Annotated in this window: 100 protein-coding genes and 1 riboswitch (2 of these 101 only partly in view); of the genes, 62 read left to right on the plus strand and 38 right to left on the minus strand. The window is 43.4% G+C overall.

Annotated elements, in window-relative coordinates:
* The 3 genes from KT990_RS11530 to KT990_RS11540 form a co-directional block, all read right to left on the minus strand.
* Positions 1–295: the 5' portion of a Fe2+-dependent dioxygenase gene (locus KT990_RS11530; protein WP_218208808.1), read on the minus strand. Its footprint begins 389 nt before the window's first position; only the first 295 of its 684 coding nucleotides appear in the window; the start codon lies at positions 293–295; the stop codon falls past the left edge of the window.
* A gap of 72 nt (positions 296–367) precedes the next feature.
* The gene (locus KT990_RS11535) at positions 368–2,698 is read right to left on the minus strand and encodes a TonB-dependent receptor (protein WP_218208809.1); all 2,331 of its coding nucleotides are present in this window, start codon (positions 2,696–2,698) and stop codon (positions 368–370) included.
* A 311-nt stretch (positions 2,699–3,009) separates the two neighbouring features.
* On the minus strand, positions 3,010–5,214 hold the full coding sequence (locus KT990_RS11540) for a TonB-dependent receptor domain-containing protein (RefSeq protein ID WP_180001636.1): 2,205 nt from the start codon (positions 5,212–5,214) through the stop codon (positions 3,010–3,012).
* A gap of 261 nt (positions 5,215–5,475) precedes the next feature.
* Here KT990_RS11540 and tig point away from each other — a divergent pair, with 261 nt between their 5' ends.
* From tig to KT990_RS11565, 5 genes are all read left to right on the plus strand, one after another.
* Positions 5,476–6,807: a trigger factor gene (gene tig / locus KT990_RS11545; protein ID WP_005095580.1), complete on the plus strand. Its 1,332-nt coding sequence runs from the start codon at positions 5,476–5,478 to the stop codon at positions 6,805–6,807.
* Positions 6,808–6,964: 157 nt separating this feature from the next.
* The gene (locus KT990_RS11550; protein WP_218208810.1) at positions 6,965–8,152 is read left to right on the plus strand and encodes an RNA-guided endonuclease InsQ/TnpB family protein; all 1,188 of its coding nucleotides are present in this window, start codon (positions 6,965–6,967) and stop codon (positions 8,150–8,152) included.
* A 264-nt stretch (positions 8,153–8,416) separates the two neighbouring features.
* The gene (clpP, locus tag KT990_RS11555; protein ID WP_005095582.1) at positions 8,417–9,022 is read left to right on the plus strand and encodes an ATP-dependent Clp endopeptidase proteolytic subunit ClpP; all 606 of its coding nucleotides are present in this window, start codon (positions 8,417–8,419) and stop codon (positions 9,020–9,022) included.
* 29 nt (positions 9,023–9,051) lie between these two features.
* Positions 9,052–10,362 (plus strand): ATP-dependent protease ATP-binding subunit ClpX, encoded by a 1,311-nt coding sequence (gene clpX / locus KT990_RS11560; RefSeq protein WP_005095585.1) that lies wholly within the window; start codon positions 9,052–9,054, stop codon positions 10,360–10,362.
* Between the two features lie 170 nt (positions 10,363–10,532).
* Positions 10,533–11,249 (plus strand): DUF2846 domain-containing protein, encoded by a 717-nt coding sequence (locus tag KT990_RS11565; protein ID WP_218208811.1) that lies wholly within the window; start codon positions 10,533–10,535, stop codon positions 11,247–11,249.
* Between the two features lie 417 nt (positions 11,250–11,666).
* On the opposite strand, the gene KT990_RS11570 is transcribed toward KT990_RS11565, so the two are convergent.
* Complete coding sequence (locus KT990_RS11570; RefSeq protein WP_005095588.1) at positions 11,667–13,193, minus strand: fumarate hydratase; 1,527 nt, start codon at positions 13,191–13,193, stop codon at positions 11,667–11,669.
* A gap of 761 nt (positions 13,194–13,954) precedes the next feature.
* Between KT990_RS11570 and KT990_RS11575 the strand changes: the two genes are divergently transcribed.
* A complete protein-coding gene (locus KT990_RS11575; protein WP_005095591.1) occupies positions 13,955–14,194 on the plus strand; it encodes a DUF2171 domain-containing protein in 240 nt (79 codons plus the stop codon).
* Positions 14,195–14,632: 438 nt separating this feature from the next.
* On the opposite strand, the gene KT990_RS11580 is transcribed toward KT990_RS11575, so the two are convergent.
* The 4 genes from KT990_RS11580 to KT990_RS11595 form a co-directional block, all read right to left on the minus strand.
* Positions 14,633–14,773, minus strand: coding sequence for a hypothetical protein (locus tag KT990_RS11580; RefSeq protein WP_159138498.1), 141 nt, complete (start codon positions 14,771–14,773; stop codon positions 14,633–14,635).
* A gap of 227 nt (positions 14,774–15,000) precedes the next feature.
* Positions 15,001–17,139 carry a phosphate acetyltransferase gene (gene pta, locus KT990_RS11585; RefSeq protein ID WP_005172751.1) on the minus strand — a complete coding sequence of 713 codons (2,139 nt, stop codon included), beginning with the start codon at positions 17,137–17,139 and terminating at the stop codon, positions 15,001–15,003.
* 54 nt (positions 17,140–17,193) lie between these two features.
* Complete coding sequence (locus KT990_RS11590) at positions 17,194–18,414, minus strand: acetate/propionate family kinase (protein WP_005172750.1); 1,221 nt, start codon at positions 18,412–18,414, stop codon at positions 17,194–17,196.
* A gap of 449 nt (positions 18,415–18,863) precedes the next feature.
* A complete protein-coding gene (locus tag KT990_RS11595; RefSeq protein ID WP_034609142.1) occupies positions 18,864–20,129 on the minus strand; it encodes a glutamate-5-semialdehyde dehydrogenase in 1,266 nt (421 codons plus the stop codon).
* 322 nt (positions 20,130–20,451) lie between these two features.
* Between KT990_RS11595 and KT990_RS11600 the strand changes: the two genes are divergently transcribed.
* Positions 20,452–21,789 (plus strand): alpha/beta fold hydrolase, encoded by a 1,338-nt coding sequence (locus tag KT990_RS11600; protein WP_218208812.1) that lies wholly within the window; start codon positions 20,452–20,454, stop codon positions 21,787–21,789.
* Positions 21,790–21,813: 24 nt separating this feature from the next.
* On the opposite strand, the gene KT990_RS11605 is transcribed toward KT990_RS11600, so the two are convergent.
* Both KT990_RS11605 and nagZ read right to left on the minus strand, forming a co-directional pair.
* Positions 21,814–22,680, minus strand: coding sequence for a class I SAM-dependent methyltransferase (locus KT990_RS11605; RefSeq protein WP_005172745.1), 867 nt, complete (start codon positions 22,678–22,680; stop codon positions 21,814–21,816).
* 120 nt (positions 22,681–22,800) lie between these two features.
* Positions 22,801–23,823 (minus strand): beta-N-acetylhexosaminidase, encoded by a 1,023-nt coding sequence (nagZ, locus tag KT990_RS11610; protein WP_005172743.1) that lies wholly within the window; start codon positions 23,821–23,823, stop codon positions 22,801–22,803.
* Between the two features lie 199 nt (positions 23,824–24,022).
* On the opposite strand from nagZ, the gene KT990_RS11615 reads away from it, so the two are divergent.
* The 7 genes from KT990_RS11615 to KT990_RS11645 all read left to right on the plus strand — a co-directional run bounded on the left by KT990_RS11615 (position 24,023) and on the right by KT990_RS11645 (position 34,090).
* A complete protein-coding gene (locus KT990_RS11615) occupies positions 24,023–26,209 on the plus strand; it encodes a carboxy terminal-processing peptidase (RefSeq protein WP_218208813.1) in 2,187 nt (728 codons plus the stop codon).
* Positions 26,210–26,648: 439 nt separating this feature from the next.
* On the plus strand, positions 26,649–28,499 hold the full coding sequence (locus KT990_RS11620) for a putative bifunctional diguanylate cyclase/phosphodiesterase (RefSeq protein WP_218208814.1): 1,851 nt from the start codon (positions 26,649–26,651) through the stop codon (positions 28,497–28,499).
* A 299-nt stretch (positions 28,500–28,798) separates the two neighbouring features.
* Positions 28,799–30,391, plus strand: coding sequence for a peptide chain release factor 3 (locus KT990_RS11625; RefSeq protein ID WP_005095608.1), 1,593 nt, complete (start codon positions 28,799–28,801; stop codon positions 30,389–30,391).
* A gap of 107 nt (positions 30,392–30,498) precedes the next feature.
* On the plus strand, positions 30,499–31,323 hold the full coding sequence (locus KT990_RS11630; protein ID WP_218208815.1) for a hypothetical protein: 825 nt from the start codon (positions 30,499–30,501) through the stop codon (positions 31,321–31,323).
* 49 nt (positions 31,324–31,372) lie between these two features.
* Complete coding sequence (locus KT990_RS11635; RefSeq protein ID WP_100357525.1) at positions 31,373–32,335, plus strand: RsiV family protein; 963 nt, start codon at positions 31,373–31,375, stop codon at positions 32,333–32,335.
* Complete coding sequence (locus tag KT990_RS11640; RefSeq protein ID WP_218208816.1) at positions 32,332–33,156, plus strand: TatD family hydrolase; 825 nt, start codon at positions 32,332–32,334, stop codon at positions 33,154–33,156. The genes KT990_RS11635 and KT990_RS11640 overlap by 4 nt, the downstream gene beginning before the upstream one ends.
* 127 nt (positions 33,157–33,283) lie before the next feature.
* Complete coding sequence (locus KT990_RS11645; RefSeq protein ID WP_005095616.1) at positions 33,284–34,090, plus strand: enoyl-ACP reductase FabI; 807 nt, start codon at positions 33,284–33,286, stop codon at positions 34,088–34,090.
* Positions 34,091–34,301: 211 nt separating this feature from the next.
* Here KT990_RS11645 and secB read toward each other — a convergent pair whose 3' ends face one another.
* From secB to rsgA, 4 genes are all read right to left on the minus strand, one after another.
* Complete coding sequence (secB, locus tag KT990_RS11650; RefSeq protein WP_100534613.1) at positions 34,302–34,760, minus strand: protein-export chaperone SecB; 459 nt, start codon at positions 34,758–34,760, stop codon at positions 34,302–34,304.
* A 38-nt stretch (positions 34,761–34,798) separates the two neighbouring features.
* Positions 34,799–35,056 (minus strand): glutaredoxin 3, encoded by a 258-nt coding sequence (grxC, locus tag KT990_RS11655; RefSeq protein ID WP_100329331.1) that lies wholly within the window; start codon positions 35,054–35,056, stop codon positions 34,799–34,801.
* An 18-nt stretch (positions 35,057–35,074) separates the two neighbouring features.
* Positions 35,075–35,482, minus strand: coding sequence for a rhodanese-like domain-containing protein (locus KT990_RS11660; protein WP_005095619.1), 408 nt, complete (start codon positions 35,480–35,482; stop codon positions 35,075–35,077).
* A 93-nt stretch (positions 35,483–35,575) separates the two neighbouring features.
* Complete coding sequence (gene rsgA, locus KT990_RS11665) at positions 35,576–36,634, minus strand: ribosome small subunit-dependent GTPase A (protein ID WP_218208817.1); 1,059 nt, start codon at positions 36,632–36,634, stop codon at positions 35,576–35,578.
* Between the two features lie 124 nt (positions 36,635–36,758).
* Between rsgA and orn the strand changes: the two genes are divergently transcribed.
* The 3 genes from orn to KT990_RS11680 all read left to right on the plus strand — a co-directional run bounded on the left by orn (position 36,759) and on the right by KT990_RS11680 (position 40,478).
* The gene (gene orn, locus KT990_RS11670) at positions 36,759–37,316 is read left to right on the plus strand and encodes an oligoribonuclease (protein WP_004278381.1); all 558 of its coding nucleotides are present in this window, start codon (positions 36,759–36,761) and stop codon (positions 37,314–37,316) included.
* A gap of 457 nt (positions 37,317–37,773) precedes the next feature.
* Positions 37,774–38,544 (plus strand): ThiF family adenylyltransferase, encoded by a 771-nt coding sequence (locus tag KT990_RS11675; protein ID WP_005172727.1) that lies wholly within the window; start codon positions 37,774–37,776, stop codon positions 38,542–38,544.
* Positions 38,545–38,642: 98 nt separating this feature from the next.
* On the plus strand, positions 38,643–40,478 hold the full coding sequence (locus tag KT990_RS11680; protein ID WP_218208818.1) for a tetratricopeptide repeat protein: 1,836 nt from the start codon (positions 38,643–38,645) through the stop codon (positions 40,476–40,478).
* A gap of 69 nt (positions 40,479–40,547) precedes the next feature.
* Here KT990_RS11680 and KT990_RS11685 read toward each other — a convergent pair whose 3' ends face one another.
* From KT990_RS11685 to KT990_RS11695, 3 genes are read right to left on the minus strand one after another with little or no spacing between them, the layout of a single operon-like run.
* The gene (locus KT990_RS11685; RefSeq protein ID WP_159516231.1) at positions 40,548–41,966 is read right to left on the minus strand and encodes an efflux transporter outer membrane subunit; all 1,419 of its coding nucleotides are present in this window, start codon (positions 41,964–41,966) and stop codon (positions 40,548–40,550) included.
* Positions 41,967–41,976: 10 nt separating this feature from the next.
* The gene (locus KT990_RS11690) at positions 41,977–43,953 is read right to left on the minus strand and encodes a MacB family efflux pump subunit (protein ID WP_218208819.1); all 1,977 of its coding nucleotides are present in this window, start codon (positions 43,951–43,953) and stop codon (positions 41,977–41,979) included.
* A gap of 2 nt (positions 43,954–43,955) precedes the next feature.
* Positions 43,956–45,320 carry a MacA family efflux pump subunit gene (locus KT990_RS11695; RefSeq protein WP_218208820.1) on the minus strand — a complete coding sequence of 455 codons (1,365 nt, stop codon included), beginning with the start codon at positions 45,318–45,320 and terminating at the stop codon, positions 43,956–43,958.
* Positions 45,321–45,923: 603 nt separating this feature from the next.
* Between KT990_RS11695 and KT990_RS11700 the strand changes: the two genes are divergently transcribed.
* Positions 45,924–46,373, plus strand: a complete 450-nt coding sequence (locus tag KT990_RS11700) for a bacteriohemerythrin (RefSeq protein WP_218208821.1) — start codon at positions 45,924–45,926, stop codon at positions 46,371–46,373.
* On the opposite strand, the gene holA is transcribed toward KT990_RS11700, so the two are convergent.
* The 4 genes from holA to KT990_RS11720 all read right to left on the minus strand — a co-directional run bounded on the left by holA (position 46,370) and on the right by KT990_RS11720 (position 51,227).
* The gene (holA, locus tag KT990_RS11705) at positions 46,370–47,368 is read right to left on the minus strand and encodes a DNA polymerase III subunit delta (protein ID WP_218208822.1); all 999 of its coding nucleotides are present in this window, start codon (positions 47,366–47,368) and stop codon (positions 46,370–46,372) included. The two genes, KT990_RS11700 and holA, sit on opposite strands and share 4 nt — an antisense overlap.
* 9 nt (positions 47,369–47,377) lie before the next feature.
* Positions 47,378–47,911 carry a hypothetical protein gene (locus KT990_RS11710; protein WP_218208823.1) on the minus strand — a complete coding sequence of 178 codons (534 nt, stop codon included), beginning with the start codon at positions 47,909–47,911 and terminating at the stop codon, positions 47,378–47,380.
* Positions 47,912–48,115: 204 nt separating this feature from the next.
* The gene (gene leuS / locus KT990_RS11715) at positions 48,116–50,752 is read right to left on the minus strand and encodes a leucine--tRNA ligase (RefSeq protein WP_218208824.1); all 2,637 of its coding nucleotides are present in this window, start codon (positions 50,750–50,752) and stop codon (positions 48,116–48,118) included.
* A 124-nt stretch (positions 50,753–50,876) separates the two neighbouring features.
* Positions 50,877–51,227 (minus strand): DUF4124 domain-containing protein, encoded by a 351-nt coding sequence (locus KT990_RS11720; protein ID WP_218208825.1) that lies wholly within the window; start codon positions 51,225–51,227, stop codon positions 50,877–50,879.
* Between the two features lie 688 nt (positions 51,228–51,915).
* Between KT990_RS11720 and KT990_RS11725 the strand changes: the two genes are divergently transcribed.
* From KT990_RS11725 to KT990_RS11805, 17 genes are all read left to right on the plus strand, one after another.
* Positions 51,916–53,643 carry an acetolactate synthase 3 large subunit gene (locus KT990_RS11725; RefSeq protein ID WP_218208826.1) on the plus strand — a complete coding sequence of 576 codons (1,728 nt, stop codon included), beginning with the start codon at positions 51,916–51,918 and terminating at the stop codon, positions 53,641–53,643.
* Positions 53,640–54,131, plus strand: a complete 492-nt coding sequence (ilvN, locus tag KT990_RS11730; RefSeq protein ID WP_004278369.1) for an acetolactate synthase small subunit — start codon at positions 53,640–53,642, stop codon at positions 54,129–54,131. The genes KT990_RS11725 and ilvN overlap by 4 nt, the downstream gene beginning before the upstream one ends.
* Positions 54,132–54,234: 103 nt before the next feature.
* On the plus strand, positions 54,235–55,251 hold the full coding sequence (gene ilvC / locus KT990_RS11735) for a ketol-acid reductoisomerase (protein WP_005172704.1): 1,017 nt from the start codon (positions 54,235–54,237) through the stop codon (positions 55,249–55,251).
* A 326-nt stretch (positions 55,252–55,577) separates the two neighbouring features.
* Positions 55,578–55,811, plus strand: a complete 234-nt coding sequence (locus KT990_RS11740) for a hypothetical protein (RefSeq protein ID WP_159516235.1) — start codon at positions 55,578–55,580, stop codon at positions 55,809–55,811.
* Positions 55,812–55,902: 91 nt separating this feature from the next.
* On the plus strand, positions 55,903–57,174 hold the full coding sequence (locus tag KT990_RS11745; RefSeq protein ID WP_180101273.1) for a glycosyltransferase family 4 protein: 1,272 nt from the start codon (positions 55,903–55,905) through the stop codon (positions 57,172–57,174).
* Positions 57,175–57,204: 30 nt separating this feature from the next.
* Positions 57,205–57,756 (plus strand): phosphatase PAP2 family protein, encoded by a 552-nt coding sequence (locus KT990_RS11750; RefSeq protein WP_179999129.1) that lies wholly within the window; start codon positions 57,205–57,207, stop codon positions 57,754–57,756.
* Positions 57,757–57,844: 88 nt separating this feature from the next.
* A complete protein-coding gene (gene iscX / locus KT990_RS11755) occupies positions 57,845–58,045 on the plus strand; it encodes a Fe-S cluster assembly protein IscX (protein WP_005172695.1) in 201 nt (66 codons plus the stop codon).
* 110 nt (positions 58,046–58,155) lie between these two features.
* Positions 58,156–58,587, plus strand: a complete 432-nt coding sequence (gene ndk / locus KT990_RS11760; RefSeq protein WP_004647460.1) for a nucleoside-diphosphate kinase — start codon at positions 58,156–58,158, stop codon at positions 58,585–58,587.
* A 122-nt stretch (positions 58,588–58,709) separates the two neighbouring features.
* The gene (gene rlmN, locus KT990_RS11765; RefSeq protein ID WP_005095669.1) at positions 58,710–59,945 is read left to right on the plus strand and encodes a 23S rRNA (adenine(2503)-C(2))-methyltransferase RlmN; all 1,236 of its coding nucleotides are present in this window, start codon (positions 58,710–58,712) and stop codon (positions 59,943–59,945) included.
* 14 nt (positions 59,946–59,959) lie between these two features.
* Positions 59,960–60,760 (plus strand): type IV pilus biogenesis/stability protein PilW, encoded by an 801-nt coding sequence (gene pilW, locus KT990_RS11770; RefSeq protein WP_005095672.1) that lies wholly within the window; start codon positions 59,960–59,962, stop codon positions 60,758–60,760.
* On the plus strand, positions 60,751–61,542 hold the full coding sequence (locus KT990_RS11775) for a helix-turn-helix domain-containing protein (protein ID WP_074384029.1): 792 nt from the start codon (positions 60,751–60,753) through the stop codon (positions 61,540–61,542). The genes pilW and KT990_RS11775 overlap by 10 nt, the downstream gene beginning before the upstream one ends.
* 23 nt (positions 61,543–61,565) lie before the next feature.
* Positions 61,566–62,687 carry a flavodoxin-dependent (E)-4-hydroxy-3-methylbut-2-enyl-diphosphate synthase gene (gene ispG / locus KT990_RS11780; protein ID WP_005172685.1) on the plus strand — a complete coding sequence of 374 codons (1,122 nt, stop codon included), beginning with the start codon at positions 61,566–61,568 and terminating at the stop codon, positions 62,685–62,687.
* 3 nt (positions 62,688–62,690) lie between these two features.
* Positions 62,691–63,986, plus strand: a complete 1,296-nt coding sequence (gene hisS, locus KT990_RS11785) for a histidine--tRNA ligase (RefSeq protein WP_005095678.1) — start codon at positions 62,691–62,693, stop codon at positions 63,984–63,986.
* A 30-nt stretch (positions 63,987–64,016) separates the two neighbouring features.
* The gene (locus KT990_RS11790; protein WP_005095680.1) at positions 64,017–64,712 is read left to right on the plus strand and encodes a YfgM family protein; all 696 of its coding nucleotides are present in this window, start codon (positions 64,017–64,019) and stop codon (positions 64,710–64,712) included.
* Positions 64,709–65,857, plus strand: a complete 1,149-nt coding sequence (bamB, locus tag KT990_RS11795; RefSeq protein ID WP_218208827.1) for an outer membrane protein assembly factor BamB — start codon at positions 64,709–64,711, stop codon at positions 65,855–65,857. The genes KT990_RS11790 and bamB overlap by 4 nt, the downstream gene beginning before the upstream one ends.
* A 171-nt stretch (positions 65,858–66,028) precedes the next feature.
* Positions 66,029–67,438 carry a ribosome biogenesis GTPase Der gene (gene der / locus KT990_RS11800; protein ID WP_005095683.1) on the plus strand — a complete coding sequence of 470 codons (1,410 nt, stop codon included), beginning with the start codon at positions 66,029–66,031 and terminating at the stop codon, positions 67,436–67,438.
* Between the two features lie 146 nt (positions 67,439–67,584).
* Positions 67,585–68,232 (plus strand): 4'-phosphopantetheinyl transferase family protein, encoded by a 648-nt coding sequence (locus KT990_RS11805; protein WP_218208828.1) that lies wholly within the window; start codon positions 67,585–67,587, stop codon positions 68,230–68,232.
* 22 nt (positions 68,233–68,254) lie between these two features.
* On the opposite strand, the gene KT990_RS11810 is transcribed toward KT990_RS11805, so the two are convergent.
* On the minus strand, positions 68,255–69,025 hold the full coding sequence (locus tag KT990_RS11810) for an SDR family oxidoreductase (RefSeq protein WP_159138482.1): 771 nt from the start codon (positions 69,023–69,025) through the stop codon (positions 68,255–68,257).
* 90 nt (positions 69,026–69,115) lie between these two features.
* Between KT990_RS11810 and mazG the strand changes: the two genes are divergently transcribed.
* From mazG to KT990_RS11885, 15 genes are all read left to right on the plus strand, one after another.
* Positions 69,116–69,928: a nucleoside triphosphate pyrophosphohydrolase gene (gene mazG / locus KT990_RS11815; RefSeq protein WP_100329225.1), complete on the plus strand. Its 813-nt coding sequence runs from the start codon at positions 69,116–69,118 to the stop codon at positions 69,926–69,928.
* Positions 69,888–70,301, plus strand: coding sequence for a ComEA family DNA-binding protein (locus KT990_RS11820; protein WP_180051193.1), 414 nt, complete (start codon positions 69,888–69,890; stop codon positions 70,299–70,301). The genes mazG and KT990_RS11820 overlap by 41 nt, the downstream gene beginning before the upstream one ends.
* 136 nt (positions 70,302–70,437) lie before the next feature.
* Entirely contained in the window at positions 70,438–71,910 is a 1,473-nt protein-coding gene (gene pcnB, locus KT990_RS11825; RefSeq protein WP_159138480.1) for a polynucleotide adenylyltransferase PcnB, read from the plus strand.
* Positions 71,907–72,392 carry a 2-amino-4-hydroxy-6-hydroxymethyldihydropteridine diphosphokinase gene (folK, locus tag KT990_RS11830; protein ID WP_005172653.1) on the plus strand — a complete coding sequence of 162 codons (486 nt, stop codon included), beginning with the start codon at positions 71,907–71,909 and terminating at the stop codon, positions 72,390–72,392. The genes pcnB and folK overlap by 4 nt, the downstream gene beginning before the upstream one ends.
* 53 nt (positions 72,393–72,445) lie before the next feature.
* Entirely contained in the window at positions 72,446–73,255 is an 810-nt protein-coding gene (gene panB, locus KT990_RS11835; protein WP_218208829.1) for a 3-methyl-2-oxobutanoate hydroxymethyltransferase, read from the plus strand.
* Position 73,256: 1 nt separating this feature from the next.
* Positions 73,257–74,105: a pantoate--beta-alanine ligase gene (gene panC / locus KT990_RS11840; RefSeq protein ID WP_218208830.1), complete on the plus strand. Its 849-nt coding sequence runs from the start codon at positions 73,257–73,259 to the stop codon at positions 74,103–74,105.
* An 18-nt stretch (positions 74,106–74,123) separates the two neighbouring features.
* Complete coding sequence (gene rapZ / locus KT990_RS11845; RefSeq protein WP_005172647.1) at positions 74,124–74,975, plus strand: RNase adapter RapZ; 852 nt, start codon at positions 74,124–74,126, stop codon at positions 74,973–74,975.
* Positions 74,972–75,241 (plus strand): HPr family phosphocarrier protein, encoded by a 270-nt coding sequence (locus KT990_RS11850; protein ID WP_034608740.1) that lies wholly within the window; start codon positions 74,972–74,974, stop codon positions 75,239–75,241. Before rapZ ends, KT990_RS11850 begins: the two co-directional genes overlap by 4 nt.
* A gap of 2 nt (positions 75,242–75,243) precedes the next feature.
* Entirely contained in the window at positions 75,244–75,777 is a 534-nt protein-coding gene (gene yjgA / locus KT990_RS11855; protein ID WP_005172645.1) for a ribosome biogenesis factor YjgA, read from the plus strand.
* A 704-nt stretch (positions 75,778–76,481) separates the two neighbouring features.
* Positions 76,482–77,750 carry a GAF domain-containing sensor histidine kinase gene (locus KT990_RS11860; protein WP_005172643.1) on the plus strand — a complete coding sequence of 423 codons (1,269 nt, stop codon included), beginning with the start codon at positions 76,482–76,484 and terminating at the stop codon, positions 77,748–77,750.
* A gap of 84 nt (positions 77,751–77,834) precedes the next feature.
* Positions 77,835–80,585, plus strand: a complete 2,751-nt coding sequence (glnE, locus tag KT990_RS11865) for a bifunctional [glutamate--ammonia ligase]-adenylyl-L-tyrosine phosphorylase/[glutamate--ammonia-ligase] adenylyltransferase (RefSeq protein ID WP_180075562.1) — start codon at positions 77,835–77,837, stop codon at positions 80,583–80,585.
* Between the two features lie 24 nt (positions 80,586–80,609).
* Positions 80,610–81,536 (plus strand): branched-chain amino acid transaminase, encoded by a 927-nt coding sequence (locus KT990_RS11870; RefSeq protein WP_074384043.1) that lies wholly within the window; start codon positions 80,610–80,612, stop codon positions 81,534–81,536.
* 128 nt (positions 81,537–81,664) lie between these two features.
* On the plus strand, positions 81,665–82,387 hold the full coding sequence (locus KT990_RS11875) for a glycosyltransferase (RefSeq protein WP_218208831.1): 723 nt from the start codon (positions 81,665–81,667) through the stop codon (positions 82,385–82,387).
* Between the two features lie 57 nt (positions 82,388–82,444).
* Complete coding sequence (locus tag KT990_RS11880; protein WP_416378416.1) at positions 82,445–84,010, plus strand: glycosyltransferase family 2 protein; 1,566 nt, start codon at positions 82,445–82,447, stop codon at positions 84,008–84,010.
* Between the two features lies 1 nt (position 84,011).
* Positions 84,012–84,989: a glycosyltransferase gene (locus tag KT990_RS11885; protein ID WP_218208833.1), complete on the plus strand. Its 978-nt coding sequence runs from the start codon at positions 84,012–84,014 to the stop codon at positions 84,987–84,989.
* A 29-nt stretch (positions 84,990–85,018) separates the two neighbouring features.
* Here KT990_RS11885 and KT990_RS11890 read toward each other — a convergent pair whose 3' ends face one another.
* Complete coding sequence (locus KT990_RS11890; RefSeq protein WP_218208834.1) at positions 85,019–86,017, minus strand: glycosyltransferase family 4 protein; 999 nt, start codon at positions 86,015–86,017, stop codon at positions 85,019–85,021.
* A gap of 118 nt (positions 86,018–86,135) precedes the next feature.
* Between KT990_RS11890 and KT990_RS11895 the strand changes: the two genes are divergently transcribed.
* From KT990_RS11895 to KT990_RS11905, 4 genes are read left to right on the plus strand one after another with little or no spacing between them, the layout of a single operon-like run.
* The gene (locus KT990_RS11895) at positions 86,136–86,924 is read left to right on the plus strand and encodes a glycosyltransferase family 25 protein (protein ID WP_218208835.1); all 789 of its coding nucleotides are present in this window, start codon (positions 86,136–86,138) and stop codon (positions 86,922–86,924) included.
* 12 nt (positions 86,925–86,936) lie between these two features.
* Entirely contained in the window at positions 86,937–87,737 is an 801-nt protein-coding gene (locus tag KT990_RS11900; protein ID WP_218208836.1) for a capsular polysaccharide synthesis protein, read from the plus strand.
* The gene (locus KT990_RS13550; protein ID WP_228730806.1) at positions 87,737–88,030 is read left to right on the plus strand and encodes a hypothetical protein; all 294 of its coding nucleotides are present in this window, start codon (positions 87,737–87,739) and stop codon (positions 88,028–88,030) included. The genes KT990_RS11900 and KT990_RS13550 overlap by 1 nt, the downstream gene beginning before the upstream one ends.
* Complete coding sequence (locus tag KT990_RS11905) at positions 87,997–88,911, plus strand: glycosyltransferase family 4 protein (protein WP_228730807.1); 915 nt, start codon at positions 87,997–87,999, stop codon at positions 88,909–88,911. The genes KT990_RS13550 and KT990_RS11905 overlap by 34 nt, the downstream gene beginning before the upstream one ends.
* A gap of 141 nt (positions 88,912–89,052) precedes the next feature.
* Here the strand turns inward: KT990_RS11905 and KT990_RS11910 are convergent, their stop codons facing one another.
* The 4 genes from KT990_RS11910 to KT990_RS11925 all read right to left on the minus strand — a co-directional run bounded on the left by KT990_RS11910 (position 89,053) and on the right by KT990_RS11925 (position 92,997).
* Positions 89,053–89,931, minus strand: coding sequence for a lysophospholipid acyltransferase family protein (locus KT990_RS11910; RefSeq protein ID WP_218208837.1), 879 nt, complete (start codon positions 89,929–89,931; stop codon positions 89,053–89,055).
* A gap of 18 nt (positions 89,932–89,949) precedes the next feature.
* Positions 89,950–90,171, minus strand: coding sequence for a hypothetical protein (locus KT990_RS11915; protein ID WP_004733007.1), 222 nt, complete (start codon positions 90,169–90,171; stop codon positions 89,950–89,952).
* A 114-nt stretch (positions 90,172–90,285) separates the two neighbouring features.
* Positions 90,286–92,070 carry an aspartate--tRNA ligase gene (aspS, locus tag KT990_RS11920; RefSeq protein WP_180101163.1) on the minus strand — a complete coding sequence of 595 codons (1,785 nt, stop codon included), beginning with the start codon at positions 92,068–92,070 and terminating at the stop codon, positions 90,286–90,288.
* Between the two features lie 162 nt (positions 92,071–92,232).
* Positions 92,233–92,997 carry a DUF4184 family protein gene (locus KT990_RS11925; protein WP_218208838.1) on the minus strand — a complete coding sequence of 255 codons (765 nt, stop codon included), beginning with the start codon at positions 92,995–92,997 and terminating at the stop codon, positions 92,233–92,235.
* A 140-nt stretch (positions 92,998–93,137) separates the two neighbouring features.
* On the opposite strand from KT990_RS11925, the gene znuD reads away from it, so the two are divergent.
* Positions 93,138–95,315, plus strand: coding sequence for a zinc piracy TonB-dependent receptor ZnuD (znuD, locus tag KT990_RS11930; protein WP_218208839.1), 2,178 nt, complete (start codon positions 93,138–93,140; stop codon positions 95,313–95,315).
* Positions 95,316–95,420: 105 nt separating this feature from the next.
* Positions 95,421–96,884: a phospholipase D-like domain-containing protein gene (locus KT990_RS11935; protein ID WP_218208840.1), complete on the plus strand. Its 1,464-nt coding sequence runs from the start codon at positions 95,421–95,423 to the stop codon at positions 96,882–96,884.
* An 83-nt stretch (positions 96,885–96,967) separates the two neighbouring features.
* On the opposite strand, the gene KT990_RS11940 is transcribed toward KT990_RS11935, so the two are convergent.
* Positions 96,968–97,420 carry a hypothetical protein gene (locus KT990_RS11940; protein WP_074384053.1) on the minus strand — a complete coding sequence of 151 codons (453 nt, stop codon included), beginning with the start codon at positions 97,418–97,420 and terminating at the stop codon, positions 96,968–96,970.
* Between the two features lie 179 nt (positions 97,421–97,599).
* On the opposite strand from KT990_RS11940, the gene KT990_RS11945 reads away from it, so the two are divergent.
* The gene (locus KT990_RS11945) at positions 97,600–98,055 is read left to right on the plus strand and encodes an RcnB family protein (RefSeq protein ID WP_218208841.1); all 456 of its coding nucleotides are present in this window, start codon (positions 97,600–97,602) and stop codon (positions 98,053–98,055) included.
* Between the two features lie 38 nt (positions 98,056–98,093).
* Here the strand turns inward: KT990_RS11945 and KT990_RS11950 are convergent, their stop codons facing one another.
* Positions 98,094–98,591, minus strand: coding sequence for a phosphate-starvation-inducible protein PsiE (locus KT990_RS11950; protein ID WP_005172599.1), 498 nt, complete (start codon positions 98,589–98,591; stop codon positions 98,094–98,096).
* 174 nt (positions 98,592–98,765) lie between these two features.
* On the opposite strand from KT990_RS11950, the gene KT990_RS11955 reads away from it, so the two are divergent.
* Complete coding sequence (locus KT990_RS11955) at positions 98,766–98,972, plus strand: hypothetical protein (RefSeq protein WP_005095746.1); 207 nt, start codon at positions 98,766–98,768, stop codon at positions 98,970–98,972.
* 62 nt (positions 98,973–99,034) lie between these two features.
* On the opposite strand, the gene KT990_RS11960 is transcribed toward KT990_RS11955, so the two are convergent.
* The 3 genes from KT990_RS11960 to KT990_RS11970 form a co-directional block, all read right to left on the minus strand.
* Positions 99,035–100,816 (minus strand): acyl-CoA dehydrogenase C-terminal domain-containing protein, encoded by a 1,782-nt coding sequence (locus KT990_RS11960; RefSeq protein WP_005172597.1) that lies wholly within the window; start codon positions 100,814–100,816, stop codon positions 99,035–99,037.
* Between the two features lie 168 nt (positions 100,817–100,984).
* Positions 100,985–102,787: an acyl-CoA dehydrogenase C-terminal domain-containing protein gene (locus KT990_RS11965; protein WP_005095752.1), complete on the minus strand. Its 1,803-nt coding sequence runs from the start codon at positions 102,785–102,787 to the stop codon at positions 100,985–100,987.
* 303 nt (positions 102,788–103,090) lie between these two features.
* Entirely contained in the window at positions 103,091–103,693 is a 603-nt protein-coding gene (locus KT990_RS11970; protein WP_218208842.1) for a hypothetical protein, read from the minus strand.
* A 135-nt stretch (positions 103,694–103,828) separates the two neighbouring features.
* Here KT990_RS11970 and baeS point away from each other — a divergent pair, with 135 nt between their 5' ends.
* Together baeS and KT990_RS11980 are read left to right on the plus strand one after the other, a co-directional pair.
* Positions 103,829–105,481 carry a sensor histidine kinase efflux regulator BaeS gene (gene baeS / locus KT990_RS11975; protein WP_218208843.1) on the plus strand — a complete coding sequence of 551 codons (1,653 nt, stop codon included), beginning with the start codon at positions 103,829–103,831 and terminating at the stop codon, positions 105,479–105,481.
* 13 nt (positions 105,482–105,494) lie between these two features.
* Complete coding sequence (locus tag KT990_RS11980; protein WP_004278304.1) at positions 105,495–106,181, plus strand: response regulator; 687 nt, start codon at positions 105,495–105,497, stop codon at positions 106,179–106,181.
* 44 nt (positions 106,182–106,225) lie between these two features.
* On the opposite strand, the gene KT990_RS11985 is transcribed toward KT990_RS11980, so the two are convergent.
* The 6 genes from KT990_RS11985 to KT990_RS12010 all read right to left on the minus strand — a co-directional run bounded on the left by KT990_RS11985 (position 106,226) and on the right by KT990_RS12010 (position 113,497).
* Positions 106,226–106,864, minus strand: coding sequence for a hypothetical protein (locus tag KT990_RS11985; protein WP_218208844.1), 639 nt, complete (start codon positions 106,862–106,864; stop codon positions 106,226–106,228).
* An 18-nt stretch (positions 106,865–106,882) separates the two neighbouring features.
* On the minus strand, positions 106,883–108,328 hold the full coding sequence (locus tag KT990_RS11990) for a protein adenylyltransferase SelO (RefSeq protein WP_218208845.1): 1,446 nt from the start codon (positions 108,326–108,328) through the stop codon (positions 106,883–106,885).
* 132 nt (positions 108,329–108,460) lie between these two features.
* On the minus strand, positions 108,461–109,627 hold the full coding sequence (locus KT990_RS11995) for an acyl-CoA desaturase (protein WP_216986542.1): 1,167 nt from the start codon (positions 109,625–109,627) through the stop codon (positions 108,461–108,463).
* 455 nt (positions 109,628–110,082) lie between these two features.
* Entirely contained in the window at positions 110,083–110,796 is a 714-nt protein-coding gene (locus KT990_RS12000) for a glycerophosphodiester phosphodiesterase (protein WP_218208846.1), read from the minus strand.
* Positions 110,797–110,938: 142 nt separating this feature from the next.
* On the minus strand, positions 110,939–111,523 hold the full coding sequence (locus tag KT990_RS12005; protein WP_004647509.1) for a cob(I)yrinic acid a,c-diamide adenosyltransferase: 585 nt from the start codon (positions 111,521–111,523) through the stop codon (positions 110,939–110,941).
* Between the two features lie 102 nt (positions 111,524–111,625).
* A complete protein-coding gene (locus tag KT990_RS12010) occupies positions 111,626–113,497 on the minus strand; it encodes a TonB-dependent receptor plug domain-containing protein (RefSeq protein ID WP_218208847.1) in 1,872 nt (623 codons plus the stop codon).
* A 37-nt stretch (positions 113,498–113,534) separates the two neighbouring features.
* Positions 113,535–113,746: riboswitch (cobalamin riboswitch) on the minus strand.
* Between the two features lie 144 nt (positions 113,747–113,890).
* Here KT990_RS12010 and KT990_RS12015 point away from each other — a divergent pair.
* Positions 113,891–114,535 carry a phosphoribosylanthranilate isomerase gene (locus tag KT990_RS12015; RefSeq protein ID WP_100355724.1) on the plus strand — a complete coding sequence of 215 codons (645 nt, stop codon included), beginning with the start codon at positions 113,891–113,893 and terminating at the stop codon, positions 114,533–114,535.
* Positions 114,516–115,343 carry the 5' portion of a tryptophan synthase subunit beta gene (trpB, locus tag KT990_RS12020; RefSeq protein ID WP_138743083.1) on the plus strand. The gene runs 417 nt beyond the window's last position, so only the first 828 of its 1,245 coding nucleotides appear in the window; the start codon lies at positions 114,516–114,518; its stop codon lies off the right edge, out of view. Before KT990_RS12015 ends, trpB begins: the two co-directional genes overlap by 20 nt.

The raw sequence follows: 115,343 nt of genomic DNA on the forward strand, positions 1-115,343 counted from the left end.
TGTCGACATGAAAGCCAAAAGCTTCGTTATTTTCATAACGGTTGAACAGTGGGGGAATGATATCGAGTGGAATCGCAGCCGATAGAAATAGCGGATGTTGACCCAATGATTCAAGAATAATATGACTTAAATGATGGGTCAGGGGATGATCTTCAGGCAATTGCTGATTCTGTTTCACCGTTGCAGAGAGCGTACCAGCCGTAACCTTGCCATTCACCCACTCGATTTTATTCATCTCCTCCCGGAAATATTGCACTTGTTCTTTGCTCAGTACGTTTGGAATATGATGCAGCACGAAGACTTTTCCTGAATATTTTATATTGAAAATAGCATAGCCCCCATAAGGAGGCTATGCGCTTACATTGAATTAATATTTAAAGTTGATTGTCAATACTGCGCTACGACCTTCTGCTTCAGTGGCATAGTGAGATGCATAAGCTTTGGTAAAGTAACGTTCATCAGACAGGTTGTTGACGTTCAATTGTAAATCAACATTTTTATTTACGTTATAACGTGCCATCGCGTCGTAACGTACATAGCCCGGAACATATTTTGTATTCGCAGCATCGCCATAGACTTTATCCATTGCCACAGCACCCGCACCTAAAGTTAAAGCTGGAGTTATTGCATAAGTTGTCCACAGGGTTGCAGAGTTTTTAGGCACATTCTGCATTTGTTTACCTTTGGCAGGGTTATCCGGTGTACACACGCCTTGACGGTTACAAGATGGGCCTGGATTCACAGTTGCGCTGTCTAGATAAGTATAGCCAGCTGAAACTGCCCATTTATCGGTAATGTTACCGTTTAAGCCCAATTCGATACCATCAACTTGGGTTTCACCGCCATTAGTATATGTACTAGCATCCAGTTGAATCCGCGTATTTTGTTTTTCTGTTCGGAAAATGGCAGCAGTTAAATTCAGTTTTTCATCTAATAAGTCCCATTTTGTTCCGATTTCAAAAGTACGAGCTTCTTCAGGGTCAAGGTCTTTATTGTTGGCATTGACTGTTGCTTCAGAGCCATCACCTGCATCAATCCCTACTGGGTTTGCAGAAGTCGAATAACTCGCATAGATCGAACCATTTTCTACAGGTTTAAATGTTAAGCCTGCTTGATATGAGAAAAAGTCCGTATTGTTTTCAATTTTTACACCGGTTGCATTGGTTTTAAGTTCCGTATCGAATTTATCCCAACGTGCACCTAGATCGACTATCCATTGAGGATTGATTTCGATGCTGTCTAATAAATAGATAGATGTTGTTTCTGCAGTTGTTGTGGTGACGGCTTTATTTACAGTAATACTGCCTAACCATGGATCTCGTGAATTAGGGTTAAGAGCAGAAGTACACCAGTATTCAGATGCAGCACCTTGTCCATAACCGTAATTTGTAGAACATGCACCAGATGCAGGGTTACCTCCAATTGGGTTGGTCATTACAGGTTTGCCATCTTTATCAAAGACTGGGTTGCCAGCAGCATCAACTGTTTGAACAGGTTCAACATTGCCAGAATTGTTAACTGTATAATTGCCTTTATCTGATTCTAGATAACTATATTCAGCACCGATATTAAAGCTATGTTGTAAAGCGCCTGTATTAAATTTGCCGCGTAAGCTTAGCTGATCGCTATAGCCTTCTGTGTCGGTAATACGTGTATTGGCACGGCGCCAAACTTCATCATTGGCAATATTTTTTTGACTATCGTCAGGTTGAGTCCATACATAATCATTTTTTGATCGGGTATAACTTGCAATGTTAGAAAGTGTTAAATTTTCATTTAAATCATGTTCTAACTTAAATGTACCAATTTGATTTTCTTGTTTTTGGAAGTCACGATTAAGCCATCCGTAGTAAATGCCTTGTTTTACATCAATGGGTTTACCAATAGTATCAGCAGTTCCAAGTGTACCGTAAGGTACACCAGCATCAGGCGTATCATCAGACTTTAAGTAGTAATAGCCCAAAGTCGCGCGAGTAGGGGTGTCCAGACCAAAGCTAATACTTGGCGCAATCCCGGCACGTTTATATTCCGCACCGTCTTTCTGGCCAGCTTTTTCATTATGATGACCCATTACCGCAACACGTGCTGCGATACCATTTCCGAAATCTTTATTGCCATCTAAAGTAATACGTTGATAGTTATCTGTGCCGCCAGCGACCGAGCCTTCTAAAAAGTCACCTTTCTTCGCAACTTTAGAAATCATGTTGATGCTACCACCGGTCGCTCCTGCGCCGCCCATGGCAGACGCAGAACCTTTAGTCACTTCGACCTGTTCGACAGCAAACATTTCACGGTTTTGTGAAGTGGCATTACGAACGCCGTCTACATACATGGAGCTTTCAGAGTTATAACCACGAATAAACGGACGATCGCCGTTTGGATTGCCCCCTTCACCTGCACCTAGGGTAATACCCGGCACAGTACGTAAAGCATCACTTAAAGTCGTCACTTGCGTATCTGCAATCAGCTGTTTTGAAATCACTGAAACTGATTTTGGTGTGTCGAGTAAAGGCGCAACAAATTTGCTATTCGCAGATTGATCTACTTTTAAGCTGGGTGCTTGTTCAGCTTTGACTTCTTGATGAATGGTGTCAAGTCGAACTACATTTTCTTCAGCAATTGCATGTGTTCCGACAATTGATAAAGACGAAACAATTGCAGAGGAAACGATTTTTTTACGTGTTTTAATAAAGGTCATGTTAAACCTAAAAAATGAATTTGAAAATGTATGCGAATAATAATGATTCTTGTTTTTACTTTTATCTTTTTATCATGGGAATTCATGATCTTTAAGAAAATGTTAAATGAGTTCTTAAATGTAATGATGTAACAATAGTTATTTAAGTATTTGTTTTTAATTAATATTGAAAAATAAATTGGATTGTTAAATTTTTATTGAGAATAATGATGTTTATGGAAGGGTATGAATTAGCAAGGTTTTGGAAAGTATTGATCGCACGATAAGAAAAAAACCCTGCCAGGGCAGGGTTTTTTTAAGAGATGTATTTCTTAGAATTTAAAAGTTGTACTTAACTGAACGCGACGACCTTCTTGGGTATTGCTATATAAGTTATAGGCAGTACCATCAACGATTTCATACTTATTAAAGTCTTTATCGAAAATGTTGTAGAGTGCAACACCAATATCCCAGTTATCATTCACGGCATAATTTGTGCCTAAGTGCATTAAACCATATGCCTCATAGTCACCCAACGTATTATAAACAGTAAGATCATCTCCAGTTAAGTTTGTGGTTTTGAAGCGAGAGCGTTCGGTACGGTATTCACCACGTAACCAAAGATCAGCATTGTCAGCGACATTCCATTTTACAGTTGCATTAAACATATGCTCAGGGGTGTCTTGTAACTTTTTCCCTTTATCTTTACCTTTGGTAACCTCAGTTTCAGTCCAAGTGTAGTTAAAGTTTAATTTCCAATCTTCAGCAAAGCCCCAATTAATACCTAGCTCTGTACCATAAATTTCAACTTCATCAACGTTGTCAGGTCGAGTGATCATAAAAGCACGATCACTGGATTGATTAAGCCACTGCCATGGAGTGCCGAGACCAGTTAAATAGTCTGCACAAGTTTGGTTTACTAAACATTCACCTGGATTGCCACCTGTATTTACCGAAGTATCTGTGATTGCACCTGAAACAATTTTATCTTCAACGGTACTGATAAAACCTGTCAAGTTAATATTTAAGTCATTATTAGGTGTGAAATAAATGCCAAGCTCATAGTTATCGCTAGTTTCAGGTTTTAAATTTTGATTACCAAAAATAGGTTGAGCACCTTGACGTCCAACGTTTACTACACCATTTGTCAACTGTTCTAAACGAGGAGCTTTATAGCCTTCTGAATAACCGCCTTTTAGTGTCCAAGTATCGTTAACATTCCAAACAGCATAAGCACGAGGAGTAATGAAATCACCAAAAGTATCGTGATCATCATAACGCAGACCTAATGTTAAGGCGAAGTTTGGTAAGATATTCCATGTATCTTCTGCAAACAAACCAACTTGAGTAAAGTTAACCTCAGGTTTAGATGAACGTAGGCCATCTGAAATGCTGGCATCCCACCATTGGCCACCTAAGATCAAGTTATGATTTGCTATTGAATTTACAGACAGTTTAGTATCAAAAATAGTATCTTCACTTTCAATTAGTCGCGGGGTTTTAGTAACTAAATCGCCACCTTGCATACGTGATGGAATAAGACGACCAACAGTTTCACTTTCATTACGGGTAATGCTGCTGTCTAAAGTACCAATGTCATTACGCCATTGATGAGCTAGCACATATTTATCACGATTAAATTCCATCTCATTATCATAGCCACCTGCTGGGCCTACAGTACCTAATTGGAAACCGCTGGTATTTTTCGGATTTTCATATGATTGGCGCTGAGACTCTGCATCAATAGATATGTCATGCTTGTCTGTGGGTGTTAATGTTAAACGTGCACCTAGGGTATCAATTTTACCTTCAGATGGATTATTACCTGTACCTAATGTTGTTTGGTCAATATCTCTAGTTACATTCGATTCGTCACGTTCCCAATGTTTTGCGCGAATTTGTAAGCCCAAAAGGTTTTGTACTAAGGGACCAGTTGCATACAAATCGATACTACGTTGGTTACCAAAATCAGAGCTTTTCGGCAAGATTGATCCTTCTAAACCAATCGAACCGGTCCATTCGCTGCTTACTTTTTTAGTAATAATATTTACGACACCTCCCATTGCATCCGAACCATATAAGGTAGATGCCGGGCCACGAATAATTTCGATGCGTTCAATTGCAGACAATGGAGGAATAAAATTATTTTTTGTTTCACCAAAGCCATTCGGTGTAATATCGCCGGTACTGTTTTGACGGCGACCATCAATGAGTACAAGTGTGTACTCAGATGGTAAGCCACGAATGCTAATATCTAGACCGCCTGTTTTACCAGCCGTAGGACTAATATCAATACCTTCTACATCGCTTAAAGCATCTGCTAAAGAAGTAATACGTTTTGTTTTAAAATCTTCTTCGGTGAGTACAGTAATTGAAGCGGGTGCGTCCTTAATCTTTTGTTCATAACCCGCCGCTGAAACCACAATCGTAGACAATTGTGTTACTGGTACAGTGGTATTATTTGTTTCAGCATGTGCAGAAGCAGCTGTAACCCCAAGAATAGCCACTGCAAGTGGGCGAAGATTAAAATTACGCATAACCGAAATTCCGAGATGGAGAAAGTTAAAGATTCAAATCAAATTTCAGGAATATTAATGATAATATTTATCATTTGCAATAAAAATATACAATTCCTTCATTTCAATTTAATCGCCTGAATATTTGAAAAGATGCCAATTCAAGTAAAAAAAGGGTTTAAAAACTGGAACTCGCGCGTATTTTTTGTATATCCTTAAATGTTGTCATATAATGTGGCACATTTTTATAAACCTGTTATAACCTAATATATAGAGGAAGCCATGCAAGTAACTTCTGAAGCGGTTTCGGGCGTTGCCCGTCGTTTAAATGTTTCTGTACCGACGAGCCGTATTAATGAGCAATTTGAAGCTCGTTTAAAACGCACTGCTAAAACTGCGAAGATCAACGGCTTCCGTCCAGGTAAAGTGCCTGTAAACGTAGTTCGTCGTGAATACGGCGCGGGTATCTACCAAGAAGTGGTAAACGATATTATTCGTGACACAGTTTTCGAAGCAATCCAGCAAGAGAAAATCAATGCTGTGGGCATGCCAAACATCGAAAAAACTGAAATGAAAGACGACGCGCTGGTATATACAGCGACTGTTGAAGTTTATCCAGAAGTTGAAGTGAAATTCGAAGGTCTGGAAGTTGAACGTAAAGCAACTGAAGTCAACGATAAAGACGTTGAGAAGATGATCGAAAATCTTCAAAAACAACGTGCTGCTTGGGCTGAAACCAAAGGCATGGCTAAAAAAGACATGCAAGTGACTTTCGATTTTGAAGGTACGGTTGATGGCGAGAAATTTGAAGGCGGCGCTGCTGAAGACTTCAAACTTGTACTCGGTTCTGGCCGTATGATTCCTGGCTTCGAAGACGGCATCGTTGGTATGAAGAAAGGCGAAGAGAAAGTGATTGATGTAACTTTCCCTGAAGATTACCAAGCTGAAAACCTTGCTGGTAAACAAGCTCAATTCAAAATCACTGTGAAGCTTGTTGAAAAACAAAAACTTCCAGAAATTGATGCTGAATTCCTGGAAATCTTCGGTGTATCTGAAGAAGAAGGCGTTGAGAAGTTGAAAGCTGACGTTCGTAAAAACATGGAACGTGAAGTGAAAAACGGCCTGCGTAACCAGGTAAAAGGTGCGACTTTTGATGCGCTTGTTGCTGCAAACGAAGTTGAACTTCCAGCGGCTATGCTTGCTCAAGAAATTGACCGTCAACGTCAACAAATGATTCAGCAGTTCACTCAACAGTTCGGTGCTCAAGGTGCGCAAGCATTTGATTCAAGCATGCTTCCAGACGAATTGTTCAAAGAACAAGCTGAAAAATCTGTAAAACTTGGCGTATTGGTTAGCCGTGTTTTAGCTGATGCGAAAATCGAAGTAGATGCTGCACGTGTTGAAGCGTATATCCAAGACATGGCATCTTCTTATGAAGATCCAAACGAAGTGATCGAATACTTCAAAAACGATGCGCAACAACGTCAACAAATCGAAGCTGTTGTACTAGAAGACCAAGTTGTTGATTACATTTTGGCTTCTGCTAAAGTAACTGATGCGACTGTAAGCTATGAAGACTTATTGAAAGAGCAGCAAGCTCGTCAACAAGCTTAATTTTAGCTTTCCATAAAAAAGGCGCTTGATGCGCCTTTTTTTCATCGAACTCTCTGTGGAAACCACCTCTCTTTAGGGGTGGAGGAAACGGAGGATTTTTTTAGAATACAAGCCAAATAAACTTGTTTTTCAAAGCATTTCAATTAATGATAAAGTTATGAAAAATGATACCCTCGTAATAACTGCTAAAGTGCAGATATTCCCGAACAAGCAACAAGTTCTTGAGCTTAAACAAATGTTTGAGCTGTATTCGCTTGCTTGTAATTGGTTGTCAAAAAAAGTTTTTCAAAATAAAATTCTCAATCAAGTTAAATTGCACTATCTTGTTTATGACCAAATGCGGTCTGAATTAGGCACAAAAGCCCAATTTACTCAGTCTGTGATTAAAACCGTTGTTGCTCGATATAAGTCTGCTAAGTCAAATGGTCACGATTGGTCATTGGTGAAATTTAGTGGTAACGATTACGACCTTGTATGGAATCGTGATTACTCACTTGTAGGTAATCAGTTTTCGTTAGGTGTAAGCTCAGGGCGCATCAAGGTTAATTTCGCTAAAAAACCTTTAAATCAATTTCAGAAAGCTAAAACCAAGTTTGGTTCTGCCAAGATGGTTAATAAATTCGGGAAATGGTTTTTACATATCCCAATGAGCAAGGAAGCCCCTGCTTTAACAATTGATGACGTTACTAATGTGGTCGGTGTTGATCTGGGCATCAACCATCTTGCAACCACCTACGCTAGTAAAGGAAAAACTGACTTCTATCGGGGTGGAATAGTTAAACAGAAGCGTGGCATATTTAAAGCAATACGCAAATCTTTACAGGAGAAACAAACTTCGTCTGCAAGGCATAGGCTTAAGCAGATTGGGAGTAGAGAAAACCGTTATATGACTGATGTTAATCATCAGATCACAAAGGCACTCACTCAAAAGCATCCAAAAGGCACTGTATTCGTTCTTGAGGATTTGACAGGTATAAGGCAGGCAACCGAAAAGGTACGTCTGAAAAACCGCTATGTCAGTGTATCGTGGGCGTTCTATCAGTTTAAGCAATTACTCTGCTATAAAGCCAAAGAAAATGGTCAGTCTGTTATTTTGATTGACCCCAAATACACATCACAAACTTGCCCGAAATGTGGACACCGTGAAAAATCAAATCGTGATAAGAAAAAGCATCACTTTGACTGTAAGCGTTGTCATTATCAATCAAATGATGATCGTATTGGCGCAATGAATATACATCGCAAAGGCATTGAGTTTGTTTCTCAATCTGACCCTTCGATGGTAATAGAACAAGCTTCTATTGCTAAGGTTGAAGTCAATCAACCTGATATGCCGACAGCCTAATTTTAGGTAAAAAAGGTGGGAGTAGAAATACGCTTGCACCACTTGTCAGGCATGAGCCTAGTAAACACCATGATTGGTGTGGCAAACCTCCTCATTTATGGGGAGGTCATTGATATTGATGCCTGAAAAAAGCATTTCTGATTTTCACAAAACTAATGCAAAAAATATGATGGATTTATTGGCGAATTTTTTGCAATTTCAGTGATTATCCCTCATATTGTGATTATGGGTTAGGTCACAAAAAATTTAGGAATAAATAAACGTATGTATGTTCCAACGATTGAAAACGCTTTAGTGCCAATGGTGGTAGAACAATCCTCTCGTGGTGAGCGTTCTTTTGATATTTATTCACGCCTTTTGCGTGAACGTGTAATTTTTATGACGGGCGAAGTTGAAGACAATATGGCGAACCTTATCGTTGCGCAAATGTTGTTTTTAGAGGCTGAAAATCCAGATAAAGATATTCATTTATATATCAACTCGCCAGGTGGTTCAGTGACTGCAGGTATGGCAATTTATGACACCATGCAGTTTATCAAACCTGACGTGGTGACCTATTGTATGGGGCAGGCAGCATCTATGGGTGCCTTCCTGCTCAATGCCGGAACTAAAGGTAAGCGTTACTGCTTAGAAAATGCCCGTGTTATGATTCATCAGCCACTCGGTGGTTTCCGTGGTCAGGCTTCGGATATTGAAATTCATGCCCGTGAAATTCTATTTATTAAAGAACGTTTAAATCGTTTAATGGCTGAACACAGCGGTCAGGAATACGAGAAAGTAGCACGCGATACAGACCGTGATAACTTTATGACTGCTCAGCAAGCGAAAGAATACGGTCTTGTGGACGAAGTTTTAACTAAACGTCCATAAGTTTTAAAGATTCAGATAGTGGAGTAAATATGTCCGAACATCCTCAAGGACAAAAGCATTGTTCATTTTGCGGTAAAACGCAGTCTGAAGTCGGGAAGCTGATTGCAGGCGAGGACGCATACATTTGTAACGAATGTGTGGACGTATGCTTAGATTTGGTTCAAACCAGTCAACAGGTGGAAACCAATGACTGGGCCAATCGTCCTTTGCCGAAACCACAGGAAATCCGTGCGGCCTTGGATCAATATGTCATTGGTCAGGATATCGCAAAAAAGACCTTGTCGGTTGCAGTGTATAACCATTACAAGCGCCTGAAAGTGCAGAATAATGGCAAAAAAGCTGACGATTCAGTTGAACTTTCAAAAAGTAATATCATGCTGGTCGGCCCGACGGGCTCAGGCAAAACCTTGTTGGCACAAACGCTGGCGCGCCTTCTTGATGTACCCTTTGCCATGGCAGATGCAACCACACTGACAGAAGCAGGTTATGTGGGTGAAGATGTAGAAAACATTGTACAGAAGCTTTTGCAAAAAGCCGATTACGATGTCGAGAAAGCACAGAAGGGCATTATCTATATCGACGAGATCGACAAGATTACCCGCAAGTCTGAAAATCCATCGATTACGCGTGATGTATCGGGTGAAGGCGTACAGCAGGCTTTATTGAAAATGATCGAAGGTACGGTTGCTTCGATTCCGCCCCAAGGTGGCCGTAAGCATCCGCAGCAAGAATTCATTCAGATTGATACATCCAACATTCTGTTTATCTGTGGTGGTGCATTCTCTGGACTTGAGAAAATTGTGCAGCAGCGTCAGGAAAAAGGTGGCATCGGCTTTACCGCAGAAGTGCGTAAAAAAGATGAAACCAAGAAGCTGTCTGATCTGTTCCGTCAAGTTGAAGCAACTGACCTGGTAAAATTTGGTTTGATTCCAGAATTTATTGGTCGTTTGCCGGTGATTGCCACTTTGGATGAGTTAGATGAAGAAGCATTGATGCAGATTCTGACTGAACCGAAGAATGCATTAACCCGTCAGTATCAACATCTGTTTGATATGGAAGACGTGGATCTGGTCTTTGAAGAATCCGCATTACGTGCCGTGGCGAAAAAAGCGGTTGAGCGTAATACTGGCGCGCGTGGTCTACGTTCGATCCTGGAAAATTCATTACTCGAAACCATGTATGACCTGCCAAGCCGTAGCGATGTCGGCACGGTGGTCGTCAATGAAGCGGTGATTAAAGGTGAAGCAGAGCCAGAATATCGTGCCGAGCGTCAACCGCATGAGCAGCAAGAGACAGCGACAAAAATAGATTTAAAAGTGGTGAATAGCAAATCTGCTTAACTGCTATTCATCCGAAACCTGCGAAAACTCCGTGTTTTCGCAGGTTTTTTATTTCCAAAAATAAAGCTGGGTGTTAATCTGATTGACTAGGTGTGGATGCCTAAAACTTATAAAAAATAAATCGCAAAGCACTTGCATATAAAAGAATAAAGACGCAGTGAGGGATAAGCATGCGTGGAGTCGCAATTGTACTCATCAGCAGTTTGGCATTGCTGGGGTGTCATGGTAAGAAAGCCGTAGTTGAGCCTACACAGTCACTCAGCACTCTAAAAAATATTGATCTTGAAAAAAAACCGGGCTTTGTGGAACAGCATCGTATTGGTATGTTTACTATTGGTGGCTGGGTCAATCAAAAGCAGGGCAATCAGTTTCAAACGGTGAAACCACAACATGATCAAGCCGCCATCGTGTACTTATACCGTCCTGATTCTAGATGGAACCGTCAGGAAATTGTCGCTGCCAGCCTGTTTATCAATCAAGAACATATTCCAAGTCTTTTGCATAATCATTATTACTGGATTGAAGTTCCTACAGGAACGTACCGTTTAAGTACCAGTCGACCGTTGGGCGCTTTGCATTTTCAGAAGCCTAAATATCTGGATTTTAGTGTGGAAGCAGGACAATCCTATTTTATTAAATATGATGAAGAAAATATCAGCACCCGGCGTAGTGTCTCGGGGCCCTTCATGCTCATGCCGGAAAAAGTCGGTCTGAATGAAATTGCTTTTACTCAGCTTAAATCTCACAGTTTTAATTTTGTAGCGCAAGATCAGGAAACTGGCTATATTCGCAAAAAAGCCCAGAAAATTGAACCGACTGCTTATGATCCATCATTAGATGTACAGTTGAAGGCACCTTTTAAACTTTGGGATCCGCGTACTTGGTAATGGAACATTTTCTAGAATAAATATAATAAAAAAGCACCGATAGAGGGTAATGTTGATCAGTTAAGGAGTTTAGAAATAGACTCTTTAATTTTTTAGTCATTCACAGCGGAGTATTAATTTTATAAATCAAATTCTTGTAAATTATTTGTTACTTTGGTTTCGCCCAAATGAGAAGCGAAGCTTCGCAAGGAAGGCATCTTGCGGAGCAACACTCCTCATCCGCAAAACTCGTCAGCCACCATCGACCAGTAAGTTTGTCGCAGAAACAATCATTTTTAAATGTAGTCCTGCCTCAAACAGTTGCGGATGACTTTTCTATCTATCAGATATAATCATGAATTTCAAGAAGAAAATGCCAGTCAATTCCTTAACTGACTGGCATTACCGATAGAGGGTGCTTTGTTATTGCAGTCAAAATTAGCCTGCAGCAGCGTCCACGACTGGAATCTTGCCAATTTTAGCTTGCCAGATTTTCGGTGCAGTCGCGTGAATAGAAGTACCATTCACATCAACCGCGACAGAAACCGGCATGTCTTTCACGACAAACTTGTAAATTGCTTCCATACCCAGATCAGCAAAAGCCACCACTTCAGCTTCACGGATCGCTTTCGATACCAAGTAAGCAGCACCACCCACAGCCATGAGGTAAGTTGCCTGGTTATCTTTAATGGCTTCAACAGCAGCAGGGCCACGGTCCGCTTTACCGATCATGCCGAACATGCCAGTTGCTTCAAGGACTTGACGTGTGAATTTATCCATACGTGTAGCCGTTGTTGGACCAGCAGGGCCTACAACTTCATCACCGACTGGATCGACTGGACCGACGTAGTAGATAAACTTGCCTTTCAGATCAACAGGAAGTTCTTCGCCATTGTTGAGCATGTCGACCATACGTTTGTGTGCAGCATCACGACCTGTATAGATTGTACCGTTAAGAAGAAGCGTATCGCCTGGTTTCCAAGCATTCATCTCTTCTTGAGTAATTGTGTCGAGGTCAACACGTTTAGAGCTTGAAGAATCCCAAGTGACTTCAGGATAGTCTTCAAGTTTTGGTGCGATGATGTTGGCAACACCCGTACCATCTAATGTAAAGTGTGCATGACGGGTCGCAGCACAGTTCGGGATCATACCGACTGGCTTACCAGCAGCATGACAAGGGTAATCCTTGATTTTAATATCAAGAACAGTGGTTAAACCGCCGAGACCTTGTGCGCCAATACCCAGAGCATTCACTTTTTCGAAGATTTCGATACGAAGCTCTTCCATTTTGCTTTGTGGGCCACGACGAAGCAATTCGTCCATGTTGATCTCTTCCATCAATGCTTCTTTTGCAAGCATCATGGCTTTTTCGGCAGTACCACCAATCCCGATCCCGAGCATACCAGGAGGACACCAGCCTGCACCCATGGTTGGAACAGTTTTCAGTACCCAATCTACGATTGAATCAGATGGGTTCAACATTGCGAGTTTAGATTTATTTTCTGAACCGCCACCTTTGGCTGCTACAGTGATATCTACTTTATTACCAGGCACAAGCTTGTGGTAAATCACGGCAGGAGTGTTGTCTTTGGTATTCTTACGACCAAAAGCAGGATCGGCCAGAACTGATGCACGAAGCACGTTGGAGTTTTCTAAATAACCCTGACGTACACCTTCATTAATTGCATCATCCAGGCCCATGGTTAAATCGAATTTAACATCCATGCCCACTTCAACAAATACGTTGACGATACCGGTATCTTGACAGATTGGGCGGTGGCCTTCTGCACACATGCGTGAGTTAATTAAGATTTGCGCGATCGCATCTTTAGCAGCTTTGTTCTCTTCACGATCATACGCACGGCTCATCGCTTGGATAAAGTCTTGTGGGTGATAGTAAGAAATGAACTGAAGCGCATCTTTAACCGATGTGATCAAGTCATCTTGCTTGATAATAGTTGTCATACAAATATCTCTTGAGCGGGCTGATAGCTAGCGGGCTAAATTATAAGACAAAAGAATCGGGTTGTGGGCATTTTGGGCGAGCATTGGCCGAAAGTTTATAGTTTAGGCAATTTAAAGGAGGACTTTAGCTGCTCAACGGGTCAAATATGACAGTAATTGGTCATATTTAGTGTCATATTTCAGACTAAAAATAGTCATATTTATTATTATTTTTGATTAAGTAGTTGAATTTTAATTATTATTTAAAATTAATAAAAAACCGGATTGTCATATAACTGTCATAAAACTTTTACATAATGCAGATATTGAAACGGGAGATCTTAACAATGGTTACAGGTATTTTAATGGCAAGTGGTTTTTGTGTATATATCGCTGCAACTTGGATGTATGGTCAGAAAGAAGATCAAGCCTAAGCTTCATCTTCTTTCTTTATTTTCAGGCATTAAATAATTAACCTTTCTTCACATCTTCACATCTTCACATCTTCACATCTTCACATCTTCACATCTTCACATCTTCACATCTTCACATCTTCACATCTTCACATCTTCACATCTTCACATCTTCACATCCAATTCATCAAGCTATAAAAATATCTGAATACTCAACTTCAAAAAGCATTTTTGTTATGTAGTGGGTTAAACCGTGCTAAGCGTTTACATTCTTAACCCTTCAAAACCCAAAGCCTGAAAAGCCTTACACATGTGGCGTTTTTTATTGCTTAGACTGTTCCTCTCAACTTCTAGAAACAGGCAAATAGAATGAACAATTTTAATGCAAGTGATATTAAAGAACATGCTTCAGTCATTGCTTCATGTGGTACTCAAGTCGGGAAGGTAGACCATTTAGAAGGTCAGGATTCAATTAAATTAACAAGAAGTGATGATGAAAATAATGAGCATCATCTGATTCCCTTGAGTTGGGTAAGCGAAATCAAAGACGATAGCGTAGTGCTCAATAAAACAGCAGAAGATGTGCGTAAAGAGTGGACCACCTTATAAAAAATTAAAGTCAGTGGACTGAAAAGCAGGGCTGTCTCAGCTTAATTTTTTATGTCACAGACTTTATTAGTAATCGTTGAAAATGCCAGTTCGAAAGACTGGCATTTATTATGCGTAGTTGATTCTCTTTATTTGGTTTTGCATTCTGCCAGAAATGGATTTTGAGCCTGTATGATGATTTTATCTGAAAATTCCCCTTCATATTCAAAACCATTTTGTATGATTTTTAGCGTTTGAAAACTACATTTTCCTAGGCACGACTTCCACCTCAATTATGTCCAAAGACTTTTGAACTTAAACTTTTGAGTTGTAATGGCTTAAAGAAAAACTCTTTGACCAACTTGAGCGCTTCACTGCCACAGCCTTGAGCTGTCCAAGTGATTGTTGAGATTGCAATACAAAATTCAGCATGTTGAGCACAAGATTGATTTCTAGAATTCAAAGTTTACCGATCATTTCATCATGATGGTTTAAACAAATCGCAAAGTCATAACGGGTTGGATCAGCCAAACAGCGCTGACTATGTGCCTGCATATCTTCAAGTGTAAAATGCCATTTCAAGCCGGTCATATAACGCATTTCATCGATTTGCGTGAGCGCTAAAAATGTGAGTAGATTTTCAACTTTCAGTAAGTGTAAGTAGATGCGGTTCCATTTAAGATCAGTGTTGATGTGATGCTCTTTGAGAGCATTTTTTATTTTTAGAAAAGTAATCGACAGATTATAGAATGTCCGACTTTAGAACAAAAATGATTAAAAAAACCACCCCATCTTGCGAGAGGGTGGTGAGTGCGGAGCTATTAAATTTATTGAGCCTGCTGTTCTGCCTGAATCGCGGTTAAGGCGATGGTAAATACAATATCATCGACCAAAGCACCACGAGACAGGTCGTTCACCGGTTTGTTCAAACCTTGCAACATTGGCCCGACACTGACTACATTGGCAGCACGTTGCACAGCTTTATAAGTCGTATTACCCGTATTTAAATCCGGGAAAATAAAGACATTGGCACGTCCGGCCACTTGTGAATCTGGTGCTTTTTGACGGCCAACACTTTCAACCGAGGCAGCATCATATTGTAATGGCCCATCAATTAGCAGGTCAGGACGACGTTCTTTGGCGATTCGTGTTGCTTCAGCCACTTTCTCGACATCGGCACCCATACCTGAAGTTCCGGTAGAGTAAGAAATCATTGCAATCCGCGGGTCAATGCCAAAGGCTTTGGCAGAATCTGCCGATTGAATCGCAATCTCGGCCAGCTGCTCTGCATCTGGATCAGGATTAATCGCACAGTCGCCATAAACATAGACTTCATCTGGCAGCAGCATAAAGAACACAGAAGAAACCAGTGAATAATCCGGTGCAGTCTTGATCAGCTGAAAGGCAGGACGTACGGTATTGGCCGTGGTATGTACCGCGCCAGAGACCAGACCATCAACCTGATCCAGCGCCAGCATCATGGTGCCGAGCACCACAGTGTCTTGCAGCTGTTCACGCGCTTGCAGTTCGTTGAGTTTGCCTTTACGTAGCTCGACCATCTTGTCGATATAGTTGTCACGAATCAGATCCGGATCCAGAATTTCCAGATCTTCAGGCAATTCGATACCACGAGCTTTTGCCACTTCTAAAACAGATTCGGGATTGGCCAATAAAATACATTGTGCAATGCCACGCGACTGACAGATTGCTGCAGCTTGTATCGTACGTGGTTCATCACCTTCAGGTAATACAATACGTTTTTTGGCCGCAATCGATTTTTGTACCAGTTCATGCCGGAAGGCTGAAGGCGATAGACGTGGCTTATAAGAACCATTCAACATCTGACCGAGCCATTCCGGATTGATGTGACTCGAAACAAAGCGCGTGACCTGATCTGCACGTTCCGTATCATCTACTGGAATTTCATTGCTGAGATTTGTCAGTTTTTGTGCGGTTTCAAAGGTGCTAAGCGGTGTATGTAAAATTGGTAAACCTTGTTTGATGGCGGTCTGGCAAAATTCCAGTACGTGATCATTTGGTTGATGATGTTCAGTTAGCACCAAGCCAGCCAAAGGAATACCATTGCTGCTGGCCAGACTGCTGGCCAATAACACATCAATCCGGTCAGATGCACTGATGATCAATTCACCCGCTACAAATTTATGCAATTCATGTTCAATATTGGCCGAAATCAGGCTGCTGTGCTGGACACGGCGCTGTTTCGCTTCGCCTTCATTAATCCAGTAGGCCTGAATATGTGCCGCCAGATCAGATATACGCGGCACACTTAAAGTTTTACTGAAAGGCACCAGTCCAATTACAGGTAACTTTTCTGAACCAATATGTGGATGGGTTTGCTGGATGGCACGAATAAATTGTGTGGTTTCTTCTGCAAGACGTAAATCCGGATCAAGCGTTACAGGAATCTGTGCAGATTCTTCAGGCAGACCTTTGGTTCGCATCAACAGGATGCCAGACAGGCGGGTTGAACTGGCGCCACCAAAGTTGCGAATCTGGTTTTCAACTTTATCGGCAGTCTGACCTGGCTGCTGGATATTGGCATTGCTGACCACAATCACTTTGGCATCCAAAGCCTGCGCCAGCGAGGCATTCAGATCATCGGCAAAACTGTCCTGAGCATTTGGCAATAGACCTTCGACAATAATCAGGTCATGCTGTCTGGCAATTTGACGATGCAGACGTACCGCTTCTTCCAGCAGTTCATCCTGTTCACCCAGATTAATCTGCTGCAAGACTTTGCTATAACGGATTGGTTCAACAGTTTCACTTTGAGAAATATGACGATACAAAGCCGTAGTACGGTCTTCGACTTCATTCAATTCCTGAGCAAAAGGTTTGAGAAAGCCAGCTTTAACCCCTTGGCATTCCAGTGCATAAATCAGGCCTAAACATGCAGAAGTTAAGCCTACGCCTTCCCCAGTGGGAACCAATAGAATCGTTTTCATAAGTTACGTCAGTCACACAATAATAAAAATCAGTTAAAAAGTGGCCCTGCTTGCTTATGCAAGCGCTACCTCAGCTTCAGACTTTTTTGCGTTTTTTTGCTCCACTTCAAGTTCTACAACGCTATGTACTTCTTGAGCGATACGACCTTCTTCGTCTGTTGGCACTACCCAGATTTGTGGACCTGTACCTGAATCGATACGGCCTTCAGTGCCACGTTTCAGGTCATTATTGGCACTTTTATCCAGGTTGAAGCCGAAGTGGGGCAGATAAGTCATGGTTTTTTCACGGATATAGGCAGAATTTTCGCCAATACCGCCAGTGAAGAACAAGCCATCAATACGTGGCAGACCACAGCTCAGTGCTGCCAGAGATTTGGCTAGACGGTAGCAGAATACTTCAATCGCTAATGCAGCATCTTCATTACCTTGTTCCGATGCTTCAATCAGGGTACGCATGTCATTCGACAAATCAGACAGACCCAACAGACCGCTCTGGCTATTCAGCATCTTGTCAATTTTATAGATATCCCAACCCAGGTTCTTTGCCAGGAAGCTGTGCAGGCTTGGGTCGACATCGCCACTGCGGGTGCCCATGACAATACCTTCAAGCGGGGTCAGACCCATTGACGTATCTACACTTTTCCCATTCCACACGGCACAGGTCGAGCTGCCATTACCGAGATGTGCTGTTAACCAGCCTCCTTGTTTCAGGCTACCTGCCAGTTCAGAACCACGGTCTGAAACATAAGCATGGCTGGTGCCGTGGAAACCATAACGACGCACACCATGGGCTGTATATAAGAATTTTGGCAGGGCATAGCGATATGCATGTGCTGGCATGCTTTGATGGAATGCGGTATCAAATACTGCTATTTGCGGTAAGTCTGGGAACAAGCGTTTGGTGGCTTCAATGCCAATCAGATGTGCCGGATTGTGTAAGGGCGCAAGTGGCGTTGCTTCACGAATCTTTTCAATAATTTCATCATTGATCAATTCTGCTTTGGTCAGGCTGCCACCATGTACCACACGGTGACCAATCGCATCTGGGCGATAGTTAGCCAGACGCTCCAAACCAACTTCAAGGGCTTTTTTATGGTCGGCAAAAGGAATATGGATATCAACCGGTTCGTTACCGACAGTCACGCCTTTGATACGAGCATTCTCTGTGCCTAAATTCTCAGCTAAACCATGAATACGGAAGTTCTGTTCCTCAAGAAGTAATGCAAACTTGATTGAAGAAGAGCCACAATTAATAACTAATACTGATTTAGACACGATTGATTACCCGATTTTTAATTAAAATTCTCGTCCATTGACTTGATCCAGTGATCAGCAAAAAGGCACTAAGCTGAATCAATATTGATGTTTTAACATTTGTTTTTTTTCTGTCCTAGATAGACTTTAGCAGATTAGACTTAAGCATTATCGACCAGGCTGACAATAATAACTAAAATTTATCAGTTCATAGTTTTCATTTATAAATAAAATGATGCTGAAAATATAATCAATAAAGCTGCCAAATTCTATTTTCAATGTCGTACTGGAACAGATTGCTTTCAGTTTAGTGCCTAAAACAGCAAATATGACTTATACATACAATTCTATACAGAGATTCATCAATAAAATGACCCAAAGGTTCTGATCCATTTCGGTTTTAATTTTTATATCCATAAAAAATCAGCCTTGCGAACAAAGCTGATTTTTAAAGTGATCAGCTGAAATAGTTATTGGCGAATCTGACCATCACCAAATACGATCCATTTTTGTGAGGTCAGGCCTTCAAGACCAACCGGACCACGGGCATGAATTTTATCGGTTGAAATTCCGATTTCCGCGCCTAAGCCATATTCAAAACCATCAGCAAAGCGGGTCGAGGCATTGATCATCACCGAACTCGAATCGACACCGGCCAAAAACTCGCGTGCCAGACTGTAATTTTCAGTAATGATCGAATCGGTATGATGTGAGCCATACTGATTAATATGTTCAATCGCTTCTTCTATGCCAGAAACCACTTTGATGGCCAGAATTGGGCCCAGATATTCGGTATACCAGTCTTCTTCAGTGGCCGCAATCACTGCATCAGCAAGAATACGCTGGGTTTCTTTGCAACCACGGAGCTCTACTTTTTTCTCCTGATAAAGTTCTGCGATGCGGGGCAAGAACTCTTCAGCGACTTTTTCATCGACTAGCAAAGTTTCCATGGCATTACACACGCCATAACGATGGGTTTTAGCATTTAAAGCAATGGGTAAGGCTTTTAACAGATCCGCCTGTGCTTCCACATAGATATGGCAATTACCATCCAAATGTTTGATCACCGGGACACGAGCTTCTTCAGTAATGCGCTCGATCAGGCTCTTGCCGCCACGAGGCACAATCACATCGACATATTCGGTCATGGTAATGAGCTGGCCGACTGCAGCACGATCAACGGTATTGATCACTTGTACTGCTGATTCTGGCAGGCCGGAAATTTTCAGCGCATGTTGAATTGCCGCGGCAATCGCCTGATTGGATTCCAGTGCTTCTGAACCGCCACGTAAAATAATCGCATTGCCTGATTTCAGCGCCAGTGAAGCCGCTTCCAGGGTCACGTTGGGACGTGATTCATAAATCATGCCGACCACACCTAAAGGTACACGCATCTTGCCCAGTTGAATGCCAGATGGGCGATAAGCCATATCGCTAATTTCACCAATCGGATCTTTCAGGCCAATCACATCTTTCAGGCCTTCTAACATACCTTTAAAGCGTGCGGGGTTGAGTTCTAAGCGATCAAGCAGGGCACTGTCCAGATTGTTATTATGCGCTTTGGTCATATCTTTCTGGTTGGCAGCCAAAATAGCCGGCTGGCTATTTTCCAAAGCCGTATAAATAGCCGATAGTGCGTTGTTTTTGGTTTGGGTGGACGCACGAGCCAAAATGCGAGAAGCCTGGCGTGCCTGCTGTCCTACCGTTTGCATATATTGTTCAATAGACTCTTGCATAGCGCTTTGATCACTTAGAAATTTCACTTCGATATTAACAGTCTGCTGCCGGACAATGAAGCCCATCTGTTAAAAATCATCCGTTTTCGCGGACTTCTAAACATTTTGAAATTGTTTTCTGTTTAAAAGCAGATAAGTGGTCGCTGAAGCGGTTGCTTGTGAAAAGCTCCTCTGTATAGAATGAAATAAGCGAAATTGAAGTCATATATAATTATTAAAGAGCAGGATGCGTGTTCAGGCTCATCGGAATGTGTCTGAAGCATAAGATCTGTTAATCATGACTTGCACAATAAAAATAAGGCAAGGACGGAGGAAAAGGAAAATGAATTCCATTATCCACATGGATGCCCATGTATTGGATTCGCAAAGCCATTATGGTTTTTTTGATCTTTATGATAAGCACAGTTTTAAGCAGCCAGCACGAAGCACCTGGATGGATGGCTGGAAAATCGAATATATGGCGATTGCCCGTCCGGATACCTTGCATCTCAGGCCGATGGTGATCATTGGGGGCGCCTTCCAGAATTTTAATTCCTATAAATATTGTGTCGAACAGCTCTTCGCTGCCGGCCCGATCATTCTGATTGACTTGCCTTCGATGGGAGCCAACCAGCAGATCAGCAATGTGGATACTGGTCTGTCGGCTGGAACTCTGGAGCTTGAAGACCTTGCTGCCATGCTGGGGCAATGGCTGGAGCAGATGCAACTTCCTCAAGTTTCAATTTTAGGCATGTCCTTAGGCTCAGTAGTCGCCTCCTGTCTGGCAGACCAGCGCCCTGAACTGGTGGATCGGATGATCCTGATGGGCGTAATGCAGAAAACCCGCAAAAGCTGGCGCATGCTATTGGAAGAATCCTTGCATCTGATGAAAGAACAGCGCATGGATGAATTTGGTCAGGCGGTCATTTTATATCTGGTCAATCATGCCCGTCTCAAAGAAACCCGCATGTCACCAACAGCAAAGCGCTTATTCTTCAAGCAGATGTCAGAATTCACGGTGACCGAACAAGAGCGTTATGATATTAACTGCAACCGTCTATTGCGTCTGACCCACGTGCCGATTCCACAGTGCAAGGTTCTGGTGGCCTGTGGTCAATATGACAGTTTTACCTTGCCACATGAGAATGCCAATTTTGCCCTGCAATGTCCAAATATGCAGTATGTACAAATTGCCGGTGCTGACCATGTGCCTCAGTTGCAGCGCAGGAAAGAAACTATGCATCTGTTTGCCGCCTTCTTGCGTGATGAAGCAGTCGAGCAGTTGCCGGGAATTATTCCGTTTAGCCGTGAACAGATGCAGCAGATTGAACGGCGCGGTGAAGAACGGATTTGTGTGCAACAGCCACAACGTTATTTGAGTCATCGTCATTCGGATCTGCTGTTGAATGTAGAAATTATCGACATGAATTTCTTTGGAGTATTGCTGGAGTTAGACGCAGGACAGACAGAGTGTGCCGCAGCTTATCCGCGTGATCTGGCCTTGCATCTGGAAGATGAAAACGGCGAGTTCAAGATCGAATGTCTGATCTTTGAACAGGATGAGACTCAAGTGCGGGCCCTGTTTAAACATGGCAGTTTTGAAGTGGCAGAACGTTTATTGGCTTTTGTGCAACAACAGAAAATCCTTCAGCAAGAAGACGCTTTCGATGCAGTGATTTAATCGGGGCTTAATAAAAAAACAGCGTCATTTAACGCTGTTTTTTTTCACTGCATGAATCATCCAGACCAGATCACCGAGATGTTCATCCTGCTCCGGTGTTAGATTTTGCTGACGAGGCTCGGCAAAATAACGTTGCGGTTGTTGTACCTCAACCTGATTGAAACCGGCATCTTGAAAAAAGTGCTGTAATTCTTGGGGGGTTTTAAAATGAAAGGTAAATGCACTGCGTGACATGAATTTAAGCAGACGGCTACAGCTCCAAATAAAATTCGCCAATTTATTTTTGACGGGTTCCGGGTAAATGTCGCTAAGGTAATGCAAGGCTGGAAAATGTCGTGCATTCTCTGCAATACCTTGCAACAGAATACGCAACATGCGTTGATCAAAGTAATTAATCAGCCCCTCATTAATTACCACCAAAGGTTGGTCGGGATCAAACATCTGAAAGATACAGTCCAACTCTTCACTAAAAATATCTGCAGTGAGCACTTCGGGAGCCTGTTGATCAATCTGCTGCAAGGCTTGGGTCTTGATTCTGGCCATGTCGGGAAGATCCAGTTCGCGATAATCAATCTCGGGAAATTTTTGCCTGAAATTCCAGCTACGTGGAGACAAACCGCAGGCAATTTCAAGAATCTGAAGTTGTGGATGTTGCTCGATCAACTGACACAGATGTTCATCAATCATCTGATGACGCTGCTTGAGTGTGGTACGCATACTGCCACCCACAGAGCGTTCTGCCCATACTTCGAGTGGATGTAGCAGTGTGGCCAGAAACTTGCCTTTAGTCGTGGCAAAGACCGGATGTGAGATCCCCATTTGATACCAGATATAGCCGGTATAATGTGCTGTAAAAGAAATATGGCGATGCTGCGAAAGTGATTTTGGCATAGGGTTCTGACCTTATTGTTATTTTAGTTGGGTGCTACAGAAGTAACGCCTTTTAACATCATAATAAAAAAGGAACACTTTGTCGTGTTCCTTTATCATCTTGATTGGATTTAAAAAGTTTCAGCTAGTCTGCTGCTTGAATACCAGTATTTCATCACGAATCTTGCGCCATTCATCACCCAGATCCAGTTCAGTGCCAATTTGAATCGCTGGAATTTGACCGCGCATACGTTCTAAACGTTCCTGATTTGGCAACGGCAGGTCGGCAATGCCTTCCAGTGCAATACATTGTGCTGCACGATCATTACAGACCAGCCCCATATCACACCCGGCTTTCAGTGCGGCCTGAATTCGGGCATCGGCACCGCCTGCCACACAGGCGGCCTGCATGCTTAAATCATCCGAGAACAGAACGCCGTCAAAACCGAGTTGCTGACGCAAAACTTTCTGAATCCAGAATTCCGAGAATCCGGCCGGATTGGGATCTACCTGACTATAAATCACATGCGCTGGCATTAAAGCATCGAGTTGCGGCTGTAACTGGATAAAGGTCTGCATGTCTTTTTGCTGAATGTCTTCATAGCTGCGCATATCAATGGCTGCGGCAACATGTGAATCCGCTTTGACTGAACCATGACCCGGGAAATGTTTCCCAGTTGACGCCATTCCTGCACGTTTCATCCCTTTTAAAAATGCGCTGGCCAGTGGAATAATATCTGAAATATTTCTGGCAAAGCTTCGGTCACCAATCACATCACTGATGTCGTTTAAATCCAGCACCGGCGCAAAACTGAAATCAATCCCGACAGCCAGTACTTCAATCGCCATCAGCCAGCCGCATTTTTCGGCCAAATCTAAAGCACGCTGCGAATCATGAGCATACAGTTCGCCAAATTTCCCCATCGCAGGGAGCAGGGTAAAGCCCTGTCTTAAGCGCTGCACACGTCCACCTTCCTGATCGACTGCAATCAAAATATCAGGACGAATCTGGCGCATGTGATCGGTTAAGGCACGGACTTGAGCCGCAGATTCGATGTTACGTCCAAATAAAATGACTCCACCGACTTGCGGCGCACCGAATAGTTCAATATCTTCTTGAGTCAGGGTTGTGCCTGCGATGTCGAGCATCAATGCGCCAATCATATGCGGAATCCGTTTTAGAATTTTTCCGGGAAACAATACCTGATTTCTGCAATGATTTGCTACACTTTGTCAGCACAGAATATGATAAAACTACACGACATAAACATATTAAGTTGTTTAAGATGCTGAATACTTTAAATTCTGGTCGAAAAGCAACACGGTCACATTGGTCTCTAGGCCAAGGAAGTACGAATTATTTATGAAATTTCAAACGATAGCTTGCGCCGTTGCGATTGCGACAGGTGGCTTCTTTTTTACCCATGTCGTGAATGATGCGATTGCAGCCAATAGTGCAGAAGTGGTCAGCAAAGCCATTCAGCCATCTCAAGAACAGGCGTTAGTATCACGTCAACTGGCGACGCTGGTGGATCGTCAGCACTATTTGAATATGCGTCTGGATGCCCAGACTTCGCAGCGTATTTTCGATTTCTATATCGATAGTCTGGATCCGGAACATAGCTTATTTCTGGCACCAGAAGTTGAAAATTACAAGAAACGTTATGGGGCCAATTTTGGTGCTCACCTGAAAGCTGGCAATTTGTCGGGTTCTTATGAAATCCATGCGCAATATTGTCAGCGCCTGACCCAGTTCTATACTTATATGCTGGATGAGCTGAAAAAACCGCAGAACCTGAATCAGCCAAATGTCTATATCGAAACGGATCGTGAAAAAGCACCATTCTTTAAAACTGAGGCTGAACAGCGCGCGCACTGGTCAAAAATGCTGGTGTCCCAGCTGATCAATCTGACCATCAGTAAAGAAGAAGAACAGGCCAAACAGAAAGCACTGAAGGCCAATCCAGAACTGGCCAATGGACAAGACCTTACCGGTCCTGAAGATCTGACGCCTGCACAAACCTTGACCAAGCGTTATACCCGTCAGCTGGAACGTGTCAGCCGGATCAAGAGTGATGATGTGCTCGACAAGACCTTGAATGCGATGATGCTGACCTATGATCCGCATAGTAATTATTTCCCGCCTGTAGATGCGATGGAGCTGAATCGTCAGACCACTTTGCAGCTCGAAGGGGTCGGGGTCTCGATTCGTTCTGAACGTGGCAATGAAGATTACACCAAGATTGAAACCATTGTCGAAGGTGGTCCTGCGAGTAAATCCGGTCAGGTGAAATCGGGTGATCGTATCATTGGTGTAGCCCAGGATGGCGAACAGATGGTCGATGTGATTGGCTGGCCAAGCAATGAAATTGTCGGTCTGATTCGCGGCAAGCGTGGCACTAAAGTCACTCTACGTTTACTCGGTGCAGGCGCGACCATGGGGCAGGCACGTAACGTGACCATTACCCGTGATGTGATTCAGGAAGAAGATGCCGGTGTGCGTACGCGTGTCGTCGACATTCAGCGCGATGGCAAGAAATATCAATATGGTGTGATTGAAATCCCGTCGTTCTACCTGAACTATCGTGCACGTCGTGCCGGTACAGATTATCGTTCAGTCTCTGAAGATACCAATAAGGCTTTAAAAGAACTGGCGGCCAAAAATGTTGCCGGAATTATTGTCGATTTGCGTAATAACCCGGGTGGCTCACTAGAAGAAGTGGCACGTATGTTGGGGCAGGTGATTAAATCTGGCCCAGTGGTGCAGATTCGTGATGGTAATGGCAATGTTAGCGTCTTTGAAGATGATGATGGCGGTGCACAAACCTATGCGGGTCCTTTGGCAGTAATGATTAATCTGGCCTCTGCATCGGCCAGCGAAATTTACTCCGCAGCGATTCAGGATTATGAACGCGGGATTGTGATCGGCAGTACCACCACTGGTAAGGGTACGGCGCAGGTGCAACTGGATAGCTTGGCCCATGGTCAGGCGACACTGACACAGCGTAAATTCTACCGGGTGACTGGTGGTAGTACCCAGAATAAAGGGGTTGTGCCAGACATTAAACTGGTCGATATTTATAACGAAGAATTTGGTGAGCGTAAGGCTAAAAATGCCTTGCAGTGGGATACCATTCCAACCGCACCGTTTAAACGTGAAGGTGCAGTACAGAAATATGTACCTGAATTGGCTAAACTTTCTCAGCAACGGGTCGTGCTGGATTCTCAGTTCAAGTATCTGGAACAGCGTAAGGCGGTGATGAAAAAAGCCGAGGAAGAAAAGCGTCAGGTACTGGACTTGCAACAGCGTAAAGCAGAGTTGATTGCCATGGAGCAAAAAACGCTGGAGGCAGAAAATACCCGCCGTATGGCTACAGGTCTTAAACCTTATCCGAACTGGGAAACTTATCAGGCTTCAATGGATGCACTGATTGAAACCCGTGCCAAAATGAAAGCCAAAGAGCGTCCGGCGCTTCCTGAAGAAGAAGCCTTTGTGATCGAAGCTGCGCATGTGTTGCTGGATTATGCCAAGCTACAGGCCAAACAGTAACTTTTAAGCGTGTCCATTTAAGGATCTAAAAAAATAGCCTGTTTCGACAGGCTATTTTTTTATGACATCCGGCTATTTAAAAATCAGAATAAATTTTTCATATGAATTGCTAGCTGTCTAAATAAAAAGAAAAAAATTGTGACGGTGGTCGAATAAATAAACTGGAAAAATAGATTTAAACATTTGCTAAAATTTTCAAGACTCATAAGATAGAAGTCATATTTTATGCTGATGCTCATCATGATTTCAGAATCTGTTCTCGACACTGAATTAAAGAAATATAAATTCTAATTTTATTTAAAACCAGAGGCTTTGCACAGCGACACATGTGCATTGCTTGTCAACTTTACGATTCTGACGGCTTTAAACTTGACCAGGTGGAAATAGAAATACACGTGAGGGGAATAATAACAATGATGACCAATACGGAACATTTTATATGATCCCTATTCAGCATGATATCAGTCTGGTCATCGGATCAACTCTCTTTGCTTTCGTCGCTGGCTATTTTTTGATGCCGATTCAAAAAATATGGTGGCGTGAGTCGCGAAGAAAATTTGCAACACTCATGCTATTTGCAACGGCCGCATTACTGGGGCTGTTGATCTGGTCGATCCATTTCATTGGGATGACAGCAATTCATTTAAGTCATGCCTATCATTTTGATTTCAGCTGGATGTTGCTCTCTTATTTGAGTGTCTTTACGGCTTCTATTTTTACCCTCTGCTTAATGATCCAAAGCATCTGGTCATTTTCCAGAGTGGCTCTCGTGATCGTGGTGATGAGTCTCGGGGTCTCAGCCATGCACTATACAAGTAGTCTTAGGGCCAACTTTGAGAGAACAGAGATTACGCCAATCACAGAATCTTCACATGCGACTTATGATCTGTTGTTCGCGGTTGTGTTAATCAGTGCTCTGTTACTGATTGCCATGATTCGTCTGGTTCTCTCAGAATTGCGTCTGGCATCTCTGAATCGCCAACTGCGATGGGCCAATAAAGAGCTCGAAAATCAAAATATCCAGGATAATCTCACCAAATTACCCAACCGTTTATACCTGGCTGAATACGCAGATATCTTGTTTTCCAAGCAACAACATCAGCAGGAAATTGCCTTTTTATATATTGATCTGGATCGTTTTAAGGCGGTGAATGATGTGTTTGGTCATCAGGTCGGAGACCAGTTGCTGATTCAACTGACTGCGCGTATTCATCAGTTATGGGGTGACCGTTCCAAGCTGCTTAGAATTGGTGGCGATGAGTTCCTGATGGTGCTGGAAAACACGTCCGTCAGCAAAGCTTCAGAAATGTCAGAGCAGATTCTAAATCTGATTCAGGACAGCTTCCTGATTGATGGCAAAACCATTAATATTTCGGGCAGTATCGGAATCGCGATGTATCCGGAGCATGGCAAAAATCTGCAAGATTTACTGGTAAATGCCGATGCTGCAATGCTCAGTTCTAAATATCAGGGCCGCAATACCTATTCAGTCTTTAATTTTTCTTCTGATCAGCATGAATCCAAGAGCCAGAGCAAGCTGATTAATGATCTGTATAAAGCAGTTGAAGATCAGCAATTTGTACTGTTTTATCAACCCAAATTTACCGGTAAACGAAAAATTTGTGGGGTAGAAGCCCTGATTCGCTGGCAGCATCCGTTACATGGGTTGCTGGGTCCCAATATGTTTATTCATGGTGCTGAGAAAACCGGGCTTATTATTCAGATGGGCTATTGGGCACTGGAACAGGCTTGCAAACAGATCCAACTCTGGGAAAAAAATAATACCGACTTTTTCCCGATTGCCGTGAATTTGTCTGCGGTGCAGTTTGAGCATAAGCATCTATTAGCTAATCTGCAAAACCTGTTTAAACGCTATAAGATCAATCCGCAGCATTTGATGATCGAGATTACTGAATCGACCGCCATGCATTATATCGATGCCAGTATTCGTACCCTTGAACAATTACGTAATATCGGCATCCAGCTGGCGATTGATGATTTTGGAACCGGACATTCCAGCTTTTTATATCTAAAAAATCTGCCCGTGGATGAACTGAAAATTGATAAAGAGTTTATTCAGGATCTTAGCGTCGGCTCTAAAGAAGAAATGATTCTGGAAAGCATTATTCGGCTGGCGATTAAACTGGGTTTAAAAGTAACGGCTGAAGGCATAGAAACCACGCTGCAAGCAGATATTTTGACTCGACTCGGTTGTCAGCAATTACAAGGTTATTTGCTGGCAAAGCCGATGCCAGTCGAGTCATTGGAAATACAGGATTTTCTGTCTTAATTTGAATTTTTATACGCTACTAATGCGGTACTAAAGAGTACGGTGGACCTATATTTAGCGTTATTCAGCAGGCCAGTTGAATGACACAAACTCCCATATTTAAGCTTCATAACCGTATTATTTCCGACTCAATCTGGGCTGAAAAATCCAGCAGTCAGCAAGTGTAGATCTTATAAATACTGTCATTTCCTTCAGCCGTGGGCATACTTATTGGCTTTAGAAATCTGCTACAATATCGCCAATTTTCATATTGATCGTTTTTGATCTTGAGCACTGCGGTTCTGCAGTAGGTATTTTCCATGAGTTTTAAAGATGAGTTAGCGGCGCAGGTCGCTCAGCGACGTACATTCGCCATTATTTCCCACCCCGATGCCGGTAAAACCACCATGACAGAAAAGCTGCTGTTATGGGGGCAGGCGATTCAGGTTGCAGGTATGGTGAAAAGCCGTAAGTCTGACCGGGCCGCTACATCAGACTGGATGGAAATGGAAAAAGAACGTGGCATCTCGATCACGACCTCGGTGATGCAGTTCCCGTTCAAAGACAAGATGATCAACCTGCTCGATACCCCGGGACATGAAGATTTCTCGGAAGATACCTATCGTACCTTAACCGCCGTTGACTCGGCATTAATGGTGATTGATGGTGCAAAAGGGGTAGAAGACCGGACCATTAAATTGATGGACGTGTGTCGTATGCGCGATACACCGATTATTTCTTTTGTTAACAAAATGGACCGTGAAATCCGTGAGCCACTGGAGCTTCTGGATGAAATCGAAAACGTTCTGAAAATTAAATGTGTTCCGATCACCTGGCCGCTGGGTACGGGGCGTGATTTTGCCGGTGTATTTAATTTAATCGAAGAAAAATTCTACATCTACAAAACCGGTTTTGGTTCAACCATTCCTACAATCGAAATACGTGATGGTTATGACTATCCAGATCTTCGTGAGAAAGTTGGAGAGCTGGCGTGGGCTGCATTTGAAGAATCACTTGAACTGGTGCAAATGGCCAATGAGCCACTGGATCGTGAAGAGTTCCTGGCAGGCCGTCAAACGCCGGTCTTGTTCGGTACAGCCTTGGGTAACTTTGGGGTTGACCATGTGCTGGATGCCTTTAGTCAATATGCACCGCCGCCGAAGGCCCATCCTACTCAGGCTCGTGTTGTAGAAGCTGATGAAGAAGGTTTTAGCGGGTTTGTCTTTAAAATTCAGGCCAATATGGATCCGAAACATCGTGACCGTATTGCATTCATGCGAATTTGTTCAGGTAAATATGAAAAAGGTCTGAAAATGAAGCATGTACGTCTGGATAAAGATGTGCGGATTAGTGATGCCTTAACCTTCCTGGCCGGTGACCGCCAGCATCTGGAAGAAGCGTGGCCGGGCGATATTATCGGACTGCATAACCACGGCACCATTCAGATTGGTGATACCTTTACTTCAGGTGAAAAGCTACAGTTCACAGGTATTCCGCACTTTGCACCGGAAATGTTCCGTCGTGTACGCTTAAAAGATCCTTTGAAATCGAAACAGTTGCAAAAGGGCCTGAAAGAGTTGTCTGAAGAAGGTGCAACACAGGTATTTATGCCACAGCATAATAATGACCTGATCGTGGGTGCAGTGGGCGTACTTCAGTTTGAAGTGGTGGCGTATCGTTTGAAAGAAGAATATAAAGTTGACTGTGTTTACGAACCCGTGAACATCAATACTGTTCGTTGGGTGTCTTGTGATGACGAGAAAAAATTTAACGAATTCAAGAAAAAAGCCCACGACCAGTTGTCAGTCGATGGCGGTGGTCACTTGACTTATCTTGCGCCAAGCCGAGTGAATTTACAGCTCATGCAAGAACGTTATCCGGACATCGTGTTCCATAATACGCGCGAACACTAAACTTTCAGGTATTCAAATATCGTCTAAAAATATCAAACAGCTTCTCCGGAAGCTGTTTTGTTTTATGTTACATTTAAACTATTCATAACCTGATAGATTGTTTAAAAATGAAGTTCAGCAAGGAAGCCGCCCTCGGTGCTGTCATTGGTTTAAGTCTTGTCCTGAGTGGCTGTGATAAAAGCGAAAAAGAACCGGAACTTGACCAGCCGGATGGAAAAACAACCCCAGTTAAGCAAAGTGCCAGTATTTTGCCTTACCTGAATATTAAAGAACAACCGGCCAAGATCGCCTTGCCATTTTGTGAAACCAAAAACTGTATTAATGTCGATATCCAGACTTTATATACGGCTGATCCCTGGATGAATCACTGGATCGAAAAACAGCAGGCCAAGGTAATTCAGGATCAAATTGGCTTAAAACAGGATATGAGTTTACAACAGGCAATGAATGCCTATGTGAAAAAATCGGATGCCTGGCAGGCTCAACTCCAGCTCAATCAGGCTTATGAATTATCGCTGTATACCCGCATTCCCTATCAGCGTAATCAATATGTCTTGCTGCAAATTGGTATTGATAGTAAACAGGAAAATATCAGTGTGTATGAGCGCTATTATTTTTTTGTAGTCGATCGTCAACAGCAAAAAATGCTGACCCCACTGGATATTATCGATCCCAAACAACAGTTGTTAATGGATCAGATCATTCAAACCGCTTATGAAAAATGGTTAAAAGACAATAATCACGAGGTTCAGCAGCAAGCACCGAAAAAACTGTATTGGGGGCAGGCTGAGTGGTTCTTCGATCAGGAAGGGATTGGTCTGCATTATCGTAGTCATGACATTAGCAAAGATGCCAAACAACTGGATATCTATTTAACAAAAGAACAAACACAACAGGTCTTGAAAGCCGAAGTCTATCGGAATATGTTCTAAAGGTCGTAATCCTCTCAGGATTAATTACACGTTTTGAAAAGGGTAATGAATGCCAAAATATAAGAATATTTTTTGTCTATCGATACTGGCATCCGCAGTTTTACTGAGTGCATGTCAGCCGAAGAGCAATGAGCCGAAAGAGCCGACTTCTCCTGAAGTGGTACAAACCGAGCCAGAAGTCCTGAAACTTAGTGGTGATACCGAAAAACTCAAGCTGGTGATTCCAGAGTGTGAGGGTAAAAACTGTCCGGAAATTTCGATTGAACGCCTGAACAGTAATCAGCGCTTTATTGATGAATGGATCGATCAGCAGATTTTGCAACAGTTAAAAAATATCCTGTCTGTCGATGCGATTGAGCCGGCAAAAGCCACTGCTGCCAGTGAAGCCGAAGTGGCTGCTTCTGAACCAAAAACAGCCTTGTCGACGGTCACTACACCAAAACAGCAGCTTGAGCAGCAAATTCAGCCCTCTATGCAGACCTTCTTGAATCTGGATAAGGAGCTCAAAGCACTGAGTGCCAGTCATAGCATTAGCCTGATGATTAAGCCCAAGATTCTGAATTCGGGTGATCCATTGGCGACTGTGGTACTAAACAGTAGCCATTATCTGGGAGGTGCGCACGGGGCATCTGCACAGCGCTATTATAATTTTGATCTTGAACAGCAAACACTGGTCAAGCTGGATGACATTATTGCAGAGAAGCAAAAAGCCAAACTTGAAGCACAGGCATATGAGGCTTTTAAAGTCTGGGTCATGGAGTCCAAGCTGGCAAAAGATGTCGCTGAATATGAACAGGCCTGGAAGTTCACACTGACCGATAATTTTTATCTGGCCAAAGAAGGGTTGATCTTACAATATGCCGAATATGAAATCGGACCTTATGTGGTGGGTTTGCCGCGCTTAATGATCCCTTATGCGCAGCTACAAGGCGTGCTAAAACCACAATATCTGCCGCAAGCTGAAACAGCAGCCTCCGAGGCACAGCCAGCCTTAGCATCTAAAGCCGAATGAAGTTAAAACTGTTCGATACGCATACCCATTTTGATGTTCCCGATTTTGATCATGATCGGGAGCAACTGGCGTATGCGGCCAAAGCGGTAGGTGTGGAGCATCTGGTTTTAATTGGCTTTTTGCAAAACCGCTTTCAGGATTTGTTAAAAACCCATTGTTTTATCAATGACTTGAAAGATGCACCGTATAGCCATTTGGCACCCGGCTTGCATCCATTTTATATTGAACAGCATCAGGCTGAACATTTACATGATTTAGAGCAGCTGCTTAGAGTTGAACAATGCATTGCCATTGGTGAAATCGGTCTCGACACATTTTTAAAGCAGCATAAACAACCTGAAATTTTTCAAAAGCAGCAAGATTTTTTCGCTGCACAAATTGAACTGGCACAACAATTCGATAAGCCGATTTTGCTGCATATCCGTAAATCACATGCAGAAGTTTTACAAATTTTAAAACAGCATCAGTTTAAACAGGGTGGAATCGCACATGCCTTTGGCGGAGGTGTCGAGGAAGCCAAGGCTTTTGTCAAGTTGGGGTTTAAGCTTGGTGTTACTGGTCAGATTACCAATCCGAATGCCAGGAAACTGCATCAGGTGGTACAGGCAGTCGGTGCAGAACATCTGGTGCTGGAAACCGATTGTCCGGATATGACGCCGTTATGCTGTCAACAGTCAGGTGAGCAACGTACCCGCAATACACCTGCCAACTTGCCTTATGTACTGGAAGGTTTGGCACAAAGCTTAGGGCAAGATCAAGCCAAATTGGCACAGCAGCTCTGGCAGAATACCCATCAGGTTTTGAATTTGGCCGATGAATAATGCCGGTTTTTATTGCCCGGCTGTATCTGCTGTAATTTGGTATCTGTTAAAAAAAGATGCATTATGCAATTTCTAAAATGCCTCAGACTTGGCATCATGCATATATATTATTTTAGGTGAGATTCACATGGCACAAGGACTTTTGGCGGGTAAGCGCTTCTTGATCGCGGGTATTGCGAGTAAATTATCCATTGCTTTTGGTATTGCTCAGGCATTACATCGTGAAGGTGCTGAATTGGCTTTTACTTATCCAAATGAAAAGCTGAAAAAGCGGGTAGATGACTTTGCTGAACAGTTTGGTTCAAAACTGGTTTTTCCTTGTGATGTGGCGGTAGATGCTGATATTGATAATGCATTTGCTGAGCTGGCAAAACACTGGGATGGTCTGGACGGCGTGGTGCATTCTATCGGTTTCGCACCGGCGCATACTTTGGATGGTGACTTTACCGAAATCACAGACCGCGAAGGTTTCAATATTGCACATGACATCAGTGCCTATAGCTTTATCGCGATGGCACGTGCGGCAAAGCCTTTGCTACAAGTTCGTCAAGGCTGCCTGTTAACGCTAACTTATCAAGGTTCTGAGCGCGTAATGCCGAACTATAACGTGATGGGTATGGCCAAAGCCTCTTTAGAAGCCGGTGTTCGTTATTTAGCTTCGAGCTTGGGTCAGGAAGGTATTCGTGTCAATGCCATCTCTGCGGGTCCAATCCGTACTCTGGCTGCTTCAGGCATTAAATCATTCCGTAAAATGCTCGACTTAAATGAAAAAGTTGCGCCATTAAAACGTAATGTAACGATTGAAGATGTCGGCAATGCAGCATTATTCCTGTGCTCGCCATGGGCCAATGGCATTACCGGTGAAATCCTGTATGTCGATGCCGGTTTCAATACCGTGGGTATGAGTGCTGATTTAATGGCGGATGCGGAATAAAGGTCTATTCTCTGCCGTGGGGGGGAGAGTTCCTCCCTTTTTTAAAGGAAGGTTAGGAGGGATTATTTTTCTTTAATCTTGCTAAACCCTTTCTTTAAAAAAAGAGTGAATGAGCAAAATCCCCTCATTCCCCCTTTGATAAAGGGGAAATTCACTCAAGGCCATAAAAAAGACCGCATATGCGGTCTTTTTTAGATTTGCAGGACAGCGATTAAGCCTGACCATCTACAACGGCAGTTTGTGCACGTTGCATATTGGCTTCAAATTCAGCATCGAAGTTGATTGGGGTAAGCAGCAACTGTGGGAAGCTACCTTTAGTCACCATATCATTCACTGCTTCACGCAGGAACGGGAACAGAATGTTCGGGCAGTATGCGCCCAGGATGTATGGAAGACGCTCTTCTTCAACGCCATCTACCAAGAAGATACCGGCTTGAGTCACGTCGACGATAAAAGCAGTATCACCTTCATTGGTCGCTTGAACAACGACTTTTAAAGCCACTTCAAAATGAGTCTCATCAATTTTTTCTGCAGAAGAAGAAAGGTTGATGTTGAGCTCAGGTTGCCATTGCTTGGTAAAAACTTGTGCCCCAGGAACCTCAAAAGAAATATCTTTGGTGTAAATACGCTCTAATGCCAATTGTGGTTGAGCTTGTTGTTCTTCACTCATTCTTTGATCCTTAATATAAAGTGATGATTTTAGTAGAATTAAGCCAGTAATTCATCAAGTTTGCCTTCACGCTCTAAAGCATAAAGCTGGTCGAAACCACCGATGAATTGATCCTTAATAAAAATTTGTGGCACAGTGCGGTGATTGGTACGCTGCATCAATTCAAGACGTACTTCAGGTGCTTCTTGAGATAGATTAATTTCTTTATATGCGACACCTTTACGCTCAAGCAACTGTTTTGCACGCACGCAATAAGGACACACAGTCGTTGAATAAACAATAACGTCAGCCATGATCAATCTCCTGTTCGTGGATTATTTGCTTTTCACCAAAGGTAAACCTTGGGCTTTCCAGTTGCTGATGCCGCCATCAAGACGGTATGCATCGGCATGACCCACTTGTTGTAGCGCAGTACCAGCCACCTGTCCAAGGTTGCAAATGAACACCAAAGGGCGATCAGATGCTTTCAGCTCTTCAACATGCTTTGTAATCTGGCTATATGGAATGTTACGGCTGCCGCTGATATGACCTTCACGGAAGTCTTTGGCATCCCGTAAATCAATCAGCATGGCATTTTTTGCTTTGACTAAAATTCCCAGCGACTGCGGAGAAATTTTACGACCGTTACGTTGACCTTCGATAATGAAGAACAAAACTACCAATACCGCGAGTGTTCCAAATAAGAAGGGGTGATTCCCCATAAACTCGAACCAACGTTCCACAATTCACCTAATTACAATTTTAAAATTGCCAAGAGTATAGCTCATAAATATGGTGATCAAAATCACCGCTTCAAGGGTTGAGGCACAAGAAAATTAATTTTTTTGCTGTGCTTCAGTGATTTCATCGATTAAACGCAAATAGCTGTCCAGTCGGCGCGGTAAAATTTCACCCGCACTCGCGGCCTGACGTAAAGCACATTGTTTTTCATGCTTATGCGTGCAGTTCCGGAACTGACAGTGTCCGAGCAGGTTTTGAATTTCAGGAAAACCGATTTGTACCTTATCTAAAGGCAGATGCCACAGGCCAAATTCACGAATTCCCGGAGAGTCGATCAGGGCAGCACCTTCACCAAAACCGATCAAACGGGTTGAGGTGGTGGTGTGCTGACCGAGTGCCGAGTTTTCCGAAATAATATTGGTTTTCTGGGCTGCATCCGGCACGATCGCATTGATCAGCGTGCTTTTACCGACACCCGATTGACCGACAAAGGCCACCGTTTCATTTTCCAGACGATTGGACAATACAGTCAGATCACCATCGGACTGGGTTTGCATTACTTCATAACCGAGATCTTGATATTCTTGCAGCAGATTCAGAATCGGATCATTTTCTTTGAGCAAATCGGCTTTATTCATCACCAGAAGCGCCGGAATATCGGCATCGGCACAGGCCACCAGATAACGGTCGATCAGGCCCGGTGCTGGCTCAGGTAATGGTGCAAACACAATCACAATCAGTGAAATATTGGCCGCTACCGGTTTAACCTTGTGATAGCGGTCAGGACGGGTCAATAAGGATTTACGTGGATGAATCGCCGTAATAATTCCTAAACCGGTATTCGGATCGGCTTGCCATTTAACCCGGTCACCCGTGACCAGTAAATCCAGATTGGTTCGGGTATGACAGCGCCAGACGCTGTCCAATTCAATCTCTTTCCAGAAAGGTTCAGGCTCACCATCGGCGACCACAGGTTTTTCAGGGTGAATGTCAGGAGTAGACAAAGCTTGCACTTCAAGTTGGCGGCCGTAGTGTTGCACTACCAAACCTTCCAGATCACTGGAGGTATCGAGATCTTCTTGACGTGTTTTCTGTTGTTTCTGAATGCGGCGCTGTTGTTGCTCTGTCAGACGACGCTTACGTATTAAGGCCATTCATATCCTAAAAAACCGGGTAAATCAGATGGCAAAAATAGCATGAAGCAGCCCCCGAATGACACCCAAGATGTAATTAATTTGCTACTATAGTTGTTTTTAAACCCAATAAGATTGCACATTTATGAGCAGCACCGCTGATACCCGCCTGATTTGGATTGACCTTGAAATGACAGGTCTAGACACAGACAATGACCAAATTATTGAAATTGCGACGATTGTAACCGATGACAATTTGAATATTCTGGCAGAAGGTCCTGTGCTTGCGGTGCATCAGCCTGCACGTCTGTTAAATGCCATGGATGAGTGGAACACTCGTCAACATGGTCAATCGGGTCTGATTGAACGGGTGCGTCGCAGTAAACTGACGGCTCAGGATGCAGAACAGCAAACCATTGAATTCCTGAAAAAATGGGTCAATCCAAAGTCATCCCCGATGTGTGGCAACTCGATCTGTCAGGATCGCCGTTTCTTGCATCGCCTGATGCCTGAGCTGGAGCAGTATTTCCATTACCGTAATCTGGATGTCTCTTCAGTGAAAGAGCTGGCAAAACGCTGGCGTCCAGAAATTATGAGTGGTCTCAAGAAAAATGCTTCGCATCTGGCGATGGATGACATTCGTGATTCAATTGCCGAACTGAAATACTATCGTCAATATTTCTTTATCATGAATAAAGACTAAGTTTAGATGGATTGAAAGAGGCGAAAGCCTCTTTTTTTTATGAGATTGATGCTTTTTTCTTTTGATATAAACTCTCAATCAGTTCAAATATCACCCAGGATATCAGTACCAAAATCAGATGGGTCTGGGTTTCATGGCGATCTAGGATCACATATCCGAATAGGCTTAAAATCAGCAAACGAATAAAAATACTCAGCGCATAGTTTTTCTGTTTTTGGCTACTGTAAAAATAAAAATGTAGAGTGATCAGGATAAAATTGAGAGCCAAAAGAGCATTGATCAGCACAGTGTTTGACTCCCATATTTAAAGTTTTATGTATGAATTTTATCCAATTATAAATGTTCCTGAATTTATCTTTCTGATTTTGCTGATAGATTTTGTATCAAAATTTTAGAAGCAGTAAAAAAATGCTGACTTTGCTAAAATAAGCCGTGATTTAACAGCTATTGATGACTTATGACTGAACTGCTTCAAGACGATGAATATGAGCGCCGCTTTGCGGGTGTTGCCAAAATTTATGGAGAAGACAGCTTCAGTCATTATGAAAAAAGTCATGTGATGGTGATTGGCATCGGTGGTGTCGGTTCTTGGGCAGTAGAAGCGCTGGCACGTAGCGGTGTGGGCGAGCTGAGTTTGGTCGATATGGATGTGGTGGCGGCATCCAATATTAATCGTCAATTGCCTGCCATGAGCACGACCTTGGGCCATGAAAAAATTGCAGTGATGGCCGAGCGTTGTCATGCCATTAATCCACGGATCAAGATCAATCTGATTGATGATTATCTGACGCCGGAAAATATCAAAGAAATTTTAGCAGGTAATCCTGATTTAATTCTCGACTGTATTGATGATGTGAAGGCCAAATTTGCCTTGATGCTGCATTGTCGCTTTAACAAGATTCCCTTGATTGTGTCAGGCGGAGCAGGCGGTAAACTGGATCCCCTGAAAATTCGGGTGGCCGATTTATCTAAAACCGAACAGGACCCGATGCTGGCCAAATTGCGTGCCCAGTTACGCGGCAAAGGTATTTGTAAAAAACCTAAAGAAAAATTCGGCATTACCTGTGTCTATTCTATCGATAATCCGTTCTCGAGTGCCGATGTCTGTGCCAGTGCCGGCTTGCGCTGTGGTGGTTATGGCTCTGCCGTGGTGGTGACATCAAGCTTTGCCATGGTCGCTGTGGCAGAAGGCTTGAAGAAGCTGGATAGTAAAAGAGCAAAAGCCTGATTTACAAAATAAAAAGCACAAGATATGTGCTTTTTTTGAGACGGCGTTTAGAATGAAAGGATTCATTTGCAGAACAAAAATAATGTTTTGGAGCAGTTATGTGGTTCTTGCTGGTATTGATTTTGGGGATAGGGGCTTTGGGAATCTGGATGTGGAAACGTCCGGATCCGGTGAAACGTGATCAGGCCAAAGCTGTGCAGCATGATCTATGGATTGAGCAGCTTGATGCACAGCTCAAGCATGCGGCGCGCTTGAGTTCAGATCCTGAACATCCGAATTATGCACGCGCCTATCAGATTTACCAGAATCTTGCCCAGCAACAGGAAATTCCACAGGCTTATGTCGGCATGGGGCTGATGCATTTGCAGGGTCTGGGACATGCGCAAAATACGGAAACAGCCATCAGTTATCTCGATAAAGCCTTTCATCTGGGCAGTGATGACGCAGCTTATCATCTAGGGCAGATTCATGAGGAGCAACGCTATCAAATGGCTGACCCGGAAAAGGCGCTGTACTGGTACCGACATGCCGTAGCCCGTGGCAATCTGGATGCCCAGTACCGCATCACTGAACTTTCTTATACTACAGAAACAAATCCAGAAGATAAGAACGCTGAACAGCAGCGCTTGGCCTTACTCATTCAAAATGCCGGGCAGGGACATAGCAATTCGCAGTATCAACTGGCGCAGTATTATTTAACAGATTCAGCGGCTCAAGATTTGGTTCAGGGAATTCATTATCTGTTTTTAGCTGCGCAGCAAGATCATCTGGCTGCCAATCAGCAGATCGCCGATGATTATGCGCGTGGACAGAGGCTGCCCCAAGACCAGACTCAAGCCCTGCAATTTATTAAACGCTGTATCAGTCTTGGTGATCAAAAAGGTCTCTATGATTATTATGCTGGCGTACTGCAAGGCCGTATCGATACCGACCAGCGTCAGCGCGTGTTCCAGCATTTGATGCAGCAGTCCAAAGAACATGCCGATGCGCATTCCAAGACTTTAATTGGACTGGCTTATTTTCATGGCTGGTATGTCGATAAAAATGAAACCATGGCGTTTCGTTACTGGTCTGAAGCTGCCAATACTCAGCATCCGCCCGCTTTATGCATGATTGCCGCGCTGTATTTTGAACAGCATCTAGTGGCTCATGAGCCGCAAAAGGCATTTGAACTGTATCAGGCAGCATTTCAGCTTAGTCCCGATGATGCTTATGCACAAATGGGTCTGGCACTGTGTTATTTAAATGGCATCGGTACTGTAAAAGACACAGCCAAAGCCACCCGCATGATTCAGGCAGTGGCCCAGCAATACTGGCAAGTTGAGGCTCAGTCTGAGGCAGATTTAATTTATGTGGTCGGGCATTTTTATAGTCTGGCGGAATATCCATTGCCGACACGCGACAAAGCCATTCAATATCTGAATCAGGCGGTTGCGAAAGGCTCCAAGGAAGCAGCCTGGTTCCTGTATCAGGCTCTGTCAGGTATTTATCCGGTCTTTATCTGTCATCCAGAGCAGGCCAATCGTTATCTGCATCAGGCTGCACAACTGGGACATGCACAGGCACAGGCAGAATTGGGCTTGGAGTATCTTAAGGGACAACAGATTGCGCAGGATATTGCCTTAGGCTTGAGCTATCTGCAAAAAGCGGCTGCTCAGCAGAATGGTGTGGCACTGAATGCGCTGGGGGAAGCGTTTGAAAATGGCATAGGCACTGAGGCAAATATTGAACAGGCGGTACAGTATTACCGTCAGGCGGCAGCGCAGGTCAATGCCGATGCTTATAGTCATCTGGGACGTTTATATACCAAGGGAATTGGGGTGGAACGCGATATTGGAGTCGCGCGGGACTGGCTGGAAAAAGGCAGTTTGCTCGGGCATGAGCGATCAACTGAATTATTGAAAAATGTGCATGCCTATTTGCAAATGAAGTAATTTTTATTGACATCACGCAATATAAAAAACCGCTGTTAGACAGCAGTTTTTTTATGGTTCAAGCTTTGTTTAAGGTAATTGCTGGATTGGACTGCCACCTAATGCCTGCATTAAAGTCACATAGGCATTGTATTGGTTCTGTCGGGTTTGTACCAAAGACAGCCGTGCATTCCGCGTAGTTTCCTGCGCATCTAGCAGGTTCTTTAACGCCACCGCGCCATTACGATAACGTACTTCAGTCAGGCGTTCGGTACGTTCAGCCAGTTCGACATTACGTTGCTGCAAAGTGACTTGCTTACTGATTTCAGTCCGGTTCGACAAGGCATTTTCCACATCGGCGAAGGCTTCATACATGGTCTGGCGATATTGCATAATCGCTTTTTCATATTCTAGCTCATTGACTTGCAGATCACGTTTCATGTCATTCCATTGCAGGAAGGGCAAGGTCAGACCCGCACCTAAAGTCGCCACCGGATTCTTCAACGCATTTGAAAGCGAGGTACTGCTGCCAATACCTGTAGTCAAATTCCCAGTCAGACTGATTGAAGGATAATAACTGGCTTTGTTGGCATCCTTATTGGCCAGCGCTTTACGCAAACGTAGTTCAGTCGCTTGGAGGTCGGGACGACGGGACAATAAACTCGCGGGTAAGTCGGCCTGAATACTCGGTAATTGAATATTCGGTAAACGGCTTGGCTCCTGAATAGAAAGCTGTTGTACTGGCATATGCAGCAATACTGCGAGGCCGGTACGCGTTTCCACCCGTTGCTGCTCAATCTGGCTTAAGGTGGCTTGCTGGCTTTGAATCGCCTGTTCGGCCTGGGTTAAATCTAGACCGGACACCGCACCGGCACGATATTGTACCTGCACCAGATCATAGGTTTTTTGCGCTGTTGCCAGATTTTGCTGTACCACGCTATAACGCTCGTTTAAATAAGCCAATTGCCAGTAAAGCTGTGCCGTGGTGCCAATCAGGCTCTGCGCCGTCGCCTGTAAGTCCTGTGCAGATGCCAAGGCTTCCCAGCGCGCCGCTTCAGTCTGATTGGCCAGTTTGCCAAACAGATCCAGTTCATAGCTTAAGCCCGGATAGCCCAGTGAAAGACCCGTCGAAGCATTGCTGCCACCCTCCAGATCAAAACGCTGGCCCGTTGAAATTCGTGCATCACCGACACGGACGCCTTGCTGGCTTTGTGCCTGTCTGGCCTGAATGCGCGCCTGTTGCAAACTGATGCCAGCCACCGCCAGATCTGTATTCTGCGCCAGCACTTGATCGACCAGACTGTTCAATTGCGGATCTTTAAATAAGGTCCACCATTGATCTGCCAGAATGTCGGCATGGATCTGCTGACTTAAGACCTTATTATTTTGAAAGTTGCCCGGCATATTAATCGCAGGCTGCTCATAAGGTGTTTTTACCACTGCCGCACAACCGGTCAGCGAGCTTCCCAGCAACAGGGCACTGGCAAGCTTGGTTAAATTCATTTGCATATCAGGTTCCTTATTCGCGAGAAAGCGCATCGACTGGATTCAGACGAGCGGCATTACGTGCCGGGATAAAGCCAAACACAATTCCAATCAGGCTTGAGCAGACAAAGGCAGCCACAATCGAAGTGGTTGAATAGGCCATCTGGAAAGTACCGCCAGCAAAGTGGGTAATTAGCTGGCCAATCCCGAGCGAGAGCAGCACACCCAAAATACCGCCTAAAATACACACCAGCACTGCTTCAATCAGGAATTGCTGCAAAATATCACTTTGACGTGCACCTACTGCCATACGTACCCCAATTTCCTGAGTACGTTCAGTCACGGACACCAGCATGATATTCATCACCCCGATCCCGCCGACCACCAGTGAAATCACAGCAATCGCCGAAATTAAAAGCGTCATAGTCGCTGTGGTCTGCTGAATGGTTTCACGAATACTGTCGGCATTCTGGGTAAACACGTCCTGCGCGCCATGGCGCTGTACCAACAGGTTTAAAATTGCATTTTCAGCCGCCGCACTTGGGTATTCATCCTTAATCCGCACAATGATGCTGCGAACGTTAGATTGCCCCAGCATACGACTCATCACGGTAGAATACGGCAGGTAGACATTCAGGCTGTCATTATTGCCCATCATGCCTTTTTGTGCATCAATCACCCCGATAATCCGGCTCGGGACGCTACCCAGTAAAATCACCTGTCCCACCGGATTAGTACCATCTTTAAAGAAGGTATTTTTGGTATTGGTATCAATGACAACATCTTGTGCCTGTTGCATGACGCTACTGCGGTCAAAGGGCTGACCGGACTGGAAAGTCATGCCACGCACATAAAAGAAATCTTCACTGACGCCATTGACCGTGGTTGAGGCTTCAATTTCTTTATAACGGCCGATGACACTGCTGTTCACCGACGGACTGATGCCATCGACATACGGTTGTTCGGCCAGCGCATCGGCATCGGCTGGAATCAGGGTTTTGGCTTGGGAAGATCTGGAATTGTCTCCGAAACCCCGACCCTGAAATACGGTAATTGTATTGGTGCCCAGACTGCTGATATTTTCCAGAATCTGTTTCTGCGAACCATTGCCCAGTGCCACCACCGAAACCACTGAGGCAATACCGATAATGATCCCGAGCATGGTCAGGAAAGTGCGCATGCGATGTGCATTCATGGCTAAAAGTGCCATGCGGAAGGCTTCACCGAGACGGTCAACTGCGGAGCGCCATGAAGAAATTTTCTTTTGTTCGCTGCGAATCAGCTGCTGTTTTTCAAAGCCATCTTCAACTTCAGGCACGTTGGGAAGATCGGAGATGATATTCCCATCCGAGATCTCAATGATTCGCGTGGCATTTTTGGCCACATTATGGTCATGCGTGACCAGAATGATGGTATGACCTTTGGCATTCAGTTCGCGTAAAATTCGCATCACTTCAATACCGCTGTTCTTGTCCAGTGCACCGGTCGGTTCATCGGCCAGAATCACGTCACCGCCATTCATCAGCGCACGGGCAATCGACACACGTTGCTGCTGACCACCTGATAACTGACTTGGACGGTTCTGGGTTTTTTCACCCAGGCCCAAATCGGTCAGAATCTTGACGGCACGCTCATGCCGTTCTGATGAGTCTGCACCGGCATAAATCGCAGGGACTTCGACATTTCCTGCTGCGTTTAAATCGCCGAGCAGATGATAACGCTGAAAAATAAAGCCAAAGTATTCACGGCGTAACTGGGCCAGTTCATCGGCTTCCAGTTCACGGGTTTCGCGGCCTTTAACTTTGTAGCTGCCGGTGGTCGGTTTATCCAGACAGCCCAGAATGTTCATCAGGGTGGATTTACCTGAACCAGACTGACCAACAATCGCCACCAGTTCACCCGGATAAATCTCCAGATTGACCCCTTTTAAAATCTGGACCGTACCTTCACCCGCAGGGAATTCACGTACCAGATTTTTCACCTCGAGGAGAGGCTGCTGTTGTGAATTCATATTTACATTCTCATTGGGCCACGGCTATTGCCACCGCGTTTTGCTGCATCATTGGAGGTGTCAGAACCATCAGCAATGACCACCTGATCACCACGTTTTAGACCTTTAATCACTTGTGCAGTGGCACGGTTATTCAAACCGATCAGTACAGGGGTTGGTTTTGCAGTACCATCAGCCTGCAAGACACGCACCATGGCGCGCTGTGCTTTGCCCTGTTCAATCAGTGCCAGCTCCGCTTCAGAAAGATTCAGGCGGGCAGGGCGTTCACCAGCAGGACGATTGCCTTGAGCAGATTCAGCTTCAGGAAGTGATGCCGGATTAGCTTCGCCGCGAGAACTGTCACCGCGAGAACCTTCAGCCCGATTAGCACGTGGCGGACGGTTTGAGCCTTGAATCGCAGCGGCCGGAATCGTCAGCACGTTTTTAGCTTCATCCAGCACAATATAAACTTGCGCCGTCATATCAATACGCAGTTTGCCATCTTCATTCGGTACATCGAATAAAGCGTTGTAATACACCGCAGAACTTGAAGATGAGCTTGATGTATTGCTATCGGTATTAATTGAATTGGGTGCCGGCTCAACCTGACGCAGTTTGGCGTAAATCTTTTTCTCGTTATTACCTAAGGTGGTGAAATAAACCGTCTGACCTTCTTCAACTTTCATGACATCTGCTTCAGAAATTTCAGCTTTAATAGTCATGGTGTCGAGTTTGGCCAGTTTGACAATGGTCGGCGCACTTTGGTTGGCATTTACCGTCTGACCTTCTTCGGTCACAATCGCCACAATCGTGCCATCCATCGGGGCTACAATCTGGGTATAGCCAAGATCTTCTTTGGCAGTCGCCAGCGTCAAACGTGACTGTTCAATCTGTGCATTGATGGCGGTGATATCCGCTTGTGCTGTTTTATAGTTCGCAAATGCCGATTCCAGCTCGGAGCGAGAAGTGGCATCCTGTGCATGCATGGCTTTCTGACGGTTGTATTCAGCTTCAACTTTGGCCAAATTCGCCTGTCTTACTGCAAGTTGTGCCATCTGATTTTTAATGCTGGCTTCAGCAGTTTTTAAATCATTTTCCTGACGAACGGAGTCAATCCGCGCAATCAGCTGACCTTGCTTGACCTGATCGCCCAGTTCTACATACATTTTTCTGACCTGACCCGAAACCTGCGCCCCCACGCTGACCATCTTGGTCGCTTCCAGAATACCAGTCGCCAGTACAGAGCTTTCGATATCGCCCTGGGTGACTTCAGCCGTAATATATTGTGGAGGCTGTTCTTTGGGTTTGAGGAAGTACCACCCCACAGCGATGAGCGCAATGGCAATCACAGCGGCCATAATCAATTTCGTCGGTTTTATTTTTGGCATATTGAATACGAGTTCGCTCGAAGATAAGGATTGATTATAAAAGCGAAATTGGGATAAATCGTGAATTTTTTTAATTTATAATGAGAATTATTTTCTATTGGCTCGATTTTAAAAAATAGCGTTAATAGAAATCATTTTAAAATGATTAATCCATGATGTCTTTGAGATGCAAGACAGTGCCTTGCTTTTCCATAACTATCAGCCCGCAATTAAAAGATCATCACGTGATTATTAAACAGAATAATCATTGTTCCCAAGCGTATTTTTTGACTGAGATCCGCAAATGAAGTGCTGCAAAGATAAAATTATATCTGACCTAATAAAGGTATAAAACCTAACAATAGCTAGGATCTGTGGTGTGATATTTGTTCGATGGCTGTTTCCGGCCCAACTCTTATCTTTATATTTCTGATAGTAAAACCAGTTGAAAATTAAACAGAAAAAAAATTAAAAAACCCATGTTCTATATATGGATTTAAAGAAATAAAACTTGTAAGATTTAATTCCATAAAAAAATTATGGTTTTATCACTTAAGAAGAAGACGCACTTTAATTGTGCGGAAATAATACAACTTTGCTATCAAGATTGATGAGGGTTTAACGATGGAATGGAATGAAAGTTATAACATTGGAATTGACGTGATTGATAAGCAGCATCGTCAAATTTTAGACTATATTAATGCATTAGAAGAGATTAGAGGGACTGGCCAGCGTGATCGGATCAAGGAAGTTTTGAATGATTTAATTGATTATACCCAGTCTCATTTCAGCTTTGAAGAAAATCTGCTGGAACAGGTCAGTTATCAATATCTGCCTTCACATCGCGGTATACATGAATTATTTGTAAAGCGACTCAATGATTACCGTCTCAAATTCGAGAAGGGAGAATCCATTGAAAATGATTTATATCGCTTATTGTCCAAATGGCTGATCAATCATATTCAACATGATGACCAAGATTATGTCGATGCAGTGCGCGATAACATGTTGAGTTATCTACGTGCCCAGGAAAGCAAAAAAGGTAAAGGCTGGTTTGCACGTTTCTTCAGTTAGGCATTTGGCGCTAAAAATAAGCGTTGACCGCACATTTCAGCAATGGCTTGTAAAATGAGATGTTCAGGGTTCTCTTTGGACATCCCTTTAATGGCTGCATCAATACGGATTAACAGTTGTGGCCAGCTCAAAAAGCGTTGTGGACTGAGACGGCGTAAAGCTTGCTGATATAGCCCCACTTTGGTTTTCCAGATTCCGATTTGCAAGGCATTTTGTGGCTGTTCAAACAGTTGCATCAACAGACGCATCTCTTTGCTCAGGCTCCATAAGATCAGACTCATCGGCTCACCTGAAGCGACCAGATACTGGAAAATCTTGACCGATTGCGAGAGATTGCCTTGCAGCAGGGCATCACTCAAATCATAGGTGCTATAGCGTGATTGATCCTGTAAGCAGGCATATAAATGATCAATCTGAATCACATCAACTTCAGCAAAGGTGTCACTGACCCGCATCAGGCTGTTTTTGGCTGCCAGCAAGTTGTGCTCATGATGCTGTTCCAGCCATTGCCAGGCATCATGGGCCAGTTTAATCCCCAGTTTCTCTGCTTCAACTGCCAAAATTTGCTGACGATCGCGTGGATAATTTGCAGTAAGCGCAACGCAGACACCATTGGCCTCAACCGTCTGGAAGAAGCTGGATTTGAGGCTGCTCGCATCTTGCTTGGGCATAACGACCAATAGCAGATTATCACTGTCTTGTTGTAAATAGCTTTTCAGCAGTTTGAGGCTACTGGCATCTGGTTTGATATTGCCATGCACTTCAACTGCCAGTTGGGTTGAGAACAATGACAAACTGTTCAATGCATTAAAGACATTTTTCCACTCAGAAACTGAACTGACATCATAACGTTGACGTTCGATGTCTTTGGCTTGCCAATGTGTGCGAAAGGCATCGATCAGGTTTTGTTCTAGCAAAGGCTCTTGACCATGCAAGACCCAGGCACCGCGAGCTTCATCGACACGTTTTAGGGCTTGCAGATAGTCAAATTTCATAAGGCGTTCTTATTGAGCAGGTTGCGCTGGGGTATTTTGTTTGGCCAAGGGTAGGCGGTTCGATGAAATCTGACGCGCGATCTGCTGTGCCACATCATCAATAATCACCTGATTGAGAAACTTTTGTTCCTGGTCATCAGTGTTGACTGTTTCAATGTCATATTGATAAGTACGCGTTGCCACAACAGTGCGTGGTTCAGTGATCGGATTGCCTTGTGCATCTTCAATGCGAAAAGTCACATTTAAACGTAGCAAGGTTTCTACCAGCTTACCATTCAATTCTAAGCGGCGCGGCGTGTAATCGAGAACACGTAAAACATAAGCTTCTGGTGCATTACTGAGTTGTACGCCCGCAGCACCTAAATAAACCGCCAGCTTTTCTTGTAATTCTTCAGTATTGGGGGGTAAAGAAAGGCTCATAACAGAATAGGCCACAGGTGCCGAGCTTGGGTTGGTGCCTTTCAAATGGAAGCCACAACCGACTAAGCCTGCACTTAGACCACAAGTTAAAACAATTGCTGCTAAACGTTTGCCTAAATGCATGAGTATCCTCTTTTTCCCTCAGGGAAATATTTGAAATCCTGAACCGGATTGTAAAGTCAAAGCCCGCTGGCTGGCAACGGGCTTTGTTTGGGAATTGTGAAATCCTTCAGAAAGTTCCTTCTCCCTCTGGGAGAAGGTTAGGATGAGGGGTTATATATTTACCTCTCCCTAGCCCTCTCCTGAGAGGAGAGGGAACTTAAGGATTTAAACCACCAAATTCACTAATTTATTCGGTACCACAATTTCTTTCTTGGTTGGACCCGTCAAGAATTGCTGAACTTCAGGCAATGCTTTGGCTTGAGCCAAGATGTCATCTTTAGAGGCATCTACAGATACTTCTAACTTGCCACGGAGTTTACCGTTGACTTGAACCACGATGGTTTGCGTATTACGTGTCAGCGCAGACTCATCTACCGCAGGGAACAAAGTTGAATTCAATTCAATCCCAAATTCAGCCAATAAAGTCTGGCTTAAATGCGGTGCAAATGGTGCAAGTAAAGTTAACAGCGTGGTAATTGATTCACGTGCAACAGCAACGTCATTGTCATCTTGGGCTTCAAACTTGTTGTTCGCGTTTAGAAGTTCCATCAATGCAGCAATTGCAGTGTTAAATGCATGACGACGTTCGATGTCATCACCGACTTTTTGGATGGTTTCATGAGTTTTACGACGTAGGTCTTGTGCAGCCGTAGACAGTGCCGCTTTGTCGATGTTTGATGCACTGTTACCTTTTTCAAGGAAGCCTGTTGCTAAACGCCATACACGTTTCAGGAAGCGGTTGGCACCTTCAACACCGGCATCCGACCATTCAAGCGATTGATCCGGTGGTGCTGCAAACATCATAAATACACGTGCGGTATCTGCACCGTATTGGTCGATAATGGATTGCGGGTCGATACCGTTATTTTTCGATTTCGACATTTTTTCCTGACCGCCAACCACAACCTCTTGACCATCGCCTGTGTATTTCGCAGACAGCACACGGCCTTTTTCATCTTTTTCCAGTTCGATATCGGCCGGGTTAAACCAGGTTTTTTTGCCAGAATCCGCTTCACGGTAGAAGGTATCTGCAAGTACCATACCTTGAGTTAAAAGGTTGGTGAATGGTTCATTGCCTTGGACTACGCCTTCATCACGCATCAGTTTGTGGAAGAAGCGTGCGTATAACAAATGCAGAATGGCGTGTTCAACACCACCGATGTATTGGTTGACTGGCAGCCAGGTTTGACCTGCTTCAGGTTTTACCATGCCATCGGTAAAGTCAGGCGATGCATAACGTGCATAGTACCAAGATGATTCTACGAAGGTATCTAGCGTATCTGTTTCACGACGCGCGTCGCCACCGCAGCTTGGGCATGACGTTTCATAGAACTCAGGCATCTTGTTCAATGGATTGCCTGAACCATCTGGAACCACGTCAGTCGGAAGGACAACAGGAAGTTGCTCTTCAGGCACTGGCACTTGACCACATGATGGACAGTTAATCATTGGAATTGGACAACCCCAGTAACGCTGACGGGAAACACCCCAGTCACGTAAACGGAATTGAACTTTAGAGCTTGCCAGACCTGTTGGTTCTAGTTTGGCTAGGAATGCATCGTATGCACCCTGAAAATCTAGACCGTCAAACTCGCCTGAATTCACCAGTTTGCCTTCTTTCGAACCGTACCATTCTTGCCAATCTGTTGCAGAAAAGTCGCTATCGTCAGCGCCTTTGGCATCAATGACTTGTTTGATGCTTAAGCCATATTTATTGGCAAATTCGAAGTCACGCTCATCGTGTGATGGAACCGCCATCACCGCACCTGAACCGTAAGACATCAACACATAGTTGGCGATCCAGACCGGAACTTCTTCACCAGTCACAGGATGCTTAACAGACAGGCCTGTTGCCATACCTTTCTTCTCGGCAGTCGCAAGATCCGCTTCAGCAACTGAACCCATACGACATTCTTCAATAAATGCAGCAAGTTCAGGGTTGCCTGCTTCTGATTGGAGAGCAGCAGCTTTGAGTGCCATTGGGTGTTCTGCTGCAACAGCAACATAAGTCACGCCCATTAAAGTATCGGCACGGGTAGTGAATACCGTTAAACCGTCCGTATAGATTTCTGGATTTGCTGAAGGGAAGGTAATGTCCATCCCTTGTGAGCGACCAATCCAGTTACGTTGCATGGTCAGAACTTGTTGAGGCCAACCGTCTTTCAATGTGTCTAGATCATCTAATAATTCTTGCGCATAATCGGTAATGCGGAAGTAGTACATTGGAATGTCACGTTTTTCAACCAATGCACCTGAACGCCAGCCGCGACCATTTTCAACCTGTTCGTTGGCAAGCACAGTCTGATCGACTGGATCCCAGTTCACGGTTGAAAGCTTGCGGTAGATCAAGCCTTTTTTATAAAGCTGAACAAATAACCATTGTTCCCAGCGATAGTATTCAGGGGTGCAGGTCGCAAATTCGCGATCCCAATCTACTGCAAGACCGAGTTTTTTCAACTGGTCGCGCATGTAAGCAATATTTTCAAATGTCCATTTTGCTGGTGCAACCTGATGTGCAATCGCTGCATTTTCAGCAGGTAGACCGAAAGCATCCCAACCCATTGGTTGTAGAACCGTTTCACCTTTTAAGCGATGGAAACGGCTGATCACGTCACCAATCGTATAGTTACGCACATGACCCATATGCAGCTTGCCACTTGGGTAAGGGAACATCGAGAGAATATAACGACGTGGACCTTCTACTTTGTCGGCAACTTTAAAGGCTTTGCGAGATTCCCAATCCTGTTGGACTTGAGGCTCAATCGCACTGGCTTGATATTCGGAATCAATGTGAGTAGTCATAAACGTATCAGTGAATTACGGTGAAAAAAGTCTGTTGCACAGCATAGCGCAAAATGCACCTAAAAGTGAATTTTGCGCAGGCATTTCCCTAAGAAAAAATGATCAGTTCCATAGTGGAGGTCGCTTATAAAGCCACTGCTCGATTTTTCGATTGCTGCAAGGCTTCGTTCGCTTCACGTTGTTGCTGGTCCTGATTTGCAGGAATTTGAGGCTGTTGCAGTTGTTCTTGAGCGCTATTTTCTGTTTGCACTTCAGTTTCACTCTTTCTAGGCGGTGTCGGTGCCGAGTTTTTCCAGCCATAGGTATCGACAGTTGTGGCTTTTTTCGCTGTTTTCGGTGGTGGTGTTTTCGTATAGTGCGTGGTGCCCTTGGCATCGACCCATTTATAATACTGGATTGCTGAAGCACTGCTGCTACAGATGCCCAGAGAAATTGCACAACTCAGACTTAAGGCAGTTAAAAAAGATATTTTCATTGTTTTTGAGCCTCTGTGTTCTAGCCATAAAATACTACAAAACATTGTAGTGATTTTCACAGTAAAAATAATGAATTTTTATACGCTCTATTCATGATCAAGGGTCGAACAGCTTCTGCATCTCGTTTGTAGAATTGGTGAGTAAATTTTCAGACACAAAATTTATTGATAAACAACTTCACTGGATTTAATAAAAATTCATTCATTTTTTTTATATAAGACATACTAAAAAATTATAAAATTAAATATATAAGTTTATGAATTTTATTGGATTAAATATTATTAGATTAATTCTTTATTACTGTCCTTGCTCTAGATCGCTGTTAAAAACAGCAAATCAGGTATTTTAAAGCGCATATTGCCTGTTTTTTAAACTTGACTTTAAAGCCTGAAAACACAAGAATGCTGCAATAGTTTTATATGCCTTAATCGATCACCCTTCGACTAAGTGTCATTTCATGCAGTGGGCGATTTCTCTAGCCGAGAAATTGAACAAAGCTAAGCAAAATATGTTTATCCCAACATGTTTTAGGTCTTGTATTGCTCGAACAGCCAAGAGATCAGATTTTTTTTCCTATTGCTATGAAAACTATGAAATTTGTGTGCTATAACAGTGCAGACAGTTAACAAATGAAACACTGCAAATGCCTCCCATTTGTGCAGTGTCATAATATTAGGGTGAATCACGTTGGAACTTCTATCTGGTGGTGAAATGCTTGTTCGCGCATTAGCGGACGAAGGCGTTGAACATGTTTTTGGATACCCAGGCGGCGCAGTTCTTCATATTTATGATGCGCTATTTCAACAAGACAAAATCAATCATTACCTCGTACGTCACGAACAAGCTGCCGGTCACATGGCGGATGCTTACTCACGCGTCACAGGTAAGACCGGTGTGGTGCTGGTGACCTCAGGTCCGGGTGCAACCAATACGGTAACGCCAATTGCAACGGCCTATATGGACTCAATCCCGATGGTGATTTTGTCAGGTCAGGTTGCGAGTCATCTGATTGGTGAAGATGCATTCCAGGAAACCGATATGGTCGGCATTTCACGTCCAATCGTGAAGCATAGTTTCCAGGTGCGTCATGCCAGCGAAATTCCTGCAATCATCAAAAAAGCATTCTATATCGCGTCATCTGGTCGTCCAGGCCCTGTCGTAATCGATATTCCTAAAGATGCGACCAATCCTGCAGAAAAATTTGCTTACGAATACCCGGAAAAAGTGAAGATGCGTTCGTATCAGCCACCGTTTCGTGGTCACTCAGGTCAAATTCGTAAAGCGATTGAAGAATTAATCAATGCTAAACGCCCAGTAATTTATTCGGGTGGTGGTGTGGTTCAAGGCAATGCATCTGCACAATTGACAGAGCTTGCGCATCTATTGGGCTATCCGGTAACCAATACCTTAATGGGCTTGGGTGCATTCCCGGGTGATGATGAACAGTTCATCGGTATGCTCGGTATGCATGGTACTTATGAAGCCAACATGACCATGCACAATGCAGATGTGATTCTGTGTGTAGGCGCGCGCTTCGATGACCGTGTCACCAACAATCCGGCAAAATTCTGTCCGAATGCCAAAGTGATTCATATTGACATCGACCCAGCGACGATTTCAAAAACCATTATGGCGCACATTCCAATTGTCGGTGCGGTAGAGCCTGTACTGAATGAGATGTTGAACCAGTTAAAACAGCTTAATATTTCTAAGCCAAATCCTGAAGCGATTGCGGCATGGTGGAAACAGATCAATGAATGGCGCAAGGTTCATGGTGGTCGTTTTGAGGCGGGTGTTGATGGTGTAATGAAGCCACAACAAGTGGTTCAGGCACTGGACAAAGTGACCAATGGTGAAGCGATCATTACTTCTGACGTCGGTCAGCATCAGATGTTTGGTGCGATGTATTACAAATACAAACGTCCACGTCAATGGATCAACTCAGGTGGTCTAGGCACTATGGGTGTAGGCTTGCCATATGCAATGGCTGCGAAGCTTGCTTTCCCGGATCAACAGGTGGTGTGTATTACGGGTGAAGCATCGATTCAGATGTGTATCCAGGAACTGTCGACCTGTAAGCAATATGGCCTGAACGTCAAAATCCTGTGCCTGAATAACCAGTCTTTAGGGATGGTGAAGCAGTGGCAAGATATGAACTATGAAGGACGTCATTCAAGTTCTTATGTAGATTCATTGCCTGATTTTGCCAAACTGATGGAAGCCTATGGTCATGTCGGTATTCAGATTAATCATGCCGATGAACTAGAGTCTAAGCTTGCAGAAGCAATGGCGATTAACGACAAGTGTGTATTTATTAACGTGATGGTAGATCGTACCGAGCACGTTTATCCGATGTTGATTGCAGGTCAATCGATGCAAGATATGTGGTTGGCTAAAGGGGAGCGCACGAAATGAGACATATTATCTCTGTACTCGTAGAAAATGAATCAGGTGCGCTTTCCCGTTTAGTGGGCTTATTCTCACAGCGTGGCTACAACATCGAAACATTAAACGTTGCGCCAACTGAAGATCCAACACTTTCTCGTTTGACTTTGACCACTTATGGCGATGATCACAAGATTGAGCAAATCACCAAGCAATTGAACAAGCTTGTTGAAGTGGTGAAAGTGGTTGACCTGTCTGAAGGTGCGCACATTGAGCGTGAACTGATGCTGATCAAAGTCAAAGCATTGGGTTCATCTCGCGACGAAATTAAGCGTACCGCAGATATTTTCCGTGGTCAGATTGTCGATGTAACGCCGACAACCTATACCATTCAAATTGCAGGTACGACTGAAAAAGTTGATGCATTTATTGATGCACTTGCAGAACACACCATTTTAGAAGTGGTTCGTTCAGGTGTTTCAGGTATCGCGCGCGGCGAAAAAGTTTTAACCATCTAATTTAAATATTTCCTCATCCTAATAAGAAGGGGGTATCAGGCAATGTAAATACAAGGGTCATTGCCTGATTTAACGGACAAACAAGCATTAAGCGGAGACAGCAATGCAAATTTTTTACGATAAAGACACTGACTTATCTATCATCCAATCTAAGAAAGTAGCGATCATTGGTTACGGTTCACAAGGTCACGCGCATGCGCTTAACCTGAAAGATTCTGGCGTTGATGTCACTGTAGGTTTACGTGCGAACTCTACTTCTTGGAAAAAAGCTGAAAATTCAGGTCTTAAAGTTGCTGAAGTTGCTGCTGCTGTAGCGCAAGCGGATGTAGTCATGATCTTGACGCCTGACGAATTCCAATCTCAACTTTATCGTGACGAGATTGAGCCAAACATCAAGCAAGGTGCTACTTTAGCGTTTGCTCACGGTTTCTCGATTCTTTACAACCAAGTTGTTCCACGTGCTGACCTTGACGTAATCATGGTTGCGCCTAAAGCACCTGGTCACACAGTACGTTCTGAATACCAGCGTGGTTCAGGTGTTCCTGATTTAATCGCAATTCACCAGGATGCATCTGGTAACGCGCGTAACGTTGCACTTTCTTATGCTTCAGGCGTAGGTGGCGGCCGTACTGGTATTATCGAAACTTCATTCCGTGAAGAAACTGAAACTGACCTTTTCGGTGAGCAAGCAGTTCTTTGTGGTGGTGCAGTTGAACTGGTTAAAATGGGCTTCGAAACTTTGGTTGAAGCTGGTTATGCGCCTGAAATGGCGTACTTCGAATGTCTACACGAGCTTAAATTGATCGTTGACTTGATGTTCGAAGGCGGTATCGCGGACATGAACTACTCTGTATCGAACAATGCGGAATATGGTGAATATGTAACGGGTACTGAAGTAATTAACGAGCAGTCTCGTGAAGCGATGCGTAATGCGCTTAAACGTATTCAGTCTGGTGAATACGCGAAGATGTTCATTCAAGAAGGTGCGTTGAACTACCCATCTATGACTGCTCGTCGTCGTCAAAACGCTGCTCACGGTATCGAAGTAACGGGTAACAAACTTCGCGCGATGATGCCTTGGATTCAAGCGAATAAGATTGTAGATAAAGAAAAGAACTAAGTTACGTGCCTCAAGAAAAGTAAAGCCATGCTTTAATTTTCTTTCGTACCTTGGATTCAAGCAAACAAAATCGTAGACAAAGAAAAGAACTAAGTTCTAATGTCTAAGTCAAAAAGCCCCTGTTTTTAACAGGGGCTTTTTGTGTGTGATAATGATGTTAGTATTAACGTTAAGTGCCTCAAGAAGAATAAAGCAGTGCTTTATTTTTTTCGTACCGTGGATTCAAGTAAACAAAATCGTTGATAAGGAAAAGAATTAATACTCCTTTTGGTTGAATTTTATGCTATAAAGGCCTCGTTATTATGGGGTTTTTTATTGGAAAATGCATGAAAGTTAAATGCTTAGGATTTGAGATTAGTACAGAAAAGAATCTAATAAATATTAATGATTTTATTGAGAGCAATTTAGTTTTTGAGATAAAAGATATTTTTAAGCGTGATGTATTTATTGATTGTAATGACCCTAATTACTACAAAGGATTAATTCTAACTATTAAAGATCAAAAAGCTTCTACAGCCAAAATGATATTCAATTCAGAAGGCTCATTTCGGGTTGCATAGCACCCATTATTAAGTTTTTGCTACTTCATCAAACAGTCACACAGAACACCTATGCTTTGCTTAAAACATACATAAGTAAGATAGGTGCGACATGAATCAGCCCTACAGCCAAGCCTTAACAAAACAACAAGCATTCCTTGATGGCTTTCAATTTGACTTAAAACAGCAACGTCTGAAAAGTCCTCAAAAATCATCTGCGCTTGCAGATTTGGTACGCCCCCGCTTAAAAATTGCCATAGTGACCGAAACATGGCCACCTGAAATTAATGGTGTAGCCCATTCACTGTTACAACTCTGCAAAGGGCTGAAAAAACAGGGGCATAAAATTTTATTGATTCGACCCGAGCAAAAAGGCATCTGTGCTGAATTTCAACCCTATCGGGAATGTTTGGTTAAAGCACAGCGTATTCCCAAATATTCAGGCTTACAGTTCGGTTGGCCGCAGTTTCTAAAAGTTCGCCATGCGGTAGAAGTCTTTGCACCCGATGTAGTGCATATCGTCACAGAAGGCCCATTAGGGCTTGCCGCGCAGCAAACTGCAAGATTCCTTAAAATTCCTGTATCGAGCGGTTTTCACTCTCCATTTCAGGAATTTAGCCGTTTCTTTGATTTGGCATTCTTGGTTAAACCTATTCAGCATTATCTCAAATGGTTTCATAATCATACCGCAATTACCTGTGTACCGAGTCGTGAGACTGCCGAAGCACTCCGCAAATTTGGAGTGACGTGTCCACTGGTTGTGGTGGGACGAGGGGTAGATACACAAGCCTTTTCACCTAAATGGCGTTCTGATTCCCTACGCCAGAGCTGGGGAGCTTCCAAAGAGACCCGTATCATGTTGTATGTCGGGCGTTTATCGCCTGAAAAAGAAATACCAGTGGTGATTCAGGCATATTTCACATTGCGTCATATGCATTGTCAGGATGTGCGTCTGGTGGTGGTCGGAGATGGTCCAGACCGACAGCGCTTAGAGCAGTTGAATCATGATGCTTCGATTGTGTTTACCGGGAGTTTGCGTGGTCAACAGCTTGCTGAAGCCTATGCCAGTGCCGATGTGTTTTGCTTTGCGAGTCAGGTTGAAACCTTTGGCAATGTGGTATTGGAGGCGATGGCCAGTGGACTACCGGTTATTGCTTATGATTATGCTTGTGCACATCTACATGTACAACACGACCGAACAGGCTGGCTCAGCTCACTGGGTCTACAAGAAGATTTAACAGCCAATATCTTAAAGTTACCAGATTATCACACACTTAGAAGAATGGGTGTGTATGCTTCACACTGTGCACAGAAGGTCGGATGGCAACATCCTGTAGAGCAGTTTGAACAGGTTCTGTATTCAATCACAAGGCAAAATAAATGACCTAATTAAAACAAGAGCGGGAGCAACATGATGAAAATCCACAATGCCAAACTCAAATTTTTAGAAATAGATTTAAAAGGCTGTGTCTACCTCAATCATCTCTCCCACTCAAATCGAATCGCTGCTTTTTTTAAAATCATTAGCCGTTTGGGGGATGGCGTGTTTTGGTATGTGATGTGTTTTGCCGCATGGGGATTTCGTGGCTTGGAATATGGGCTACAGATGCTCTATATCATTTTGGGCGGAACGTTCGGCACGCTGATTTATAAAATTCTCAAAACAAAAACTGTACGTCCAAGACCTTATCAGGTGCATCAGGTGATTCGACTGGGTGAGCGGCCGCTGGATCATTTTAGTTTTCCGTCTGGACATACCTTGCATGCGGTAATGGCAACCACGCTCTTGGGTTATGTTGCACCGCTATTATTGCTGTTGATGCTCCCTTTTACGCTGCTGGTGGCTTTATCGCGCATGATTCTGGGATTGCATTATCCAAGTGATGTCGCGGTTGGGGCAATGATCGGAGGCATGATGGCCGTGGTCATTGTGCTGAGCGCACCTTATCTCAATATTATGTTGTAAAAAATAAGTGAAAACTGGGGCGAAAGCTCGCAGATTTTTATAAATTTGCTAAAGTACAGCATTAAAGCAAATATGGTGAGAAATAGAGATGGGTTTACGTTGGACTGATACCCTCGATATCGCGATTGAACTCTACGAAGCGCATCCAGATGTGGACCCGCAGTGGATTCGTTTTACTGATTTACACGCCTGGGTATGTGCCTTGCCTGAGTTTGCAGATGACCCGACTAAATCCACAGAAGGCCTGCTGGAAGCGATTCAAATGGCATGGATTGACGAAGCGCGTTAAGTGCCCGATTGAAAAAAGCATATTTTTACAGTGTAAAAGCAGAAAAGTGCGCATTATCTCGGTATAATGCGCCAAATTTTCATGTCAACAATTGACTTAAGGAGCCTATCATGGCTATCGAACGTACTTTATCTATCGTAAAACCAGACGCAGTTGCTAAAAACCACATCGGCGACATCTTTGCTCGTTTTGAGAAAGCTGGTCTTCAAATCGTTGCAACTAAAATGAAACACTTGACTCAAGCTGAAGCTGAAGGCTTCTACGCTGAGCACAAAGAACGTGGTTTCTTTGCTGATCTTGTTGCTTTCATGACTTCTGGTCCAGTGGTTGTTTCAGTTCTTGAAGGTGAAAACGCTGTTCTTGCTCACCGTGACATCCTTGGCGCGACGAATCCTAAAGAAGCTGCTCCTGGTACAATCCGTGCAGATTTCGCTGTAAGCATCGACGAAAATGCTGCTCACGGTTCTGACTCTGTAGCATCAGCTGACCGTGAAGTTAACTACTTCTTCGCTCAAACTGAGATTGCTCCACGTACTCGTTAATTCGCAGTATTCAAACCAGATAAGTGTTATTATACTTATCTGGTTTTTTTATTCTTTGAATAATTCTTTGCTCACATATTGAGCTTCTCCTTTGATCTTTAGACATGGTTTAGGTAATACACATGAGTACTGAAGTCGTCGCTGTATCTGCAGTTTCAGCTGCACAGCAACCATCTCCGTCCACTCCCACACAGCAGAATGCTGTGGAAAAAGTGAACCTACTCGGCATGTCTCGTCCGCAAATGGAGAAATTCTTTGAGGATATGGGGGAGAAGAAGTTTCGTGCCGGACAGGTAATGAAATGGATTCACCAATTTTTCGTGACCGATTTTGCCGAGATGACCAATATCTCGGGCAAACTGCGTGAAAAACTGGAACGTATTTGTGAAATTAAAGCGCCCGAAGTGGTGCATAAAAATTATTCTAAAGACGGTACCCGGAAATGGGTCTTCCGTGTTGGTGATGGTGACGGCTCACTCGTCGAAACTGTGTTGATTCCTGCTGAACATCGTAGTGGCCTACGTCGTACCTTGTGTATTTCGTCTCAAGTGGGCTGTGCACTGGACTGTTCATTCTGTTCAACCGGTAAACAGGGTTTTCAGCGCGATTTAGACCAGTCAGAAATCATTGGTCAGTTGTGGGTGGCGAACTATTCCTATATGGAAGATGTGCCTGTGGCAGATCGTGAACGTTCAGTCACGAATGTGGTCATGATGGGCATGGGCGAACCACTGCTTAACTACGATGCCGTACTCAATTCCATGCGCATTATGCTGGACGACTTTGCTTATGGCATGTCGAAACGTCGTGTGACCTTATCGACATCAGGTGTGGTGCCGAAAATCGATCAAATGGTCAAAGACATTGATGTGGCACTGGCAATTTCATTGCACGCACCAAATGACGAACTGCGTAATGAACTGGTGCCAATCAACAAGAAATATCCGTTAGAACAACTGATTGCGGCGTGTCAGCGTTATATTGCCAAAGATGGTAATGAAAGTTCACGTAAACACGTCACCATTGAATATGTGATGCTGGATGGTGTGAATGATCATCCTGAACATGCACAGCAAATGATTAAGCTGCTGAAGAACTTGCCGAGCAAGATTAATTTGATTCCATTCAACCCTTTCCCGCACGCGCCTTATGGGCGTTCAAGCCGTAACCGCATTATTTCTTTCCAAAAAACTTTGTCTGATGCCGGTTTTGTGTGTACGATTCGTCAGACACGCGGTGATGATATTGATGCGGCGTGTGGACAGCTTGTAGGTCAAGTGGCTGATCGTACCCGTCGTGCGGAACAGTGGAAAAAGAAAATTGCGCAGTCAAATGAGATTATGCGTTCACAAGGATAATAAGAGGTCGCCAGTTGAGAAATCTAACATCTAAAATTGCTTTGATTTCAACAGTATGTGTGTCTTTAGCTTTGGTTGCATGTCAAACGCCAGATTTGAGTCAGAAAGATCCTGAAAAAGCCACCAAAGTCCGTACCCAATTGGCGGCAGAGTATTTAAGAACAGGTGATCTGGATGCAGCCAAACGTGCGCTGGATCAGGCACTCGAAACGACTCCGCGTGATTCGCAAGCGAATATGATGATGGGCGTGCTATTGCAACAGGAAGGTAGTCAGCTCAATCTTGAGAAAGCAGATGCTTATTTCAAGCGTGCGATTTCGGCAGATCCGAAAAATGCACAGGCACGCAACAACTATGGCACGTATTTATATCAGCTAGAACGCTATAATGATGCGATCGAGCAGTTTAACATTGCCGGTGCAACTTTAGGTTATGATCAGCGTTTCCGTGCGCTGGAAAATATGGGACGTATTTACCTGAAAATGGGCGATGTGGTGAATGCTGAAAAATCATTCAAACAGGCGCTTCAGGCGAATCGCGATTCATATATATCAATGTTAGAGTTGTCAGAAATTTTTTATTTAAACCAGCAGTTCCCGGCAGCGACACAACTGTATCAACAGTTTGCGCGTGGTGTGGGACAGAAAAATCAGGGTGCCCGTGCGCTCTGGGTTGGCATTCGCACTGCGCGTGCCAGTGGTGATCAGTTGGGGATGCAGGTATTGGTGAACCAGTTACGTGCATTGTTTCCTGAAAGCCAGGAATACCAACGTTATTTGCAATTACAGTACAGTACTGAGGCCGTATGGAAGTAAATCCTAATTCACCTTCGAATCATTCGAGCGTAGCTCCAAATGCGTTAGGAAATATTCAACGTCCGGGCGAGTACTTGCGCCAGATTCGTCTCAATCAGCAACGTGATCTGGAAAATGTGGCCAAAGAGCTGAATATTCCGGTCAAAACCCTGACTGCACTTGAGCAGGATGAATATAAGTCTTTGCCTGAGGCGACTTTTATCAAAGGCTATTACCGGATCTATGCCAAACTTTTGGGTGTAGATGCGTCGACTATTATTCAGCGTTTTGATGAAATTTATACCAATGATACGGGTTTGTTGCCCAATCATGCGCTGAATAATTCCCCCATCAAAATTATGGGGAAATTGCCAGGTTCCAAGCGTGACCGTAACCGTAAATGGTTAAAGCGCATTTTTATTACGCTGGTCTTGCTGCTAATTTTGGGCGCACTGTTTGCCATGATTCAAAACTGGTCGAGCAGTAATTCGCAAAATAGCAGTGAAGTTTCTGGAGTCGGTGCTTCCAATATCGAGATTCTGAATCTGGATGCAGGCGCCGCACTGTCTGGCGACCAGCTAAAACTCGATTTTAACCGTCCGACCTCTGTGCATATCGTCGATTCAGCCGGTAACGTTTTAGCGACTGGCCGTCAGGCATCGAGTTTGCAACTCAATGGTGAAGCACCATTCCAGATTCGTCTTGATGATGCGGCAGCTGTATCACTCAGCCTGAATAATGAAAATATTTCATTGTCACCTTATACCGTAAACGGAAAAGCAGAATTCCGTTTGTCACCTTAACAGATCAAGAGTAGAGCAAAACCATGATCGTAAATCCAATTAAACGTCGTCCAACACGTAAAATTCGTGTCGGTTCAGTTTATGTGGGTGGTGATGCACCAATCAGTATCCAGTCTATGACCAATACTGAAACCTGTGATGTGGCAGCCACGGTTGCACAGATCCAGCGCTGTGTCGATGCCGGTGCAGACATCATGCGGGTTTCTGTGCCTACGATGGAAGCGGCGGCAGCATTTGGTGAAATTCGTAAGCAGGTGAATGTGCCTTTGGTGGCCGATATTCACTTCGACTATAAAATTGCTTTGGCAGTTGCGGACTTCGGTGCAGACTGTTTGCGGATTAACCCGGGCAATATCGGCTCAGAAGCAAAGATTCGTGAAGTGGTGGCAGCAGCACGTCATAATGATATTTCAATGCGGATCGGTGTCAATGCCGGTTCACTCGAAAAAGACATTCAAAAGAAATATGGCGAGCCGACAGGTGCAGCATTGCTTGAATCTGCGATGCGTCATATCGACATTTTAGACCGTCTGGATTTTCAGGAATTTAAAATTTCAGTTAAAGCATCTAATGTGTTCCTGACCATGGATGCGTATCGTTTGCTGTCTCAGCAAATTGATAATCCGCTACATTTGGGTGTAACCGAAGCCGGTATTTACCGTACAGGTTCGGTTAAATCTGCAATCGCCTTGGGTGGTTTGCTGATGGAAGGCATTGGCGATACCATGCGTATTTCGCTTGCTGCCGAGCCTGAAGAAGAAATTAAAATCGGTTTTGATATTCTAAAATCGCTGGGTCTGCGTTCCAACGGCATTAATTTTATTGCCTGCCCAAGCTGTTCACGTCAGGAATTTAATGTGATTTCCGTGATGCAGCAGCTTGAAGAACGTCTGGAAGATATTCGTACTCCAATGGATGTGTCGGTGATTGGCTGTAAAGTAAATGGGCCGGGCGAGGCTAAAGAAGCCGATATCGGTGTCGTAGGTGCAGCGCCACGTTCACTGGTGTATCGTAATGGTGAAAAAAGCCATCTAATTGATACCAATCAACTGGTTGATGAGATCGAAAATATGGTTCGTCAACGTGTTACCGAGCTTGAAGAAGCTAAATCTAAAGAAATTATTCGTACAAGTTTTTCTGAGTAGATCATGAGTTCAATCGTCGCAATCAAAGGTTTTAATGACATTCTCCCAACGCAAAGCCCAGCTTGGAGACGTCTTGAACAACATCTGTCGGGTTTGATGGATGCTTATGGCTATCAACAAATCCGTTTGCCTATCGTTGAACAGACCAATCTGTTCAAACGTTCGATCGGTGATGCCACCGATATCGTTGAAAAAGAAATGTATACCTTTCTGGACAAAGGTAATCCGCCTGAGTCTCTGACACTACGCCCTGAAGGAACTGCAGGCTGTGTACGTGCCATGCTGGAGCATAATCTGCTTCGTGGTGCGACTCCTCGCGTCTGGTATATCGGGCCAATGTTCCGTTATGAAAAACCACAGAAAGGCCGTTACCGTCAGTTCCACCAGTTTGGTGTAGAAACCTTTGGTGTGGCGACTCCGGACATGGATGCAGAGCTGATTTTGATGACTGCACGTCTGTGGAAACGTATGGGCGTAGCGGACAAGGTTCAACTTGAATTAAATACTTTAGGCGAATCGGATGAACGTGCAGCCTATCGTGCAGCCTTGGTTGAATTTTTAGAGTCACATAAAGCCGATCTGGACGAAGATTCTCAGCGCCGTCTGACCACGAATCCACTGCGTATTCTGGATTCTAAAGATGCCAAAACCCAAAGCATCCTAGAAAATGCACCGAAACTGCATGACTTTATGGGTGAAGAAACTCTGGCGCATTTTGCCCAGTTACAACAGTACCTGACTGATGCCGGCGTGAGTTTTGTGATCAACCAAAAACTGGTACGTGGCTTAGACTACTACAACAAAACTGTGTTTGAATGGACCACAACACATTTAGGTTCACAAGGAACCGTCTGTGCCGGTGGCCGTTATGACGGTCTTGTTGGTCAATTGAAGGGCAAGCCTGATCAGTCTGTACCTGCGGTTGGTTTTGCCATGGGTATCGAACGTTTATTGCTTCTGCTTGAACAGGTTGAAGACAATACACCAACGCGTGATTGTGAAGTATTCCTGGTGGCTGAACCGGCTTCTCAAGGTCAAGCCTTGGTCATTGCTGAACAGATCCGTGATCAGCTTGAAGCAGCGGGGAGTCAGGTGCGTTTGAAAGTGGGCTCTCAAGGTTCAATGAAGTCGCAAATGAAAAAGGCCGATCAGGCCGGTGCTTTGTTTGCTGCGATTTTAGGTGAGCGTGAACTTGAAGCGCAGACTTTTACGGTGAAAGAACTGGCAACCGCAGAGCAATCGAATGTGCCATTTACGGACTTCGTTGCATTTTTTAGTGCTAAAATTTCTTTAAAATAATCGATAAAACATCAGGAAAAGGGTAGTCTCATGAGCGCAGTGGGTGATGAACAGTTTGAAAGCTTAAAATCCTTTACGAAGAAATATGGTTCTTCGATCATTACAGGGATTTTGATTGCGCTGATTGCCTTTTTTGGATGGGAATATTGGCAGAAGAAAAACCTGGCAGAGTCGCAAATGCACACTGCCAAGGTTCAGCAGTTGATGGATGATGCACAGGCGACGCAGGGCGATGCCTTTGCCAAGCTGTCTGAAACTGCGGACAAAATTGTCAAAGAAGCACCAGATTCAGCTCAGGCCATTCAGACTCAGCTGGTCATGGCGAAACTGGCCTATGACAAAGAAGATTATGCTGCGGCTGAGAAAGCGCTACAAAAAGTTGAAAACTCGACACTAGACGATAAAGGTCTGGTTCAGGTGGTCAAACTTCGTCTGGCTTATGCGCAACTGGCACAGAAAAAATATGATGCTGCATTGAAAACTTTAGAAGCAGTGACTGAACCTGCGTTTAAAGCAACTGCCGATGAAGCACGTGGCGATATCTATGTTGCCAAAAATGATATTGAAAATGCGAAAAAAGTATATCAAAGTGCATGGGATGCCTTGATTGAACGTAAAGAAGAACGTCAGATTTTACAAATTAAGCTCGAAAGCGTAGGCGTGTTGGTCGATGATCCAGAAATCGAACGCCCAATTATAGAAACACAAGCGGAAGAAGCTGCATGAATAGAAAATACAAAATTACCTGTGCCTTGACTGTTTTAACGCTTGCACTGGCTGGCTGTGCAGGTAAAACAAATAAAGTTCCAGAAGTAAAACCGAACCCACTTCCAAAACTGACCCAAGCCAAAACACTGGTTCCTGTATTTTCCACCAGTGTATCTGCGACAGATGCTGCCGATCCATTGCGTTTACGTCTGGATGCAGACAATGGTGTGGTTTTTGCGATTGATCCAAAAGGTGAGGTGTCTGCATTTAAGGGCAAACAGCGTCTTTGGCAGAAAAAAGTCAGCAAAGATAATCTAAGTTCTGGCGTTGAAGCGGCCGAGGGTCTGGTTGTTGTCGGTAGCCAGAAGGGCCAACTGTTTGCACTCGATCAGCAAACCGGTGAGCAAAAATGGACTGCACAATTGACGGGTGCTTTACTGGCGCCTTCACTGATTCATGCAGGTCGTGTGATTAGTGTGAGCAATGACGGTATGGTCTATGCGCATGAAGTGGCAAGCGGTGCACAAGTTTGGACTTATAACCTGCCTAATGTACAATTCAGCCTGCGTGGTATGGCGGCTCCTGTGCCATTAGATGCGCGTAATGTGCTGATTGCATCTTCAAATGCGTATATTTATGCACTGGATGCCTTAAGTGGCGTACCAAAGTTACAGCGTCGTGTCGCCGTGTCGGATGGCCGTTCTGATATTCAGCGTCTGGTCGATATTGACGGTGAGCCGGTCGTTGCAGGCCAGTTTGTGGTGACGACCAGTTATCAAGGTCAGGTGACTGTACTGGACTTGGCTTCACAGCAAGTCATCTGGAGTGAAGATGCCAGCAGCATCCAGCGTCCAGAAGTTGTCGGCAATGGCGTATTCGTGGCGCAAACTGATGGCAAAATTAAAGCTTTTGAGATTAGCTCGGGTCAACCGCTTTGGGAAAATGATCAATTGTTGAATCGTCAGCTCAGTAATCCAGTGATGTTAGGCACGGATTTGGTGGTCGGTGATCTGGATGGTGTGTTGCACCTGATTGATCCGCGTACCGGACAAATTACTGGTCGTTCGAAAACCTCTGGTGAAGTGCGTAACTTACGCGTGATCGACAACCAGCTTTATGTTTCTACACGCAAGGGCACATTAAGCATTTGGCAGAACCGTTAATTTTAACGAGCCTTATGTTAAACTAGCCGCAACCGTATTTTTGTGAACGCGGGGTGATTGAAAAATCAATGCCCCGTGTTTTTATTTAGGGTATTTTTCCCCTTATATCTTCCTATACTTTCTGATGTTCAGGCCACTTTGACTGCCTGATTATTGAATAAAGGTTACTCTATGAAACCCGTAATTGCGCTCATTGGTCGTCCGAACGTCGGAAAATCAACTCTGTTCAATCAGATTACCAAGAGCCGTGACGCATTGGTGGCAGACTTTGCTGGTCTGACACGCGACCGTAAATATGGCGATGCAACCTATCAAAATAAATCTTTCATTGTGGTTGATACCGGTGGTATTGGTGAAAATGAAGGCGGTATTGACTCGTACATGGCAGAGCAATCTAAAACTGCCATTCATGAAGCCGATATTATCATTTTTGTGGTCGACGCGCGTGCCGGACTGCTGGCTTCCGATGAGCAGATTGCACGTGAACTGCGTACTTTAGGCAAAAAGGTCTTTCTGGCGGCCAATAAAGTCGATGGCGTACATGCTGAAGCTGCCTTGGTTGAATTCTACAAACTCGGCATGGGCGAGCCGCTACAAGTCGCTGCCAGCCATGGTCGTGGTGTTCAGCAAATGCTGGAAGACGTGCTTGCCGATGTACCGGAAGATGAAAACCCGGAAGAGCATGATAAAAACACTGGTCTGCGTTTAGCGATTATTGGTCGTCCAAACGTGGGTAAATCTACGCTGGTGAACCGTTTGCTCGGCGAAGAGCGCGTGGTGGCATTTGACCAGCCGGGTACAACACGTGACTCGATTTATATTCCATTCGAGCGTGATGGCCGTCAATATACCCTGATTGATACTGCAGGGGTGCGTCGTAAAGGTAAAGTGGATGAAATGATTGAGAAATTCTCGATTGTTAAAACTTTACAGGCGATGAAAGATGCCAACGTGATTGTGGTTGTGGTCGATGCACGTGATGGTATTGTAGAGCAAGATTTGCATCTGATTGGCTATGCGCTTGAAGCGGGTCGTGCCATGGTCATTGCTGTCAACAAATGGGATAACATGACTGAATATGATCGCAAGCAATGTAAGCTAGATGTAGAGCGTCGCTTCGATTTCATTCCATGGGCAAAAGTGCATTTGATTTCTGCATTGCATGGAACGGGTGTGGGTGAGCTTTATCCTTCGATTCACCGTGCCTATGATTCATCTCGTTTGAAAGTATCACCGGCAAAAATCACCCAGATTTTAAATGATGCAACAGATGCCCACCAACCGCCTATGGTTCAGGGTCGTCGTATTAAAATGCGTTATGCGCATATGGGCGGACAGAATCCACCAACCATCGTGATCCATGGTAACAAGGTCGATAAAACCCCTGCGGATTACCGTCGTTATCTTGAAAACGTATTCCGTAAAGTATACAAGCTTGAAGGTACGCCGATTAAAATCGAGTTTAAAACCTCTGAAAACCCGTTTGAAGGGCGTAAGACGGTGATGGATGAGCGTATTGCAGCGCGTAAACGTCGTTATGTACAGAAGTTCAAGAAAGCCGAAAAGAAATTTAAGCGTTAATTTTTTGTGTTAAGTTTTCGATAAAAAGCCTGCTGATGCAGGCTTTTTTCCCTCTTAGATTCTCAAATGTAAGGCAATTCTCATGGTCAAAGATTGATGAACTCTCTTACAATAGATTCAAAGTAAATATAGATTGAAAAACCATTGTGACTTCACTTATTCGAATTGATCTGCATGCGTTGTCTGACGCGAGTCAAAGCAACCAACTCCTGGAACGTAAGGCACAGATTCAAGCGCGTAAGATTGAGATAGCCGCGTTAAGAAATCAGTTTTTATCCAGTCATTTGGAATCCGCTGTCTTCAATCAGGATGTTGTGCGGACTACATTCGGCAAACCCTATCTCCACACTCATCCAGACTTCAACTTTAACCATAGCCATAGTCAAAATTTCTATGCTCTGGCAACGAGCAATAATGTCCAGAATTTGGGAATTGATATTGAAGAGCTGAGCCGTAAGGTTCGATTTGAAGCCATGGCACAACATGCCTTTCATCCTGAAGAGCTTAAACAGTGGCAGGCACTGGACTATGATTCCGAATACTGGTTTAAGGTCTGGACCACCAAGGAAGCTGTATTAAAGGCCTCAGGACTGGGCATACGCATCAACCTGAATGAGTTAAATACCCAGATTCATCCAGATCAGAATGGTGGAAGATGTGAACATCCAGAGATCGGCGTCTATGCCTATCAAAATTATAATATGGCAGGATGTATGCTCACCGTGGCCTGGCAAAGTGAGCATTCATACAAGGGTTTCAGATTTCCGCTAATCCAGATTCATCAATCTGTTTAAATCAGCAGAGTAGAAATAGACTCTATTGTCTGGCAATCAACAGGTTGCTGATTCGGTTCACAAACTGTGGACTCATACGTGATAGATGAAATAAAAATTTACTTTTTAATCCAACCGGATGGTGCGTAGCGTGCCAGATGGAATCTTTAAGCTGTACCAGTTTTAGAATATCCTGTGCGACATCCTCTGCTTTCAAATGTACCCCCATTTTTTTAATACTTTCTGCCTGCATATCTTTCACCATGGCTGTACTGACGAAAAGTGGCATCACATCAAGCACCCGAATCCCATAGGGTTGCCATTCAATATCCAGACTTTCAGTCAGACCGCGCACGGCAAATTTACTGGTCGCATAAGAGGCTAAATCGGCCTGTCCATAAATGGCGGATGCCGAGGATAAATTAATGACACGAGCAAAGGAAGATTCTTTTAAATAAGGGAAAGTGGCATGACAGCCATTGAGGAGACCTTTAACATTAATATCCAGCGTGCGATGATGCGCTGCAATTGTGGTGTCTTCAAAAGGCCCTGAATATAAAATTCCGGCATTATTTACCAGAATGTTGATTTCACCGGCCCAGGCTGAAAACTCCGCCAAAGCTGTTTCCCAGGAAGCATAGTCTGCCACATCCAGAAAGCCAGCTTTGGCATGTTCGCCCAGTTGCTGGGCCAGCTGTTCGGCCTGTGCCACATTGATATCATAAATACCGACTTTATAGCCGTGCTGGTAAAATAGCATGGCTGTCGCGGCGCCAATTCCTTGTGCTGCCCCACTAATCAATATACTGTGCATGTGCTTGATCTCCTTATTGTCTTTTTTTCTTGAGCATAACAAGAAACAGGCAGCTTGACGCGACTATTTGGTAAAGAAGAGGTTTTAAAAGTGGAACAATTGCTTAATATCATGCGTGAATTACGTGAAAAATGTCCATGGGATCAGCAGCAGACTCCCGAATCTCTGACCCAATATGCGATTGAAGAAGCTTATGAAGTAGAAGCTGCGGTACGTTCTGGAAATGTTGACGAGATTCGCGATGAACTGGGCGATCTGCTGTTACAGGTGGTGTTCCAGTCGCAAATGTACAGCGAGCAGGGCGCTTTTGATTTTCAGGATGTGGTGCAGGCCATTAGCGACAAACTCATCCGCCGTCATCCGCATGTATTTCAGGCTGAACAGTTTGCAAAATTGAGCCCGGAAGATGTCTCTCAGCTCTGGCAAGAAATTAAACAGCAAGAAAAGCAGGGCAAGCCACGTTCCCGTTTAGATGAGGTCAAGCATGCACCGGCCTTGGTACAGGCAGATGAAATCCAGAAAAATGTTGCAAAAATCGGCTTTGATTTTCCCGATGTCACTGGGGCATATGACAAAGTAGAAGAAGAGCTGGCCGAGTTAAAAGAAGCTTTGGCAAGCCAGAATTCCGATGAAATACAGGAAGAATTTGGTGACTGCTTATTTTCTCTGGTCAATGTTGGCCGTAAACTTGGAATCTCGAGTGAAATGGCATTATTAGGCACGATCCATAAGTTTCGTACTCGATTTGCCTTGATGGAACATCAGGCGGAAAAACAACAACTCAATATAGACCGCTTGTCACTGGCTGAATTGGATCAGCTCTGGGAACAGGCCAAATTAGAATTAAAACAAAGAGCGGCGCATGAACAAACAACAACATCGAACAGGTCCGGCGTGGATTAATCTTCTTCTGGGTTTCTGGCTAGGCTATATTGCTATTGGAACTGCACATGCAACTGCGACCGATTATATGGAATGGAAGACCAGACAACAGCAACATGATGCGCGGCTCAAACAACAGAATGCATCGACTAAAGCAGATCACTATCTGGCAAAACCGGCACTTTCGGTACAAGCGACGGGTGATAGAATTAGTTTAAACAGTGCAAATATTGAACAATTGCAACAGTTGCATGGTGTGGGACAAAAGAAAGCCCAAGCCATTGTCGAGTACCGGCAGAAAAATGGGAAATTTAAAAGCATTGAAGATATTCAGCTGGTCAAAGGCATTGGGCCGGCATTATTTGCCAAAAACAAGGCCAGACTCGCGTTGTGAATAGACGGAATTGATGCTGAATACAGAATCAATCTGAGCGGCAGGATTGACATAATCAAATTGCCCTTTAGTCGTGTAAGCGATATGATTAGCGTCATCTTAGAATTTTACGTTCAGACGTAGGAGACAGCGTCTTTTGCAAACTTTGCGCGCGTCAAAATGTGGTTTATCAACCGCTCAATTACCTTCTTATATTCTCGATGTGATTGATGCCTTAAATAAGGCAGGCTATGAAGCTTATATCGTGGGTGGTGGTGTTCGAGATCTGATGTTAGGTTTGAATCCTAAAGATTTCGATGCAGTCACCAATGCAACCCCGGCTCAGGTCAAGGAAGTATTCGGACGACGTTGTCGAATTATCGGACGGCGTTTTGAACTGGCGCATGTCTATTCAGGGCGGGAACTGGTCGAAGTGGCCACCTTCCGTGCACCTCCAAAAAAAGCAGTCACCTCGGCAGCGGGGATGATTCTGCGTGATAATAACTGGGGCAGCATCGAGCAGGATTTTGCCCGTCGCGACTTCTCGATCAATGCAATGTATTACCAGCCGCGTAAAGCGATTGTGCTGGATTTCTGCAATGCTGTAGATGATATTCACAGCAAAACTTTACGTTTGCTCGGTGATCCGGCCTTAAGATTTGAAGAAGATCCGGTGCGGATGTTACGTACCTTACGTTTTGCTGCCAAATTGAATTTCAATATTGATGAAGCAATTTTGGATATCTTTACCCCGGAAATGACCCAGCTGCTGCGTGATGTCTCTCCGCATCGACTCTATGATGAATCACAAAAGTTATTCACCATGGGGCATCTGAATCGTGTGTTGCCCATGCTGATTGATTTCGGAATCTGGCATCAGCTGTTCGCCGATATCAAAGCTGAAATCACGCCGTTTATGGAGCGTGCCGCGAAAAATACCGATCAGCGTATTTCGATTGGCAAGACCATCAATCCTGCATTTTTCTACGCGGTACTGTTATGGCAGCCATTCCTCGAGCGTTGTGAGTTTTATCTGAATAAAGGCGTGGTCGCAGCAGAAGCACGTGCCCAAGCGGGTCTGGATGTTTTGAAACGTCAGGCAACCCGAACCATTATTCCTCGCTTCGCCGAGACTTTCATTCGTGAAGTCTGGGAAATGCAGACCCGTTTGCTGAATCCAAAACCGCAACAAATTGAGGCCTTGTCTAGTCATGCGCGTTTCCGTGCCGGATTTGACTTTTTGCTGTTGCGCGAAAAATCAGGCGATGCAACGGCGCAAGGCATGGGCAGCTGGTGGGATGCTTACCAGCAAATGAGCGGTGACGAGAAAGAACGGGCCATTAGCCAGTACAACCGTCAGCGTGCCAAGAGCCGTCGTAAGGCCACTCAAGAAGAACATCTGGAACAGAAACTGACGGCACAACAGGATCTCGCCGAGATTGAGCCTTTAGTCAATGAGCCTGAACCACGTAACCGCCGGGTGCGTAAAGCCAAGTTTGAAGACAAGGCGAAAACCCTGTCACATGTGGCAGCCAGTGCCAGTGGTGAAATTGGCGCAGATCATCCGATTATGAAACGTAAGCGGGTGCAACGTGATTTAAGCCAGGTGGTGTTTGGGCCAACACAATGATCGTGACGTATATTGGTTTGGGCAGTAACCTCGGCGATTCACGCCAGATTCTGGCAGAAGCTGTACAGAAACTGGCGACATTGGGTCAGGTAAAAACCTCGCATCTTTACCAAAGTCCACCGATGGGGCCACAGGATCAGCCAAATTATCTGAATGCTGTGGTGCAGTTGAATACTAATCTGGCAGCTTTAAGCTTGCTGGATTATTTGCAAGCCTTCGAGCAGGAAGCCGGTCGGGTACGTTTGCGTCATTGGGGCGAGCGTACGCTGGATCTGGACTTGCTGATCTACGGGGATGAACAGATACAGAATCAACGCCTGACTGTACCGCATGTCGGCGTGTTAGAGCGTGATTTCGTACTCATTCCGTTGCTGGACATTGATGCTGAAATACAGGTTCATGCTACATCCTTAAAAGACCTGGACATCGTCAAGCAATCGACCTTAACGGTACTCGATGACACAAACTGGGCAAATATTTAATTTTTGAGTTATGGGTATGTTCGCGAGAACTTCAATCATAGAGGAACATCTTCATGGTCAGTCTGAGTGACTTAAGACGCTTCAAAGCAGATGGACGCAAATTTTCATGTCTGACTTGCTATGATGCCAGTATGGCCAAAGCCATGGAAATTGCAGAAGTAGACAGTATTCTGATTGGCGACTCTTTGGGAATGTCAATTCAGGGCCGCGATTCGACTTTGCCAGTGACTGTTGCAGATATGGCCTATCATACCGCTGCGGTACGCCGTGGTAACCAGCATGCCTTTATCATGACTGACTTGCCGTTTATGAGTTATGCCACCTTAAATGATGCCTTGCAAAGTTCCAAAACCGTGATGCAGGCCGGTGCGCAAATGGTGAAAATGGAAGGCGGTGCATGGCTGGCAGAAACCGTGCAGGTGCTGACCCGTAACGGTATTCCAGTCTGTGTGCACTTGGGATTAACGCCACAATCGGTACATGTCTTTGGCGGTTATAAGCTGCAAGCCCGTACCCGTGCAGCAGCGGATCAACTGATTGCAGACTGTAAAGCAGTGGTTGAAGCAGGTGCTGCACTGTTATTGCTGGAATGTGTACCGGCACAATTGGGTCAGGAAATCACGGAACTGTTTCCACAAATTCCGGTGATTGGCATTGGTGCAGGCGCAGCCACTGATGGTCAGGTCTTGGTAGTACAAGACATGCTGGGTTTAACCTTTGGCCATACTGCAAAATTTGTCCGTAATTTTATGCAGGAACAATCGGGTGCTACTGCCATTCTGGATGCTTTTAAAGCTTATCATGCTGCAGTTTTAGATGGATCTTTCCCGGCACCAGAACAAACTTTTCAGGTTGAATTGTAAGATGAAAACAGAAACCACCATTCAGGGCTTAGCGGCATCCTTAAATCCGGCGCGTACCAGTCGCAAGATTATCGGTTTTGTACCGACCATGGGCAATCTGCATCAGGGGCATTTAAACCTGGTGCGTGAAGCGCGTAAGTTGTGTGATGTAGTGGTGGTCAGTATCTTTGTCAATCCGATCCAGTTTGGACCCAATGAAGATTTTGACAGCTATCCGCGCACGCTTGAGCAGGACCAGCAGCTTTTGGCAGAGGTCGGTTGTGACATCGTTTTTGCGCCGACGGTTGAGCAAATGTATGGTAAAAAACCGCGTCTGACCAATATCAGTGTTTCTGACATTACCAATGATTTATGTGGTTTACAGCGTCCCGGTCATTTTGATGGTGTGGCGGTGGTGGTGACTAAATTGTTTAACATCGTACAGCCGAATTACGCCTTCTTTGGCCAGAAAGATTACCAGCAATTGGCAGTCATTCGTCAGTTTGTACAAGATCTGAATATTCCACTGGAAGTGATTGGTGTACCGATTGCCCGTGCAGAAGACGGCCTGGCTTTAAGTTCGCGCAATGGTTATTTAAGCGAAGAGCATCGTGCAATCGCACCGGTCATTTATCAAAGCTTACAAAAGGCTGAACAGCAGCTCCATGCTGCGATTGAACTGGATACGGTATTGGCCGAGCTTCGCCAGACTTTAACAGATGTCGGGTTTGTCGTAGACTATGTTGAAGCACGAACGCCAGAATTACAAAAAATTCATACGTTTAATCAAGATGTTGTGTTATTTGTAGCTGCAAAGATAGGTAATACACGTCTGATCGATAACCTGCAGGTCAAATACACTGCCGGATAGGATGAAAGGGTAGCATGTATGAAGCGCATTTTAATTGTCACGGGACAATCTGGTTCAGGTAAATCATCTGCATTGCAGGTGCTTGAGGATCTGGGTTATTACTGTATTGATAATCTGCCTTTGGCATTGCTTCCCGAAATCGTGGCGAAACTGCACAGTGAGAACAATCTGGAACAGTTGGCCTTGGGGGTCGATGTACGCAGTACCCGTGCCGATTTGCAAGAATTTGATCATGTGTTCGAGCAGCTACAACAGCATGGCTCGGTCGATATTATCTATCTGACCACGCAGGATCAGGAACTGATTGCGCGCTTTAGTGCCTCGCGTCGGCCGCATCCTCTAGCTTCGCGCTTTAAGAGTCTGAACGAGTGCATTCAGGAAGAAAAAATCCTGCTAATGCCCATCCAGCTGCGTTCTACCGTGCACATTGATACTACAGATAAAAGCGTGCATGACCTGAAACATACCTTATTGACCAAGTTGGGACAGACCGATAACCTGATCCTGATTTTGCAGTCTTTTGGTTATAAGCATGGCATTCCACTGGATGCCGATTATGTCTTTGATGTCCGGCATTTGCCGAATCCGCATTGGGAACTGGAATTACGCAAATTTTCAGGACTCGATCAACCGGTGCAGGAGTTTTTGCAAAAGAGCGATCAGGTCGAAGATATGTTTAATGATATTTACCATTTTCTGGACAAATGGTTGCCAACCTTTTCTGAAGGGCATCGTCATTATATGACTGTGTCAATTGGCTGTACCGGTGGCCAGCATCGTTCTGTTTACATTGTGGATAGACTAAAAAAAGCCCTTGAGGCAAAATGGTCTATTCAAGTCCTCCATCGAGAAATGAAGCACTGGTCATGATTGATACCACTGTTGACGTAATTAATAAACTGGGTTTACATGCACGCGCATCTGGTAAACTTATAGAAGTGACTACCAAATTTCGTTCCAGTATCCAGATTGGAAAAACGGACAAACTGGTAGATGCAAAAAATATCATGTCCTTGCTGATGCTCGGTGCGGGCAAAGGAACAACTTTACGCTTGGTGATTGAAGGAGCGGATGAGGACAAAGCCTTATCTGAAATTCAGGCACTATTTGCAGCAAAATTTTATGAGGCAGATTAATCGTGGCACGTCGACCGAACAGTTTAACTGAAGAAGATTTTGATTCTTTAGAGGGACGCGCAAGTAAAACCGAACAGAAAAAAGCAGTCCAGCGTATGGCGGCTTTGGGTGCACAGCTGGCTGAGTTGAGTGCTAAACAAATTAAAAACTTGCCTGTTGAAGAGCGTTTGATTGAAGCATTGCTCGATGTACAGGAATTTACCTCACATGAAGCACGTCGCCGTCAATTTTCACGTATTGGTAAATTACTGCGCAATGAAAATGAAACGGTGATTTTATCTTATTTAACACCAAAGCAAGGTCTTAAAAAGACAGCCCAATTACAGCGTTGGGTCGATCGAATTGTCAAAGATGGTGACCCGGCCATTAATGAATTTACCAAAACCTATAATGCCACAGAGCGTCATACCTTGCGTCAGCATTATCTTCGCGTACATCGTGATTTAAAGAATCAGGCACCTGAAGCAGAGGTCAATGCGTCTAAGTTAAAGTTATTTAACTATGTACAGCAAGTGGCGTTAATTTCAGACAATTAATTCTTCGTTAAAAAGCGGTCTTTTTAGGCTGCTTTTTTTTGTCTTTACCTTAAGTGCACTGTTTCTTGTGTAAAAAATACCCTGAATTGGATTCATTCGTCCTCAGCATGAAATTTCCATTTTTAATGTAAGCTTGAGTGATAAAAAATCACAAAATTTTCGCAATTAATTTGTTAAAGACTGTAATTTCTTTACAATTCAAAGGCTATCTTTCAGACAGTTTTTTTGAGACTTTAAGTTGAGACTCAAGATCATTGTTAAGTATTTTTTAAAAATAAAAAATGAATTTTGAGCGTTATTAGAGAGTGAAGCCAATCTAATTTATTTTTTTAAACGAAATTTAAATCTATATAGTTGAAAAACCATTAACTTTTATTTAAAAGGGGATAAAAATCGATGCTGAGTATTTTTTGGTCAAGAGTATGTTAAAGTAAATACAAATAAACATGCTTCATTTTAGCTTAGATATTGAGTTTCAAATACTTAAGCAGACTTTTTTTGAAGATTAAATTTTCAAGTTATTCTTAATTAATTAAATATCAGTGCCTTGCGGTTATGAGTGTATTTGGATAGAAACAGATTAACAAATCCTTTAACCTATAGGTGAGTTTTCAGCGTTCAGTAAATATAGAATCTTTGTTATTGATTGTATAAATTTGGTCGGCAGTGTTTTCTATATTCCATACATATTCAGAGAGGCAGACATGGAACTAAAACTGCTAGAGGTCGGTCAGAATACGGAGCTTTTAAGCTCATGTCGTATATCTCTCATTTTAGGCGTCTACACCTCCAATAATTTACTAGACACCTTCTGTAAGGTTGCCCGTAAAGTCCTAGGCGTTAAAACCAGTATTATTGGATTCCATATGGAGCCTTATATCTGGTACAGCTGTCCGCACGGTTTTCGGGCCTTGCATGCTCCGCAGGAAATTGCCATCCCTACATATCTGCAACAGGCAGATGTCATCGACCAGACTCATCCTGCTTATGCAGAATTGTCGAATTATGTGAAAGAGCTGGGTGTGGCGCATCACCGACTGGTCGCATTTAATTTAAAAGCGAATGCTGGTCAGCCGCTAGGTCAGGTGATTTTTTTTGATGATCAAACTGACAGGTTTGATCAGGATGATATTGAGACCGTTAAGCAATTTGCTGAAAGTTTAGTAATTCGAATCCAACTCAATGAAGAACATACTGAGCTGAAAGAACTATACGAACAGCAATGTGCACAAAACTTTAGTACAACCAAATTTTTCCAGATCATCGCACATGATCTGCGTGCGCCATTTCATGGCCTGCTGGGCTTTTCCGAAGTTCTGGCGCAGGAACGTGATACCTTGGATGAGTCCAGTATTCAGAGTATCGCGGATTATTTATATGATAATGCACAATCGACTTATAACTTGCTGGAAAGCTTGCTGACCTGGGCCATGGCTGAGGGTGGACGCTTTGTATATCATCCGATTAATTATGAACTCAAGCAATCCAGTAAAATTGTCTGCAGTGTATTGCACAGTCTGGCGTTGAATAAAAAAATTGAATTAATTGACAATATTCCCGAAGACATTAAAGTCCATGCGGATATCAATATGATTACTTCAGTGTTGCAGAATCTGGTCTCCAATGCGCTGAAATTCACCCCGGTTAATCAAGGCGGTAAAGTCATTTTAGAGGCAGAAATGGACGGTGAGCAGGTTAAAATCACCATTCAGGATACCGGTCTGGGCATGACTGAAGAGCAGATACAGAATCTGTTCAAGCCGACGTTGATGGTGAGTGTCCGAGGTACCGCTGAAGAGAAAGGTGCTGGTTTAGGTTTGGTATTGTGCAAGCGCTTTATTGATCTGAATCATGGTCAAATCGCGGTGGATTCAAAAGAAGGTCGAGGTACGACCTTTACGGTGCATTTGCCAATGGTCACCAATGATCATCAGGCACTGGTGCTTGAAGATCTGCATGCTGAGAAATCCTAAAAGATAATTTCAAACTAAAATCCTCCCCCTGAGACAAAACTCCTGCTATAACTAGGCAGAACGTTTCGGGGGAAGAGTTGAGTGATGAATGCGGCACAATTGCAAAAAACCTTAAGAGCAAGCCAATATGCTGAACAGGTATTGGCCAATCACCAGAGCCTCCTGGAACAGGATTATGCAATTGACCAGTTTCAGGCTGCACTCAGTCGGGAATATATTGATCAGCTGGTGCAGCACTGTATCCTGAATATTATAGATGAAGCCGCCTGGATGCGCGCCATGCGTATTCTGCGGGCCCGCCTGATGTTTCGCTGGATCTGGCAGGATGCCAATCAACTGACCGATGTGATTACCCTCACCCGAGAACTCTCCGATTTTGCCGATGCCTGTATTTGTGCAGCCAAAGATTTTGCCCGTATGCCGATTGCTGCCAAGTATGGCCAGCCGATTGCTTATAACGGAAAAGTTCAGGATCTTATTGTTATCGCTATGGGCAAACTCGGCGCGCAAGAACTTAATCTTTCCAGTGATATTGACCTGATTTTTGCCTTCGATGAACAGGGTGAAACCGATGGGCGCAAATGTATCGATGTGCAGCAGTTTTGCATCCTGTGGGGACAAAAACTGATTCACCTGCTGGATCAGATCACGGCGGATGGTTTTGTGTTCCGGGTCGATATGCGCCTGCGTCCTTGGGGTGATGGTTCAGCCCTGGCCATTAGTCATGTGGCCTTAGAGAAATACTTAAGTCAGCATGGCCGGGAATGGGAGCGCTACGCTTGGATCAAGGCGCGTGTTGTCAATCCAAGTCCGGAAGGTGATGCTCTGCTTGACATGACCCGTCCTTTTGTCTTTCGTAAATACGTGGATTACAGTGCTTTTGAAGCCATGCGCGAAATGAAAACCATGATCGAGCGTGAAGTCCAGCGGCGTAATATTGAAGATGATATCAAGCTCGGTGCTGGCGGTATTCGCGAAGTTGAATTTATCGTGCAGGTCTTTCAGCTGATTTATGGTGGAGCCAAACTTGAATTGCAGGATCGCCAATGTCTGGTCAATCTGAACCATCTCGATGATGCTGAACTCTTGGATGAACAGGCAGTCCAAGATCTGGAAGATGCCTATTTGTTCCTGCGCCGGGTGGAACATGCGATTCAGGCCTTAAACGATCAACAAACCCAATCTTTACCGACTGAGCCTGATTTACGTCAGCGAATGGTAGAGACCTTAGGTTTTGCAGACTGGTCAGATTTTATGACTGTCCTGAACCAGAAGCGAGCCAAAGTCATTTATCAGTTTGAGCATCTGATTAAGGAAAATGAACCGGAAGCCCAGGTCGAAAGTTTTGTCCAGCTGGAAAAGAAGCTCAACGATGTTCTGGATGATGCCGCCAAGAATCTGGTTCATGAATTCTGGCATGGTCATGCATTGAAAAAGCTACCGGCCAAGGCGATTCAACGTTTAAAAACCTTTTGGCCTTATCTGATTGAAGCGATTCTGGAGTCTGCCAAGCCGCAAATGGCGTTGTTGCGTCTCATGCCCTTGGTTGAGTCGGTGATGCGCCGTACTGTCTATCTGGTCATGCTGATTGAAAGTAAAGGCGCACTGCAACGACTGGTGAAAATGGCCACGGTGAGTCCCTGGATTTGTGAAGAACTCTCACAATATCCGGTATTGCTGGATGAGTTTCTGTCGATGGATTTTGAGTTACCGAAACGACAGGATCTGGAAGATTCTTTACGCCAGCAATTACTCCGTATTGAGATTGATCAGGTTGAAGATCAGATGCGGGTATTGCGCCTGTTTAAAAAATCTAATGTCTTGGCCGTCGCAGCCAGTGATGTTCTGGCTGAAAGTCCTTTGATGAAAGTTTCTGATGCCTTAACCGATATTGCCGAAGTATCTGTCAATGCAGCTCTGCATTTGGCCTATCAGATGGTGGCCAAAAGGCATGGTTTTCCCCTCGATGCCGAAGGCAAGCGCTGTTCAATCGAGCATACTGCCTTTGCGGTCATTGGTTATGGCAAGGTCGGTGGCATTGAACTGGGTTATGGCTCGGACTTGGATTTAGTATTTATTCATTTTATGGGAGAACAGGCCGATACGGATGGACTCAAGCCGATTAGTGGTTTTGAGTTTGCCATGCGCGTGGCACAAAAATTCATGTCATTGATGACCACGCAAACCCTGGATGGGCGGGTCTATGAAGTCGATACCCGTTTACGTCCTTCAGGTGAAGCAGGCCTTTTGGTCACCAGTCTGAAAGCCTTTGAACAATATCAGCTTAAGAGTGCCTGGTTATGGGAGCATCAAGCCTTGGTGCGCGCGCGTCCAATTGCGGGTGAGCTAAGCCTAAGACAAAAATTTGAAATCTTACGCCGTAATATTTTGATTCAGCCTCGTGATGAAAATTATGTGCGGGCAGAAGTACTAAAAATGCGTCAGAAAATGAAGGATCATCTGGGCTCCTCCAAAGCGCAGAAAAAAGATGGAATTTTTCATTTAAAACAAGATACAGGTGGTATCGTAGACATCGAATTTATGGCACAGTATGCGGTGTTGGCCTGGAGTGGGACGAATAAAGATCTCGCCCATTTCTCCGACAATGTAAGAATTCTTGAGGATACCGCAAAATCAGGTTGCTTATCCAGCGACGATGCGACTGCTCTGATTCAAGCTTATCTCAGTGAACGCGCCGAGAGCCACCGCTTAGCCCTTGCAAATCAATCCATGCAAGTGTCTGCAAGCGACTGGCACGATACCCGAATGACCGTTTGCAAGTTATGGCAAAGACTAATTGATCCAAGTGCAAGCTTTGCGCTGGATAGTGAATAATTGTGAAAAATTGGAGTTTGTGGCATGAATTTGGCTGATCGTGATGGTTTTATTTGGCAAGATGGACAACTGGTTGACTGGCGTGAGGCGAAAACCCACGTATTAACCCATACTTTGCATTACAGCATGGGTGTGTTTGAAGGCGTCCGAGCTTATGAAACTCCGAATGGAACGGCTATTTTCCGTCTAAAAGAACATACCAAGCGTTTGTTGAATTCTGCAAAAATTTATCAAATGAAAGTTCCATTTGATCATGCAACATTAGAACAAGCGCAAATTGATGTGGTGCGTGAAAATAAACTGGCATCTTGCTATTTACGTCCAATCCTTTTTATTGGTTCTGAAAAACTGGGTATTGCTGCAACTGATAACACGATTCATGCTGTGGTTGCGGCATGGAGCTGGGGTGCTTACTTGGGTGAAGAAGCCATGGCGAAGGGTATTCGCGTGAAAACTTCATCATTTACCCACCATCATCCAAACGTGACCATGTGTAAAGCCAAAGCATCTGGGAACTACACGCTGTCGATTCTGGCGCATCAGGAAGTCGCGCATTCGGGTTATGATGAAGCCATGTTGCTCGATCCACAAGGCTATGTATGCCAGGGGTCAGGCGAAAACGTATTCCTGGTGACTGACGGTGTAATTCATACCCCTGATATTGCCGGTGGTGCGCTGGATGGTATTACCCGTCAAACCATTATTACCATTGCCAAAGACTTGGGTTATGACGTGGTTGAACGCCGTATTACCCGTGATGAATTCTATATTGCCGATGAAGCGTTCTTTACCGGTACTGCTGCGGAAGTGACACCAATCCGTGAATATGATGACCGTCAAATTGGTGAAGGTGTCCGTGGCCCAATCACGACGCAAATCCAAAAAGCTTATTTTGATGCAGTTCAGGGTAAAGATCCTAAATATGCACATTGGCTAACTTACGTGAAATAAGTAATAATTTACTGATTGAAAAAACCTCTCATTTGAGAGGTTTTTTTTAAGGGATATACTTATTCTGCCGAACTTATGTCATCATATTCGGTATCCAGAAGATTTTAAGATGAGCTTAGGCATACGCAATGAGTAACATCGTTATTTGTATGAAATGGGGAACCAAATACGGTTCTGAATACGTCAATCGTTTATACAACATGGTTAAACGACATACAATAGTCGATTTCAAAATGGTCTGTCTGACGGATCGTACGGAAGGAATTAATTCTGAAGTACAATGTTTCCCAATTCCACCTTTGGCATTGCCTGAAGGTGCGCCTGAGCGTGGCTGGAATAAGCTGTCTACTTTTGAACCGGATTTATATGGTTTAGAGGGCAATGCGCTATTTCTCGATCTTGATGTGGTGATTGTCGATAACATCGATGAGTTTTTTAGCTATCCGGGTGATTTTCTGATTATTCATGACTGGAAACGTCCTTGGCGGATTACTGGTAACAGTTCGGTGTATCGTTTTAAACTGGGTGCATTTCCGGGACTTTTACCGTATTTCCGTGAAAATTTTGATGAAATCCGTCAAAAATTCCGTAATGAGCAGGCTTATTTGTCTTGGTATGTAGATAAAGAGGGCAAGCAGACTTATTGGCCGGAAAGCTGGTGTAAGAGTTATAAATATCATTGCCTGCAAAAAATTCCGATGGCTTATTTCAAGCCCCCAGTGAAGCCTGAAGGTGCTAAAATTATTGTGTTCCATGGTGAAATTAATCCACCGGATGCAGTGAATGGTGGTGGCGGGAAATGGTATCGTTATGTGTTGCCATCGCAGTGGATTAAGGATGCTTGGCAGTAGTAATTTATGAGTGATAGATTGAATCAGCAACAACGGCCATATCGTTTAAGTGTGGTCATGATTGTTAAAAATGAAGCAAAAAATTTAGAATTATCTTTACCTGCATTAAAAGGCTGGATTGATGAGCTGATTGTTTTAGATTCTGGTAGTACAGATCACAGTCAGTCATTGGTTGAAACTATGGGTGGGAAATGGTTTATAAATACACCTTGGCCAGGCTTTGGTAAGCAAAGACAAATTGCACAAAATTATGCTAGTGGTGATTGGATTTTAGCTCTTGATGCAGATGAAGTTATTACTGACGAATTAAAAAATAGTATTATAAAGGTTATTCAGCAGAAACCAGAAAATACAGTATATGGCGTGAAACGTCTAGATTGTGTGTTTGGTCATCAGATTGATAATCCAGCTTGGCCCGTTAAAGCACATTGGCGTTTATATCCAAAAAAATTCCAATACAATGATAATCTAGTTCATGAATCTGTAGTACTTGATGATGCATTGACACAGACTTTATCGGGTTTTATGTTGCATCAAACTGCACCAACACCCAAATTCTGGTTAGAAAAACGTTTAGATTATGCGAAAGCATGGGCTGTAGACCGTGAGCAACGTGGAAAATCGATTGGTATTTGGGGGGTATTTTTCCATACACTCTGGGCATTTATTAAGCAGTATTTGATTGATGGCCGTTTCTTAATGGGCCAATATGGTTTCATTTACTCTCTCTTATTTACGCAATATACTTTTAATAAATATGCAATTTTATATGATTTGAAGAATAATCGTGCGCTGAAAACATTTAATCAATCGCTAGAAAATATTAAAAAACTCAGGCCAATTGATCAGTCTGAGAAGAAGTCTACAGTATCGTTGGTGATGATTGCGAAGAATGAATCAAAACATTTAGCTGCATGTTTAGAAACTGTACATGATCTTGTGGATGAAATTATTATTCTGGACTCAGGAAGTACAGATCAAACCGAAGAAATTGCAAAGCGTTTCGGAGCGAAATGGTATGTCAATTGTGATTGGAAAGGCTTTGGGATTCAGCGTCAGATTGCACAAAGTTATGCCACTCAAGATTATGTGCTTGTTTTAGATCCGGATGAGCGGCTTGATCAATCTCTCCGTGAGTCTATTATTGAAGTTTTGAAGCAGCCACTTCAAACCGATAAAGTCTTTAGTTTTGCACGCGTGAATCAATTTTGTGGTGTGGAAGTGCAAAAACGTTTTTGGTATGCAGACAGATTAGGGCGTTTATATGCCAATAAATCTTTTCAATATTCATCATTAGAGGTTCATGAATCTTTAGACCAGAAGAATGTACCTTCTGTGAAATTGAATGGGTATTTAGAACACTTAACTAATGATGATTTGCATCATTTTTTAGTAAAAAATATTCGCTATAGCCATGATTGGGCATCGGATAAGTTTAAGCATGGTAAGCAAGTTAGTTTGCTTTCTAGTGTATTGCGAGCGATCTTCTCATTTATTCGAGAATATATAATTCGAGGTGACTTTTTGGGTGGGGCATACGGCTATTTACTTGCGATGGCATCTATGGGCTATACCTTAGATAAATATTTGATGTTGTGGCACATGAATAAAGAGAAAAAATAACGTGAATATTTTAATTGCAAATATGTCATCTATACCGGTTTATGCTTACGGTGGAACTGAACGGGTAATTTGGGATTTAGGTAAGCAATTGGTAAATTTTGGTCATCAGGTTACTTTTTTAGTACCTAAAGGTTCTCATTGTAACTTTGCCAAAGTGATTGAAATGGATCCACACAAATCTATTGCTGCCCAAATTCCAGATAATATTGATGTTGCTCATTTTCAATTTCAGCCAGATGTTACCGGTTTGGATGTACCTTATGTAGTGACTGAACATGGTAATGCCCAGCTTGAAGAGCGTTTAAATTCGAATACGATATTTGTTTCTCGTGATCATGCACAAAGACATAGTTCTGACTCTTATGTATTAAATGGCTTGGATTGGTCTAATTATGGTGAAGTGGACTGGGCGCGAAAGCGAAATTACTATCACTTTTTAGGTAAAGCTGCTTGGCGTTTGAAAAATGTTAAAGGAGCGATTCATATTGCAAAAAAGGCTAACCAGCAGTTACATGTTTTAGGTGGTGATCGTTTTAATTTTAAACGTGGTCTGCGCTTAACATTCTCTTCTCAAATTAAGTTTCATGGCATGGTGGGCGGTCAAGAGAAACTTTCACTGTTAAATGGTTCGAAAGGATTGATTTTTCCTGTTCGTTGGCATGAGCCTTTTGGACTTGCTATTATCGAAAGTATGTATTTTGGTGGTCCTGTTTTTTCAACGCCGTATGGTGCAATTCCTGAATTGGTACCGGGTGAATGTGGCGTATTATCAAATAATGCTGAAGTATTAATTGATGCTATTAATACTCAGAAATTTGATCCCTTATATTGTCAGCAACATGTTGTAGACCAATTTAATGCTGAAAAAATGGCGCAAGGATACTTGGAAAAATATGAGCAGGTCATGAAAGGGTTAACACTGAATCCGCATCAACCCTATTTAATGAGTGAATGTCAAAACTTGGAATGGCATCAATAACCGATTACATATTTAGAAGAAAAGTCGAGCTATTCTTCTAAACCAAGTGAAATATCTAAATTGCCCGGGCAATATGGTGGCTCAGTGTGTAAAGGATAGCCATTTAGAACTTGTTCATAATATTCAAGATATTTTTTACTCATTACAAGATGATTAAATTGATCTCGGGCATATTCATGACAAGCTTTACGGCTGAATTGGTCAATATTTTTGAGTGCCTCAACCATTTCACTTTTGCTAGAGGTACTGAGCCCAACTTCGGGAATAATAAGTTCAGGTACAGAACCATGATGGCTTCCAATAACAGGACAACCTAAATATAAGCTTTCAATCATAGCAAGCCCGAAAGCTTCATGAATTAAAACAGGAAAAATTAATGCTTGTGAATCTCTGATTACTGCATTTTTTTCCTCACCTCCAATCATGCCATGGAAACTAAGGTCTTTACCGGCATAAAAGTAAGGTTGGTATTTACCATTACGTTTCCATTTTAAGCTAATACGGTTACTGCCAAGTATGTGTAATGGCGTATTGGCTCTACGTGCAATTTCAATACTATCTTTTAAGTTCTTATCACGATATTTAGCATTGGCTAAAAAGTGAATGTAATTTTTAGGCTTGTCTAAGTTTGGTTGGCCATAGTCATCCCAAAATAGTCCATTGTAAACAAATGCTTGAGCACCACTTCGTTGCGCATGTTTTTGACCTAAAAAAATTGTATTTTGTGGAAATTTTTTTGGTGTTAATTGTTGGTTGTGGGTTGTGCAAACATAGGGTGTTTTAAGATTGCCTTCAAATAAAAAATGAAAGTGGATAACATCTGCCCAGCCTTCAACTTGTTCTTCTAGTGTTTTTGATGGATTAAAAGTAAGAGCATCTGGATGACTATTATGGCTTTTAGTCATGAATTTTACTTTATGCCCCAGTGCTGTTTGTCCTAAATATAAAGCCCATAAAACACGTTCAGTACCGCCATATTTAGGCGGAGGGACAGGCATGCGAGTTAGCAGAACGTGTAGTATTTTCATATATTAGCCAATATTTATCTAAGCAAAGGTTTAATCTTGAAAGAAATTATAAATCTAATTGGAAAAATTAAGAATTATCATTGGACAAAAACATGTAAAATATTAAATACGAGAAAGAGTGAAGAATACTAACGAGGATTGTGTGAATTGCTTTGTAATTAGTCTCCATGATGCAATAGATAGGCGCAAACATATTATTGATGAATTTGGCAAAGCGCAGGTAGATTTTGATTTTTTTGATGCCTTAAGACCTAATGAAGCAAAACAAGCTTTATTAGAGATTTCAATAAACTGTGATCTTGAGCGGCTTAGTCCAGGTGAAAAAGCCTGTTTAGCAAGTCATGTGGTTTTGTGGAAGAAACTATTAGAAAGTAAACAGGAATTCTATCTTGTATTTGAAGATGATGTATTTTTGGGAAAGGATGCTGCACAATTTTTCAATGAAATAGAACAATACTTAGCTGAAGTAGATTTGATTAAATTAGAGACTTTTCAAGAAAAAGTACTATTAGGCAGAAGAAAAACAACTATTTTCAATAGAAATTTATCTCTTTTAAAATCAGGTCATAGTGGTACGGCTGGTTATTTGGTTACAAGAGCGGGTGCTAAAAAACTAATTGACTATTTGAATACAAATAATCAAATTATGCCGGCTGATCACTATATGTTTGAAGATGTAGCTAAAGAGTTTGATTTTACGACTTATCAGGTAGAACCTGCTCTGTGTATACAAGAAAAAGTTTTATTAGAGGAATGTCAATTATCGAATTCCCTCGACCAGGCACGTGAAAATTGGATATTAGTCAAAAGTAAGAAAAGCTTGATTAGGCGAATTCTTCGCGAACTAAGACGCTTCTTACTGAAACAAAAGTTAAAATATTTTTCAAAAATTGTTGATTTTAAATAGGCAGTATTAAACATGAGTAATACCATCTTACCAGATATTCATGCGCTATGGATTGGAGAAAAATTAGGACCTATCACTAGATGTTGTCTAAAGTCTTTTGTTCAGCATGGTCATCAGGTGATATTGCATACATATAGTGAGATTGTTGATATTCCAGAGGATATTATTATTTCAGATGCTAATAAAATTATTAATCAGGATAAAATAATAAAGCATAAAAAAACTGGTAGTTATGCTCTTTTTTCTGATATTTTTCGGTATGAATTGTTAAAGAAAATAAAGGGTAATGGAATTTATGTAGATTGTGATGTTTATTGTATACGTCCAATGCATCAAGAAAAATATATCTTAGCTTTTGAAGATGATTATAAAATAAATGGGGCAGTTCTAGCTTTACCAGAAGATTCTCAAGTTTTAGAGAATTTATTAACTGCAGCTTATGATCCATATTTTATTCCACCTTGGTATTCTAAAGGTAAGCAACTTAGATTTAAAATTAAAAAATTATTTGGTATGTCTCGTCATATTTCAGAAATGCCATGGGGGGTTATTGGCCCAGAAGCTATTACTTATTATATAAAAGAAAATAATTTTTTAAGTTATGTAAAACCTATAGATTATTATTATCCGATCCATTTTCATTGTATTAGCAAATTATTAGATCCAGAATTGACTTTAGAGGATCTAATTACGCATAGAACACAGTGTATTCACTTATATAATGAAATGCTCAAGAATGTTAATTTAACTAATATTCCTGAAAGTTGTATTTTAAGTAAAATGTTAGAAAATAATTTAGAAATTAATGAGTAATGATTGAAATGGTTGCATTAAGTGGTAAAACTAAAATTAAAGTTGGTTTAATCGTTGATGAATATTTTGGTGCAGCTGGTACTGCATTTGGTGGTTATGGTTTTTTGGCTAGAAGGTATATTGCAAAATATCTTCCAAATACAGAAATTGAAGTTGAAGTTTTATTGGGGAAAGGTAAGTTTTATTTCAAATCTGAAAATAATAGTGTAGATGGAGTTAATGTTTATCGGTTACCTAAAAAGAGATGGTTTGCTTCACGATGGCTTCAAAAAAAAACTATGATCTATATTTAAGTATTGAACTAACTTACAGTTATGTTTTAGAGTGTGAAAGAGATATAAAGAAAAAGCTAATTTTATGGATACAAGATCCTCGTCCACAATATGAATGGGAGGAAATCAATACAGTTAAATTATTTCCTGAACCATCTTATTATAATCAAAAAATTTATGATTTAGTAAATTCATGGTATAAAAACGATCGAGTTAAATTTGTCAGTCAGGGATATTTTCTTAGTAGTAAAGCTATTGACCTATACGATTTAGACAAAGGTATTCAAATTGACTATCTTCCAAATCCAATTGAGATTGATAATAGTTTTGATTATGACATAATGAAAAAAGAAAATATAATTATATTTTTAGGTAGAATTGAATCAGTTAAAAGAGGATGGTTGTTTTGTGAAATAGCAAAAATGATGCCTCAATATCAATTTTATATTTTAGGTAAAACATTTAGAGATGATGGTAAGAATTCGAAAATAATGGAAGAATATTATAAGTTACCCAATTTACACTTTGCTGGACATGTTGATGGTGATGAAAAAACTTCTTATTTAAAACGTGCTAAAATTTTAATCAATACTTCTATTCACGAAGCATTACCAATATCATTTCTGGAAGCTCTTTCTTACGGTACTCTTCTCGTTAGTAACCGTAATCCAGAAAATTTGACAAGTAAATTTGGTATTTTTGTCGGCGATGTATTGGGAGATGGTTATGATAAAGTTCATCTTTATTGTGAAGCTGTAGATAAATTAATGAATAATAATTTACTTAGTGAAAAAATGGCTAATGAAGCAATAGAATATATAAAAGAAATACATAATGTCGAAGATTTTTCTAAAAATATGAGGAAAATAATTTTGGAAGAAATCAGAAGAGAATATGATTAATTAAATACTAATAAAGCTGTTTTTTTATAGATCTCTTTCATAAATCAAAAAAGGTGGTCGTTTTTTGATTTATGAAAGAGGTCTATTATGCTGTTATATGATTTTAAAAGTAAGTTGGTATCGTGAATTATATTGAAGACTTTACTTTTGATTTTCTAAATCATATAAATTTTGATGTGCTTTAATGTTCCTAAACCTTTTATACCCCCACAAATACTGTTCTGGAGCGACATTAATCATGCGCTCCATTTCTTTATTTAAAGTATCGACAGAAAGCTGTAAATCCTTAGATAAAATATCATTTGATAATTCAGTCACGTAAATATCATAACCCGATAAATCATCACGTCTTAAACAACTGAGTCCAACCACAGAGCATTGTGTTTTAGCCGCAAGTTTGGAAAGAAGCGTGGAAGATAGCGCATTTTGACCATAAAAATAAGAATAGATTCCACCAGATTCTTTCGGGACATGATCCGGTAAAATCGCAGAAAAACCACCCTGTTTGAGATGCTTAAATAAAGCGCGTACACCAGAGTCATCAGTCGGAACCAGTGTTGCATTCAGACGTTGCCGAGCTTCCAGCATAAAGCGATCGACATCTTCATTTTTGCTGGGCTTATACATAATCACAGGAGAGGTATGTTGATTGACCCAGACATTCAACAGCTCCCAAGTACCAAAATGGGGAACCACCGCCAAGCAGCCATGCGGGTTTTTTAAAGCCTGAATAAATAAATCTGCACCATGCACATCTCGAATTAAAGACAATGCATAATCTGGTGATGAACCCCAAATCTTGACCGATTCCGCATAGGTCATACACTGACTTTTCAGGCTGCGTTTGCTTAAATCAGCGCGTTCAGATTCCGAAAGTTCAGGATAGGCAGAGGCCAGATTAATCTCAGTTACTCGGCGTGCAGAAGAATGGCTGAGATACAAAAGAGATCCAGCCAGTTGTGCAAGATTTTGAATAAATCTTAATGGAAATTTGGAGAAATTTTTGAGTAAGGTGTACATGCTATCCAGAGCGTCAGATTATAGGTCTTTATCTGGATTGCCCTTCAGCACCATATAAATCAAACCGACGAAAATCAGTAAGGCACCTAAAATACTGCTCAGGCAGAAATACACAATACGTTCATTGGTATCGAGGTTGAACAGGTTGTTGGCAAGGATATAACGCATGAACAGCCATTGAACCACTGAAAATACAATAAGCATAATGCTGCGATTACGAACTGCAGGACGCATAGCCATTGCGAATTACCTTAGATTAAAAACTATCGCTATTATGCCACTGTTCCAGAGTCGACTCAATCACACAAAAAAAGCCCCGCGCAAGGCAGGGCTTTTCACTTAAATCTTCAAGAATTATTCTTGAGATTCAGCTTTTGGTTTTTCACGTAAGCGAATACCAAGGTCACGCAGTTGGTTTGATTCAACTGGTGCCGGTGCTTGCGTCAATGGACATTCCGCAGTTTTGGTTTTCGGGAATGCGATCACGTCACGGATTGAAGATGCACCAGTCATCAACATTACCAGACGGTCAAGACCGAATGCCAAGCCACCATGTGGAGGCGCGCCATAACGTAAAGCATTGAGCAAGAAGCTGAATTTCTCTTCCGCTTCTTCTTCATCAATGCCTAAAGCTTCAAAAATCGCTTTTTGCATTTCAAGGTTATGAATACGCAGCGAACCACCACCCACTTCAGTACCGTTCAATACCATATCGTAAGCAACAGAAAGTGCAGCACCCGGGTTGTTCTTCACCTCTTCAACGCTTGATTTCGGTAGCGTGAATGGGTGATGCACAGAGGTCCATTTTCCATCATCAGTTTCTTCGAACATCGGGAAGTCAACGACCCAAAGCGGTGCCCACTCACATGTTGCCAATTTCATGTCATGACCGACTTTAATACGTAAAGCACCCATCGCATCGTTTACGATTTTGGCTTTGTCCGCACCAAAGAATACGATGTCGCCATTTTCAGCACCCACACGTTGCAACAGATCCAGCACGATTGGCTCGATGAATTTCACGATTGGAGACTGAAGACCTTCGATACCTTTTTCAAGTTCGTTAACTTTGATATAAGCGAGACCTTTTGCACCGTAGATGCCGACAAATTTGGTGTATTCATCAATCTGGCTACGTGGCAATGAACCTGCGCCCGGTACGCGAAGCGCAACGATACGGCCTTTCGGGTCTTTAGCAGGACCTGCGAATACTTTGAATTCAACGTCTTGCATCATATCTGCAACGTCAACCAGTTTCAAAGGAATACGCATATCCGGTTTGTCAGATGCATAGTCACGCATTGCATCGGCATAAGTCATACGTGGGAATTTGTCGAATTCAACATTTAAAAGTTCTTTGAACATTTTAACTGTCAAGGTTTCCATCAAATCCATAATGTCATCGTCACTCATGAACGATGTTTCAACGTCAATCTGGGTAAATTCTGGCTGACGATCTGCACGCAGGTCTTCGTCACGGAAACATTTTGCGATTTGGTAGTAACGATCGATACCGCCGACCATCAACAACTGTTTGAATAGCTGTGGAGATTGTGGCAGTGCATAGAAGCTACCGTTTGATACACGGCTTGGTACCAAATAGTCACGCGCGCCTTCTGGGGTTGCACGGGTCAAAATAGGCGTTTCAACGTCTAGGAAACCATTGTCTTCGAAGTAGTTACGAATCAGGTTGGTCAATTTAGAACGGAAACGTAGGCGATCTAACATTTCTGGACGACGGATGTCCAAGAAACGGTATTTCAAACGAATTTCTTCAGAAATATTGGTGTTTTCGTCATTCAAAGGGAATGGCGGAGTGTCTGACTGAGCAAGAACTTCAATTTCTTTACCCAAGACTTCGATCTGACCGCTCACCATATTGGCATTTTCTGTGCCTTCATAACGGCGACGTACACGGCCTGTAATTTTTAATACGAATTCTGAACGTACTTTGTCCGCAGTTGCGAATGCTTCAGGGGTATCCGGGTCAATAACCACTTGAACAAGACCGTCACGGTCACGCATATCAAGGAAAATCACACCACCGTGGTCACGGCGACGGTGAACCCAACCGCATAATGTTACAGTCTGGTCAATTTGAGTTTCGGTTAAAGAACCGCAGTAATGAGTTCGCATCATAGCGTTAGAAATCCAACTATATGGGTTAAGGTCAGCGAATACGTAAACAGCGTACCGCTTTGAGTAGAGGTAGGATTATGCCTCTTTGGGCATGTTGTCACAAGAACTTGGGTCAAAAACAATATCATTTTAAAGTGAATGAGATAAAAGCCAGCACTTTGCTTAGCCCATCCGGCGATCGCGATCTAAAAATAAAAACAGCAAACAGCCCAGACTAAAGGTGATCAGAAAACCCTGACTGAATTGATTGATGGAACGGCCGGTAAAATAGTACAGATCGGATTGCCAGACTTCTGTAGAGATATAACGTGCATAATCCCAGACTGAAAATAGGCCAGTGAATATCGAAAACAGCAATAATCCGCAGGCATAAGCTTTGATTTTCAGGTTCACTGCCAGATATTGCTGATGTTTTTTATAGTAATGCACGCTCATCCACAGCATAAACGGTAAGGCCAGAAAGGAAGTGCCGATTTGTAAAATTCGATGCAGCGGATAACTGTGTCCAAAAAGCTGAAATGGTCGTGCTAGAAAATCATGAAAAGCAAAAGTACGAAAGTCTACATGAGTCAAACCATCCCAGATTAAATGCGTGGCAGTACCGATGATCACCGCCAGACACATCACCAGGATGAATTTTAGTGCTGAAAGGATATTGTGAATCTTTAAATCATGCTGAATACCGATGAAACGGTAAATTACGGGCCGGTAAATCAGGTACCAGACGGCACAAAAAGCCAGACCGATCCAGAGATCCGGATGAATCAGCGAAGACCATAAATGGGTGATATTAGAATTAGTATGAGTAAACAGGCGATGCAGATCGGGAACCATGCTGCCAATGGCCAGCGCAGCAACAGGGAGTCTATTTCCAGTTAAATATGAAATAGGGGGAGCAAGCACAGCATGCGATAAGGTAAAGGGCATAAAGACAATGTTTTAATGTAATCAAAAATATTCAAAGGACATTCTAATAAAATATAGCACTGAGTATCGTAAAGGATTGCAAAAATAATGAAATGTTATATTATAACATTCATCCAAAATACTGAATTTGAGCTTCGGTCATGTCCTTTCCTAAGAATCTAATAACATTGTCAATTTTTGCTGTAGCTGCCCCTACAGTTTTTGCAGAACAGACCTCATCTTCCATTCCCGTGCAGACCATGGACACCATTCAGGTGCAAGCTCATCCACTGATGCAGACTGCAGCGGACTTTGCGGTAGCGGATCATGTTGTAGATCAGAAAGCCTTGTCTGAACGTGCAACCACCATTGGAGATGCATTGGCAGATGAACTGGGCGTATATTCTAACCAGTTTGGTACGGGGGCCAGCCGTCCGGTGATTCGTGGGCAAGATGGGCCACGTGTCAAAGTCTTGCAGCATGCTTCAGAGACAGCCGATGTTTCCACGTTATCTCCAGATCACACCGTCACCGTCGATCCGATTTTGGCAAAACAGGTCGAAGTGATTCGTGGGCCATCGACGTTGCTCTATGCAGCAGGAACAGTGGGTGGTCTGGTCAATGTCACCGATCAGAAAATTCCAACGCAAATGCCTGAAGATGGTCTGGAAGGTACAGTCGGTCTGCGCTATAACACGGGCAGTGATGAGAAACTGGCCAGTGCAGGAATTACGGCTGGAATTGGTGAAAATTTTGCTTTGCGTGTAGAAGGCTCAAAACGTAAGGCCAATGATTATATTGCCCCTGGTTATTTTGATACGCATACCCACAAAGAAGAGCATGTTGAAGATAATGGTGAGATTCATATACATGAGCATGAACATAGTGTAAAAAAACGCCGTGTAGACAATACCTTTGCCGAAGGGCAAACGGTGAATATTGGTGGATCATGGATCCATGACCGTGGTTTTGTCGGCTTATCTTATAGTAACCGCCAAGACCAATATGGTCTGCCAGGACACAGCCATGAATATCATGGCTGTGAAATTCATGGCGATCATTTTCACTGTCCAAAACCGGGTGAAGATGAGCATGATCATGAAGAAACAGCAGGGCCGTGGGTAGATTTAAACTCTGAGCGTTATGATGTTCGTACCGAGCTAGAACAACCTTTTGCCGGTTTTGACAAGTTGCGTGCGCATGCCAGCTTTACCGATTATGAACATGATGAACTGGAAGAAAATGCAGTCATCAGCAACTTTAAAAGTAAGGGTTATGATGGACGTTTAGAGCTGGTGCAGGTTCCTGTTGCAGGTTGGGAAGGTGTCATTGGCACCCAGCTTTCACAGCAGAAAATTAATTTATCGGCTCCAGAATCGCATAGTCATGCAGAACACGATCATGAAGGACATGAGCACGATCATAGTGAGCATGCGGATCATAATCATGATGTGTTAATGGCAGATACCAAAACCCAAAAATACAGCCTTTTTGCTTTAGAACATAAGCAGTTCGGCGATGTTCATGTTGAACTTGGAGCACGTGTCGATCATCAAAAAGTAAAAGTAGATTCGGAGCAGAAAGATTATTCCGGTACGGGTGTTTCTGCATCTGCGGCTGCGAATTGGGAGTTTGCACCGAATTACAAACTGTCTGTAGTGGGATCACATCAACAGCGTTTGCCTCTAGCGCAAGAGCTGTATGCTGATGGTCTGCATTTTGCGACCAATACCTATGAATTGGGGAATCCTGATCTTGATAAAGAAAGGTCAAATAATCTTGAATTAGGTCTGCACTATGCAGGGGATAAACTGGATTACCATGTGCATGTCTATCACAACTGGTTTGATGATTATATTTATGGCGAAACGGTAGCGCAGAAAGGTAATTTGCGCGGCGTGCAATATACCCAAGACCAGGCCAGATTCTATGGCACTGAGGCTCAAGCCGGTTATCAGATCAATGATATGTACAAGCTGAGTGTCTTTGGCGATTACGTGCGTGGCAAAATTGAAGCTGAGAATGCACCACGTATTCCTGCCGGTCGCTTAGGCAGCAAAGTGGAAGCAGATTTTGCCGATGGCTGGTCAGGTCTGGCTGAATATTATCATGTCTTCAATCAGGACAAGATTGCCAGCTATGAAGAGGAAACCCAAGGCTACAACATGGTCAATGTGGGCTTAAGCTATACCAATACCCTTGCAGATAACAATGCTTATCGGGTGTATTTCAAGGCCAATAACCTGCTCGATGATCAGGTCTATTCCCATACCTCGTTCCTGTCGAATATTCCGCAAGTCGGTCGTAACTTTAGCGTCGGTGTGCAGTATGATTTCTAAAGCAGTGATGAAATAACTGACCAAATCAAAGAGATGTCACTGAAATTGACTTGAAAAATCATCTGATAAAACCTAGCCTGAGCATATTGGGTTAGGTTTTTTCTTATGCGTATCTTTCAACGAATTCACAATAAACTGAACTGGTCAAATCGCCGTTATGCGGCATTGATTATCAGTCTACTGGCGGTCAGTTATCTGGCATCTGCTGTTTATCATACTTATAAGCCTTTACCAGAAGGTCTGAATTACACTGGCAAGCTGCGCCATGCCGAAGTCAAGTTTCTGGCCGACCAGACTTATCTGGATGCCGAAGGAAAACAGCACTTAGATCATCGTATTTTTAATGAAATGTTGAAGATGATTGAAGAGGCCAAATCACTGATTGTATTGGATCTATTTTTATTTAATCAGCAAACCGGTGCCTCGACACAGGAACATCAGGCATTGAGTCAACAGTTGAGCGATGCCTTAATCAGTAAACGTCTGCTGCAACCGCAAGTTGAAATCAAGTTCATTACCGATCCGATCAATTCGGTTTATGGCGGAATTCAGTCCGAGCAGTATCGTAAGTTACGTCAGCACGGTATCGATGTGATTGAAACCAATCTGATCCCTTTGCGGGCGTCCAATCCGAGCTGGTCGGGGTTCTGGTATTTATGTTGTCAGGGCATTGGTAATAATCCGGAAAAAGGCTGGTTACCGAATCCATTTGGCCCAGAAAAAATTACCCTGCGCAGTTATTTTGATTTATTTAACTTTAAAGCCAATCATCGTAAAACCTTGGTGGTGGATACTGATCAGGGCTGGAAAGCGCTGGTCACCTCCATGAATCCGCATGATGGGAGTTCGCGGCATTCCAATATCGGTTTATTGGTCTGGGGAACCACAGCCGTGGATATTCTGAGAACAGAACAATCGGTCGGCATCATGTCACAGGCCAATATGCCAGCCATTATCGCGGGCGATTTTCAGGCAGAAAATACCCAGCCACAAGTTCAGGTCCTGACGGAAAAAGCCATTTATGATGCGACTTTAAATCTGATTCAGACGGCGAAAGAAAATGAACAGATTGATCTGGCCATGTTTTATCTGTCCGAGCGCAAGATTATTAAAAGTCTGATCGCGGCGCATGAACGCGGGGTTAAGGTTCGGGTTCTACTCGATCCCAATAAAGATGCCTTTGGCCGTGAGAAAAACGGGATTCCAAACCGGCAGGTGGCTTCGGAACTGCACAAGGCAGGCATTGATGTACGCTGGTGCAATACCCAGGGTGAGCAATGTCATAGCAAAATATTGATGAAGCGTAATGCTCAGCAGGCTGAAATGATTTTAGGCTCGGCCAATTTCACCGCACGCAATCTGAAAAACTATAATCTGGAAACCAATATGCGCGTGCTGGGTCAGCATCAGGCAGAAGTGTTTAAAGATGCCCAACAATATTTTGAGGGTGCATGGTCAAATCTGAATGGCCGTGTGATGAGTGTGGACTATAGACAATATGAAGACAATTCATGGTCTAAATATTGGCTGTACCGCTTTATGGAATGGAGCGGCTGGTCGACGTTTTAGCATCTCTAATAATCTCCCTAAATCCCTCTTTTGAAAAGAGGGACTTTACCTCCCTTTTTTAAAGGGAGGGTAGGAGGGATTTTTTAAGGCTCCGGATTCGGTGGAACCAGTTCATCCAGTTCTTTATCGGACAATGCTTCAAGTTCAGCAAGATCCGTTTTAATTTTCCATTGCTCTTCATGGTCGACCGGATTGGGTAAACGTGCTTCTAGCCAGTCACAGACTACATCTGGCGGGAAATCAGCATGATTACATTGAATCACCCAAGACAAGAAATCTTTGGCGACACCATTCATATACGGTGGTGGCGATACTGGCAGGAACTGAGTCGGAAGACGTTCATTTTTAGAAATATAATTCAGGACATGACCTAGTTCCTGTACCGTCTGCCAAGCCAGCGGATGATCTACATTGATCTGAAATTTAAACCACCATGCCTGTTTGCCATCTGAACCATAGCTATCAATCCGTTCTTTTTGAACACTCGGCACTTTAGAAAAATATTCATGTAAACGATCGAAATTTAAATCAGACACAGTATTCAACTCGAAACATTAAAAAAGTGATTTTAGCATAAAGCAGTCGCCTGCCGATGGGCCTGCTAGATTGAAAATACGCAGGCACATTACAAAAAATTGCAGGGTCAGTAAGCTTATTCATATTTTCTGCATTTATTTTGTTTAAAATATAGACGAGTGATTAAGAGGAAGCCCAAATGAAAATAGTGTTATTGAGTGCAATATTTGCTGCATTGCTATTGGGGGCTTCTGCACAGACGATGGCCGGAAACGCTTGGGGTGGATATACAGGGGTTGAACGTTCCAAACCGAATTACCGCGCTGCACCATCACGCTCTTATGATTCATCACGGCACTCCTATCCGCAGCGTCCGGTGCCACCTAGACCACATTACCCGCAACGACCGACCCATTGGGGTTATCCGCCGGCTCAAAGTCAAAGTGGTCTCAATATCCAGTATCAGGCACCGACCACGATTTATCAAAATTCCAATAGCTATAGCTGGGTGAATGGCGATCCGAATGTGGCTCGAATTGAAAGTTCAAGATATAGCGTTATCAGTGACTGGCAGCGTCTGGGCTTACCTGCACCACCGCGTGGCAGTTACTGGATTTATGAAAATGGACGTTATGTGCTGGTGCCGAATCGTTAAGTTAAAAATCCCCCTTTATTCAAGGGGGATTTTTTATATCAAGCCAACTCATCATCTTCCGGACGAGGCGTTTTGCCTTGTGGCACTGGTTTCTCGCTGTGTTTGTCACGAATCACCGATGGATAGGTCCATGACGCATAGCGCACCACTAAAATGGCAAATGCCATAATCAGGATCGAACCGGTAATAATCACCAGATCCATACTGGCTTTATGCGTGTGCTGAATGTCCGCAATGAGCAAGCGGGTCAGTGCGGTAATGGCAATATAAATCAGGAAGCGTACCGGCATATGGTTGGTCTTAAAATAGATGCCGACCATGGCACCGAGTTCGAGATAGATAAACAGTAAAAGAATATCGTCAATGGTGGCGAACTGTTTCACGGTCAGAATGTCGACGACGGTATGACCGGCAGACCAGATCACCATACAGCCGATCACAAACAGGGCAATATAATGAAAACTTTCTACAGCAAGATTACCAAAACGGTCGAGGAGGGCTTCAAGTTTTTCAACTTTGGGATGGGGTTTCGGCATAAGATCCTCCTAATTTTTTATGTGATATAAACGATACTTAGAGAATAACCTGCAAAAATTATGCACAGAATGATTGGATGAAAAATAAAGATTAAATTATTTGAACTTTTGCGCTTTTTTTAGACTAAATTGCTATATTGTATGGGTGGTACATTGAATAAATAGGAGAAAAAAGTGTTAGATAAAATTCAAACAAAAATTGACCAATTAGAAGCCGGAAAAAAATTAATCCTCGGCGTAGGCATTAAGGCTGAAGATATGCAAAAGGTGGTGGAACTCTGCGAGTCTTTAGAGTCAGAGGGGAATATCAAAATTGTGAATAAACATCTGAATCCGAAAAGCAATAATCAACCGGATTCTTTAATGATTCAGAAAGTTTAAGTTTCGAATTGTAATAAAAACGCCTGCATCAAGCAGGCGTTTTTGATTATGGCTGTTTCAGCTTAAGCTTGAGTCGTGAAGTAATCTTCAGAGAAGTTCATGATCAGGTCAGAACCTGATTTTACTTTGGTGATGCGTAGAGCCAGCTCAGGCAGAATGCGTTGCACAAAATAATTCGCCAAAGCCAGTTTGTTTTGATAGAACTCGCCCTCTTTATTTTTCGCAGCATTGGCAATACGCGCGAACATATACGAGAAGCTGAGCAGACCGACAGCGTGCAGATAGTCGACCGCGGTCGAGTTCGGGAAATCATGACTTTCTCTTGCTGCTTCCAGAATAAACTGAGTCACCGATTCGACTTCAGTCGCTGCATCCAAAGTGGCGTCTTTAATGAAGTTTAGGTCTGCATCCAGACTGTTGGCAAAGTCACGGATTTCAGAGATATATTCAGAGATATATTCACCGCCACATTTAATGGTTTTACGACCGATTAAATCTTGTGACTGTACGCCGTTGGTGCCTTCATAGATCTGGGAAATACGCAGGTCACGGATACATTGTTCCACGCCCCATTCACGGATATAGCCATGACCACCAAACACCATTTGCGCATCTAATGTTGCCTGGAAGGCAGTATCGGTTAAATAGGCTTTTGCGATTGGCGTGAGTAGTGCCACGCGGTCATTGGCTTTTTTCACCGCTTCTGGATCGGTAGAGAACTTGGTAATGTCCAGTTGCTGACCGACATAGACTGCAAAGGCACGAGACGCTTCATTGTTGGCACGTACATTCAGCAGCATACGGCGTACATCACCATGCACCAGAATACTGTCCGCCGGTTTGTTTGGTGATTGAACGCCAGCCGCACTGCGACCCTGTAAACGGTCTGTGGCATATTGTGCAGCATTTTGATAAGCAAATTCAGAAGCACCTAAGCCCTGAATCCCCATGGACAGGCGTTCATAGTTCATCATTACGAACATCGCAGCCAGACCTTCGTTTTCTTTACCCACCAGATAGCCTTTGGCGCCGTCAAAATTCATGACACAGGTCGCAGAAGCTTTAATGCCCATTTTGTGTTCGATAGAACCTGGCCCTACAGGATTGCGTTCGCCAACAGAACCATCTTCATTGACCAGGAATTTCGGTACGATAAACAGGGAAATACCACGTGAACCCGCAGGTGCATCTGGGGTTTTGGCCAGAACCAGATGAATGATGTTTTCCGCCAAATCATGATCGCCGCCGGTAATAAAAATCTTGGTACCGGTGATGCTATAGCTACCATCTTCATTGCGTTCAGCTTTGGTTTTGATAATCCCCAGATCCGTACCGGCATGCGGCTCGGTTAAGCACATGGTGCCTGACCATTCACCCGAATAAATTTTAGGTAAATAGGTTTGTTTTTGCGCTTGTGAAGCATAGCTGTTTAAGGCCATACCTGCACCGACAGACAGCAGCGGATACAGCATGAAAGACGGGTTGGTGGCAAACAGCATTTCATCAGAAAGTACCGTTAGCATTTTCGGCATTTCCTGGCCGCCCCATTCGGTATCTGCGCCCAACCCGATCCAGCCGCCTTCGGCATATTGTTTAAAGGCTTCTTTAAAGCCAGCAGGGGTAGTCACATTGCCATTTTCATATTTTGCGCCTTCTTCATCACCGCTACGGTTGAGTGGCAGGGTCACGTTTTGCGCAAATTTCGCCATTTCTTCCAGAATAGCTTCTGCTGTTGCAGCATCGAGGTGCGCTAAATTTTCATTGGCTTGCCAGAATTGTTCTGCATTAAAGACATCGTTGAGGATGAATTTCATATCGGCAAGTGGCGCGTTATAAATTGGCATGGTGTGTCACCTGTTTATTGTTTGATTAAATAAGTTTTAATCAGTCTAAAACACTCAAAATCTGAATGTTAGACGACTAAAGGTTAATTCTGTAACTCGTTATAAAGAAAAAGGACTGTCTGTTCATTGACCGTCCTTTTTCTGTGATGCGATTAGTCTGATTCTAACTTAGAATGCGAAATGTTCTGCATCCAGGTTCATCAATGGCTCTACACCTGTTGCGATCACGTCAACATGTGAACGAACGCGTGGCAGGATTTTCTTGAAGTAGAAGCGTGCAGTGGTCACTTTGGCATTGTAGAAGTCAACTTCAGTGGTGCCAGCAGCCAGTTGCTCTTGAGCAACCAGTGCCATACGTGCCCATAGGTAAGCCAGGGTGACATAACCAGAGAAGTACAGGTAATCGACCGCAGCTGCACCGACTTCTTCAGGGTTTTGCATCGCACGCATACCAATTTGCATGGTCAGGTCGCCCCATTCCTTGTTCAAGGCAGCCAATGGCTCAACGAATTCTTTCATTGCAGCATTGTCTTTGTGCGCTTCAGCAAATTTGTGGATCATCTTGGTGAAGTCTTTCAACATCGCACCTTGAGTACCCAACACTTTACGACCTAACAAGTCCAGCGCCTGAATTTCAGTGGTACCTTCGTACAAACAGGCAATACGTGTATCACGTACGATTTGCTCCATGCCATGCTCAGAAATAAAGCCATGACCACCGAAGACCTGCACACCGTGTTTCGCAGCTTCAGAACCGGTTTCAGTCAGGAATGCTTTTGCGATTGGGGTAAGTAGAGACAAGATATTGTCTGCAAATTTACGATCGGCTTCTTCTACAGCATGTTCAACCACGTCCGCATATTGCGCCAACAGGTAAACCAGTGCGCGACCTGCTTCAGCATATGCTTTTTGGGTTAGCAGCATGTTACGTACAGCTGGATGCACAATGATTGGATCTGCTTCTTTTTCCGGGTTTTTAGGGCCAGACAGTGAACGCATCGCCAGACGGTCTTTGGCGTAGGCAAGTGCACCCTGGAAAGAACCTTCAGACGCTGCCAGACCTTGTACTGCCGTACCGATACGTGCAGTGTTCATGAAGGTGAACATGCAGTTCAGACCACGGTTTTCAGGGCCAATCAGGAAGCCTTTCGCGTTATCGAAGTTGATCACACAGGTTGCGTTACCGTGGATCCCCATTTTATGTTCGATTGAACCACAACGTACGCCATTGCGATCGGCAATAGAGCCATCGGCATTCAGGTTGAACTTCGGTACGATGAATAATGAAATACCTTTGGTGCCTTTCGGTGCGCCCGGTAAACGTGCCAGTACGATATGGATGATGTTTTCAGCCATGTCGTGTTCACCCGCAGAGATGAAGATTTTCTCGCCAGAAATGGCGTAGCTACCATCTGCTTGTGGCTCGGCTTTGGTACGGATAATACCCAGGTCAGAACCTGCATGCGATTCGGTCAGGCACATGGTACCCGTCCACTCACCTGAAACCAGTTTAGGCAGGTAAGCATCTTTTTGTTCAGCTGAACCGTGGTGTTCTAAAGTACGAACTGCACCGTGAGACAGGCCAGGGTACATGCCCCATGCCCAGTTCGCAGTACCGACCATTTCAGAGATGGTAATCCCTAAAGAATTTGGTAAGCCTTGACCGCCATACTGTTCTTCAGCAGAAAGTGAAGGGAAGCCCAGCTCGATGTATTTTTGATACGCTTCTTTAAAGCCTGTTGGTGTAGTCACCACGCCGTCATTCCAGGTACAACCTTCACGGTCGCCCGCCTGGTTAATCGGAGAGAGTTCATTTTCACAGAAATCAGCCGCAGCTTCTAAATACTGATCTACCAGTTCACGGCTTACGTTTTCTTGGAATGCAGGGAGATTTGCATAGTGTTGTTCAGCATTTAATAATTCATGCAACACAAATTGCATATCACGTAAAGGCGCTTTGTATTGTGGCATATCGGTTTCCTCAATACTGGTTTAACCAGCGTTATAATCTTAGATGAACTAAAAACGTATCTTCACTGACACGGTTTGGAATGATTCTAATCCTGCAACATCTTCCCCTGCGGTACAAGCTTTTCAGGGGGATTTCTTGGTGACTGTAAAGTCAAAGATTAATATATATGACGTGTTAAACACATTGAGTATAAAGACTTTAGGTGTATTTTTTATGATACGAATAGTCAACTATCCAGGGTAAATAGCACGCAATAAAAAAGCACCCGAAGGTGCTTGTCGTGAATCATTGATTCCTATGCATTAATAGGCAGATGTTTTGGGCTGGAAACGAACATGACATTGACCATTCACTGTTTGTTCACCTGCTTTGATCTGTGCAGCAGTACCATCTTTCTTGCCTTGACAGGCTTGCAGCATCGCTTGTTGTTGTGCCTGACGCTGAGCCAGACGTTGATCAAACTGTTTGGTCAATTCTGCACGTTTTGCATCAGTTAATGCTTCACCGCGCATCATGCCGCCACGGACATCAGCACGCATCGGGCGATGTTCAGCTTTCATGCCGCGGTGTTCGCCTTGCATGTTTTTACGATCGGCTTTAAAAACGATAGTACAGCTGCCATCAATGGTTTTATCACCGGCCTTGATTTGAACCGCTGAACCTACGGCTTTATTGTCACAGGCCTGTTGCAGCTGTTTGGCAAATTGCAGACGTTCCGCACGCTTTGCTTTAAACTGCTCGCGCTGTTCAGGTGAAAGATGATGCTGTTTTTTACCCTCATGATGATGTTTCATCATTTGGCGATGCTCATTGTTCGGTACATTACTGGTAGATTGACAGGCAGTCAAAGCACCCATAGAAAGAACACTGGCACTGATTAAGGCTATTTTTGTCATGGCTTGCATTGTATTTATTCCCGTCAAGAACCTGATTTTATGTCAGGTAAAGATTAAACAATAAAGATGAAGAAACAATGAAGAGTTTTTTGATGCCATGTTCGCTACAATAATGAATATAGAAGAAAAATTGAGATTTCTGTTTTGAACATTCGCCGTATTCCGATTGCATTACGTCTATTTTTGACCGTACTGTTGACCACGCTGGTTATTACCACAGTGAGTCTGGGTGTACTGCATCTGAATATGCAGCGTAATTTCGCCCGCTATGTGGCTGATGTCGAAATGCAGAAACTGGATTATGTGATTAAAAATCTGGCGGATGTCTATGCGGTGTATCAGGACTGGGGCAATGCGATTCAGGCCCAGATTCTACAAATGGAAGGGGAGGCTGCGCCAGATGATTATGATCGTTTATCACGCTGGTGGCTGCGCCGTCAGTATGATATTGCCTTGCAGCAGCGCTATTTTCAGGAACAGACCCTGGTTCAAGTCGCACCCAGTATGGTCGATCCGGCTTTGCCACCGCGTCAGGTCAATGAAGAAGAGTTACGCCTCCTGGCTTCCAATCTACCCTCTCAGTTTCAGCCCTTTGAAGGCCTAAAATTTCCGCTGAGTTCCAATCAGAATCTGTTTAGAACTGACCGTAAGAATGGCGAACAAGCAGCACAGCAGCCGACCGGCAAGAAGCAGTTTATCCAGATGCCGGATCGTCTTGGTCTCAGTTCACGTCTTTCGCTGTATGATGCAAAACGGCGCTTTGTGGTCGGTGAGGCTTCAGATGAGCAGATTTCCTATCGCCCGATTATGGTGAATAATCAGATTGTCGGCTATTTGGGCTTAAAGCCGGTTCTGGATCAGGATGATGCCTTAAGTATTAATTTTTTTAGTAATCAAAAGCGTTATTTGTTCTTGGTCTATGCGCTCAGTATTTTGGCCAGTCTGATTGCCTCCTTGTTATTGGCGACTTATTTCAAGAAACCAATTCAACGTTTGCTGAATGGTACGCGTGCTCTGACCCAAGGCAATTATCAGTATCAGGTCAAAGTCAACCGCAATGATGAATTGGGTGATTTGTCCAATGAATTAAATGCCTTGGCTGTGATTCTGGATCAGCATGAAACCTCACGCCGTCAATGGGTGGCAGATACCTCACATGAATTGAAAACGCCACTGGCGGTATTGCAGGCACAGATTGAAGCGATGCAGGATGGGATTCGTAAACCCACCCCTGAACATTTTGCTTCCATGCTGGCGCAGGTCACCAGCCTGAAAAAACTGACACAGGATCTGGCCGCATTGGCACAGGCCGATGCGCAGCAATTGCAATTTTACTTCTCGACGGTGAATCCGTGGGAGGTGGTACAGCAGGAACTCATCAACTTCCAGCCCAACTTTGATCAGGCTGAACTGACGGTCACTGCAGATGGTGAAGGTGCTGAATTAGATCTGGATCTGGATCGTTTTAAACAGATTGTGGCGAACTTGCTCAGTAACAGTATTCGCTATACTGAAGCGGGTGGGCAGGTGCATATTCATACCACACAGGATGATAAAGAGTGGACCTTATATATCGATGATAGTCCGTTTGGCCTAACTGATGAACAGTTGGCGCGTATTGGTGAGCGTTTCTACCGTGTCGATGATTCGCGTACCCGGGCGACTGGCGGAACAGGACTTGGTTTGGCATTATCATGTAAAATTACGCAGGCGCTGGGCGGCAGTTTAAGCTTTGCACATTCACCACTGGGTGGTTTACGATGCAAGCTGAGCTTTCCTAAACAAATGAAACCATGAAGGGAATAGATTGATGAAACATGTCATGCTGGTTGAAGATGAAATCGAACTTGCACAGTTGGTGCGAGACTATCTGGAAGCTGCTGGTTTTGAGGTCAGTATGTTTCATGATGGGCAGGAAGCATATAACAGTTTTACCCAGCGTAAACCGAGTCTGATGATTCTGGACTTGATGGTGCCGCGTATGGACGGCCTGACCATTTGCCGTAAAGTACGTGAACAGTCAGACTTGCCGATTATTATGGTAACCGCGCGTACTGAAGAAATTGACCGTGTGTTGGGTCTGAATATGGGTGCAGATGATTATCTCTGTAAACCATTTAGTCCGAAAGAACTGGTTGCGCGCGTACAGGCTGTGTTACGTCGTCTGGATCGTAAATCAGAACCGGAAAGCAATGATTTATTTCGTATGGACAAATCACAACAGCGCATCTGGTATCAACAAAAAGCCTTGAATTTAACGCCGACCGAATTCCGTTTGCTGGAGTTATTCCTGGAACATGTCGGACAGGTCTATTCACGTGCGCAATTGCTGGATCATATCAATCCGGACAGTTTTGATGTCGCAGACCGGGTCATTGACAGTCATATCAAGAATTTGCGCCGTAAGATTTCAGATGCGGCTGAAACCGGTAACCGCCATGAGTGGATTCAGGCAGTGTACGGTGTTGGTTACCGTTTTGAATATCCCGAAGACTGATTAAAAAATAAATGTGGATGTAATTATTAACCATCCACATTTATTTAAACTTGTACTTTCAGAAAATATAAATCGTTAATCTGGTCCCATAAAAACTCATAGTCTTGCATGAGTGTAATATCGTTTCCGTAAGGCTTAGGAGTTCTATAACTTAATATCGTTCCTTCTTTGTACGTACTTTTATGCCTGAAATCAAAATCACGGGTATCATCTGAATATTTTATTTGGTTGCAATAGTGGGCATGATCAGTTGCGAGAATGAAATAACAAATGTCGACTCCATTTTTCTTGTAAAGTTCTAAATTTGAAAGATCTTTAAAGACATCGTAGCGGTTGTTAGGTTCCCGATGGTTACTTTTCTTAAAGAATTTTAGTTCTATAGCAGCACAAGTTTGATGATTACTATCTTGATAACGAATTAAAATATCAATTCTTGCTCGCTCAGATTGACTCTTAATACTCGTTGTTTTTAAAGGTAAAAATGTTTCAAACTCTAAATGGAATTTGTCGCTTAACCTAAACTCATATAACTGCCCAAGTGTTTTTAAAATATGTCCTAGTTCTAATTGGAAAGCACTTTCGTTATGTGTAATTAATCCTCCAAATGCGAGTTTGTGAGTAAGCAGCTTATATGCTGTTTCAATAATTTCATGTGTCAGTTTAGTTTGATCAATTTTTTGCATGTTTTTTGAGTCTATTTATTAAGACGAACAACTCACCATCACTTCAGGCACATCACTTGGCAATGGCGCTAAATCTTCAGGCTGTTCCAGATCTGGCTGTTTTAGATAAGGCTGGCTCAATAGTTTAAATAAACGATCTACTTCAGAAAAATCATCCCGCTCTGCCAGTTCAATGGCTTTCTGTGCCATATGATTACGCAGAATATAATGCGGATTGGCCAGTTGCATGGCGGCGTCTAATTCTTCAATATCCTGTTGTTCGCGAATGCTTTCATATTGCGCCAAGAATGCTTCAAACTGACGACGATCCAGACAATCGTCTTTCATGGCTTCATAGTCTTTATTTTGCAGGCGGATAAAACTCTGGGTGTAATCCAGTTGCTCACTTTGCAAGATTCGTAAAAATGCCATCGCACAGTCAAAACTGTCTTTATGGAAACCTGGTAAACCCATTTTCTGGTTTAAACCGTGTTTGTAATGTTCCAAGAATGTCGGCTCATAATGTTCCAGACAGCCGGCCAGATCCTGTTTCCATTGTTCTTTGTCATAATTCACAGGGCAGAGGGGAACCAGATTGTTTAACCATTGCCACAAGTTCCAGTGCCCGATACTTGGTTGTTGCTGATAGGTATAACGCCCCTGATAATCCGAATGGTTATTGATCCAGTTCGGACGGAAGCGTTCCATAAAGCCATAAGGACCAAAGTCCAAAGTCGAGCCGGTAATATTCAGATTGTCAGTATTCATCACGCCATGCGCGAAGCCAACCAGTTGCCATTTGGCAATCATCACCGCTGTGCGCTGAATGACTTTTGTGGCAAAGCTCAGAATCGGCTGTTCGGCTTGCAGGCATTCCGGATAATGCCATTCAATACATTTCTGGGTAAATTCAGCCAATAACTCCGGCTGATATTGATTGATCCATTCAAAATGCCCGAAACGAATATGACAGTCTGAAGTACGTAACATCATTGCACCGGGTTCGAGCTTTTCGCGCTGAATACCTTGCATTGATGAAGTAAAACCTACCGCATTACTGGATGCTACACCCAAAGCATTTAATGCATGACCCGCCAGATACTCACGAATCACCGAACGCAGTACTGCACGCCCATCACCCATGCGTGAATAGGGCGTTGCACCCGCACCTTTTAAATGCAGGTCAATAGTCTGACCTTCCTGATCAAGGATCTGTGCAATTAACAGGCCGCGACCATCTCCCAATTGTCCTGCCCATTGCCCAAACTGATGGCCTGCATAGACCATAGCCAAAGGTTCAAACTCAGCGAAGACTTTCTGACCGCTACAAATCTTGACCCATTGCGCTTTGTCTTTATCTGACCATTGCAGTTGCTCTGCCAATGCTGCATTAAAATGTCCGGCTTTTGCACCTTTTAACGGCAGCGGAACTTGATGATGATAGAGGCGAGCAGGTAGTGTTTGATAGCGAGAGTTAAAATACATAGCATCAGTACAGGATTGGAATACATGAACTATAACAAAGATAGCTGTATAAAACTGTTGTATAAGCGAGAGTTCACGTTATCTTTCGGACATAAAAAAAGCCCCGAGTGGGGCTTTAATTTTCAACAGCTTTTATTGAGAAACTGCAGATTTTTTCAGATTACGAACCAGTAGATTCAAGGTTTGACGATGATGGGAAAGACGCTGTTCAACCAGCTGGAATTCAACTTTCAGCTTGTCATCCATTTGATGGATTTTTTCAGCCATAGACGCTTTCTTGACCTGAATTTCCTGTTCTTTCAGCTTCGCCCAGTCATTTAAAGTTTGGGTAAATGCATCATATTCCTGTGCGATCTTGGTTTTTACCGCTGAGATATCTTCAGAAACATCATGACCATACACCGCAAGATCCTGTTCGGCATATTTAAACTTCATCGCCAATTCTGCTTTTTTGATATTAAAGCTAGGAATACGGCGCAAGTTTTTAGCTAAACCAAGTTTAGAACAAGTCCAGATCAACCATTTAGTTGGATCGTACTGCCACCATTTCACGCCGTTACGGTAATCGTATTGGAAAATGTGGTGATAGTTATGATAACCCTCACCCCAAGTTGCAATCGCAAGTACGAAGTTGTCACGTGCAGTATTTTCGTCGGTATAAGGACGATTTCCCCACATGTGGCATAGCGAGTTAATGAAGAAGGTCACATGATGGCTCAGGATTAAACGCATTAATCCACCCAGCAGCAAGACTCCCCAGACATCGCCGACTGCCCAGCCAATTGGAAGTAAAATTGCAGCATGAACAGCAATCACTAAAGGAACGTAGTATTTGTCCTGAAACATCACCACTTTATCTTTTAACAGATCTGGTGCATTTTTATAGTTGGCAGCACCAGATGGATAATCACGTAACATCCAGCCAATATGTGCATACCAGAAGCCTTTATTGATCGAGTACGGGTCTTGATCAACATCATCGACATGGCGGTGATGAGTACGGTGACCAGATGCCCAGAATAAAATACTATTCTGTACAGCAAATGTACCCATAATCATCAAGATGATTTTTAATGGTAAAGTGGCTTCATAAGCACGATGTGCCCACAGGCGATGGTATCCTGCTGTAATGCCGAGGCTGCTTACGCCCAGTAAAACAAACATACTGATCCAAGCGGCAGCGCTAAAATCATGGTGATACGCATACAACGGAATCGCGATCAGGGCTACAATCGGTAAGAATACCAATGCAAACACAGCAATCCAGTTGATGGGGGCTTTGGGTAAGGGAGCATTCATCTCCAACAGCACTCCTAGAACCTCGGAAGGTATAACAAAAAGCAGAAACTACTGTTGGTTTTAACAGCAGCCTATCTTGTCCATATTAGCATGTGCCCTAAGGCATCACTAGCATTATTGTACGGTTGTATTGTACTTGTCGGTAACAGAATAAGTAGGGTAGAAGTGACCATTTTGCGAGCTTAGACAGGCTCTGATTTCCGACTAAGTGACTGAGGATTATCACTCTTTCAGAAAATTGAAACCGAATGAATCAGATGAAAATCGTTGTTCATAATTTCTACAATATTATCAGGGAATTTGCAGAATATACGTGTTGGGCAACTTAATCTTACTTTCAAATAAAATTAAATTAAGGAAGATTCACACTTTCATTATTGCGTCATCGAAATGAGCTGAATCAAGAAATACCTAGATCAATTAAGGCTAAGAGAGATTATTTTAAGAGAAATTGTTCAGAGTTGTTGCAGCATCAATTTTGGATAATCGGTAATCAGCCCCTGAATGCCCCAGTCTCGCAGCTGTTTAGCTCGGGTCACATCATTCACTGTCCAGACACTGATATTCAACTCGGCAGCCTGCGTGGCTTGAATCAGGTCTTTACTGGCCAGTTCATCCATCCAGCCAATATGACAGCATCCCAGTTCCAGCGCCTGATCAATAGCTTGATGTTTGACATCGGTCTCAATCAATAAACCGCGTTTTAAACGTGAGTTTTGCTGTTTGAAGGCATCCAGAATTTTGGCATCAAAGCTGGTAATAAGAGCTGCCTGCTCATAGCCTTGTAGTTGTTGTTCGACCTCAAATGCGATTTTTTCAGCTTCTGCTTCAGATGCTACGCTTTTAATTTCGACTTCAATATGCTCGAAATTTCGAATGACATTTAAGGTTTGATCGAGCAGTGGGGTCGCTTCGACTTTATTCCATTCTGACCAGGCCACCGCGTGATTATATTGGGTAAGATCTTGGCGGTTACATTCGTATAGATGCTTCTGCACACCGGTGGTACGCACAAAGTCGTCATCATGCATGATAATTAAAGCGTTGTCTTTAAGCTGACGGACATCAAACTCAACGGCGCGAATGCCGATCTCCTGAATATATTGAAAACCGCCCAAGGTATTTTCAGGGGCTTCGCCACGTGCACCACGATGTCCAATTATGCGCATAAGATGCTCATGAGTGGGAAAGTTAAGTTCATTTTGCGAGGGCTACGTGACAGAAGGATGACACATTCTATTTTCGTCAGATACTCTGTAAAATCAAGAGACATCTGACGTGTATTTTTAGATGCTAACTTGAAACATAATTTTACTTTTCGATGCTGTCATTGATATTTTTTTGCCATAGTACTTCGGAGCCGCCCTCAGCACGTTGCAGGGTGCGTGATGCGACAAATAACCAGTCCGATAAACGGTTAAGTAGTTGCAGTGACGCTGCCTGAATATTTTGGTCACGGTGATGCACGGACATCACGCTGCGTTCTGCGCGACGGCAGACTGCACGCGCCTGATGGGCAAAGCTGCACACCAGCGTTCCGGCAGGCAGAATAAAGTCTTTTAACATCGGCAACGCTTCATTCATGCGGTCGATATCATTTTCTAAAAACTCAATTGATACCGGTTGCACCAGATTAAAACCTGGAATACACACTTCACCGCCCAGATCAAATAGCCAGTGCTGGATCAGGCTTAAAGATTTATCCCAAGCGGCTTGATCTTCAATGTTACTTGCTGAAATTTGTGCACGTAATACGCCAATCACGGCATTCAGTTCATCGACATCACCCAGCGCGGTAATACGCAAGTCATCTTTGGCAACGCGTGAGCCATCACCAAGCCCTGTAGTACCCGAATCGCCTGTGCGCGTGTAGATTTTACTTAAACGGTGGCCCATATGTGTTCCTTGAATTTTTAATGAAGATAATAAAAAAGGATAATGTCGGTCATAACATTATCCATAAACTGCGCTGTTTTAAAGTTTTTTGCTGTTTAGGGCTTAGTATTTAAAGGTGATGCCTGCAGAAGCGAGACGGCCACCGTTGATATAGAATTCATCACCACCATAAGATGCAGTCTTAAACTTGTTGTCACCGATATTCTGAATATTTGTAAAGACTTTAAGATGCGGATTGAGATTCCAATACGCATTCAGATTAACCGTGGCATAGCCAGGCAATTCTTTCGAGTTTTTTGAAGCAGAAATTTTAGATGTGGATTTCGCAGTTAATGTCGCACTCAAACCATATACATTATTTTCTAATCCAATCGTTGTTGAAAGCGATTGGCGGGGACGACGAATAAGTTCTAAACCTGTTTGTTCATCTTGAGTTTTGACATAAGCGTATTCAGTACTCATAAATAAATCATCTTTTTGCCATTTTAGACCGAATTCACCACCAGTCATTTTTGCTTTGGCTGTGTTAATGAAGTCTGTTGTTGACGTATTTGTCAGATCGTCCCAACTATAATCAGGCGAAATTAGGTTTTTAACTTTAGTTTGATATAAGGATAAAGATGTACTGAAATGATCCGTTAATATTTGATCTATCCCGATTTCGTAAGAAATACTTTCTTCGGGTTTTAAATTGGGATTACCATTAGTGATGTACGTAGTTCCTTTCCACTCACTACTATCAGAATAGAATAATTGATTCCCAGTTGGTGCTTTAAAGCCTGTACCGATATTGCTGTAAATACTCGTTGTATCAGTAAGGTTATATCGACCTGCAATTTGACCGACTACATGGCTACCAAATTGGTCATGATCTTCTAAGCGTAAACCTGCTTGGGTATGTAGCTGATTGGAATCGTAATTATGTTGAACATAGTATCCGATACTATCTAAATCTTGCTTTTGTCCTTGAATAGCATAGCTCTCGATATTGGCTTGATTTAATGCTGCACCTAAGATGACTTTTTGACTTTCTGAAATCTTCAAATTAAGGTTAAGATCAGCTTCATCACGTTCAGTATTGAACATATAGCTGCTTCTAGATCCAAGTAATTCATCTTTGAAATTTGCATATTGCGCATTTAGTGCAAGGTTTTCTGTAAGCGTTGTACTTGCTTTTGTGATAAAAACTTGGTTAAGAAAGTCTTGAGAACCACCATAATAGACATTTGTTCCCTCATTTTTACTAAAACTTAGGCTGGCGCTGTATTTCTCTTGGTCGAGACCCAATTTTGCGCTGTAACCTTTTTGATCGTATCCTGCATCTTCTTTTGCTTTATTTGTAACGGGAGTTCCACCGCTTTCAAGGCGCTGAGCTTTAATTTGAGCGTATAAACCTGACTGATCTACAAAATCTGCGCCAACAATAGATTTATAGGTATGATTTTCACCTATCTCATTGGTCAATGAGATACCTGTTTTCTTAGGTGTAGCCGAAATCACATTGATGACACCACCAATCGCATCTGTACCATACTGAACGGATGCAGGACCTCTTAAGACTTCAATACGTTCAATATCGCTTAAATCTATATAAGGAATATTAGAGCCACCATCTAGAGCGGTATTTAAACTGACGCCATCTTTTAAAAATAGAAGGTGCTTTGAATCTGTACCACGAAGGAACGCAGATGTCGTTTGACCAATACCACCTGATTGCACAATGTTAATAGATGCTTCTCTATTCAGTAGAGAACCTAAATCTGCAATAGGAGATTGTTGAATGGTTTTTTCATCAATCACTGAAATCCGCGCAGGCACATTTTCTATCTTTTCTTCAGAACGTGTGACAGTCACCACAATGGTATCTAAAGAGGCTTTCGCAACTTTTTGCTCGGCAGCCTGAACAGATGAAGTGAAACCCAAGGCAAGTGCGATCGCACCTACCAAGGCAGTAGGTTGACAATGAAGTGACATGTTAAAGCTCCCTACATTCACTTCCCCGTGAATGATTGAGTTATAGAACACAACAAGCAGGTTTCCGGACTTAAATGTGCAAAGCAGCGACTTTGCTGTATATCCACCTTCCCACATCAAGATGCAGTGGTGTAAACCGAAGAGTTTAAATTGATAGACGTTTCATTTTTTACCGTTGCGGGGGCAGTGCTGGATTTACACCAGCTTCCCTAAAGCCTGAAGGCTTGGACTTGCTGCAAAGTGAGCGCAGTATAAAGTCAGTATGAGTTATATACAATCTGCATAGAGAATAATCCGGATGAACTTTACGCAAGCCGGAAAAATTGCATTACAATGATTTGCCCCAATCTTATAGATTGTTCAAGACATTGGTAGATCTAGAGCCAGAATAATATGCGAACCCGTGCCAAAATTTGTGGAATCACCCGAGTCGAAGATGTTCATGCTGTGGTGAACGCAGGTGCAGATGCGATAGGATTCGTATTTTATCCACCGAGTCCCCGAGCTGTTACAGCAGAGCAAGCTGCTCAACTGGTTCAAGCCATTGCACCTTATGTGCAAGTGGTTGGACTGTTTGTGAATCATTCAGCTAATGAGATTCAGGATATCTTGCAAACGGTTCATCTTGATATTGTGCAATTCCATGGTGATGAAACGCCGGAACAATGTCAGACAATCGCTCAACAGGTCGGACGCCGCTGGTACAAGGCCATTCAGGTCAAACCTGATCTTGACGTAGTTACAGAAATTCAAGGTTATCAAGATGCTGGCGCGAGTGCAGTGTTGTTAGACGCATGGCATCCTGATCTGAAAGGTGGTACGGGCCACAGCTTCGATTGGGAGACATTTCCCAAACTTGATATTCCCTTGATCTTGGCAGGCGGTTTAAATCCTGACAATATCGAACAGGCAATTCTCACCACACAGGCCTATGCCGTAGATGTGAGTGGCGGTGTCGAGTCCGCAAAAGGTATTAAAGACCAACAACTCATAGAACGCTTTATGCAAGGAGTCCATCGTGGATCAGCAAAGTACTAGCCAGAACAGTCAGGCAGTTGACTATACCCAATTCCCGGATGAACGCGGGCATTTCGGTATTCATGGCGGACGTTTTGTGTCAGAAACACTCATGGCGGCTTTAGAAGACTTGGAAAAGCTCTATTTCCGTATGAAAGATGATGCGCAGTTTTTGGCAGAATTTGACCGTGACATGGCGTTTTACGTCGGTCGTCCGAGTCCTTTATATCATGCTGAACGATGGTCGAAAGAGTTGGGTGGCGCACAGATTTACCTGAAACGTGAAGACCTGAACCATACCGGTTCGCACAAAGTAAATAATACAATCGGTCAGGCTTTGCTGGCGAAGCTTTCCGGCAAGAAACGTATTATTGCCGAAACAGGGGCAGGCCAGCACGGTGTAGCAACGGCAACGATTGCAGCACGTTTAGGTCTTGAATGCGTAGTATTTATGGGCGCAGACGATGTAAAACGTCAGGCGATGAACGTCTACCGTATGCGTTTATTAGGTGCGACGGTTGTGCCGGTAGAAAGTGGCTCTAAAACCTTAAAAGATGCCATGAATGAAGCCATGCGTGATTGGGTGACCAATGTTGATTCAACCTATTATGTGATTGGTACTGTGGCAGGTCCACACCCATATCCACAGTTGGTTCGTGATTTCCAGTCGATCATTGGTCGTGAAGCACGCCGTCAGATTCTGGAACAGGCTGGCCGTCTGCCAGATGCACTGGTAGCATGTGTCGGTGGTGGATCCAATGCAATGGGCTTGTTCTATCCATTCCTGAACGATCAAGACGTGAAAATGTACGGCGTTGAAGCAGCAGGT

This window comes from Acinetobacter sp. F9 (assembly GCF_019195275.1).
In the GTDB taxonomy this organism is placed as follows: domain Bacteria; phylum Pseudomonadota; class Gammaproteobacteria; order Pseudomonadales; family Moraxellaceae; genus Acinetobacter; species Acinetobacter pseudolwoffii.

Bases quoted from the DNA above. Each gene is read 5' to 3' on its own strand.
- KT990_RS11535 (WP_218208809.1), bottom strand. From the start codon at position 2,698: ATGACCTTTATTAAAACACGTAAAAAAATCGTTTCCTCTGCAATTGTT.
- KT990_RS11540 (WP_180001636.1), bottom strand. From the start codon at position 5,214: ATGCGTAATTTTAATCTTCGCCCACTTGCAGTGGCTATTCTTGGGGTT.
- tig (WP_005095580.1), top strand. From the start codon at position 5,476: ATGCAAGTAACTTCTGAAGCGGTTTCGGGCGTTGCCCGTCGTTTAAAT.
- KT990_RS11550 (WP_218208810.1), top strand. From the start codon at position 6,965: ATGAAAAATGATACCCTCGTAATAACTGCTAAAGTGCAGATATTCCCG.
- clpP (WP_005095582.1), top strand. From the start codon at position 8,417: ATGTATGTTCCAACGATTGAAAACGCTTTAGTGCCAATGGTGGTAGAA.
- clpX (WP_005095585.1), top strand. From the start codon at position 9,052: ATGTCCGAACATCCTCAAGGACAAAAGCATTGTTCATTTTGCGGTAAA.
- KT990_RS11565 (WP_218208811.1), top strand. From the start codon at position 10,533: ATGCGTGGAGTCGCAATTGTACTCATCAGCAGTTTGGCATTGCTGGGG.
- KT990_RS11570 (WP_005095588.1), bottom strand. From the start codon at position 13,193: ATGACAACTATTATCAAGCAAGATGACTTGATCACATCGGTTAAAGAT.
- KT990_RS11575 (WP_005095591.1), top strand. From the start codon at position 13,955: ATGAACAATTTTAATGCAAGTGATATTAAAGAACATGCTTCAGTCATT.
- KT990_RS11580 (WP_159138498.1), bottom strand. From the start codon at position 14,773: ATGCGTTATATGACCGGCTTGAAATGGCATTTTACACTTGAAGATATG.
- pta (WP_005172751.1), bottom strand. From the start codon at position 17,139: ATGAAAACGATTCTATTGGTTCCCACTGGGGAAGGCGTAGGCTTAACT.
- KT990_RS11595 (WP_034609142.1), bottom strand. From the start codon at position 20,129: ATGCAAGAGTCTATTGAACAATATATGCAAACGGTAGGACAGCAGGCA.
- KT990_RS11600 (WP_218208812.1), top strand. From the start codon at position 20,452: ATGAATTCCATTATCCACATGGATGCCCATGTATTGGATTCGCAAAGC.
- KT990_RS11605 (WP_005172745.1), bottom strand. From the start codon at position 22,680: ATGCCAAAATCACTTTCGCAGCATCGCCATATTTCTTTTACAGCACAT.
- nagZ (WP_005172743.1), bottom strand. From the start codon at position 23,823: ATGATTGGCGCATTGATGCTCGACATCGCAGGCACAACCCTGACTCAA.
- KT990_RS11615 (WP_218208813.1), top strand. From the start codon at position 24,023: ATGAAATTTCAAACGATAGCTTGCGCCGTTGCGATTGCGACAGGTGGC.
- KT990_RS11620 (WP_218208814.1), top strand. From the start codon at position 26,649: ATGATCCCTATTCAGCATGATATCAGTCTGGTCATCGGATCAACTCTC.
- KT990_RS11625 (WP_005095608.1), top strand. From the start codon at position 28,799: ATGAGTTTTAAAGATGAGTTAGCGGCGCAGGTCGCTCAGCGACGTACA.
- KT990_RS11630 (WP_218208815.1), top strand. From the start codon at position 30,499: ATGAAGTTCAGCAAGGAAGCCGCCCTCGGTGCTGTCATTGGTTTAAGT.
- KT990_RS11635 (WP_100357525.1), top strand. From the start codon at position 31,373: ATGCCAAAATATAAGAATATTTTTTGTCTATCGATACTGGCATCCGCA.
- KT990_RS11640 (WP_218208816.1), top strand. From the start codon at position 32,332: ATGAAGTTAAAACTGTTCGATACGCATACCCATTTTGATGTTCCCGAT.
- KT990_RS11645 (WP_005095616.1), top strand. From the start codon at position 33,284: ATGGCACAAGGACTTTTGGCGGGTAAGCGCTTCTTGATCGCGGGTATT.
- secB (WP_100534613.1), bottom strand. From the start codon at position 34,760: ATGAGTGAAGAACAACAAGCTCAACCACAATTGGCATTAGAGCGTATT.
- rsgA (WP_218208817.1), bottom strand. From the start codon at position 36,634: ATGGCCTTAATACGTAAGCGTCGTCTGACAGAGCAACAACAGCGCCGC.
- orn (WP_004278381.1), top strand. From the start codon at position 36,759: ATGAGCAGCACCGCTGATACCCGCCTGATTTGGATTGACCTTGAAATG.
- KT990_RS11675 (WP_005172727.1), top strand. From the start codon at position 37,774: ATGACTGAACTGCTTCAAGACGATGAATATGAGCGCCGCTTTGCGGGT.
- KT990_RS11680 (WP_218208818.1), top strand. From the start codon at position 38,643: ATGTGGTTCTTGCTGGTATTGATTTTGGGGATAGGGGCTTTGGGAATC.
- KT990_RS11685 (WP_159516231.1), bottom strand. From the start codon at position 41,966: ATGCAAATGAATTTAACCAAGCTTGCCAGTGCCCTGTTGCTGGGAAGC.
- KT990_RS11690 (WP_218208819.1), bottom strand. From the start codon at position 43,953: ATGAATTCACAACAGCAGCCTCTCCTCGAGGTGAAAAATCTGGTACGT.
- KT990_RS11695 (WP_218208820.1), bottom strand. From the start codon at position 45,320: ATGCCAAAAATAAAACCGACGAAATTGATTATGGCCGCTGTGATTGCC.
- KT990_RS11700 (WP_218208821.1), top strand. From the start codon at position 45,924: ATGGAATGGAATGAAAGTTATAACATTGGAATTGACGTGATTGATAAG.
- holA (WP_218208822.1), bottom strand. From the start codon at position 47,368: ATGAAATTTGACTATCTGCAAGCCCTAAAACGTGTCGATGAAGCTCGC.
- KT990_RS11710 (WP_218208823.1), bottom strand. From the start codon at position 47,911: ATGCATTTAGGCAAACGTTTAGCAGCAATTGTTTTAACTTGTGGTCTA.
- leuS (WP_218208824.1), bottom strand. From the start codon at position 50,752: ATGACTACTCACATTGATTCCGAATATCAAGCCAGTGCGATTGAGCCT.
- KT990_RS11720 (WP_218208825.1), bottom strand. From the start codon at position 51,227: ATGAAAATATCTTTTTTAACTGCCTTAAGTCTGAGTTGTGCAATTTCT.
- ilvN (WP_004278369.1), top strand. From the start codon at position 53,640: ATGAGACATATTATCTCTGTACTCGTAGAAAATGAATCAGGTGCGCTT.
- ilvC (WP_005172704.1), top strand. From the start codon at position 54,235: ATGCAAATTTTTTACGATAAAGACACTGACTTATCTATCATCCAATCT.
- KT990_RS11740 (WP_159516235.1), top strand. From the start codon at position 55,578: ATGAAAGTTAAATGCTTAGGATTTGAGATTAGTACAGAAAAGAATCTA.
- KT990_RS11745 (WP_180101273.1), top strand. From the start codon at position 55,903: ATGAATCAGCCCTACAGCCAAGCCTTAACAAAACAACAAGCATTCCTT.
- KT990_RS11750 (WP_179999129.1), top strand. From the start codon at position 57,205: ATGAAAATCCACAATGCCAAACTCAAATTTTTAGAAATAGATTTAAAA.
- iscX (WP_005172695.1), top strand. From the start codon at position 57,845: ATGGGTTTACGTTGGACTGATACCCTCGATATCGCGATTGAACTCTAC.
- ndk (WP_004647460.1), top strand. From the start codon at position 58,156: ATGGCTATCGAACGTACTTTATCTATCGTAAAACCAGACGCAGTTGCT.
- rlmN (WP_005095669.1), top strand. From the start codon at position 58,710: ATGAGTACTGAAGTCGTCGCTGTATCTGCAGTTTCAGCTGCACAGCAA.
- KT990_RS11775 (WP_074384029.1), top strand. From the start codon at position 60,751: ATGGAAGTAAATCCTAATTCACCTTCGAATCATTCGAGCGTAGCTCCA.
- ispG (WP_005172685.1), top strand. From the start codon at position 61,566: ATGATCGTAAATCCAATTAAACGTCGTCCAACACGTAAAATTCGTGTC.
- hisS (WP_005095678.1), top strand. From the start codon at position 62,691: ATGAGTTCAATCGTCGCAATCAAAGGTTTTAATGACATTCTCCCAACG.
- KT990_RS11790 (WP_005095680.1), top strand. From the start codon at position 64,017: ATGAGCGCAGTGGGTGATGAACAGTTTGAAAGCTTAAAATCCTTTACG.
- bamB (WP_218208827.1), top strand. From the start codon at position 64,709: ATGAATAGAAAATACAAAATTACCTGTGCCTTGACTGTTTTAACGCTT.
- der (WP_005095683.1), top strand. From the start codon at position 66,029: ATGAAACCCGTAATTGCGCTCATTGGTCGTCCGAACGTCGGAAAATCA.
- KT990_RS11810 (WP_159138482.1), bottom strand. From the start codon at position 69,025: ATGCACAGTATATTGATTAGTGGGGCAGCACAAGGAATTGGCGCCGCG.
- KT990_RS11820 (WP_180051193.1), top strand. From the start codon at position 69,888: ATGAACAAACAACAACATCGAACAGGTCCGGCGTGGATTAATCTTCTT.
- folK (WP_005172653.1), top strand. From the start codon at position 71,907: ATGATCGTGACGTATATTGGTTTGGGCAGTAACCTCGGCGATTCACGC.
- panB (WP_218208829.1), top strand. From the start codon at position 72,446: ATGGTCAGTCTGAGTGACTTAAGACGCTTCAAAGCAGATGGACGCAAA.
- panC (WP_218208830.1), top strand. From the start codon at position 73,257: ATGAAAACAGAAACCACCATTCAGGGCTTAGCGGCATCCTTAAATCCG.
- rapZ (WP_005172647.1), top strand. From the start codon at position 74,124: ATGAAGCGCATTTTAATTGTCACGGGACAATCTGGTTCAGGTAAATCA.
- KT990_RS11850 (WP_034608740.1), top strand. From the start codon at position 74,972: ATGATTGATACCACTGTTGACGTAATTAATAAACTGGGTTTACATGCA.
- KT990_RS11860 (WP_005172643.1), top strand. From the start codon at position 76,482: ATGGAACTAAAACTGCTAGAGGTCGGTCAGAATACGGAGCTTTTAAGC.
- glnE (WP_180075562.1), top strand. From the start codon at position 77,835: ATGAATGCGGCACAATTGCAAAAAACCTTAAGAGCAAGCCAATATGCT.
- KT990_RS11870 (WP_074384043.1), top strand. From the start codon at position 80,610: ATGAATTTGGCTGATCGTGATGGTTTTATTTGGCAAGATGGACAACTG.
- KT990_RS11875 (WP_218208831.1), top strand. From the start codon at position 81,665: ATGAGTAACATCGTTATTTGTATGAAATGGGGAACCAAATACGGTTCT.
- KT990_RS11880 (WP_416378416.1), top strand. From the start codon at position 82,445: ATGATTGTTAAAAATGAAGCAAAAAATTTAGAATTATCTTTACCTGCA.
- KT990_RS11890 (WP_218208834.1), bottom strand. From the start codon at position 86,017: ATGAAAATACTACACGTTCTGCTAACTCGCATGCCTGTCCCTCCGCCT.
- KT990_RS11900 (WP_218208836.1), top strand. From the start codon at position 86,937: ATGAGTAATACCATCTTACCAGATATTCATGCGCTATGGATTGGAGAA.
- KT990_RS13550 (WP_228730806.1), top strand. From the start codon at position 87,737: ATGATTGAAATGGTTGCATTAAGTGGTAAAACTAAAATTAAAGTTGGT.
- KT990_RS11905 (WP_228730807.1), top strand. From the start codon at position 87,997: ATGGCTTCAAAAAAAAACTATGATCTATATTTAAGTATTGAACTAACT.
- KT990_RS11910 (WP_218208837.1), bottom strand. From the start codon at position 89,931: ATGTACACCTTACTCAAAAATTTCTCCAAATTTCCATTAAGATTTATT.
- KT990_RS11915 (WP_004733007.1), bottom strand. From the start codon at position 90,171: ATGGCTATGCGTCCTGCAGTTCGTAATCGCAGCATTATGCTTATTGTA.
- aspS (WP_180101163.1), bottom strand. From the start codon at position 92,070: ATGATGCGAACTCATTACTGCGGTTCTTTAACCGAAACTCAAATTGAC.
- KT990_RS11925 (WP_218208838.1), bottom strand. From the start codon at position 92,997: ATGCCCTTTACCTTATCGCATGCTGTGCTTGCTCCCCCTATTTCATAT.
- znuD (WP_218208839.1), top strand. From the start codon at position 93,138: ATGTCCTTTCCTAAGAATCTAATAACATTGTCAATTTTTGCTGTAGCT.
- KT990_RS11935 (WP_218208840.1), top strand. From the start codon at position 95,421: ATGCGTATCTTTCAACGAATTCACAATAAACTGAACTGGTCAAATCGC.
- KT990_RS11945 (WP_218208841.1), top strand. From the start codon at position 97,600: ATGAAAATAGTGTTATTGAGTGCAATATTTGCTGCATTGCTATTGGGG.
- KT990_RS11950 (WP_005172599.1), bottom strand. From the start codon at position 98,591: ATGCCGAAACCCCATCCCAAAGTTGAAAAACTTGAAGCCCTCCTCGAC.
- KT990_RS11960 (WP_005172597.1), bottom strand. From the start codon at position 100,816: ATGCCAATTTATAACGCGCCACTTGCCGATATGAAATTCATCCTCAAC.
- KT990_RS11965 (WP_005095752.1), bottom strand. From the start codon at position 102,787: ATGCCACAATACAAAGCGCCTTTACGTGATATGCAATTTGTGTTGCAT.
- KT990_RS11970 (WP_218208842.1), bottom strand. From the start codon at position 103,693: ATGCAAGCCATGACAAAAATAGCCTTAATCAGTGCCAGTGTTCTTTCT.
- KT990_RS11980 (WP_004278304.1), top strand. From the start codon at position 105,495: ATGAAACATGTCATGCTGGTTGAAGATGAAATCGAACTTGCACAGTTG.
- KT990_RS11985 (WP_218208844.1), bottom strand. From the start codon at position 106,864: ATGCAAAAAATTGATCAAACTAAACTGACACATGAAATTATTGAAACA.
- KT990_RS11990 (WP_218208845.1), bottom strand. From the start codon at position 108,328: ATGTATTTTAACTCTCGCTATCAAACACTACCTGCTCGCCTCTATCAT.
- KT990_RS11995 (WP_216986542.1), bottom strand. From the start codon at position 109,627: ATGAATGCTCCCTTACCCAAAGCCCCCATCAACTGGATTGCTGTGTTT.
- KT990_RS12000 (WP_218208846.1), bottom strand. From the start codon at position 110,796: ATGCGCATAATTGGACATCGTGGTGCACGTGGCGAAGCCCCTGAAAAT.
- KT990_RS12005 (WP_004647509.1), bottom strand. From the start codon at position 111,523: ATGGGCCACCGTTTAAGTAAAATCTACACGCGCACAGGCGATTCGGGT.
- KT990_RS12010 (WP_218208847.1), bottom strand. From the start codon at position 113,497: ATGTCACTTCATTGTCAACCTACTGCCTTGGTAGGTGCGATCGCACTT.
- KT990_RS12015 (WP_100355724.1), top strand. From the start codon at position 113,891: ATGCGAACCCGTGCCAAAATTTGTGGAATCACCCGAGTCGAAGATGTT.